Genomic DNA, 104,447 nt, shown 5'->3' on the forward strand with positions numbered 1-104,447 from the left:
ACGGCCGTGCGGGCCAGCTCCTCGCGGGTCGCGCGCAGCTCCTGCACCGTCTCGCTCAGCGCGAGGATCGCCGCCGTGACCATGGTCGAGATGAACGTGCCGTACACGATCCCGAACGAGTCCCAGCCGTCCTTCCAGAAGGTGACCACGGAGACCGCCGCCACCAGCGCGAAGGCGATCAACGGCAGTCGGCGGCCGCCTCGGGCGACCGCGCCGACCGCGAGGCCCATCAGGGGGAAGAACAGCAGCCACTCCTCGCCGTAGGCGATGGCGAGCGTGAAGGTCAGCGTGACCAGGCCCGCGAGGAGGAGCCAGGTGAGCAGCGTCTCGCGGGCGCTCTCGACGAAGGCCCGGATCACGACCGTGATGTAGAGCGTGTTGAAGGCGAGGATGCCCAGCCAGCCGATCCACGGATGGGGGACCTTGCCCTGGAGGAGGTTGGACATGGCGCCCAGCCCCATCAGCAGCCACGGCATCAGGCTCAGCCCCGTCGGCCGGCCGTCCCGCCTGCTCTCCGCCCTGCGTCGCCGGAAGTCCCTCATCGTCCTCGTGTCCCCTCGTCACACCAGCCGTCACGCCGGCCGTCACGCCGTCCGTGCGGAACGACGGTACGAGACCGCCGCGTACGCGCCGAACAGCACCGCCCAGGCCGCCAGGACCGCCACCGTCGCCGCGCCCGGCATCGTGCCCTCCGTCACCGCGCGGCCCAGCTCCGAGAAGCGGTTGGTCGGGGTGTACGAGGAGATCGTGGCCAGCCAGTGCGGGAAGAGGGAGATCGGGAACCACAGGCCGCCGACCACCGAAAGGCCCAGGTTGCAGGCGATGTTGACGACACCGGTGGTCTGCGCGGAGAGGCGGTAGCCGTTGCCGAGGCCGAGGAGCGTGAAGGGCAGCGAGCCGGCCCACAGCGCGACGGCGACCGCGGCCCACTGCCAGGCGTCGAGCCGTACGTCGTTCACGAGTCCGCCCGCGAGCAGCACGGCGACGATGGCGGGCACGACCACGACCGTGCCGGTCAGGGCGCGGCCCGTGACGACCTGGCGCGGGGTCATCGGCGTGATCCGCAGCTGGCGCAGCCAGCCGATCGACTTGTCCTCGGCGACGCCGCTGCCGAGCGACAGGGCGGCGCCCAGCGCGCCGTACGCCGCCATGCCGACCATCGCGTACGCCTTGTAGGCGGAGCCGTTCTGGCCGCCGAGGTTGGTGAAGAGGAGGTACATCATCACCGGCACGCCGAGCGACGAGATCAGGAAACCGGGGTCGCGCAGGCTGCGGCGGACCTCGAGACGGACGTACGCGGTGATCATCGGGACATCTCCAGGGTCTCGGACGTGCGGGCGGCGGCGGTGGGGCGGGTCAGGGCCAGGAAGGCGTCGTTGAGCGAGACCGGGGCGACCTCCAGGCCCCGTACCGCGTCCATCGCGGCCAGGGCGAGGACCGTCGCGTCCGAGTCGTCGCTGCGCAGCTGGGCGCGGTCGCCGCGGATCTCGACGGAGGTGACGCCGGGGAGTGTGGCCAGGCCCTCGGTGGGGCGGCCGGCCAGGTCGAACGAGACGGTCGTGCCGCCCGCGGCCCGCTTCAGCTGCTCGGCGGTGCCGTCGGCGAGGACGCGGCCGGAGTCGACGACCACGATCCGGTCGGCGCTGGCGTCGGCCTCCTCCAGGTAGTGGGTGGAGAAGAGGACGGTGTTGCCGCGCCGGGCGTAGGCCCGCATCGAGTGCCAGAAGGCCTCGCGGGCCTCGACGTCGAGCGCGGAGGTCGGCTCGTCCAGGACGATCAGCTCGGGGTTGCCGGCCAGCGCCACGGCGAAGCGGACGCGCTGGGCCTGGCCGCCGGAGAGCCGGTCGACCCGGCGGCCGGCCAGGTCGGTGAGGCCGGCCAGCTCCAGGGCCTCGGCGACCGGCAGCGGCTTCGGGTACGTACGGGCCACGAACTCGACCAGCTCGCGCACGGTGACCCGGGGCACCGGGCGGGTGTCCTGGAGCATCGCGCCGATCCGGCCGGCCTCGACGGCGCGCACGGGCGCGGCGCCGAAGAGGTGCACCCGGCCGCTGTCGGGCTCGTCGAGGCCGAGGAGGAGGTTGATGGTGGTGGACTTGCCGGCGCCGTTGCGGCCGAGCAGGGCGACCGTCTCGCCGCGGCGGATGGTGAGGTCCATGCCGTCCACGGCGCGGACGGCGCCGAAGGCCCTGGTCACGGAGGAGAAGACGACCGCGGTCTCGTTCCCCGCGCCGTATCCCGTTGTCTCGTTCGTCATGACCACGAAACTACGGAGCGCGGGCAGGGTCCCGGCAGGCTCAGACGTACGGACCCGGCCGTGACAAATGTCCTGGGTCCCGCGCCGGACCCGTCCCGTACCGGCGGTATCTGACATGGTGTCAGGAGGGTTCCCATCGCCGCACCCCTCCGCTATACATGGGGATCGCCGTTCTAGAACGCGTTCTAGTGCGTTCCGGTTCGTGCCCCGCACGGCCTCGGCGCGGTCGACGGTGCGGACGGCCGCGCCGAGGTCTCCACCTGCAACACGCAGCAGCAAGGAGCAGCAACGCGATGCCCATTGACGCCGCCAAGGCCGTCGCCGCCGAGCCCCGCAGCGCGGAGATCGCCTGGGACCACAAGGACGTCCAGCTCTACCACCTCGGCCTGGGCGCGGGCGTCCCCGCGACCGACCCCGACGAGCTGCGCTACACCCTCGAATCCCGGCTCCACGTCCTGCCCAGCTTCGCCACCGTCGCGGGCGCCGGCATGGGTGTCGTCGGCGGGCTCGCCGCCCCCGGCATCGACATCGACCTCGCCGCCGTGCTGCACGGCGGCCAGTCGATCACCCTGCACCGCCCGCTGCCCGTGGCCGGCCGGGCCGTCTCCACCTCGCGCGTCGCCGCCGTGTACGACAAGGGCAAGGCCGCCGTCCTCGTGCTCCGCTCCGAGGCCGCCGACGCGGACGGGCCGCTGTGGACCAGCGACGCCCAGATCTTCGTACGCGGAGAAGGCGGCTGGGGCGGCGACCGCGGGCCCTCCGAGCGCCTCGAACTCCCCGCCCGCGAGCCCGACGCCACCGCCGAGCAGCCCATCCGCGAGGACCAGGCCCTGCTCTACCGGCTCTCCGGCGACTGGAACCCGCTGCACGCCGACCCCGAGTTCGCCAAGCTCGCGGGCTTCGACCGGCCGATCCTGCACGGCCTCTGCTCGTACGGCATGACCCTCAAGGCGGTCGTCGACACCCTCCTCGGCGGCGACGTCACCCGCGTCCGCGCCTACCGCACCCGCTTCGCCGGGATCGTCTTCCCGGGCGAGACCCTGCGCATCCGGATGTGGCGTCAGGACGAGCACACCGTCCAGGTCGCCGTCACCGCCGTGGAACGGGACGACGCCCCCGTACTCGCCGACACCGTCGTGGACCACTCCTGAGACCAGCCCCGAGGGGAGCCGCACCATGCGCGCAGCCGTACTGCACGAGATAGGCCAGGACAAGCTCGAAGTCCTCGACGACGTCGAGGCCGTGGGCTTCGGCCCCGGCAAGGTGCGGATCCGGGTCCGGGCCACCGGCCTGTGCCACTCCGACGTCTCCGCGATGACCGGCGTCCTGCCGCAGCCCGCGCCCTTCATCCCGGGGCACGAGGGCGCCGGCGAGATCCTGGACGTCGGCGACGGGGTCACGGGTCTGAGCGCCGGGCAGCGGGTGCTGCTGTGCTGGCTGCCCGCCTGCGGCAGCTGTCCCGCCTGCAAACGCGGCCAGACCCAGCTCTGCTTGGCCGGCTTCCTCAACGCCGGCACCCCCAACTTCAAGCGCCCCGGCGGTGACGTCTTCGGCTTCGCCGGCACCGGCACCTTCGCCGAGGAGGTCGTCGTCGACGCCGGCTGCGCCGTCCCGATCCCCGACGACGTGCCCTTCGACATCGCCGCGCTCATCGGCTGCGGGGTGACGACCGGGCTCGGCGCGGCCATCAACACGGCCAAGGTGGAGGCCGGTTCGTCGGTCGTCGTCATCGGCTGCGGCGGCGTCGGCATCTCCGCCATCCAGGGCGCGAAGCTCCAGGGCGCGGCGCAGATCGTCGCCGTCGACCCCGTCGAGTCGCGGCGGGAGGCCGCCCTCCGCTTCGGCGCGACCGAGGCCGTCGCCCCCGACGCGCTCGGTGACGCCAAGCAGCGCGTCACCGGCGGCGAGGGCTTCGACTACGTCTTCGAGGTCGTCGGCAGGTCCGCCACCGCGCGGACGGCCTACGAGACCACCCGGCGCGGCGGCACCCTGTGCGTCGTCGGCGCGGGCGCCCTCGACGACTTCCTCCAGCTCAACATGTTCGAGCTGTTCTTCGACGAGAAGCGGATCCTGCCGTCGATGTACGGGGGCGGGGACGTGCTCCGCTCGTACGAACGGGCCATCGCGCTCTGGCGGGCCGGCCGCATCGACCTGGAGTCGCTGATCACGCACCGGGTGCCGCTGGCGGGGATCAACGAGGCGCTGGAGCAGATGCGGACGGGTGTGGCGCTGCGTACCTGCATCGAGATCTGACCGCGAACTGAGGGGAAACGACCCATGTCACTGCCTCTTGACGGGCTGAGCGCGATCGTCACCGGCGCCGGCCGCGGCCTCGGCCGGGCCGAGGCCCTCGAACTGGCCCGGCTCGGCGCCGCCGTCGTCGTCAACGACTACGGGCAGCCCGGGCGCGACGGCTCCGGCGCGGCCTCCGCCGCACCCGCCGAGGAGGTCGCCGAGGAGATCCGGGCGGCGGGCGGCCGGGCCGTGGCGCACCTCGGCGACGTCGCCGACTTCGAGACCGCCCGGGGCCTGGTGGACCTGGCCGTGAGCGAGTTCGGAAAGCTGGACGTCCTGGTCAACAACGCGGGCATCCTGCGCGACCGGATGGTCTTCTCGATGAGCGAGGACGAATGGGACTCGGTCATCCGGGTCCACCTCAAGGGCCACTTCAACACCACCCACTTCGCCGCCGTGCACTGGCGCGCCCGCGCCAAGGCGGGCGAGAGCGGGGTCTACGGCCGGATCGTCAACACCTCCTCGGAGGCGTTCCTGGCGGGCTCGGCCGGTCAGCCCAACTACGCGGCGGCCAAGGGCGGCATCGTCGGCCTGACGACGTCGACGGCGCTGGCGCTCGCCAAGTACGGGGTCACCGCCAACGCGATCTGCCCCCGGGCCCGCACCCGGATGACCGAGGACGTGTTCGCCGGCTTCGCCGAGCCGACGGCCGAGGACGAGCTCGACCCGCTGTCGCCGGAGCACGTGGCGCCGCTCGTCGGCTATCTCGCCTCCCCGGCGGCGGCCGGCGTGAACGGGCAGCTGCTCGTCGTCCACGGCGGGATGGTGGCGATCGTGGACCGGCCCAGGGTGGCCGCCAAGTTCGACACGGCCAAGGACGTCTTCTCGTACGAGGAGCTGGACGCGCTGCTCACCCCGCACTACGCGGAGCGCCCGGCGGGGGAGACCTTCGCGGCGGCGGAGGTCCTTGGCCTCAAGAAGGGCTGACCGCCGCGCGGCGGACACGCGAACGGCCCCCGGGATCTTCCGGGGGCCGTTCGTTCGTCACTGCGCTTCGGGCTCGCGCCGGTGGCGGCCGTGCGGGGAGGACGAGGAGTCCTCGGCCGGCGCGGCCGGGCCGCGGTGCTTGCCCGAGCCGTTCGGCTCCTGCGCGTTCATGTTGTTCATGGTGGAACTCACCCCGTGGTTGTCGCTTGTTGCTGTGCGGCGTCCGTGAGTCTAGCCACCGGGACTGACAGTCCTAGGCGCCGGGTTTGCGGTCCGCCAGCGGCGCCTGGCCCAGCGGAATCGGACGGCACACCTTCGCTTCCGCACCGGCCTCCGCCGGTTCAACGGCGGCGGCCTCAGCGGGTTCCGCCGGCTCCGCGGGTTCCTCCAGGGCGGCGAGGCCGCAGGGCGTGTCGGCCGTCGCGTACGGCAGCCGCAGCACCCCGTCGGCCGTCCACAGGCCGGATCCGGCCAGCCAGCCGACGGGGGCGGCCAGTTGGCTCATCCGGCGCGCGGACGGCCGCCACATGCCGACCCAGCTGCCTCCCGCCGCGTCGATCCGCAGCGCGACCCCGCAGCTCTCCGGCATCAGCACCTGCCCCGGCTGTACGGCGAACGGCGTCACCGCCGCGTCGTCCAGCCGCAGACAGTCCGGGAAGCGCACCGGCAGCAGGCTGCCCAGGACGCCCCAGCCGAGCCGCTCGTGCCCCGGCGACGGCGCGTCGGAGCGGATCAGGAGCAGGCCGCTGTCGGGGTCGGCGAGCAGCAGCCGGTCGTTGCTCTGCTCCGTGATCTGGAGCAGCGGCGTGACCTCGCCGCCCCGCTCCAGGTCGATCGCGACGGCCTTCACCGGGCCGTCGCCGAGCTGCCGGTCGAGCGCGAGCAGCCGTCCCGTACGGTCCAGCCACACCCCACCCGTACAGCGGCCCTTGATCTCGGCGACCTGCTCGGGCCCGAACGCCCCGCCCGCCACCAGCCACAGCGTGGTGGTGTCCTGGCCGACGCACATCGCGTACGCGCAGATGCCGTCGGGCGACGGCGGCAGCAGCGTCAGGGCGCCCGGAGCGGGCGCCTCGACCGCGCCGAGGACCAGCTCGCCGGTGTCCGGGCCGGTGGGGTAGAGCAGCGAGAACGTGTGGCGGAGCCCGTCCACCCGGCGGCCGACGAGCACCCGGCCGTCCGCGAGCGGCAGCAGCAGCGCGCCGGGCTCCTCCGGCTGGGCGAGCGGAAGCGGCACGGCGTACGGCTCGGGGCCGTCCAGCGTCCACCGTTCCGCGTACAGGGCGTCCCCGGACCCGGCGAGCCGCGCCGCGTAGGCGCCGTTCGCGGTGATCGTGAACCCGCTCGGGCGGTGGGCGGGCATCGGCGGCCACATGGCGTCGCCGGCCGCGTCCCCCGTGGTCGTCTCGATGGCACAGGCTGTCATCGACTCGTCACCTCCGGCAACGAAGCTAGTTTTCGCACTTCCAGCCGAACAACACGAGCCACCCCACTTCACACCAAAGGGTGGCGGTCCGAGGATTCCGCTGAGCGGAGGGGACGGGGTGTGCTGGAGTGGCCAGAGGTGGGTGAGGTAAGGCACACCTTAGTGGGGCCGGGGCTGGGGGTGGGGCCCGGGCCGGGGATGCGGTGGAGGGCCCTCAGCTGCCGTTATGCCCGGACGGGTGGTGCGGCCGTCCGGTTCCTGGAGGGGGCGGGGCATTCGGTTCCCGCGGGGCCGCCATGCGGTCTTCGTCCGTCCGGTCGCACTTTTCGGCCGCGTCCGGTCGCACCTCCGGCCGTGCGTCCGTCTGGCCGTGCGACCGTTGACCCGCCTTCTCGTCCCCGATCCGGTCCGCGATCCTCCTCTCCTCGCCGTTCGCGTACGGGCCGGGGTTGTCCACAGGCCAGAACGGCGGGGGACGGAGGACAGGTAGCCTTTCCTCCGTGCCCCGTCTGTCTGAAGTCATCGCCGAGCTCGACGCCCTCTGGCCCCCAGAGCTGGCCGAGCAGTGGGACGCCGTCGGCACCGTCTGCGGCGACCCCGACGCGGAGATCCGCCGCGTCCTGTTCGCCGTCGACCCCGTCCAGGAGATCGCCGACGAGGCGATCGGCCTCGGCGCCGACCTCCTGGTCACCCACCACCCGCTCTATCTGCGCGGTACGACGACCGTCGCCGCCTCGCACTTCAAGGGCCGCGTCGTGCACAGCCTGATCAAGCACGACATCGCCCTGCACGTGGCGCACACCAACGCCGACACCGCCGACCCCGGGGTCTCCGACGCCCTCGCCGGCGCGCTCGACCTGCGGGTCACCGGCCCGCTGGTCCCCGAGAACAACCTCGGCCGGATCTGCGAGCTCGACCGGCCCGAGACCCTCGCCGAGTTCGCCGCCCGCGCCGCCAAGCGCCTTCCGGCCACCGCGCAGGGCATCCGGGTCGCCGGCGACCCGGACATGGTCCTGCACCGGGTCGCCGTCAGCGGCGGCTCCGGCGACAGCCTCTTCGGCGCGGTGCGGGCCGCGGGCGTGGACGCGTTCCTCACCGCCGACCTGCGCCACCACCCCGTCTCCGAGGCGACGCAGCACGCGACCCGGCACGGCGCGCCCCTCGGGCTCGTCGACGCCGCCCACTGGGCCACCGAATGGCCCTGGTGCGAGCAGGCCGCCGCGCAGCTCGACTCGATCTCCGACCGCCACGGCTGGGACCTCCGCGTCCACGTCTCGAAGACGGTCACCGACCCCTGGTCCTCCCACCACACCTCTTCTGGAGCCCCCAACTGAATGCCGCGCCCGCCGACCAGATCCGACTCCTCGACGTCCAGGCCCTGGACGTGCGCCTCCAGCAGATCGCGCACAAGCGCAGGTCGCTGCCCGAGCACGCCGAGATCGAGTCGCTGAACAAGGACCTCACGCAGCTGCGCGACCTGCTCGTCGCCGCGCAGACCGAGGAGAGCGACTGCGCCCGCGAGCAGACCAAGGCCGAGCAGGACGTCGACCAGGTGCGCCAGCGCGCCGCCCGCGACCAGCAGCGGCTCGACTCCGGCGCCGTCTCCTCCCCGAAGGACCTGGAGAACCTCCAGCGCGAGATCACCTCGCTCGCCAAGCGCCAGGGAGACCTCGAGGAGATCGTCCTGGAGGTCATGGAGCGCCGCGAGTCCGCCCAGGAGCGGGTCGCCGAGCTGACCGAGCGGACCTCCGCCGTCCAGACGAAGGTCGACGACGCGACCGCCCGCCGCGACACCGCCCAGGCCGAGCTGGACGCCGAGTCCGCGTCGGTCGCCAAGGAGCGCGAGCTGGTGGCCGGCTCCGTACCGGCCGACCTGATGAAGCTGTACGAGAAGCTGCGCGAGCAGCAGGGCGGCGTCGGCGCGGCCCGGCTGTACCAGCGCAAGTGCGAGGGCTGCCACATCGAGCTCAACATCACCGAGCTCAACGAGGTGCGCGCCGCCGCGGCCGACGCCGTCGTGCGCTGTGAGAACTGCCGCCGGATCCTGGTCCGCACCTCGGAGTCCGGCCTCTGATGAACGCGCCGAGCGAGCTGATCGTCGAGGCCGACGGAGGCTCCCGGGGCAACCCGGGCCCCGCCGGCTACGGCGCGGTGGTCCTGGACCCGGCGACGGGCGAGACGCTCGCGGAGCGCGCCGAGTACATCGGCGTCGCGACGAACAACGTGGCCGAGTACAAGGGTCTGGTGGCCGGGCTGAAGGCGGCCCGGGAGATGTTCCCGGACGCCCTGGTGCACGTCCGCATGGACTCCAAGCTGGTCGTCGAGCAGATGTCCGGCCGCTGGAAGATCAAGCACCCCGACATGAAGCCGCTGGCCGCCGAGGCCGCCCGCGTCTTCCCGCCGGGGCGGGTCCGCTACGAGTGGATCCCGCGCGAACGCAACAAGCACGCGGACCGGCTCGCCAACGAGGCGATGGACGCGGGCCGCCGCGGTGAGCAGTGGAGCCCGTCCGCCACCGCGCCCCGTCCCGCCTTCGCCGCCGACCTGGCCGCCGCCCGCAGCGCCGCCGGCGACGCGACGGCGGGCGCCGCCCGCGCCCGCGCCGCCCTCGCGGGCGCCCGCCCCGACGAGCCCGAGGGCCTCTTCGCCGCGGATGCCGCGGACGAGGCGCGTGCCTCGCTGGCCGCGGCGGCTGAGGCGGAGCGTGAGGCCGACCGCGAGGCGGAGCGCGAGGTGGACAGGGAGCCGTCGACGGGAGCGGGGACAGCCACCGGCGACTTCGAGGCGGAGGCAGGGCGCACAGCCCTGACCGGCCACGCGGCCCGTGCGGCGATGCCGGGCGCGGGCGCCGGCGTCGGCCATGCGGCTCGGGCAGAGGCGTCGAGCCGCGGCGCGGGCACAGATGGAGGCGTCGGCCATGCGGCTCGGACGGACGCATCGAACGCGGGCGCGGGTCATGCGGCTCGGGCGGAGGTGCCCGGCGTGACCGCGGCTTCCGAGACCGCGGCGACCGCCGCGCCCGTCTCGCAGGGCTGGGCCGGGCCCGACATGGGGGCGCCTGCCACCTTCGTACTGCTGCGGCACGGCGAGACGGCGCTCACGCCCGAGAAGCGGTTCTCCGGCAGCGGCGGCGCCGACCCCGAGCTGTCCGCCGCCGGACGGCGCCAGGCCGAGGCCGTGGCCGCGGCGCTCGCCGCGCGCGGCACCATCCAGGAGATCGTCAGCTCGCCGCTCACCCGCTGCCGCCAGACCGCCGAGGCCGTCGCCACCCGCCTCGGCCTGGAGGTACGGATCGAGAACGGCCTCCGCGAGACCGACTTCGGCGCCTGGGAGGGCCTCACCTTCGCCGAGGTCCGCGAGCGCTACAAGGACGACCTCGACGCCTGGCTCGCCTCCCCGAAGGCCGCCCCCACCGGCGGCGGCGAGTCCTTCGCGACGGTCGCCCGCCGCGTCGCCACGACCCGCGACCGCCTGACGGCCGCCTATGCGGGCCGCACGGTGCTCCTGGTCACGCACGTCACCCCGATCAAGACGTTGATCCGGCTGGCGCTCGGCGCGCCGCCGGAGTCGCTGTTCAGGATGGAGCTGTCGGCGGCGTCGATTTCGGCGGTGGCGTACTACGGCGACGGGAACGCGTCGGTGCGGCTGCTGAACGACACGTCGCACTTGAGGTAGCCGGGGGGCGGGCTGGTCACGTGGGACGCCCGCGCGTCCAAACCGCTGGACCGCCGCCCCGGCCCCGTACCAACATCGCTCCATGAGCTGGCACTTCACCACCGACCACCACGCCTTCCGCGACACCGTCCGCCCCTACCTCGCCGCCGACCCCGCCCGCCACACCGCGATGCTCACGATGCTGGAGATGCCCGAGCAGCTTGTCGGGCCGTGCGGCTGGTGGGTGGAGGCCGGCGGTGGGGAGGTCGGCGGGGCGGTGTTGGTGGCGCCGGCCGGGGTGCCGTTGGTGGCGGGGGCGGGGGAGGAGGCGGCGCGGGCGCTCGCGGTGGAGCTGCCGGGGGTGGGTGAAGTGACCGCCGTACGAGGGGAGTCGGAGGCCGTCGAGGTGTTCGCGCGGGCCACCGGGCGGGCGTGGGCGGTCACGCGGCGGATGAGGCTGTTCCGGCTGGGCGAGCTGACGCCGCCGGAGCCCGCGCCGAAGGGCGCCGCACGCACGGCGGGGCCGGCGGACGTGCCGCGGGCGCTGGCATGGATGCGGGAGTACGCGCGGGACATCGGTGAGGACCCGGACGCGGATTACCGGGCCAACGTCGAGGGGCGGATCGGCGGCGGGCGGCTGAGCTTCTGGGTCGCGGAGGACGGCGAGCCGCTCGCGATGGCGAGCATGTCACCGGTCGTCGCCGGCCAGGCGCGCGTCTCGACCGTCTACACGCCGCCCGCCCACCGGGGCCGCGGCTACGGCGGCGCCGTGACCAGCGTCGTCAGCCGGGCGGCGCTCGACGCGGGCGCCGAACAGGTGCTGCTCTTCACCGACCTGGCGAACCCGACGAGCAACGCGCTCTACCAGCGGCTCGGTTACCGTCCCGTGCTCGACCACGCCGCGGTGGCGTTCGGCTGACTCTCAGCCGAGCAGTGCGGCGACCTGCCGGGCCAGTGCCTCCACCCGGGCCCAGTCCCGGCCCGCGAGCGCGTCCGCCGGCAGCATCCACGTACCGCCGACGCAGGAGACGTTCGGCAGCGCCAGGTAGCGGGACGCGTTGGCGGGCGAGACGCCGCCGGTCGGGCAGAAACGGGCGCGGGGGAGGGGGCCGGCGAGGGACGTGAGGTACGGGACGCCGCCCGCCGCCTCCGCCGGGAAGAACTTCATGTCCGTGACCCCGCGTTCGAGCAGCGCCACGACCTCGGAGGCCGTCGACACGCCCGGCAGGAACGGCACGCCGGGCTCCCGCATCGCGTCGAGGAGGCCGTCCGTCCAGCCAGGGCTGACGAGGAAGCGCGCCCCCGCGCCGACCGCGTCCGCGACGCCCGCCGCCGAGACGACCGTGCCCGCGCCGACGACCGCCTCGGGGACGCCGTCCGCGATCGCCCGGATCGCGTCGAGCGCGGCGGGGGTGCGCAGGGTCACCTCGATCAACGGCAGACCGCCGGCAACGAGGGCGCGGGCCAGCGGTACGGCGTCGGCGGCGTCCTCGATGACGACGACCGGGACGACGGGCACGGCGGGGGCGAGGTCGAACACGCTCGTCATGCGCATGCGCCTCATCCTCCCGAGGGCGAGTGACACGCACAACGGGCATTGCGCATGTTGCAACGCCCTACGAGGGCGTGGCCCGCTCAGTGGATCTCGTCCACCAGGACGTCCAGGAGCCCCGCCTTGCCGCCCTCTTCCACCACGTACCCGAGGTCCCGCAGCGCCTCCACCAGCTCCTCCCGGCTCCCCGGCGCCGCACCCGCCTCGAGCAGGCTGCGCACGATCCGGCCCTTCGTCGCCTTGTTGAAGTGGCTGACCACCTTCCGCGTCGGCGCGTGCAGCACCCGCACCGTCGCCGTACGCGCCGCCACCTCGCCCTTCGGCTTCCACGCCGCCGCGTACGCCGACGAGCGCAGGTCCAGGACCAGCCCGTCGCCCGCCGCCTCCGGCAGCACCGTCGCCATCGCGCCCCGCCAGTGCGCCCCGAGCGCGCCGAGGCGCGGCAGCTTCACACCCATCGAGCAGCGGTACGAGGGGATCCGGTCCGCGACCGTGACCGCGCCCCACAGCCCGGAGAAGACCAGCAGGGACCGGCCGGCCCGCTCGCGCGCGGCCGCGTCCAGCGTGGCCAGGCCGAGCGCGTCATACAGCACGCCCGTGTAGATCTCCCCGGCCGGCCGCGCGCCGGCCGTCCGCAGCTCGGCGTTCTTGGCCACCTCGCCGCGCAGCCCCTCGCTGAGCCCGAGCACCTCGCGCGCCTTCTCCTCGTCGGCCAGGCACAGCTCCACCAGCTCGTCGAGCACCGCCGCCCGCGCCTCCGCGAGCCCCGGCAGCGACAGCGACTCCGCCTTGAGCGGCGCCCCGCTCCCCGAGGCGGCCTTTCCTTCGGAGGGCGGCAACAGGACGAGCACGGTGGGTCTCCTTCGTACATACGGGGGGTGGCGGGGGTGCGGCCCCACCGGCCCAGCGTACGAGGTCGGGCCGGGGCCCCGGTCCGCCCCGCCCCGTCCGGACCCGCCCCGGCCCCGCCCGCTCCGCCGACCCCGCGCCCCGCCGACCCTGCGCCCCGCCGACCCCCGTGCCCCGCCGATCGCCGCGCCTCGTCGATCGCCCGCCTCGCCGATCCCCGCGCCCCGCCGACATGCCGCGTCCCCACCCCCGCCATACGCTCGGTCCATGCCCCGCCGCCACATCCATGTGATCGCCGCAGCGGACGACCCGCTGCGGGCCGCCCTGCGTGCGCTGCGCACCGAGCTGGCGATTCCCGACGGCTTCCCGGAGGCCGTTCTCGCCGAGGCCGAGGAGGTCGCGAAGGCGCCGCACCTGCCCGACGAGGACGCCACCGACATCCCCTTCTTCACCATCGACCCGCCGACCTCCCGCGACCTCGACCAGGCCATGCACCTGGCCCGCCGGGACGGCGGCGGCTACCGGGTTCACTACGCCATCGCCGACGTCGCCGCCTTCGTCGCACCCGGCGGCGCGATCGACGCTGAGGCCCACAAGCGGGCGAACACGCTCTACCTGCCCGACGGCAAGGTGCCGCTGCACCCCGCCGTGCTCTCCGAGGGCGTCGCGAGCCTGCTGCCCGGCAACACCGTGCCCGCCCTGCTGTGGCGCCTCGACCTCGACGCCGAGGGCCGCACGGTGCACACCGACGTGCGCCGTGCGAAGGTCCGCAGCCTGTCCAAGCTCGACTACGAGGGCGCCCAGGCCCAGATCGACGCCGGCACCGCCGAGGAGCCGCTCGCCCTGCTCGCCACCGTCGGCCGGCTCCGCGAGGCGCTGGAGATCGAGCGCGGCGGGATCTCCCTCAACGTCCCCGAGCAGGAGGTCACCCAGACCGACGGCTCGTACACCCTCGAGTACCGCGCCGTGCTCCCCGTCGACGGCTGGAACGAGCAGATCTCGCTGATGACCGGCATGGCGGCGGCCGACCTGATGATCGCCGCGGGCACCGGCATCCTGCGCACACTGCCGCCCGCCCCGGACGGGTCCGTCGCCCGGCTGCGCCGTTCGGCGAAGGCCCTCGGCATCGACTGGCCGCACCACGTCTCGTACGCGGCCCTCATCCGCTCCCTCGACCCGCACAACAGCAGGCACGCCGCCTTCCTCCAGGACGCCACCACCCTGCTGCAGGGCTCCGGCTACACCCCCTTCACCGACGGAAACGTCCCGTCGCCCGCCATCCACGCAGCCATCGCCGACGAGTACACGCACTGCACGGCCCCGTTGCGGCGTCTCGTCGACCGGTACGCGGGCGAACTCGCCCTCGCGGCCGTCGCGGGCACGCCGCCGCCCGAGTGGGTGCTGCACGCCCTGGACGGACTGCCCGCGGACATGGCGAGGGGCGGCAAACTCGCCGGCAAGGCCGAACGGGAATCCGTCGACATCGTCGAGGAGGCCTTGATGAGCCATCGGATCGGGGAGGTCTTCGACTCGATCGTCATCGACCTGAAGACGGCCCACACCGGCGTCGTACACCTGGAGGACCCGGCCGTCATCGGGGACGTCGTCGCCGACGGAGCCCGCCTGCCGCTCGGCGACCCGTTGCGGGTCAGGCTGACGCAGGCGGATCCGGGACGGGCGAAGGTGCGGTTCGCGCCCGCGTGACCGACTGGGCGAGGGCCTGGAACAGGGCCCGCGGGTCGTCCGCGTGCAGGCGCACGGTCCGCACCTGCCGCGGCGCCCCGAGCAGCCTCGGCGCGTCGACCGGTCCGGTCAGCTCCAGGGTGAGCGAGGTCTGCGAGCCGACGGCCAGGTTCAGCTCGCCGTCCGCCTTCTCGTGCGAGAACAGTGACTCGTGCCGCACGGCGGAGATCCGGTCCAGCGGTATCCGTACGTCCGTGTGCGCGGCCTGCCGCACCCGCAGCGCGTCCGCCGTGAGCAGGTGGGGGCGGGTCGCGGAGGCGGCGTGCAGGCCGAGCACGAAGAGCACGGTGTAGACGTCGAGGACGAGGAAGACGGCGTGCGGGACGGGCCACTCGGCGAGCAGGTACGACATGCCGACGGTCTCGACCACGCACACGAAGGCGAAGCCGTACATGAGCGGCGCCTGGTCGCGGGCGTGCGGGAACGGCACCGCTCCCGGCCCGCCGCGGTCCGGCCGCCGCGCGATCCACCGGCCCAGGCTCCCGAGCAGCCGCAGCTCGTGCCCGACGAGCCGCCGGGCCGGCTCGGGCACGAGCCGGCGCAGCGCCGCACGGGCCGTGAGCCCGCGCCGCCGCAGCCGCAGGAAGGCGACGCCGTTCGCGAGGAGCAGCAAGGCGGCGGCGGCCTCGGCGGCGGCCAGGACGGGCGCGGGAACCGGCACGCCGGCGCCGAGGCAGACGGCGAGGACGAGTTCGGCGGGCAGCAGGACGTAGACGGTGTACTTCATCGTGCCCGCTCCGAGGCCAGGCCCGAGCCCCGTTCCGAGGCCTGCTCCGAGCCTCGGCCGGAGGTCCGCTCCGCTGCCCGCTCCGCGACGAGACGCCGTGCGTGCCGCACGGCGGCGGTCTGCGCCGGTGCGAGGTCGTCGAAGAACACGTCCGCGAGCCCGCTCTCGGGCACCTCCACGCCCACCTCGTCGGGCAGTACGGCGGCGAGCGCGGCGCCCGCCGCCGCGACGCGCGGGTCGTCGGGTGCGGCGTCGGCGAGGGCGTCGAGGCGGGCGTAGAGCGCGGGTGCCTGCGGTGCGACCCCGCGCATCAGCTCCATCAGGCGGGCCCGGTCCTGCTCGGGCACGACCGTGTCGAGCATGAGGAGGATCTCCCGGTCCTTCATCGCCGTCGGCGACGCGGCGGCCGGCCCGGGCAGCTCGGCGAGCAGCCCGGCCAGCGCCGGTGACACCGGTCCGTCGGCCGCGAGCCGCCCCTCCCGGGCCTCCGCGAGCAGCTCCGCGAGCCGCGCCCGCCGTTCCCGGATCACCCGCTCCTGCCGCCCCAGATCCTCGTCCAGCTCCTTCAGGACCTCCACCAGCTCCCGCCCCTCGTCGTCCGCGAGTACGTCTCCGACCTCGTCGAGCCCGAGCCCCAGCTCCGTCAGCCGCCGGACCCGCGCGAGCAGCACCGCGTCCCGGATCCCGTACTCCCGGTAGCCGTTCGCCCGCCGCACCGGCTCCGGCAGCAGCCCGAGCCGGTGATAGTGCCGCACGGCCCGCGGGGTCACCCCGACGAGCGCGGCGAGCTCGCCGATCCGCATGCCCTTGCCCGTACGCATGTACATGCCCCCAGTAGAAACCTTGACGCTGCGACAAGGTCAAGCCTGATGCGTGGGCAGTCTCCGGCCTGGAGACTGCCGGGTTCCGCTGATCCGCCCGGGTCCCGACGCCAGGTAGCATGGTCGGCACGGCAGACGAGCCGGGCGGGCGGCCGCGTGGGGATCCTCGGATCCTCCCGAGGAACGTCCGGGCTCCACAGGGCAAGGTGGTGGCTAACGGCCACCCGGGGTGACCCGCGGGACAGTGCCACAGAAAACAGACCGCCGGGGACCTCGGTCCTCGGTAAGGGTGAAACGGTGGTGTAAGAGACCACCAGCGCCTGAGGTGACTCAGGCGGCTAGGTAAACCCCACCCGGAGCAAGGTCAAAAGGGAACACCTCGGTGTTCCTGCGCGGACGATCGAGGGCTGCCCGCCCGAGTCCGCGGGTAGACCGCACGAGGCCGGCGGCAACGCCGGTCCTAGATGGATGGCCGTCACCCCGACGACCGCGAGGTCCCGGGGTACAGAACCCGGCGTACAGCCCGACTCGTCTGCCCCACTCTCCACCCCCTCTCCCTCGCCCCCGCTCATTCGAGGGACCGGGCCGCCACCCTCCGCAGATGCGCCTCGAACACCTTCCGCGCGTCCGGGTTCAGCGTGCGCAGCGCCACCATCGCCGTGATGACGACGTCGCAGAGCTCGGCCTCGACGTCCTGCCAGGTGTGGCTGTGGCCCTTGCGCGGGTTCTGGCCGGTGGCGCCGATCACCGCCTGGGCCGCCTCGCCGACCTCCTCGGAGAGTTTGAGGACGCGCAGCAGGATCTCCTGGCCGGGCGGGAGCTGCTGATGGGCCGCGAGCCATTCCTGGAGACGGGCGATGGTCGGCCAGACGGGATCGGTCATGGTCGGCAGCCTGCCCCTTCCGGGGCACCGGTGAAACGGGGCGGAGGCACCGCCGCCCGCTCTCCCCGCCCCCTCTCGCCGTCCGCTCTTCCTGCCCGCTCCCCGTCCGCTCTTCCTGCCCGCCCGGGTGACCCCGTCGGTGTGTTGAGCGGCGGGTCCGGCGAGGTCGCCGTACGGTCCGGGGCGTGACCGTTCCCGTGGAGCAGCTCAGCGATCCCGCCGTGCGCGCCTTCGTGGCCGCGCTCAACGCCAACGACCGGGCCGCCTTCCAGGCCGCCCTCGCGCCCGGTGCCGGCATGTCCGACGACGGTTCGGACCGGGACCTCGACGACTGGACCGAGCGGGAGGTCTTCTCCTCCAACGGCCGCATGGAGGTCGAGGAGGAGACCGACGGCGGCCGCACGCTCGTCGCGACCTACACCAACGACACCTGGGGCTCGATGCGGACCGTCTGGCGTTTCACCGTCGACGGCGGCAAGGTCTCCCGCTTCGACACCGGGCAGGCGCCGACCGACTAGCCGCGACCGGGGTCTGCGGGCAAGGCGGCCTCAGCCCCGCCCGATGTACGGCATCGCCGTCGCCATCACCGTCGCGAACTGCACGTTCGCCTCCAGCGGCAGCCCCGCCATGTGCACCACCGTCGCCGCCACGTCCGCCGCGTCCATCACCGGCTCGACCGCCAGCTGACCGTTGGCCTGGAGGATGCCGGCCTGCATGCGGGCGGTCATGTCCGTGGCCGCGTTGCCGATGTCGATCTGGCCGCAGGCGATGCGGTACGGACGCCCGTCCAGGGACAGGGACTTGGTGAGGCCCGTCATCGCGTGCTTCGTCGCCGTGTACGCGATCGAGTGCGGGCGCGGCACGTGCGCCGAGATGGAGCCGTTGTTGATGATGCGGCCGCCCTGCGGCGACTGCTCCTTCATCGCGCGGTAGGCGGCCTGCGCGCACAGGAACGCACCCGTCAGGTTGACGTCCACGACCGCCCGCCAGGTCGCCGGTTCCAGGTCCTCGACCGGGGTGCCGCCGCCCGCGAACGAACCCGCGTTGTTGAAGAGCAGGTCGACCCGGCCGAACCGGTCGCGTACCGCCGTGAAGAGGGCCGCGACCTGCTCCTCGGACGTCACGTCCGTCGGTACGCACAGGGCCTGACCGTCCGGCAGGCCGGCCGCCGTCTCCTCCAGTGCGGACAGGCGTCGGCCCGCGAGCGCCACCGACCAGCCGGCCGCCGCGAGGGCCCGGGCCACGCTCCGGCCGATGCCCGAACCGGCTCCTGTCACCACTGCGACACGTGCGTTGCTCATGGGCGCGCAGCGTACGGCAGACGGGTGCCCCGTGAACTCATCCGTCCGACACGTGGATGTTCTGTACCCGACAAACTGAGGTCGTCCCGCCCCCCTGCAATAGCGGATGGACAGCATCCGTCAGGGGAGGGGCTCATGACACCCGTACCGACCCACGCCGACGAACTCCGCGCGATGGCCCGCCAGTTGGGACGCCGCCGCTTCCTCACCGCCACCGGCGCCGCCGCTGGGAGCTGGCCCGCGACGAGCGCTTCACCAAGGGCGTACGGCGCGGCACCGCGCCCGCGCACGCCGAGTTCGACCACACCGTGCACGTCGAGGTCGACGGACTCGCGCCCGGCCGCGACTACTTCTACCGCTTCCGCGCCGGCGCCTGGACCAGCCCGGTCGGCCGGACCCGCACCGCGCCCGCGCCCGGCGCGCACAACACCCGGCTGAAGCTGGCCGCCGTCTCCTGCCAGGCGTACCACGACGGCTACTTCACGGCCTACCGCCACCTCGCCGACGAGGACCTCGACGTCGTCTTCCACCTCGGCGACTACCTCTACGAGTACGCCGTGAACGCCACCGGTGGCGCCCGCGCCTACACCGACCGCAGGCTGCCCGACGTCTTCGACCGGGAGACGGTCACCCTGGAGGACTACCGGCTGCGCTACGCCCTCTACAAGTCGGACCCCGACCTGCGGGCCGCGCACGCCGCCCACCCCTTCGCCGTCACCTGGGACGACCACGAGACCGAGAACAACTACGCGGGCGACACCTCCGAGGACGGCATCCCGCCCGAGGAGTTCCTGATCCGCCGGGCCGCCGCCTCCTGATCCGCCGGGCCGCCGCCTACCGCGCGTACGGGAGAACCATCCCCCAAGCTCTCGGCTGCGCTCGAGCAGGGGGGACCCCCAGCGCCGCCCGCAGCGGCCCACCGGCCCCGACATGAGGCTGTACCGGCGGCTGCGCTTCGGGCGGCTCGCCCAGTTCGGCATCCTCGACACCCGCCAGTACCGCTCCGACCAGGCGTACGGCGACGGCTGGCAGACCCCCGGTCCGGAGTCCGAGGACCCGGCCCGCACCCTCACCGGCGCCGAGCAGGAGCGCTGGCTGATCGACGGCTGGAAGGCGTCCCGGACCCGCTGGAACGTGGTGCCCCAGCAGGTCGTCCTCTCCGAGCGCCGCAACGTCCCCGGCAGCGCCTTCAAGCTCTCCATGGACTCCTGGGACGGCTACCCGGCCTCCCGGCAGCGGATCCTCGCCGGCGCCGAGGCGGCCGGTGTCGAGAACCTGATGGTGCTCAGCGGCGACGTCCACGTCTCGTACGCCCTCGACATCAAGGCCGACTTCCGTGATCCGGCCTCCCGCACCGTCGGCACCGAGATCGTCGCCACCTCCGTCAGCAGCGGCAGGAACGGCTCCGCGCGGCCGTCCAACCACACCAACCTCACCCGCGCCAACCCGCACCTGTGCTTCTACGACGGGCGCCGCGGCTACGTCACCGTCACCCTCGGCGAGCGCGAGGCCCGCGCCGACTTCCGTACGGTCTCCCACGTGACGACACCGGGCGCGCCGGTCGTCACGGCGGCGTCCTTCGTCACCGAGGCGGGTCACCCCGGGCTCCGCCCCGCCTAACATAGGGAGGCTTTCAACGAAACGGAGCAGCGATGCCGGAGAGCGGCCGGACCACCACCAAGCCCCACATAGCCGACGCACCGGCCGCCTCCGCCCGCAGAGCCGGGCTGCTCGTCACCCTCGTCCTCGGCGGGCTCACCGCCCTCCCACCGCTCTCCATGGACATGTACCTGCCGGCGCTGCCGCAGGTCACCGAGGCGCTGCGGTCACCCGCCGCCACCGTCCAGCTCACCCTGACCGCCTGCCTCGCCGGCATGGCGCTCGGCCAGCTCGTCGTCGGCCCCATGAGCGACAAGTGGGGCCGGCGCCGGCCGCTGCTCGTCGGCATGATCGTGTACGTCCTCGCCACCGCCGTCTGCGCCCTCGCGCCCACCGCCGGGCTGCTCGTCGGCTTCCGGCTGCTGCAGGGCCTCGCGGGCGCCGCCGGCATCGTCATCGCCCGGGCCGTCGTCCGCGACCTGTACGACGGCGTCGAGATGGCCCGGTTCTTCTCCACCCTCATGCTGATCTCCGGCGTCGCGCCGATCGTCGCCCCGCTCATCGGCGGCCAGATCCTGCGGCTCACCGACTGGCGGGGCGTCTTCTGCGTCCTCACCGGCGTCGGCGTCCTGCTCACCCTCGTCGTCTGGCGCTTCCTGCACGAGACCCTGCCGCCCGAGCGGCGCCACGCGGGCGGCGTCGGCGAGGCCCTGCGCACCATGCGCGGACTCCTCGCGGACCGCGTCTTCACCGGCTACACGCTGGCCGGCGGACTGGCCTTCGCCGCGCTCTTCGCGTACATCACCGCCTCGCCCTACGTCATGCAGGAGATCTACGGCGCCTCCCCGCAGACCTTCAGCCTGCTCTTCGGGATCAACTCGGTCGGGCTCGTCGTCATGGGCCAGGTCAACGGCAAGCTGCTCGTCGGCCGGGTCAGCCTCGACAAGGCGCTCGGCTGCGGCCTCGCGGTCATCCTCACCGCGTCCCTCGCGCTGCTCGTCATGACCAGCGGCGTCTTCGGCGACCCCGGCCTCGCGCCGATCGCGGGCGGGCTCTTCGTGCTGATGTCGGCGATGGGCCTCACCCTGCCGAACACCAACGCCCAGGCCCTCATGCGCACCCCGCACGCCGCCGGCTCCGCCTCCGCGCTCCTCGGCACCTCGTCCTTCCTCATCGGCGCCGTAGCCTCCCCGCTCGTCGGCATCGCCGGCGAGACCACTGCCGTCCCGATGGCCGTCGTCCAGGTCTGCTGCGCGCTCGCCGCCGTCGCCTGCTTCCTGCTCCTGTGCCGCCCCTGGAAGGCGGCGCCCCGGAGCACGGACGCCGACGCCCGGGCCGACGCCTAAAATGTGGCGGTGAACGCCTCCCTCCCCTCCGCCGACACCCTGCGCGCCGCGCTCGCCGCCGTCCTCGACGGACTGCCGCCGCGCCAGGCCGCCCAGGCCGTCGAACGGCTGATCGCGAACTACCGGGGAGCCACCCCGACCCACGCGCCCGTGCTGCGCGACCGGTCCGACGTCGCCGCCTACGCCGCGTACCGCATGCCCGCCACCTTCGAGGCGGTACGGGCCGCCCTGTACGCCCTCGCGGACGCGGCGCCCGACTGGGCGCCCGCCACGCACACGGACGTCGGCGGCGGCACCGGCGCGGCGAGCTGGGCCGTCGCCGAGACCTGGGAGGGCGCGGCGCGCACCACCGTCCTCGACTGGGCCGAGCCGGCCCTCGCCCTCGGCAAGGAGCTCGCCGGGGGCGTCTTCGACGCCGAGTGGCGCCGGGAGCGGATCGGGGCGGCGCTGCGGCTGCCCGACTCGGACCTGGTGACCGTCTCGTACGTCCTCAACGAGCTGACCGAGTCCGACCGCACCGCCCTCGTCACCGAGGCCGCGCGCACCGCGCAGGCCGTCGTGATCGTCGAGCCGGGCACCCCCGACGGCTACGAGCGGATCATCGCCGCCCGCACCCTGCTGATCGACGCGGGCTTCACCGTCGCCGCGCCCTGCCCGCACAGCGGCGCCTGCCCGATCGTGCCCGGCACCGACTGGTGCCACTTCGCCGCCCGGGTCAGCCGCTCCTCGCTGCACCGGAAGGTGAAGGGCGGCTCGCTGCCGTACGAGGACGAGAAGTACGCGTACGTCGCCGCCACCCGGTTCCCGGTGACCCCGGCCCCGTCCCGGATCACCCGCAGGCCGCAGATCCGCAAGGGCCAGGTGCTGCTCGACCTCTGCGGCCCCGACGGTCTCGCCCGGGAGACGGTGACCAAGCGGCACGGGGCGCTCTACAAGGAGGCCAGGGACGCCGAGTGGGGCGACGCCTGGCCTCCCGAGGAGGACTAGGCCGGACCGGACCGGTCGGGGCCGGCCCGGGACCGGCCCGGGACCGGCCCGGGATCGGCCCGGGACCGGCTGGCACTGGCCGGCCGGATCAGGGGCTAGCCCGCCGGCCGCAGCTCCTGGGTGCAGCACTTCACGCTGCCGCCGCCCTTGAGCAGCTCGCTCAGGTCCATCCCGATCGGCTCGAAGCCGCGCGCCCGCAACGGCTCGAAGAGGCCCACGGCCGCCTGCGGGAGCAGCACGTGCCGGCCGTCGCTCACCGCGTTCAGACCGAGTACGGCGGCCTCCGGCTCCTCGACGACCAGCGCGTCGGGGAAGAGCCGCTCCAGGACGGTGCGGCTGCCGGGGGAGAAGGCGGCGGGGTAGTACATGATCTCGTCGCGGGCGTCGTCCAGGACGCACAGCGCCGTGTCCAGGTGGTAGTAGCGCGGGTCCACCAGCTCCAGGCCGATCACCGGGCGCCCGAAGAACTCCTGGGCCTCGGCGAGCGCGAGCGGGCTGGACCGGAAGCCGCGGCCGGCCAGGATCCAGGACGCGGTCACGGCGAAGTCGCCCTCGCCCTCGTTGACGTGCTCGGGGACTCGGACGTCCGCGTCCGGATAACCGTTCCTGCGGAACCAGTCCAGGTGTGCCGCCGCCTCGTCCGAGCGCTCCGGGTAGGCGAACCTGGCGCCGAGCACCCGGCCGTCGACCACGGTCGCGCCGTTCGCGGCGAAGACCATGTCCGGCAGGTCCGGGGCCGGTTCGAGCAGTTCGACGGTGTGGCCGAGCGCGCGGTACCGGTCGCGCAGGTCCTCCCACTGCGCGAGGGCGAGCGGCAGGTCGACCGGCTTCGTGGGATCCATCCAGGGGTTGATGGAGTACGTCACCTTGAAGTGCGCGGGTGGGCACATCAGATAACGGCGGGGCGAGGCATCGCGCGGGGTGGGGCGCAAAGAGGGCTCCTCTACGGTCGCTGATCGCTGAGCGCAGATCGTTGAGGACATGGTCCGCTCTCTCGGCGCCCCGCGCAGTGGACCGTTCGGGTGGTTCGGATGAAAAGCGAGTGGCGCCAAGGCCCCCGGCGCCGCCCGCGCCACCATCGACGAGCTGAACGCCCCCTGCGCGGACTCGCCCCTCGCTGACCGCGACCGGCCCGACCCCGGTTCCGAGCCCGTTCCGACCCCGGTTCCGCGCCCGTTCCGAGCCGGTTCCCGACCCCGGTTCCCGACTCCGGTCACCCGGGGCGCAGGATGGTGGGACCATGGAGGGCCAGCCGGGCGAACCCCGGCCGACCGGGCACGCATGAGGTGTGAGGGGATAGATGGGCGACGGCATCGGCCGCTACCGCGGCACGGAGAGCAAACTCGCGCAGTGGCTGCGCAGGCGCCCCAAGCGGACCAAGGCCGATACCGAGAACGAACGCGAGAAGCTGCTCCTGGCCGTCGCCGCCGCAGGGCTGCCGCTCGCCCCCGCCGCGTACCCCGTCGGCTACCGGTGTTCCTGTGAGCGGATCGGCTGTCCCACGCCCGCCCGGCACCCGGTCTCCTTCGCCTGGCAGACCCAGTCGACCACCGACCGCGCCCAGATCGAGCGCTGGGCCCGCACCCAGCCCGAGGCGAACTTCATCACCGCCACCGGCATGGTCCACGACGTGCTCGACGTGCCGCTGCCCGCCGGCCGCGCCGCCCTGGAGCGGCTGCTCGCCGAGGGCGTGGACGTCGGCCCGGTCGTCGTCTCCGACGCCGCCGAGGACCGGCCCGACGCGGGCCGCATGCTCTTCTTCACCGCCACCCGCGGCACCCCCGAGGACGAGGACGAGTGGTGGCCGTGCGAGCTGGACTGCCATCCGGAGACCATGGACGAGCATCCGGGCCTGCGCTGGCACTGCCGCGGCTCCTACGTCCTCGTACCGCCGTCCCGGCTGCCCGGTGACGAGGGCGCCCAGCCCGTCCTCACCTGGCTGCGCGGCCCGGAACACCCGCTGCCCGAGCCGCTGAACCTCCTGGAGGCCCTCACCGACGCCTGCGGCCGGCACGCGGCCGAGCAGGCGGAGCAGGGCGCCCCCGGGGACCACGAGATCGCCTGGCCGCTCAGCCGTTGAGAGTCCCCCCCGGCGGGACGCGACCGCCCGGGGGTGACCGCCCGGGGGCACCGTCCCCGGGGTCACGACCCTTCGGCCGCCGTCACGCCCTGGAGCCGGCTCAGGATCTCGGCCCTGTCGCCGTTCACGAGGACCGTCTGGCTGGACACCCACCGCTTGGTGACCGTGCTCTTCACCTCGCCGGTCAGCATCGCCTTCACGTCCGGGCCGACCTTCGGCCGGTAGCCGGGCGCGGCCGTCTGCCGCTCGAAGTAGCGGGTGGCGAAGAAGACGACGGCGCCGCCGTCCTGCGTGGCCAGTCCGAGGGGCGCGAAGTCGCCGCGGGACTCGGCCTGGTCGACGTACTGGGTGACGAGTCCGGGCCGGTTGGCCGCCTTCTTGCGCTCGGCGCGCCACTCGGTGGTGTGCGGGCCGGGTGCGAACGGCCCCGGCCGCCCGTCCTTGAGGAACAACACGTACCGCTCGCCCAGGTCCTTCGGCGCGACCGCGAGCCCGCCGGCGTCGGCGGCGACCGGCACCGCGTACCCCGCCTCCCGCTTGAAGGCGGGGATGCGGTCCGGGCTCAGGATCGACAGATAGGCGGCCTGCCACGGCTCGGCCGCGGCGCCGCGCACGAAGACAAGCACCCAGCGGGTGTCGGCGGCACCGCTGTCGGTGTCCCGGTTGGAGTCGGTGTCGGCGACGAACCAGCGCGGCCAGCCGGCCTTCCTGGGTATCGCGAACTTCGCGTCGGTGAGCTCCAGTGGCCGGTGGTTCGGGTTGCCGCCCGGGTTCGTCAGATGACGCGACCTCAGGCCCGCCTGGTTGATCTCCCCGAACGCGCCGGTGACCCGGTCCGCGTCGCGGGTCGGGTCGTACGCCTGGTCGGCGGCGTTGAAGGCGGTCGTGAAGTCCTCGAGCGCCTGCCGCGCCTCGGCCGGGGAGGCGGCCGGGATCAGCGCCTGCTCGCCGTGCACGGTCACACAGCCGCTCGCGGTCAGCGCGAGGAGGGCGGCCGTCGTCGCCGCCAGGAACGTGCGCGGGCCGGCCGGGAGTCCCGGCCGGCCCGACGCGCGGACGAGGGTGTCAGCCGGTCGCCTGGGCCCGGTTCGCCTGAGCCTTCTCATCGGTCTCGGTCGTCGCCTTCTGCTTCGCCAGCCGCTTGGACGGACCCGACCCTATCGGGGCCAGGAAGATCGCGAGCGTCGGGATCAGATAGAGCGCCCACACCGTGACCTGGACGACGGTCGGGTCGGGCTGGAAGTTGAACACGCCCTTGAGGAGGGTGCCGTACCAGCTGTCCGGCGGGATGGTCGCCGAGATGTCGAAGGCCTTGTTCGCCAGGCCGGGCAGGAAGTCCGCCTCCTGGAGGTCGTGCACGCCGTACGCGAGCACGCCCGCCGCCACCACGACCAGCATGCCGCCGGTCCAGGTGAAGAACTTCGCCAGGTTGATCTTCAGCGCGCCGCGGTAGAACAGCCAGCCCAGGAGCACCGCCGTGAGCAGGCCCAGGACCACGCCGACCAGCGGCGCGTACGTGCCGTCCGAGGAGGCCCGCACCGACGCCCACACGAACAGCGCCGTCTCCAGGCCCTCGCGGCCGACGGCGAGGAACGCGGTCGCCACCAGCGCGCCCGTGCCCATCTGCAGGGCCGCGTCCAGCTTGCCGTGCAGCTCGGTCTTCAGGTGCCGCGCGGTGCGCCGCATCCAGAAGACCATCCAGGTCACCAGGCCCACGGCGAGGATCGACAGCGAGCCGCCGAGCGCCTCCTGCGCCTCGAAGGTCAGCTCCTGCGAGCCGAACTCCAGGCCGGCGCCGAAGGCGAGCGCGAGCCCGACGGCGACGCCGATGCCGATCCAGATCGGCCGCAGGGCGTCCTTGCGGCCGGTCTTCACCAGGTAGGCGATGAGGATGCAGACGACGAGGCTGGCCTCGAGACCTTCGCGCAGGCCGATCAGATAGTTCCCGAACACGTCGGACTCCTTCTTCGTTACGCAGCTTCGTTACGCGATCACGCGAACAGCTCCCGGCCCCACCAGTCGTCCTTGTCGCGGACGCCCGGCGGAACCGCGAAGATCGCCGAACCGACGTGCTGGGTGTACTCGTTGAGCGCGTCATGGCGGGCCAGCTGGGTCTGCACCGGGATGAAGCCGGAGCGGACGTCGCGCTGGTACGCCAGGAAGAACAGGCCCGCCTCCAGGCGGCCGAGGCCGTCCGTGCCGTCCGTGAAGGAGTAGCCGCGGCGCAGGATGGTGGCCCCGCCGTTGGAGTCGGGGTGCGCCAGACGCACGTGCGAGTCCGGCTTCATGGCCTTCAGGAACGGCTCGTCGTGCTCCTTGGCCTTGCCGACCGGAGCGCCTTCCTTCTTGTCCCGGCCGAACACGTCCTCCTGCTCGGAGAGCGGGGTGCGGTCCCAGGTCTCGACGTTCATCCGGATCCGGCGGGCCACCAGGTACGAGCCGCCGGTCATCCACGCGGCGGCGCCCGGGGCGTCCTTGGCGGACACCCAGACGTGCTTGTCGAGGCGGTCGGTCTCGGTGCCGGCGATGTTGCGGGTGCCGTCCTTGAAGCCGAACAGGTTGCGCGGGGTCTGGGCGTCCGGGGTCGTCGACGACGTCTTGCCGAAGCCGAGCTGGGACCAGCGCACCGCGACCTTGCCGAAGCCGATGCGGGCCAGGTTGCGGATGGCGTGCACGGCGACCTGCGGGTCGTCGGCGCACGCCTGCACGCACAGGTCGCCGCCGCTGCGGGCCGGGTCCAGGTTGTCGCCGGGGAACTTGGGCAGGTCGACGAGGGCGCCGGGGCGCTTGCCGGCGAGGCCGAAGCGGCCGTCGAAGAGGGACGGGCCGAAGCCGATGGTGAGGGTGAGCCGGGACGGCTTGAGGCCGAGGGCCTCGCCGGTGTCGTCCGGCGGGGCCTCCGGGAGGCCGCCGTAGGCGCCCTCGCCGACCTCGTGACCGGCCGTCATGCGCTCGGCGGCGCGGGTCCAGTCCTTGAGGAGCTGGATCAGCTCGGCGCGGTCCGTCGTCTTCACGTCGAAGGCGGCGAAGTGCAGCCGGTCCTGGACGGCGGTGGCGATGCCGGCCTGGTGGGCGCCGTGGAAGGGCACCGCGGAGCCGGTGTCGGCGACGGGCGTGGTGGCGTCGTCGTGGCCCCGGGTCAGGGCGACGGCGCCGCCGGCCGCGGCCGCGCCGAGCGCGAGCCCGGCACCGCCCCAGCCGATGACGGCGCGGCGGGACGGCGACGCGGCGCCGGTGGTGTCCTCGGAGACCTGCTCGTTCTCACTCATGTCGTTCATGCCGGGTGTTCCCCTTGCCTTACTTCGCGACCGCGGCGGCGAGCTTGGAGAGCGGCTCGGCGAGCGCGTTGACGCCGTCCGAGAGCTCCTTGCGCTGTTCCTTGCCGACCTTCTCGTACGAGGTGAAGACGTACGCGTTCTTGTCGGTGCGGTACTTGTCGAGCAGCGTGTTCAGGGCGGCGAACTGCTTGTCGAGCTCGGCGGCCAGCTTGGGGTCGTTCTTCTGCGCGACCGGCTTGAGCAGCTCGAAGGACTTCTGGGCGCCCTCGACGTTGGCCTTGAAGTCGACGAGGTCGGTGTGGGAGTAGCGCTCCTCCTCACCGGTGACCTTGCCGGTGGCGACCTCGTCGAGGAGTTCCTTGGCGCCGTTGGCCATGGAGGTCGGGGTGATCTCGGCCTTGCCGACGCGCTTCTCCCAGTCCGCCAGGTCCTTGTCGAGGAGGTCGGCGAGCTGCTTCTCGCGGTCGGTGATCTTCTTGTCCTGCCACAGCGCCTTCTCCAGGCGGTGCCAGCCGGTCCAGTCCTTCACCGGGTCCTGGCCGGCCTCCAGGCCGTCCTCGCGGACGTCGACCTTCGGGTCGATGTCGCCGAAGGACTCGGCGACCGGCTCGGTGCGCTCCCAGCCGATGCGGGACTCGGCGTACGCCTTCTTGGCGGCCTCGACGTCACCGGCGCGGACGGCGTCGGTGAACACCTTCACCTTCGGCAGGGTCTGCTCGGCCTGCGCCTCCACGTACTGGCGGTACGCGGCGACGGCCGCGTCCAGCTCCGGTGAGCGCTTGGCGGCGCCCTTGCCGGTGGCGGTGACCTTCTGCTTGATGCCGTCGCCCTTCATGCCGGGCTTGCAGGCGATCTCGTAGTCACCGGCCTTGATCTCGGCGGTGATGGTCGCCTTGGTGCCCGGCCCGATGTTCTCGCGCTCGGTCACGATCCGCTCGTCCGGGAACAGCACGTACACCTCGGTGACCTGGTCGCCCCGGTTCTCCACGTCCAGCTTCACGTGCCCGGCCGGGAAGCTCGTCTTCGACACCTCGCACGCGGCGTCCTTGGCGACGACCTTGATCGCCCCGTCGTCCGCCTTGGCGTCGCTCTTCTGCGCGCACCCCGTGACGGCGGCCAGGCTCGCCGCGGCAGCGGCGGCGGTGACGACGGACAGACGGACGGCTCGCATGCGGTGCTCCACTCGGGGGACGGTTCGGAGAGGACGGGGTGAGGCGGACCTAACTTAACCGAGGCTTACCTCAGCAATACCCGCGCGTCCAGTGATTCAGCTCTCAGGGCGGCCCAGGGGGACACGGAGCGGTCACGGTGGGCTCATGGGGGCATCACGACTTGGTCAAGGGATGGTCAAGAGGGGGAGTTTGTCCGGCTTTCAGTTACGCGTGAGTAGGCCCGGCGGGCCGGAGGACTGGATGGTTGAATTCCGGCATGAACACGACTGACATCGACGTCCTGCGGGTCTTCTGCGCGGGCGACGGCCGGTACGGCAACAGGCTCGGGGTCGTACGTGACGGGCGCGGGTATCCCGATGAGGCCGTGCGGCAGGCGCTGGCCAAGGAGCTCGGGTTCAGCGAGACGGTGTTCGTGGACGATCCGGAGCGGGGGGTCGTCGACATCTACACGCCCGGGGTGCGGCTGCCGTTCGCCGGGCATCCGCTCGTGGGGGCCGCCTGGCTGCTCGATCTGGAGGTCGTCAATCCGCCGGTCGGGGAGGTGTGGGTGCGCGGGGACGGGGAGTTCACGTGGATCGAGGCGCGGGCCGAGTGGGCGCCGCCGTGGCCGCTGGAGCAGTTCGGGTCGGCGGCCGAGGTGGAGGCCCTGGAAGTGCCGGAGCCGGGGGTGGGGGTCCCCCCGGGACGAAGTCCTGGGGGGAGGGTCTACGCCTGGGCGTGGGAGGACGAGGCCGCCGGACGGGTCCGGGCGCGGGCGTTCCCCGGGCGCGGGGACGGGATCGACGAGGACGAGGCCACGGGCGCGGCGGCGCTGCTGCTCACGGCCGAGCTGGGACGGGCGCTCAACATCACCCAGGGCCGCGGCTCGCAGCTGCTCACCGCGCCCGGGCCCGACGGCATCGTGGAACTCGGCGGGCGGGTACGGATCGAGAACACCCGCGTCGTGTAGGCGTCACGCGCTGAGCGGGAACTCCCCGGACAGCTCCCGGAACACCGCGCCGTTGAAGTCGAACGCCCGCTTGCACTCGTCGACGATCCGCTGCTTCTCCAGGTCGTCCGCGCGCACCGCGTCGAGCAGCTCCCGGTACGTCCGCTTGAAGGCCGCCGGGTTGTCGATCGCCTCGAAGACGTAGAACCGCACGCCGTCGCCCTTGCGCGCGAAGCCCCAGGTCCGCTCCGCCCTGTCGCGGATGATCTGACCGCCCGACAGATCGCCCAGATAGCGGGTGTAGTGGTGGGCCACATAGCCCGCCGGCCAGTCGCGGGCGCATTCGGCGACCCGCGCCGCGTACGCCTCCGTCGCCGGCAGCGGCGAGAGCCCCGCCCGCCACCCCGCGCCCCGCAGATGCGCGAGGTCCTGCTCCAGGGCTGCCGTGCGGAACAGCTCCGGCTGTATGAACGGCCCCGCGACCGGGTCGGACGCCAGGGCCGCCGCGCCGTCCTCGAGCGCGCGGTACACGAACCACAACTGCTCCGTGTACCGCGCGTACGCGTCGACGGCGAGGCGGCCGCCGAGGAGGTCGCTCATGAACGTCGACGTCTCCGCCTGCGTGTGCTGCTCGTGCGAGGCCGTGCGGATCAGCGTCGAGAAGGGCGTGTCCAAGGCGGGCCTCCGGAAGGGTTCATCTCGTTCCCGACATCCTGTCGGTAAAACGCTACCCCTCCGACGGGTCAGGGCAACGTAAGAATGTCCGCCCCGGTCTCCGTCACCACCAGCGTGTGCTCGAACTGCGCCGTCCGCTTGCGGTCCTTCGTGACCACGGTCCAGCCGTCGTCCCACATGTCGTACTCGTGCGTGCCCAGCGTCAGCATCGGCTCGATCGTGAACGTCATGCCCGGCTGCATGACGGTCGTGTGGTGCGGGGAGTCGTAGTGCGGAATGATCAGCCCGGAGTGGAAGGACGAGTTGATGCCGTGCCCCGTGAAGTCCCGGACGACGCCATAGCCGAAGCGCTTGGCGTACGACTCGATGACCCGGCCGATGATGTTCACCTGGCGGCCCGGCTTGACCGCCTTGATCGCCCGGTTCAGGGACTCCCGGGTGCGCTCGACGAGCAGCCGGGACTCCTCGTCGACGTCACCGCAGAGGTAGGTGGCGTTGTTGTCGCCGTGGACGCCGTTGATGTACGCGGTCACGTCCAGGTTCACGATGTCGCCGTCCTTCAGGACGGTCGAGTCGGGGATGCCGTGGCAGATGACCTCGTTGACCGACGAACACAGCGACTTCGGGAAGCCGCGGTAGCCGAGCGTCGAGGGGTAGGCGCCGTGGTCGCACATGTACTCGTGGGCGACCCGGTCCAGCTCGTCCGTGGTCACGCCCGGCGCGATGTGCTTGGCGGCCTCCTCCATCGCCTGCGCGGCGATGCGGCCGGCGATCCGCATCCGCTCGATCGTGTCGGCGTCCTGCACCTCGGGCCCCGAGTACGGGGTGGGCGCGGGCTTGCCGACGTACTCGGGGCGGCGGATGGACCCCGGAACGGAACGGTGGGGGGAGAGCTCCCCCGGTACGAGAAGCGACTGGCCAGACATGTCAGCGAGTCTAACGACCGCGTCTGGGGCAGCATGGTGACGGAGGAAGGAGCCGAGGATGGCCCTGTTCAAGAAGCGCACGGTCGGCAAGCCGGGCGAGTGGTACTACTGCCTGGAGCACAAGAAGGTCGAGGAGGGCCCCGAGTGCCCGGCGAAGGACCGTTTCGGCCCCTACACCAGCCGGGAGGAGGCCACCCGCGCCATGCAGACGGCGCAGGAGCGGAACCTGGAGTGGGACACCGACCCGAAGTGGCACGACCGGGCCGGCAAGGACGAGTCGGCCGACTAGTGCCTGTCCGGGGCCCCAGGCGCTAGGCGCCGGGGAACCGCGCCGTCGCCAGGACGTCCCCGTCCGGGCCGAGCAGCCTGGCGCCGGTCACCGTCGTCGGATCGGCGCCGGCCGGCGCACCCCAGTACCCGTAGCCGTCCCTGAGCGGGAACGAGCCCACCGGAACCGTCGACCCGTCGGCATGGACGAGCACACAGCGGACCGGTCCGGCGGCCGCCCCGTCCAGGTCGACGGACATGTACACCCAGCCGCCGCCGCCCGGGTGCGCGTAGATCCGGCCGACCTCGTGGCCGCCCGCCCCCGTCCCCGACACCAGCGCCGCCTCCACGAGCCCCGTCCGCTGCGACACCGCCGGCGGCGCGCCCTCGACGACCGCCGAGCCGACCGCCCAGCCGCCGAACCCGCAGGCCACCGCCGCGGCCGCCCCGGCCGCCGCCAGCCGCAGCCGGTACCGGCGTGGCTTCCGTACGGGCGCCGCGCCCAGCGCCCGTACCACCCGGGACTCGAAACCGACCGGCGGCTCGGCACCCGGCAGCAGCGCGAGCAGCCCGTCGCCGACGGCCGTCAGCCGCTCGACGTACTCGCGGCATTCGGGGCAGCGGTCCAGATGCGCGACGGCCTCGGCCCGCTCGCGGGCCGGCAGGACCCCGAGCGCCAGCTCGGCGGCCAGCTCCCGCAGCCGCTCGCACTCCACGCCGCCACCGCCACCCCCGCCGCTTCCGCCGTTCATGCCGCCACCGCCGCTCCCGCTGTTCCTGCCGCCCGTGCCGTTCATGTCGCTCGTGCCGCCCACCGCCGTCACCTCCCCTCCGCCGGTTCGAGCAGCGCCCTTACCTTGATCGTCCCGGTCCGGATCCGGGTCTTCGCCGTGCCCAGCGGCACACCCTCGGCCTCCGCGATCTCGCGCGCCGTCATCCCGTAGATCCCGGCCATCACCAGCGCCCGCGCCTGCTCCCGGGGCAGCTCCGCCACCGCCCGCCGGACCCGCTCCGCGCTGTCGTCGGCGAGCGCCCGCCGCTCGGGCGTCTCGGTCACGGCGCCGAGCAGCGTCTCCAGGTCCTCCGGGGCCACCGGGCTCGCCCGCCGGGCCCGGACCGCGTCGATCGCCAGGTTGTGCGCGATCGTCGTCAGCCAGGCCCGTACGGAGCCGCGCCGCGGGTCGTACACCTGCGCGTGCCGCCAGGCCCGCTCGAAGGTCTGCTGGGCGACGTCCTCGGCGAGCTGGGGATCGCCGACGACGGCCACGGCCACACCGAAGACCGTGCGCTGGAAACGGCGCACGAAGGCGACCGCGAGTTCGGGGTCGCCCGTCGTCAGACCGGTGAGCAGCGCCTCGTCGGGTACCCGCCCGAGAGAAAGGCCCATGCGCCACATGTCAGGGATACGCTCCGCCGCCCGGAAGGGATTGCGCTCCGTGCCCCCCGGCATTCATTGTCCGCCCGCGAAGTCCCCGGAGCCCCCGGAGTCTCCGGAGTCCCCGCGACGCAATCCCTCACCCGTCCGACTCCGTATCCCCTTCCGGGGACGATCTGGAGGACCGACTCATGGCAACCGTACGAACCGGCAAGCGCCTGGTGCTCGGCGTGGCCGCCGGCGGACTGACCGCCCTGCTCGCCGCCTGCGGCAGCAGCGACAACGGCAACGGGGGCGGCAGCACGCCTCCGCCGCCCCCGCCGAAGTCCGGCACCTCGGCGACCCAGGTCACGGCGGAGCTGTCCGACTTCCACATCAAGCTGTCGACGGAGAAGTTCACGCCCGGCACCTACACCTTCACCGCGAAGAACACGGGCAAGCACGAGCACGCCCTGGAGATCGAGGGCAGCGGCGGCGAGAGCGACGAGCACCGCAGCCAGAACGTCTCGCCCGGCGAGTCCACCACCCTCACGGTGACGCTGAAGTCCGGCACGTACGAGGTCTACTGCCCGGTCGACGGACACAAGGACCTCGGCATGAAGACCGACATCACGGTCGGCGGAGCCCCGGCACCGGCCACGAACAACCCGTCGAGCCCTTCGAACAACCAGTCCCCGGGCACCGGCTACTGAGCCCGCCGAGCCTGCCATGACCACGAACGGAGCGGCCGCGCGGCTCGTCCTGCGCCTGGCCGGAGCGGGCCTGACGGCGACCATGGCCGCGATCCATCTGCGGCTGTGGGCCGAGGGCTACCAGGACCTCGCCACCATCGGCCCGCTCTTCCTGCTCAACGGCATCGTCGGCATCCTGCTCGCCGTGGCGCTGCTCGTCACACCCGAGCGCTGGCTCGGGCCGGTCGCCGCCGTCACCGCGCTGTTCACGGCCGGCACGCTCGGCGCGCTGTTCCTGAGCCTCACCACCGGTCTGTTCGGCTTCGAGGAGTCGATCGGCGCGGAGCTGGTCCGCCCGACCCTCTACGTCGAGACGGCGGGCGCGGCGGTCCTGACCACCCTGGCGGTGGCCTCCCTCAGCCACCACCACCTCCACCATCACCCGCACCGTCATCACCACGACCACCCTCACCCCGAGGACGACCAGCGGGAACGTTAGGCCGCGGTGACGGCTTCCTGCTGTGCCCTGCGCGCCAGCGCGTCCTCGTCCGTCGCGGCGTCGTACGCGAGCAGCTTCGGCAGCGCCAGGCACAGCAGCCCCACCGAGGCCACGCAGGCGAGACCGCCCGACCAGACCGCCGCCCGGGTGCCGGTCCAGCCGGCCAGCGTGCCCGCCCGGACCTGGCCGAGCTGCGGGCCCACGCCGTACGAGATGAGCTCGATGCCCGCCAGCCGGCCGCGCAGCTCCTCCGGGATGGTCTGGTTCCAGATGGTGGAGCGGCCGAGCCCGCTCAGCATGTCGCCCGCGCCGGCGACGGCCAGGCACAGCAGCACCGGCCACACGTTCCCGAACCAGCCGGCCGCGGCGATCGCCGCGCCCCACACCGTCGCCCCGGCCACCACCAGGAGCCCGTGCCGCCGCAGCTTCGACGTCCAGCCGCTGGTCAGGCCGAGGACGAGCGAGCCGACCGAACCGGCCGCGTACATCAGGCCGAGCGACCATTCGGCGTGCAGCTCGTCCGCGAGGAACGGGAAGATCGTGTTCGGGAACGCGAAGAACATCGCGGCCAGGTCGATCGCGTACGTGCCGAGCAGCACCGGCCGCGACCACGCGTACCGCGCGCCCTCCGCGATCCCGCGCAGCGAGGGCTTGTCGGCGTCGTGCGCGGCCGGCGCGGGCGAGAGCCCCCGGCACATCAGCACGGACACCACGTAGCCGGCCACGGTCACCCCGTACGCGGCGGCGTGCCCCGCGTACGCCACGACCAGGCCCGCGAGCGCCGGGCCCGCGATGGAGCCGATCTGCCAGCGCAGCCCGTTCAGGGCGGCCGCCGCCGTCTGCTGCTCGTGCGGCACGATCCGGGAGAGCAGCGAGTCGAGCGCCGGCCGCTGCAGCCCGGACAGCGCGGAGACGCCGGCGGCCACGACGTACAGCGGCCACAGCAGCGGGTGCGGCAGCAGGGCGTTCAGCAGGAGCAGCAGCGCGAGCAGGCCGAGCCCGGCCTCCGTCGCCACGATCACCCTGCGCCGGTCGACGGCGTCCGCGAGCGCCCCGCCGTACAGCCCGAACACCACCAGCGGGACGAGCTCCACCGCGCCCATCGCGCCGACGGCGAGCGGTGAGTCGGTCAGGTCCTTGATCTGCAGCGGCAGCGCGATCAGCGCCATGAAGCTCGCGAAGACGGTGACGGTCCCCTGGACCCAGAGCAGCCGGAAGTCGCGGGAGGAGCGCCAGGGGGCGAGATCGGGGAGGAGACGTTTCACCAGGGTCACGAAGGCCATGCTCTGGAGCCCGCCCGCCCCCGGGCAACCGAATAACCGTGTGGCCCTCTCGGCGGCGGGGGCGTGGCCAGTTGGTCGGGTTACCAGCGGGGTGGCGGGGGCGCGGTCAGCCGGCCCGCGAGCCGGGGCAGGCGGCGGTTACCAGCGGGGTGGCCGGGCGCTGTCGGTTTGATCGGCCTGCCGGGACAGGCGGCCGGTCACCACCTCGGCGGCGGGGGCGCCGTCAGCTGGTCCGCGAGCCGGGACAGCCGGTCGCGGAGGCGCAGCCGGCCACGGGGCGCCGGCGGCAGGCAGTTCTCGCCGGCCGCCGCGCTCACCAGGTGCTGCACCGTGTCCAGGTCGACCTCCGCGTCCGCCGCCACCGTCAGCGTCTCGTGCGCCAGCCCGCCCAGCTCGGGGTCGCCGCTGTCCAGGGACAGCACCGTCGCCCCCGCCCGGCGCGCGTCGTGGACCCGCTCGAGCAGCCCCGCCTCCGGCCGCGACGGCGCCACCATCAGCAGCGTCGCCCCGCGCCCCGCCGACTCGATCCGGCCGAGCCCGGCCGCCAGGTGCGGCGGGTCGCCGGGCCGCGCCCGGTGCCGTACGAGGGTGGGCGCGAGCTCCGGGCGGCCGGACCAGGCGGACTCGTCGACCAGGTGCGCGGCCAGGTGCCACGGCTCGTACTCCGCCGTGCCGACCAGGAGCAGCCCACCGCCGTGCGACACGACCGAGGAACGGAGCGAACCGGCGAAGCGGCGGGCGGCCGCCGGCCACTCCGTACCGGCGAGCACTTCGCGCAGCAGCGCGACACGTACGGCGTCCATGGCCCCGGATGGTGCCCGGGCCCCGCACGGGCCCGCGAGCGGTTCGGCACGGACTCACCCGGACGGGTACCTCCGGCCCGACCGGCCAGTAATGTCGAGGCCATGACTTCCTCCACCACTTCCAGCCCGGCACCCAAGGACCCGTGGGACCTCCCGGACGTCTCCGGGCTCGTCGTCGGCGTCCTCGGCGGCACCGGTGACCAGGGCCGCGGCCTCGCCTACCGGCTGGCCAAGGCCGGCCAGCAGGTGATCATCGGCTCCCGCGCCGCCGACCGCGCCCAGGCCGCCGCCGCCGAGCTCGGCCTCGGCGTCGAGGGCGCCGACAACGCCGAGTGCGCCCGGCGCAGCGACGTCGTGATCGTCGCCGTGCCGTGGGACGGCCACGCCAAGACCCTGGAGTCGCTGCGCGAGGAACTGGCGGGCAAGCTCGTCGTCGACTGCGTGAACCCGCTCGGCTTCGACAAGAAGGGCGCCTACGCGCTCAAGCCGGAGGAGGGTTCGGCCGCCGAGCAGGCCGCCGCGCTGCTCCCCGAGTCGCGGGTCACCGCCGCCTTCCACCACCTGTCGGCGGTGCTCCTGCAGGACGCCTCGATCGCCGAGATCGACACCGACGTGATGGTCCTCGGCGAGGTCCGGGCCGACGTGGAGATCGTCCAGGCCCTGGCCGGCCGCATCCCCGGTATGCGCGGCGTCTTCGCCGGCCGGCTGCGCAACGCCCACCAGGTCGAGTCGCTCGTCGCCAACCTGATCTCGGTGAACCGCCGCTACAAGGCCCACGCGGGCCTGCGCGTCACCGACGTCTGAGCCGAGGTCTGAGCCGAGGGCCGGGCCGACGGCCGAGCCGGTCCCGGGCACCGCACGGGCATGGGGGACACTGGACGGGCACATCGCCCGTAACCGGACAGGAGCCGACCCCCATGCCCCGCCTCGCCCTCTACGCCCTGGTCGTCTGCGCGCTCGCCGTCGCCGCGGCGGTCGTCTCCTTCGCCCAGGGCAGCTTCCTCGGCATCGTCTGGGTGCTGCTGGCCGGCCTCTCCTCCAACATGGCCTGGTACTACATCAAGCGCGGCCGGGTGGCTCAGGACCAGGGTCAGGGCCTGTCCTAGACCTCGCAGAAGTCCGGGGCCGACTCCCAGAAGCGGTAGAGCGTCGAGCCGCAGTAGCGGGACAGCTCCGGCACGCCCAGCGTCTGCATCAGCGCGTCGATCCCGTCGAAGAACGCGTTGTTGAGCGCAGGGATGAACAGCAGCGCGATCACGACGAAGAAGCCGTAGGGCGCGTACGGCTCGATCTGCCGCTTGATCCTGTACGACAGCCAGGGCTCGACCACGCCGTAGCCGTCCAGGCCCGGCACCGGGAGCAGGTTCAGGAGCGCCGCGGTGATCTGGAGGAACGCCAGGAACGCGAGCGCGTACTGGAAGGCGCGCGGCACCCCGTCGAGGGCGTGCAGCCAGAACGGGGCCGTGCAGGCGATGGCGAACAGGACGTTCGCCAGCGGGCCCGCGGCCGAGATGAGGCTGTGCTTCCAGCGGCCGTGCACCCGGCTGCGGTCGATGAAGACGGCGCCGCCGGGCAGGCCGATGCCGCCGAGCATCACGAAGAGCACCGGCAGGACGATGCTCAGCACGGCATGGGTGTACGCGAGCGGGTTGAGCGTCAGATAGCCGCGGGCGCCCACGGTGATGTCGCCGCCGTGCAGGGCGGTGCGGGCGTGCGCGTACTCGTGGAGACAGAGCGAGACGATCCACGCCGAGGTCACGAAGAGAAAGACCGCGAGCCCCGTGGAGGTGGCGAAGCCGGTCCACACGGCCCAGCCGGTGACGGCCATGACCGCGAGGATCGCCAGGAAGACGGGGCTGATCCGCCGCTCGTCGTGGCGATGGGTGGTCGTGGACATGGCCTGCTCCTGGAATCACGGTCTGGGTCACGGTCGGTGTGTGCGGGAAACGTACCGGGCGGGGGCGCGGGTTCCTGACGCGGGTCCCGTCGGCGGCTGATCACTCCTCCGCGTTCCTCACGGAGAATGGGCCCGTGCGCTACTCCGTCCTCGGCCCGACGCGGGCCCACACGTCAGAAGGCACCGCCGTCGCTCCCGGCGGCCCGCGGGTGCGCGCGCTGCTCACCGTGCTCGCGCTGCGCGCCGGGCGGGCGGTGCCGGTGGGCGTGCTCGTCGACGAGGTGTGGGGCGCCGAGCCGCCGGCCGACGCCGTCGCCGCGCTCCAGGCCCTGGTGGGCCGGCTGCGCCGGGCCCTCGGCCACGACCGGGTGCTCTCCACGGACGGCGGCTACCGCCTCGCGGCCGAGCCCGACGACGTCGACGCGCACCGGTTCGTACGGCTCGCGGCCGAGGGCGTGCGGGAGCTGGACGCGGGCCGGCCGGGGCGCGCGGCCGGGCTCCTCGACGAGGCGCTCGCGCTGTGGCAGGGGCCGGCCCTCGCCGACCTGCCCGACCGGGAGGCCGAGGCCGCCCGCTGGGAGGCCCGCCGGCTCGACGCCCGCCGGAGCAGGCTCGCGGCCGCGCTCGCGCTGGGCGAGGCGGCCGCGGTGCTGCCCGAACTGGACGCGCTGTGCGCCGCCCACCCGCTGGACGAGCCGCTGCAGGCCCTGCGGATCCGGGCGCTGCGCGACACGGGGCGGCCGTCCGAGGCGCTGGCCGCGTACGAGGCGGTACGACGCGGGCTCGCCGAGCGGCTCGGCGCCGACCCGGCGCCCGAACTGCGGGCCCTGCACGCCGGGTTGCTGGCCGCGCCGGCGGCGCCGCCCGCGCCGGTCACTGGCAATCTGCGCGCCCGCCTCACCAGCTTCGTCGGCCGCGAGGACGACATCTCCGCCCTCCAGGACGGCCTGCGCACCACGCGCCTGGTCACCCTCCTCGGCCCCGGCGGCGCCGGCAAGACCCGCCTCTCGCAGGAGGCGGCCGAACGCGTCGCCGGGCCCGAGCTGTGGCCCGACGGCGTCTGGCTCGTCGAACTGGCCCCGGTCACCGACCCGGAGGCCGTCACCGAGGCCGTCCTCACCGCCCTCGGCGCCCGCGAGACCGTACTGCGCGGCGCCGGCGCCGACGAACTCCGCTTCGGCGAGGACCAGGACCGCACCGGCCGCCTCGTCGAGCACTGCGCGGACCGCCGTCTGCTGCTCCTCCTCGACAACTGCGAGCACGTCGTGGGCGCCGCCGCCGAGCTGGCCGAGCTCCTCCTCGCCCGCTGCCCCGGCGTCACCGTCCTCGCGACCAGCCGCGAACCCCTCGGCGTCCCCGGCGAGGTCCTGCACCCCGTCGGCCCGCTGCCCGAGGAGACGGCGATCCGGCTCTTCGCCGAACGGGGCGCCGCCGTCCGCCCCGGCTTCCTGGTCGCCGACGACCCGGACGCGGCCGCGGAGATCGTCCGCCGGCTCGACGGCCTGCCCCTCGCCATCGAACTCGCCGCCGCCCGCCTGCGGATGCTCACCCCGCGCCAGATCGCCGACCGCCTCGACGACCGCTTCCGCCTCCTCACCTCGGGCGCGCGAACGGTGCTGCCGCGCCAGCAGACCCTCCGCGCGGTCGTCGACTGGTCCTGGGACCTCCTGGACGAGCCCGAACGAGCGGTCCTGCGCCGCCTCGCGGTCTTCACGGGCGGCTGCGACCTGGAAGCGGCGGAGGCGGTCTGCGGCGAGCCCCCGACCGGGCAGGGACCGACCGGGCAGGGACCGACCGGGCAGGGTCCGCCCGGGCCCGCTCGTGGCGAGGTGCTCGACCTGCTCGGTTCCCTCGTCGACAAGTCGCTCGTCGTCGCCGGCCAGGCCGCCTCCCAGGGCGCCGACGGCGCCGGTATGCGCTACCGGCTGCTGGAGACCGTCGCCGAGTACGCCGCCGAGCGGCTCGACGAGGCGGGGGACCGGGCGGCCGCCGAGCGGCGGCATCTCACGCACTACCGGGAGCTGGCGCGGCTGACCGATCCCGAGCTGCGGGGTGGGCGGCAGGTGGCGGCCGTGAACCGGTTCGGGGCGGAGTACGGGAACCTGCGGACCGCGCTGCGGACCGCCGTACGGCTGCGGGACGAGCACGAGGGGCTCGTTCTCGTGCACTCGCTGCTCTGGTACTGGAACATGCGCGACCTGCGGAGCGACGCGCTCCAGTGGGCCGAGGCGGTGTCGGCGCTCGGGCCCGACCCGTTCGGGCCGCCGCCGGCTCCCGTCGTACCGCTGTACGAGTCGATCACGGCCGCGCCGCCGCCGCTGAGCGAGGAGCAGCTGTGGGAGGCCAGGCGCGGGGTGCGGATGATCGAGCTGCTCAACATGGACCACGAGACCGGGCGGTGGACGAGTACGGAGGGCGTCGAGCGGTTGCGGCAGATCACCGGGGTGTACGGGCCGGGGCTGCCGCAGACCTGCCGGCTGCCCGGCTCCTTCACCGTCTTCGCCGTCCTCCTCATCGGCGAACCCGGCCGGATGGGCGAGGCCCTGGAGGCCCACGTGGCGGCCTGCCGCCGCTACGGCTACGACTGGGAGCTGGCCAACGCCCTCCAGCTGCGCGCCAACATGCTGGCCAACCGCGCCGACCTGGCCGGGCTTGCCGCCGCGGACGCCGAGGAGAGCCTGGAGATCTTCGTCCGCCTCGACGACGCCTGGGGCGCGGCCGAGGCGCTGTCCTCGCGGGCCGAGGCACGCGAGCGGCGGCTGGAGTTCGAGGGCGCCGCGGAGGACTTCGAGGCCGCCATCGGCTACGCGCGGCGGATCGGCGCCCAGTCGCAGATGGCGCTGCTGCGCGCCCGGTACGCCGACATGCTCATGGAGACCGGCCGGAGCGAGGAGGCGGAGCGCATCCTGCGGGAGGTCGTGGAGGGCGAGCACGGGCGCGGCCACGAGCCGATGCTCGCGGCCCGGATCTTCCTGGCGCTGCTGCTCGGCCGCACCGGCCGTACGGACGAGGCCCGCGTCCATCTGCGGCGGCTGCTCGACGAGTTCCGCTCCGAGACGTACTCCATCTTCGAGGGCTTCACCCTCGGCAGCCTGGGCTGGGTCGACAACCTCGACGGGCGGTACGCCTCGGCCTTCGAGCTGTCCCGGCGCGCGTACCAGCGCTCCCTCGGGGCGCTGTCGATGATGGTCGCCCCGCAGATGCCGGCGATCCACCTGATCACCGCCGCCTGGGCGCTCGCCGGGCCCGGCGAGCCGAAGCGGGCGCGGACCGCGGCCGTGCTGCTCGGCGCGTACGAGGGGCTCCTCCCGCCCGGTCATCTGTCCCCGCCGATGGAGCGGGAGAACGTGGCGCGGGCGACCCGGCTGGCCCGGACGGCGCTCGGCGACGACGCCGTCTTCGAGGCCGCGTACGCCGAGGGCGGCGGCCTCTCCCTTGAGGAGGCCGCCGCCCTGCTCGAACGCGCCGACGCGATCTGAGGCGCGCCGAGTATTTCCCCGTTCCCCCGTTCTCCCCGTTCCCCCGTGTCGGCGTCAGGTCTTCTTGCGGAACTTGGCGACCGCGAGCGGCGCCGTGACGACGGTGATGCCGACCGCCCAGGCCAGCGTCATCCACACCGAGTGGGCGACCGGGCCGCCGTTGATCAGGTTGCGGGCGGCGTCGGCGAGGTTGGACAGCGGGTTGTAGTCGGTGAAGGACTGCAGCCAGCCGGGCATCGTGGTCGGCTTGGCGAAGATCGAGGAGCCGAACTGCAGGGGCATCAGGACGAGCATGGCCATTCCCTGGACGGCCTGGGCCGTCTTCATGGTGAGACCGAGCAGGATGAAGATCCACATGAGCGAGGCGCCGAAGACCATCGACAGGCCGATCGCGGCGAAGAGATGGAACACCGAGGTGTGGATCTCCAGGCCGAGCAGGAAGCCCATGCCGAGCAGGATCGTGGTGGCGACCAGCATGCGGCCGACCTCGACGACGATCTTCGCGATGAGGACCGAGGAGCGGGCGATCGGCATGGTCCGGAACCGGTCCATGACGCCCTTCTTGAAGTCGTCGTTGATGCCGGTGCCGACGGCCATCGCGATGTTCATGCCCATCATGGCCATCAGGCCGGGCACCAGGTAGTTCACGTAGACCTGCTGGTTGCCCTTGCCGGCCATGGCGCCGCCGAAGACGTACACGAACAGCAGGATGAAGATGATCGGCATCAGGACCGCGTCGAACATCGACTCCGGGTCCTGCTTGATCTGCAGCGCGTTGCGCCGGGCGAGCGCGCCGATGTGGCGCAGGTTGGCGCGCAGGCCGACCCGGCCGTCGGTGCGGCCGTCCGCGGTCCGCCTGGCGGGCGCCGGGCCGCGGGTGTCCGCGGGGGACTGGGGCAGGGTGGTGGTGCTCATGCGGCGACCTCCTCGTGGAGCGCGTCGTGGCCGGTGTCGGAAACGGTCGTCTTCTGACCGGTGATGGCGAGGAACACCTCGTCCAGGCTGGGCAGATGGGTGCCGATGTGGGCGATGCCGAAGCCGCGGGCGCCGAACAGGCCCACGACGGCGGTCAGCTGGCTGTCGCTGAGGATCGGCACGTACAGCAGGCCCTCGTCGGGTACGACGGTCGCGCCGGCGACCCCGTCGAGACCCGACTCGCGCAGCGCCGCGGCCATCGCGGTCAGGTCGGCCGGGTCGGTGGGGCGGACCTGGAGGGTGCGGCCGCCGACCTTCGCCTTGAGCTCGTCGACCCCGCCCCTGGCGATGACCCGGCCGCGGTCGATGACGGTCAGCTCGCTCGCGAGCTGTTCCGCCTCCTCCATGTACTGGGTGGTGAGCAGCACGGTCGCGCCCTCGGCGACCATCCGCTGGACCTCGTCCCACACCTCGTTGCGGGTGCGCGGGTCGAGACCGGTGGTGGGCTCGTCCAGGTAGAGCACGGCGGGCCGGCCGATCATGGAGGCGGCCAGGTCGAGCCGGCGCCGCATGCCGCCGGAGTAGTTCATGGCCGGGCGCTTGGCGGCCTCGGTGAGCGAGAAGCGCTCGAGCAGCTCGTCGGCGCGGGCGCGGGCGTCCTTGCGGGAGAGGTCGAGCAGCCGCCCGATCATGTAGAGGTTCTCCCAGCCGGACAGCTTCTCGTCGACCGAGGCGTACTGGCCGGTGAGGCCGATGGTGCGGCGCAGCTGGCGGGGCTGGCGCACCACGTCGTAGCCGGCCACGGTGGCGGTCCCGGCGTCCGGGACGATCAGGGTGGAGAGGCAGCGGACGAGGGTGGTCTTGCCGGCGCCGTTGGGGCCGAGGACCCCGAGCACCGTGCCCTCGCGGACATCCAGGTCGACCCCGTCGAGGGCCTTGGTCTCGCCGAAGTGCTTCACGAGGCCCCGTACCTCGACGGCGTTGGTGTGTGATCGCGTCATGTCCACCATGGAACAGGTGGCCACCGACAGCGCACCGACAGCCGACCGACAGGGCCGCCGAGAGCCACCGACAGCCGCCGACAGCCACCGACAACAGGGGGGCCGTCCGCGGACGCCGGCAGCCCGCCGACGGGGGACGGTCGGCGGGCTGCCGGGTGGTGCCGGATGTGGCCGGTGGCATGTGGCCGGGGTGGTCAGTGGAAGGTGTGCTCCTCGGCGGGGAACGCCCCGCCGCTGACGTCCTCCGCGAAGGCCCGGGCGGCGTCGCCGAGGGTCTCGCGCAGGTTGGCGTACTGCTTGGTGAAGCGCGGCACCTTGCCGCCGGTCAGACCGGCCATGTCGGTCCAGACGAGGACCTGGGCGTCCGTGCCGGCGCCGGCGCCGATGCCGATGGTGGGGATGTGCAGGGAGCGGGTCACCTCGGCGGCCAGTTCGGCCGGGACCAGTTCCAGGACGACGGCGAAGGCGCCGGCGTCCTGGGCCGCCTTGGCGTCGCGCAGCAGCCTGTGCGCGGCCTCGTCGCTGCGGCCCTGCACCCGGTAGCCCATGGTGTTGACGGACTGCGGGGTCAGGCCGAGGTGGGACATGACCGGGATGCCGGCCTGGACGAGCAGTTCGGTCTGCGGCAGCGACCGCTCGCCGCCCTCCAGCTTGATCGCGCCGACGCCGGCGTCCTTGACCAGCCGGGTGGCGTTGCGCAGGGCCTGGACGGGCCCTTCCTGGTACGAGCCGAAGGGGAGGTCGCCGACGACGAGGGCGCGCCGGGTGCCCCGTACGACGGCGGCGGAGAGCAGCGTCATCTCGTCCATCGTGACGGGCACGGTGGTGTCGTAGCCGAGGTGACAGTTGCCCATGGAGTCGCCGACGAGGATCACCGGGATGCCTGCCTCGTCGAAGACGGAGGCGGTCATCGCGTCGTAGGCGGTGAGCATGGGCCACTTCTCGCCGCGGACCTTGGCGGCGGCGATGTCGTGGACGGTGATGCGGCGGGTGCCCTTCCCGCCGTACAGCGCCTTGCTGCTGTCGGCGGGCGGTTTCTGGGCAGCCTGAAGCGTCATGGTGAACGGCTCCTCTGTGTCATCTCGAGGCGCCCTGTGGCGTCCCCGGACCACATCCATGGTGGCACTCCGCCGGGCTGACGGGGAAGTCGGGCGGAGGCGCGGCGCCACGTGGCGCTGTTCACATCCCCGCAACGTAAAGAGTCCGTAAATGCATTTCCGATACGAGACGGTCCCGTATCGAAATAGGACTAGGGTGGAGGACATGTCTCAGTCGTCACCTGTTTCCGCCGCCGCGGGCGGCCTTGGCGCGCCCCGCGTCCCGGAGGCCGTGCACCGCCGCCGCTGGGCGATCCTCGGCGTGCTCATGCTCAGCCTGCTGATCGTCGTCCTCGACAACTCGATCCTCAACGTCGCCGTCAAGACCATCGCCAGCCCCGCCCCCACCGGCATCGGCGCCACCCAGAGCGAGCTGGAGTGGGCCATCAACTCCTACACGCTCGTCTTCGCCGGCCTGCTCTTCACCTCCGGTCTGCTCGGCGACCGGCTCGGCCGCAAGAAGATCCTGCTCTTCGGCATCGTCGTCTTCGGCATAGGCTCCGCGCTCGCCGCCCACTCCGGCTCGCCGGGCGAGCTCATCGCCTACCGTGCCGTGATGGGCTTCGGCGCCGCGTTCGTCATGCCGGCCACGCTCGCCGTGCTCATGAACGTCTTCGAGCGCGAGGAGCAGCCCAAGGCCATCGGCATCTGGGCCGGCGGCGTCGGCCTCGCCATCGCCATCGGCCCGATCACCGGCGGCCTGCTCCTGGAGCACTTCTGGTGGGGCTCGATCTTCCTGGTCAACGTGCCGATCGGGCTGCTCGCCCTCGCCCTCATGCTGTGGCTGGTCCCCGACTCCAAGGACCCCAGGCCGGGCCGCATCGACCTGCCCGGAGTGCTGCTCTCCGTCCTTGGTCTCGTCCTGCTCGTGTACGGCATCATCCGCGGCGGCGAGCTGGCCAGCTTCACCGACGCCAGCGTGCTCGCCCCGGCGCTCGCCGGCCTCGCCGTCCTGGCCGGCTTCGTCGCGTACGAGAAGCGCAGCAAGCACCCGGCGCTCGACATCTCGTACTTCCGCAAGCCCGCGTTCTCGGCCGCCGTCGCCGCCATCGCGCTGACCTTCTTCGCCCTCATGGGCGTGACCTTCTTCTCGGCGTTCTACCTGCAGAGCGTCCGCGGCTACAGCGCCCTGCAGTCCGGGCTGCTGATCCTGCCGCTGGCCGTCGCCCAGATGGTCTTCGCGCCCCGGGCGCGGCTCGTCGTCGAGCGCTTCGGGGTGAAGGCGGTGTGCACCGCCGGCATGCTGGCCGTCGCCGTCGGCCTCGGCTCCTTCGCCTTCTTCGGCGCCGACAGCCCGATCTGGATCCTGGAGGTCGTCTTCTTCCTCCAGGGCGCGGGCATGGCGCACATCATGACCCCGGTCACCGTCACCGTGATGCAGACGCTGCCCCGTGAGAAGGCCGGCTCCGGCTCCGCCATCAACAACACCTTCCGGCAGGTCGGCGGCGCGCTCGGGGTGGCCGTCCTCGGCTCCGTCCTGTCCACCACGTACCGCGGTGAGATCGAGAACCACCTCGGCGCGCTCCCGGCGGGCGTCCGCGACGCGGCCGGCGAGTCCATCGAGGCCACCCTCGCCGTCGCCGAGAAGCTCGGACCGGCCGGCCGCGGCCTCGTCGCCCCCGCGTACGACGCCTTCCTCGACGCCATGCACATCACCGCCATCGGCTCCGCCTCCGTCGCCGTCCTCGGCGCGATAGTCGTCGCCGTCTTCCTCCCGGGCCGCCCGCCGGCCGCCCCGGACGCGGACGCGGAGGCGGTCGTTCCGGGCAGCCGCGCGGAGGCGGGAGAATCAGTACCGAGGTAACGGACAGCGGCTCGACAGGAGAGGCGGAACAGACGTGTCCCAGGCCGAGGCCCAGGCCCAGTCGCCGTGCGCAGGCAGCGCACGGCGCGGGCGGCCCCGCAGCGAGGCGGCGGACCAGGCGATCCTGGACGCGGTGATCGGACTCCTGGAGAACGGGGTCCCGCTCACCGACCTGTCCATCGAGAGGATCGCCCGCACCGCCGGGGTCGGCAAGGCGACCATCTACCGTCGCTGGACCGGCAAGGAAGAGCTGCTCATCGACGTCATCCGGTCCGTCGAGCCCCCGGACCCGGTGCTGCCCGGCACCTCGGTCCGGGAGGACCTCGTCATCATGCTGGAGTCGATGCGGCGGCGCGGTCTGATCAAGCGGACCTCGGCGCTGCTGCACAACGTGTTCTCGCAGATGCAGATGTATCCCAAGCTGTGGGACAACTACCAGCAGACCGTCATCGAGCCGCGCCGTCAGACGATCACCGACGCCATCGGACGCGGCATGGAGCGCGGCGAGATCCGGGCCGACCTCGGCCCCGAACTCGTCAGCGACATGTTCATCGGCCCCCTCCTGATGCGTACGGTCATCCGCCCCGGCGCCGCCCTGGAGCCCGGCCTCGCCGAGCAGATAGTCGACGCCGTCCTGGAGGGCCTGCGCCCCGCCGGGTGAGGCTTGCCCCCGTCTCGTACGAATGTGCGCGTTCTGTCACAGCCGTCCGTCCCGCGCCACCTGCAGGAACCCGCCACGGGCGTGTGTCGTCCCTCGATGCGTACGACCGACCCGGGATCGCCTAGTGTCGGAACCGGGTCGCACGGCAAGGCAGTGAGGACGACAGCGATGACGCGGGTGGACATGACGGGGACCGGGCACGGCGGAACGCCGGACGAGCAGGGTTCCGCGGTCCGGCCCGGCTCCCGGCCCGGCCTCGGCGGCAGACTCGCCAGACTGCGCCGCGACCGCGGGATCTGGCGCCGCGGCATCCTCCTCGCCCTCTGCGCCGTGCTGCTCACGTTCCTGATGGGCTTTCACTCCGACGTGCCCAACCGGATCGGCAACCTCGGCAGCCTCGGCGAGACCTTCCTGCCCTGGTTCGGCCTCGGTGTGCCGCTGCTCCTGGTCCTGGCCCTGCTGCGCCGCTCCGCGACCGCGCTGATCGCGCTGGTGCTGCCGGCCGTGGTCTGGCTCAACCTCTTCGGCGGCCTCGTCGTCGACAAGGCGCAAGCCGGCGGCGACCTGACCGTCGTGTCGCACAACGTCAACGCCGACAACCCGGACCCCGAGGGCACGGCCCGTCAGATCGCCGCCTCCGGCGCGGACGTGGTGGCCCTGGAGGAGCTCAAGGGCGACATGGTCCCGGTGTACGAGCGCGGCCTGGCCGACACCTACAAGTACCACTCCGTGCAGGGCACCGTCGGCCTGTGGAGCAAGTACCCGCTGCGCGGCGCCCAGCCGGTCGACATCCGGCTCGGCTGGACCCGCGCGATGCGCGCCACCGTCGCCGCCCCGGCGGGCGAGGTCGCCGTCTACGTCGCCCATCTGCCCTCGGTACGGGTCAAGATGAACGCCGGCTTCACCGCCAACCAGCGCGACGCCAGCGCGGGCGCCCTCGGCGAGGCCATCGCGCGCGACCAGCACCAGCGGATCGTCCTGCTCGGCGACCTCAACGGCACCATGAACGACCGCGCCCTGAACGGCGTCACCTCCCAGCTGCGCTCCACCCAGGGAGCGGCCGGCGACGGCTTCGGCTTCAGCTGGCCGGCCGCGTTCCCGATGGCCCGGATCGACCAGATCCTGGTGCGCGGGGTCGAGCCGATGTCGTCGTGGACGCTGCCGGAGACGAACAGCGACCACCTCCCGGTGGCCGCTCGCGTCAAGCTCTAGGCCGGTCCGGCGGATCACGGCGGGGGCCGCGGAGCCTCAGGAGCGTGTCTCCCGCCACCTGTTGGTGATCGGCAGCCGGCGGTCCTTGCCGAAGCCCTTCGCGGAGATCTTCGTGCCCGGCGGGTACTGGCGCCGCTTGTACTCGGCGATGTCGACCATCCGCAGGGTGCGGGTGACCAGCTCCTCGTCGAAGCCCGCCGCCACGATGGCCTCCTTGCCGTGGTCCCGGTCGACGTACAGCTCCAGGAGCCGGTCCAGGACGTCGTAGTCCGGCAGCGAGTCCGTGTCGACCTGGCCCGGGCGCAGTTCGGCGCTCGGCGGCTTGGTGATCGTGTTCTCCGGGATCGGCGGGGTCTGGCCGCGCTCCTCGGCGGCCCGGTTGCGCCAGCGGGCGAGCCGGAAGATGTCGGTCTTGTAGACGTCCTTGACGGGGCCGTACGCGCCGACGGAGTCGCCGTACAGCGTCGAGTAGCCCACCGCCAGCTCCGACTTGTTGCCGGGGGCGAGGACGATGTGGCCCTCCTCGTTGGAGAGCGCCATCAGGAGCGTGCCGCGCAGCCGCGACTGGAGGTTCTCCTCGGCGAGCCCGGTCAGGGCGGTCGCGCCCATATAGGCGTCGAACATCGGCTCGATCGACACCGTGCGGAAGTTGAGGCCGGTGCGCCGGGCCAGCTCGGCGGCGTCGTGGCGCGAGTGGTCGGAGGAGTACTTGGACGGCATCGACACGCCGTACACGTTCCGCGCGCCGAGCGCGTCGCAGGCGATGGCGGCGACGAGCGCCGAGTCGATGCCGCCGGACAGGCCGATGAGGACCGACGAGAAGCCGTTCTTGTTCACGTACGCCCGCAGGCCCACGACGAGCGCCGAGTAGACCTCCTCGTCGTCGTCGAGCCGGTCCGCGTAACCGCCGGTGACCTCCGGCTCGTACGCGGGCAGCGGATCGGCGGAGAGCACGACCCGGTCGACCCGCAGCCCGTCGTCGATGACGCTGCCGGTCCCGGGCGCCCCGGGGTCGGCGGCCGGCAGCTCCAGGTCGAGGACGACGCTGCCCTCGGCGAACTGCGGGGCGCGCGCGACCACCTCGCCCGCCGCGTCCACGACGATCGAGTCGCCGTCGAAGACCAGCTCGTCCTGACCGCCCATCATGGCCACGTACGCCGTGGTGCAGCCGGCCTCCTGGGCCCGCTTGCGGACCAGTTCGAGCCGGGTGTCGTCCTTGTTCCGCTCGTACGGCGAGGCGTTGATCGAGAGCAGCAGTCCGGCGCGGGCGGTGCGGGTGGCCGGCACCCGGCCGCCCTCCTGCCACAGGTCCTCGCAGATGGCGAGGGCCACGTCGACGCCGTGCACGCGGACGACGGGCAGGGTGTCGCCCTGCACGAAGTAGCGGAACTCGTCGAAGACCCCGTAGTTGGGCAGGTGGTGCTTGGCGAAGCGGAGCACCACCTCGCCGCGGTGCAGCACCGCCGCCGCGTTCTCGGGCGACCCGGCGGGCCGCCCGAGCCGGGACACGGCCCGCTCGGAGCGGTCCAGGTAGCCGAGGACGACGGGCAGCTCGCCGAGCCCCTCGTCGGCGAGCCGCCGGGCCAGACCCCGCAGGGCGTCCCGGGAGGCTTCGACGAACGAGGAGCGCAGCGCCAGGTCCTCGACCGGATAGCCGGTGAGCACCATCTCGGGGAACGCGACGAGGTGCGCACCCTGCTCGGCGGCGTGCCGGGTCCAGAGGACGACGGCCTCGGCGTTCCCGGTGAGATCGCCGACGGTGGAGTCGATCTGATTCAGAGCGAGGCGTAGTTGAGGCACCCGCTCAGTTTATCGTCAACTCGACGCTATGTCCTCTGGTATCCGAGGACGGTCATCATCCCGGACTCCGAGTGGTAGACGTTGTGGCAGTGGATCATCCACAGGCCCGGGTTGTCGGCGTCGAAGTCCATCGTGAGCGTGCTCTTCGGCAGGATCACCGCCGTGTCCTTCCGCACCCCGTTCGCCAGGGCGAAGGTGTGGCCGTGCAGGTGCAGCGGGTGCCACATGTCCGTGGTGTTGGTGAACTCCATCCGGACCCGTTCGCCCGCCCGCACGCCGAAGCGCCGCGCCGGGTCGTACGGCGCGCCGTCGAAGGCCCAGTCGTACTTCGCCATTCCGCCGGTGAGCCTCGACGTGATCGTCCGGTCGGGCTTCCGCGCCGCGAGCGCCGAGCCGGGCGCCGGCCTCAGCCTGTCGGCCGTCACCACCCGCCCGTCCAGCTCCCTGGGCCGTACGGAGGCGGCGGGGGCCGCGCCCTTCCCCGTACGCAGCACGGCGAGCCCCGTCGCCCGCTTGCCCTCGGCGAGTGCGGTGAGCGGGAAGACGCCGTCCTTGACGGTGACCAGCACGTCGTACCGCTCGCCCATGCCGAGCAGCAGCGCGTCGGTCCTCGCGTGCACGACCGGGAAGCCGTCGGTGTGCGTCACGGTCATCTCGTGGCCGCCGAGCGCGACCCGGAAGGCGGTGTCGCCGCCCGCGTTGACGAAGCGGATCCGGACCCGGTCGCCGGGCCTGGCCCGGAACTCGCTCGGCGCGTCCGGGACCCGGCCGTTGACCAGGTAGTACGGGTAGGCCACATCGCCCGCGTCACCGCCGAGGAGCTCGCTGACGGCGCCCATCATCATGCGCGAGGGCCCGGCGGAGGGGCCTGCGCTCCCGGACATGGAGTGGTCCATGCCCGGCATGGCGCCCATGTCGTGACCCATGCCGCCCATGCCGGCGCGGAGTTCGGCGAGCACGGCGTCCGGCGTCGAGCCGTCCACCCCGTCGACCCAGTCGTCCAGGACGACGACCCACTCTGCGTCGTACGCCAGCGGCTCCTTCGGGTCCTCGACGATCAGCGGCGCGTACAGTCCCCGGTCCTGCTGGACGCCCGCGTGCGGATGGAACCAGTACGTGCCGGGGTGCGGGACCTTGAAGCGGTACGCGAACTCGCCGCCCGCCCTGATCTCCGGCCGGGTGAGGCCCGGGACGCCGTCCATGTCGTTGCGCAGCGCCAGGCCGTGCCAGTGCAGCGAGGTGGGCTGAGGCAGATGGTTGGCGAGGGTGAGGGCCAGGGTGTCGCCCGCGGTGACCCGCACCTCCCTGCCGGGCAGCGAGTCCCCGTACGCCCACGACCGCACCGTCCGCCCGGCGCCGAGGTCCAGGGTGGTGGGCGTGGCGGTCAGCCTGACGTCGCGGACCCGGCCGCCACCGGGCCGCATCCGCTCGGCGGCGCCGACCTCGGCGCCGGTGGGGGAGACGTAACCGGCGCCGCCCTTGGCCGGGGCGGGCGTGTCGGAGCAGGCGGCGAGCAGGCCGGTGCCGGCGACGGCGAGCCCGGCGCCCAGGACGGAACGGCGATTGAACTGCGGAGACATGACGAAGACACCTCTCGGGGGAGGAGGGAGGGAACGGGAACGCGTCTGCTGCCCGTTCCTCCTAGATCCGCAGTACCGCCACCCGGTCGAGAACGGTTATGGGCAGCGGAGGCGCGCGGCGCCCCGCGCACCACCGCACTCCGGCCGCACGCAGCCGGGCCCACCCGGCCCGCCGCGCCCGCCGCAGCGCCACCCCGCCGAGCACGACGACCAGCGCGCCGAGCACGGCGAGACAGACGGCGAGGGGGCCGCCGGAGTGGCCGGAGTGGCCGGAGTGGTGGGGCGGGGTGTGAGGGCCGGTGTGCTGACCGGCGTGGTCATGGTCCGCCGACGCCATGGGTGACAGAGGAGACGTGGTCGCCATCGGCGCCGTCTGTGCCGTCGCGGCACCGTGCCCCAGGGGCTCATGGCCCAGCGTGTGCATCGTCACCAGGCCGAGCAGCAGTGCCGCGAGCAGCAGCAACTGCTCCGCGCCCCTTCGCACCCGCCTGGTCTCCGCCATACCGGGCAGCATACCCCCGCCCCGTATAGCGGACCGCCCGGACGCGACTGGTCCGGGCGGTGCCGTTTCACGCGAGGGTGCTCAGGCGTAGACGTTCGCGCAGAACTCCTTCAGCTGCTCGTCCGTCAGATGCCTGGCCAGATCGGCCTCACTGATCATGCCGACCAGCCGCTTGTCGTTGTCGATGACGGGCAGCCGCCGGATCTGGTGGCCCTCCATCTCGGTGAGGACCTCGTCGACGTCCGCGTCGGTCTTGATCCAGCGAGGGGTGCCCTTGGCCATGTCCCCGCAGGTGACCTGCGCGGGGTCGTGACCCAGCGCCACACAGCCGACCACTATGTCGCGGTCCGTGATGATCCCGCAGAGCCGTTCGTTCTCGTCGGCGACGGGCAGCGCGCCGACGTTTTCGTTGCGCATCATCTGGGCGGCGCGGTCGAGCGTCTCGTGTTCCGGGATCCACTTGGCCCCGGGGTGCATGATGTCCTTCGCCGTGGTCATGGGGTGCGCGCCTTTCGTAGAACGTCGTCGTACTCCTGCGTGCGGCCTTGCACACGTCCGTCCCCCGAGCACCCTCAATTGTCCCGGCACGACGCGGCCCCCGCGACCGCAGCGGTCACGGGGGCCGTCGTGGCCGTGACGGAGAGCTACGCTCCCCGTGCCTTCAGCATGTCGGACATCAGCTTGATCTCGGACGTCTGGGCGTCGACCATGCCCTGCGCCAGGTCCCGCTCGACGCCGGGCCCGCACTTCTCCACACAGCCCTGGGCCATGTGGATGCCGCCCTTGTGGTGCTCGGTCATCAGCTTCAGATAGAGCACCTCGGCGTCCCGGCCGGACGCCTTGCGCAGCTGGTCGAGCTCGGCGCGGGTGGCCATGCCCGGCATCAGCTCGCCGTCCTCGCCGCCCATGTCCATGCCGGGCATGTCACCCATGCCCATCCAGGCCATCGGCGCCACGCCGGACCGCACCTTCGGCAGCCCCCACATGTCCAGCCAGCCCAGCATCATGCCGCGCTGGTTGGCCTGCGTGTTGGCGATGTCGTAGGCGAGGCGGCGCACCTCCTCGTCCTTCGTCCGGTCGCGGACGATGAACGACATCTCGACGGCCTGCTGGTGATGGACCGCCATGTCACGGGCGAAACCGGCGTCCGCCGACTCGGCGGTCGGCGTCCGCGGCGCGTCGTCGCGGTCCGCCGAGGCGACGGTGACCGCGCCGCCGGCGAAGAGCACCGCGAGGGCGACGGCGGTGACGGACGCCCACTGCGTCCGGTTCAGCCTCACTGGCCCATCCCGGCGCCGCCCTGGCCGCTCGCGTCGATGCCACCGGTGCAGGCGGCGCCCGGCTCCGGGGTCTGCGGGCCGTTGACGTACTTGGTGAAGAAGGCGTCGACGCGCGGGTCGTCGGCGCCGTCCACGGTCACCTGCTTGCCCCAGGCGCTCAGCATGATCGCGCCGGACTGGTTGTCGATGGGGCTCATCAGCGAGTACGGGGTCTTCTTGACCTTGGCGCGCAGCTTGTCGAGGTCGCCCTGGGCGGCCTTCTTGTTGTACGTCACCCAGACGGCGCCGTGCTCCAGGGAGTGCACGGCGTTCACGTCGGCGACCGGCTTGTCGTAGACGTCGCCGTTGCAGTTCTGCCAGACCGGGTTGTGGTCGCCGCCGACCGGCGGGTTCATCGGGTACTTCACCGGGGTGGTGACGTGGTTCCGGCCGAGCTTCTTGGCGTCCCAGTCCTTCTCGCCCTTGATGGGGGCCTTGGCGGCGGCCGCCGCCTGGTCCTTCTCGTTGCTCTGCTTGTTGATCACCCAGCCGCCGAAGCCGACGAGGCCGAGCACGACGACGGCGGAGACACCGATCGTCAGGAAGCGGTTGCGACGCTCACGGGCCTGCTCGGCGCGGCGCATCTCCTCTATTCGGGCGCGGCGTTCGGCGGTGGCGGTGCGGTTCGCGGCCATGTGGAATGTCGTCCTTCGTGAAGTAAGAGAAAAAGGTGTACGGAGGGGGATCGCGTCGGAAGAACCGGCGGCTTACGTCCGCAGTACTTGAAGGACGTGGAGGTCCGGCGCACGGGGCCGCGCGTCGGTGCGGGGCGCCTGGCCCGAGCGGTGCGGGACGCCGATGTGCGGGAGCCGGCCGGCCGCGTGCAGCGGCGGATCCATCGGCGGCGCGCTGAGCACCGCCGGCGAGAGGGCCGGGAAGAGCGAGCAGCCGCCCGGCTCGTACGGGCAGACGTACTGGTCGCCCGTGATCCCGCCGGCCTCCTGCACGGTCCGCGCGGCCGGGTGCCGGTCGTGCGGGTCCGGGTCGCCGGGCTCGGCGGTCACCGCGAGGCAGAGGAAGAGCGCGCCGAGGAGCGTCGCCACGGCACTCGCCAGTGCCAGGGGACGCGCGTGTCGCGGCGGGCCGTCGAGCCGGGAGGCTCCCATGGGCGCAGATCGTAGTGGCAGAAGGGGCCCTGTGGGCCGAACGGGGTACGAACCGAGCCGTCCCCCGTTACCTGAGTCACAGCCGAGCAGGCAGTATGGGTGTGCAACGTGAACGAAACCATGTGGTGGGATGCTCGGGTCCGGGAGCAGGCGGCCTGACCGGCGAGGATGGGTGTGGAAATGGACAAGCAGCAGGAATTTGTGCTCCGTACGCTCGAGGAGCGCGACATCCGCTTCGTGCGTCTGTGGTTCACCGACGTGCTCGGCTTCCTGAAGTCGGTCGCGGTCGCCCCCGCCGAGCTGGAGCAGGCCTTCGACGAGGGCATCGGCTTCGACGGCTCCGCGATCGAGGGCTTCGCGCGGGTCTACGAGTCCGACATGATCGCCAAGCCGGACCCGGCCACCTTCCAGATCCTGCCCTGGCGCGCCGAGGCCCCGGGCACCGCCCGGATGTTCTGCGACATCCTGATGCCGGACGGCTCGCCGTCCTTCGCCGACCCGCGCTACGTCCTCAAGCGGGCCCTCGCCAAGACCTCGGACCTGGGCTTCACCTTCTACACCCACCCCGAGATCGAGTTCTTCCTGCTCAAGGACAAGCCGCTGGACGGCTCCCGGCCCACCCCGGCCGACGAGTCCGGCTACTTCGACCACACCCCGCAGAACGTGGGCATGGACTTCCGCCGCCAGGCCATCACCATGCTGGAGTCGATGGGCATCTCGGTGGAGTTCTCCCACCACGAGGGCGCCCCGGGCCAGCAGGAGATCGACCTGCGCTACGCGGACGCGCTCTCCACGGCGGACAACATCATGACCTTCCGCCTGGTCATGAAGCAGGTGGCGCTCGAACAGGGCGTGCAGGCCACGTTCATGCCGAAGCCGTTCTCCGAGTTCCCGGGCTCCGGCATGCACACCCACCTCTCGCTCTTCGAGGGTGACCGGAACGCGTTCTACGAGTCGGGCGCCGAGTACCAGCTCTCCAAGGTGGGACGTTCCTTCATCGCGGGCCTGCTCAAGCACGCCGGCGAGATCTCGGCCGTCACCAACCAGTGGGTCAACTCGTACAAGCGCATCTGGGGCGGCTCCGGCCGTACCGCGGGCTCCGGCGGCGAGGCCCCGGCGTACATCTGCTGGGGCCACAACAACCGCTCCGCGCTGATCCGCGTGCCCATGTACAAGCCCGGCAAGATGGGCTCCTCCCGGGTCGAGGTCCGCTCCATCGACTCCGGCGCCAACCCGTACCTGACCTACGCCGTCCTCCTCGCCGCCGGCCTCAAGGGCATCGAGGAGGGCTACGAGCTCCCGGCCGGCGCCGACGACGACGTCTGGGCCCTCAGCGACGCCGAGCGCCGCGCGATGGGCATCGAGCCGCTGCCGCAGAACCTGGGCGAGGCGATCACCCTGATGGAGCGCAGCGAGCTGGTGGCGGAGACGCTCGGCGAGCACGTCTTCGACTTCTTCCTGCGGAACAAGAAGCAGGAGTGGGAGGAGTACCGCAGCGAGGTCACGGCCTTCGAGCTGCGCAAGAACCTGCCGGTTCTCTAGGCGGCCGGTCGCGCCGCCGGGGCGGTCTTCGGCTGGGCGCGGAAGGAGAACGCCTCCATGAGCCGGGCGTGCTTGGTCTTCTGGACGGCGGCGATGCGCCATTCGCCGCCGTCGCCGCCGGGCGTGCGGACCAGGGTGTACGTGGCGCGCTTGCCGAGGCGGCGGGGGCGGGCGGCGCCCTTGGTGACCTCGCCGTGGGTGACGGCGATCGCCGTGTCGGGGCCGTAGAAGCGCAGGTCGACGACGTCGACGACGAGCCGGGTGCCCTTGAGGAAGCCGTCGAAGAGCGCCTGGTGGGCGCGGCCGATCTCCTGGCCGCCGTGATAGGTGGTGCCGACGAAGGTGACGTCGGTGGCGTCGTCCGTGAAGTGCGTGCCGTAGGCGGCTCCGTCGCCGCGGCCCCAGGCGTCGGCGCTGGACTGGAGGAGGGCGTGGATCGCGGCGGTGTCCTCGGTGTTCATGGTGGCGTCCATGGCGGTGCTCCTTTCAGTGATATCTTCTCGGAAGAAGTAACTTCTTTCAGGAACTCTCTTCTCTGGGGAAGAGATTAGGTCGGGAGGGATACCGTGTCAACGCCCGCGCAGCCCTCGAAGGCGTCGATGCCGCACGACGCGAGCGCGATCTACCGCCGCTATCTGAGCGCCGTGATGCTGCACGGCCACGCCGGCGCCCGCGCCGTCGACCTCGGCGCCACCGACCTCTACGCGCTGAACATCCTCGATCTGGCCGGACCCATGACCCCCGGCGAACTCGGCGCCCGCACCGGGCTCACCACCGGCCCGACCACCCGGCTCGTCGACCGCCTGGAGAAGGCCGGCTACGTCCGCCGGGCCGCCGACCCCGGCGACCGGCGCAAGGTCATCGTCGAACCTGTCGACCGCCCCGCCGGCCTCGATCAGGCCCTCGCCCCCGCCCGGCGCCGGATCGCCGAGATCCTCGTCGGCTACCCGCCCGAGCAACTCGCCGTCCTCTTCGACTACTTCACCCGCGCCGCCGAGGCGTACCGCGAGTCCGCCGAGGAGCTCCAGCGGGAAGGCTGACCGACCGGGCCGAGAAACCCGTTGCGCTCCGTGAGCGGCGGGGCCGAGACTGCCGCCCGTGACCAATGTGAAGATCATCGAGACGGAGCGGCTGCTCCTCCACCCGCTCTCCGTCGACGACGCCCGGCGCATCGTCGACGCCCGGCCCGCGCCCGGCGACCGCTGGGCCGAGGAGTACCCGGGCGCGGGCGACGGGCGCAGCGCGCAGGGCTTCCTCAACGGGGTCGCCGAGCGCGGCGACCCGGGGGCCTACCGGCCGTACGCGATACAGCTGCTCGCGGACGGCACCACCGTCGGCGGCATCGGCTTCCACGGGCCGCCGGACGCCGACGGTGTCGTGACCATCGGCTACGGCCTCGTGCCCGGCGCCCGCGGCAAGGGCTACGCCTCCGAGTCGCTGCGCGCCCTGATCGCCCGGGCCCGCGAGGCCGGCGCCACCGCCGTGCGCGGTGACGCCGACCTCGACAACATCGCCTCCCAGCGGGTGATGGAGGCGGCGGGGATGACGTACGAGGGCGAGGACGAGAAGGTGCGGAACTACTGCCTGGTCCTCTGAGGCCCGTCCGGGACCGTCACACCCGGTGAGGCCCGTCCGGGGCCGTCACATGCGGGCGTACGCGCCCGCCGCCGTGACGGTGTCGAACGGCAGCCGGACCGCGGTGGCCGAGTCCGCCGGGACCGGCGTGTCCGCCGACCGCAGCGCGGTCAGTTCGGCGTCCGACAGGGCCCGGCGGACCAGCCGGAAGTCGTCCATCGAGCCGTGGAAGCGGTCCGCCGCGGCGCCGTCGGGCCGGGCGCCCAGCAGGAAGCCGCGGACGTCGAAGCCGTCGTCGTACGTCAGCGAGCCCGCCGGCGCCTGCTTCGTGGCGCTCGTGCCGTCGACCGACAGGGTCAGCGCGCCGCCCTGGCGGCGCAGCACCACCAGGCGCCAGGTGTCGTCGCCGAAGACCGTGCCCGGCGGGGCGACGACGTCGAGCGTGGTGGTCGCCGCGTCCGTCTGGAGCAGGGCCGTGACCTTGTTCTGCGCGGGCACGGCCCGCAGCCACACCTGGCGCTCGCCGCCACCGACGCCGTACGCCCAGGCCAGCACCGGAGTGGTGTTGAGCCCGTCCTGGTAGCGCACCCACGCCGCCAGCGTGAAGTCGCCCGCGCCGAGCGCCTTCGCGTCGCCGTACGGCAGCTCGACGGCGTCGTCGACCCCGTCGAAGTCGAGCGCGCGCCCGTACCTGGCGCCCGTGGCCGAGACCGTCGCCCCGCCCCGTACGTACCCGTGCGAGCAGTGCGTGCCGGCGTCGGGCGTGGCCCGGGTCGTCGCGTCGTCGACGGGCCGCATCACCAGGTGCTGTTCGGTGTTGCCCGGTTCCATGGACCACCACAGGGCGGGGTCCTTCGGCGGGGCCCAGCCGCCCACGGGCGTGTCGGCCAGGTCGGCGACGTCCGCGGCGGACAGCGCCCGCCCGTAGAAGCGGAAGTCGTCGAGGGCGCCGGTCAGGACGTCCGTGCCGGTCGGCTTCGAACCGATCCGGAAGCCCTCGGGCGTGGCGATGCCGTCCGTGAAGGAGCCGGCCAGGCCGTCCGCCGTGGCGACGCGGGCGCCGGGCGCGGCCGGGTCGAGGCCGTCGACGCCCACGGTCAGGCGGGAGCCGGGCGCCTGGCCGGCGCTCCGGGTCAGGGTGAGCAGGTGCCATCGGTCGTCGCCGAAGGCGCGCCGGTCGCTCTCGCCGGCCGCCTGGGTGTCCGGCAGGTCGAGCGTGACCGCGCCGGCCGCCGTCTCGGCCCGCACCGTCAGCCGGTCGAGCGAGGGCTTCGCGCGCACCCACAGCGACGGCTTGCCCGAGGTGGAGCCGTACGCCCACATCAGCGCCGCGTCCGGGGTGCTCGTGGTGGCGGCGTAGCGGAACCACAGGGTGAAGGTGAAGTCGCCGGCGCCGGTGTCGAGCGCGGGCAGGTACGGCACCTCCACGCCCGGCAGGCCGCTGTTCACGACCAGCGCGCCGCTCCCGATCCGCCCGCCGGTCTGGGCGCTCTCGGAGGACGTCGTGCCGAGCAGGGTGCCGTCGGCGCAGTGGCCGGACACGTCGTCCTGGATCCGGGTGGTGCGCAGCGCCGCCGGGTCGGCGGTGTCGACGACCTGGAACGGCAGGTGCGCGGCGAGCCGGTCCGGCGCCACCGCGGCGGCGCCGGAGCCGCGCAGCAGGGCGCGCTGGTCCGCGGGGAGCGCGGTCCTGTAGAGCCGGAACTCGTCGACGACGCCGGTGAAGCCGTCGGCGGGCGCGCCCACCGGGTCCACGACCGGCTTGTCGCCGATCTCGACGCCGAGCCCGGTGGTGTCGTCGGTGCGCGGGCCGGCCAGCGCGCCCGACACGGCGCCCTGCTGGGTGCCGGTCCGCCCGTCGACGTCCAGGGTGACCGTGCCGCGGCGCGGACCAGGGTGAGGTGGTGCCACTGGCCGTCGCCGAAGGCGGGCCGCGCCGGGTCCGGGCCGGGGAGCGTGGCCGTCGCGGTGCCGCCGGTGCCCTGCACCCAGGCGTAGACCCGGTTCTGGCCGGGCTGCGCCCGCACCCACACCTGCGGCTTGGCCGAGCCCACCCCGTACGCCCAGAACAGCGCCTGCTGCGGGGTGCTCGTCGTCGCGTCGTACTTGAAGAACAGGGAGTACGTGACGTCTCCCGCGCCCGGGTCGAGGGACGGGGTGTACGGCAGGTCGGCGTGGCCGTCGACGCCGTCGAGGGCCAGACCCTGGCCGAAGGAGGTCGTGGTGCCGGCCGGCGGGTAGACGGCGCCGGAGCCGAGGGAGGCGCCGGAGGAGAGGTAGGCGTCGTTGGCCTCGGCGGTCCGGTCCGGGGTGGTGCGCCCGGCGGCCGGGGTGGGCTGGGGGAGCGCGGAGCCGAGGTGGGTGACCGACGCCGGCAGCTGCAGCTCGGCGGCGCGGAACCGGTTGAAGTAGATGTACTCGGCGGAGAAGCTGGGCCCGCCCTCGTAGAGCAGGCCGAACTCGCCCTCGGACAGTTCGGCGAGGTCGGAGTAGCCGGCCCGGTCGCCGGCCGCGGCGCTCAGCAGGCCGCCGGTCGCGTTCGTCCAGGTGGCGCCTTCGTCCGTGGAGTAGCGGATCCGCATCTCCTGGCGGTTGGTGGGATGCGCCGGGGCGGACATCAGCAGCAGGTCGCCCGGCACCGAGCGGTAGGTGCGGGCCGGTGCGAGCACCGAGGCGTCGACGTCCGGGCCGGTCCAGCCGGCGGTGAGGGACAGCTTCGGCACGGTCGTGCCGCCGTCCTCGCTGACGGCGTGCATCCGGTGCCCGGCGTCGTACGGGCTGCGGGCGCTGACGTACACCCGGCCGCCGGGCAGCTCGGCGACGGTCGGCTCGCCGGGCTTGGCGAGCGGGGTGCCGCCGGCGTCCTCGGCGTACGAGTTGACGGTGGCGCCGGCGTGCCAGGTCGCCCCGTGGTCGTCGCTGTAGAGCACGCCGGCGCGGGCGTCGGTGCCGCTGACCCGCTCGTACGCGCCGACGAGCAGCCGTCCGGCGTGCGGGCCCTCCTTCAGCTGGATGCCGTGGCCCGGGCCGGTGCCGAACCAGCCGGTGCCGGTCGCGGTCAGCCTCGGAGCCGGCTGCGGAGCGCCCCAGGTCAGGCCGTCGTCGGTGCTCTTCTGCACCCACGACATGCGGGCGTCGCCGGTGGTGGCGACCGCGTCCTCGGAGTTGGAGAGCAGGAAGACGTCACCGGTGACGAGGTCGGCGACGGGGGAGGCGTTGCCGCGGACGTACGGTGCCTCGGGATCGGTCTCGCTGCCCGAGAGCACCACCCGTATCGGGCCCCAGGTGCGCCCGTCGTTGGTCGAGCGGCGCACGACCGTGTCGATGGGGCCGCGGTCGGCGCAGGACGGCGAGGTGCGCGCCTCGGCGAAGGCGAGCAGCGTGCCCGACTTCGTCCGCACCAGGGTGGGGATGCGGAAGCAGCCGTATCCGGCCGTTCCGGAGCGGAAGAGGGCCTGCTGGGTGCCGATGCGGTTCGCGCCGGACAGGGCGGTGCCGCTCGCCGCGGCGGGTGGTGCGGCGGCGAGGCCGACGAGGGCGGCGAGGGAGGCGAGGGAGGCGAGGGACGTGAGCGAGGCCAGGAACGCCCCGGTGCGCGACCGGGGCCGAGATCGTGTTCTCCACATGCACCGGACGCTAACCAGCCGTCAGAACCCCTTGGTCACAGCCCCCTTGGCGCATCCGCTCTGCCATGCTTCGGGCCGGAATGGCGACGCCGTGCGTTCGCCCGGAGGTCAGCGCTCGGACAGCTCCGACGGCGCCTCCTGCACCACCCACCCGTTGCCGTCCGGGTCGGAGAAGGTCAGGAACGAGTTCCACGGCTGACCCCGGCCCTCCTCCCAGCCCGACGCGCCCACGTGCACCACCGGCGAGATCTCCACGCCCGCGGCGGCGAGCGTGGCGCGCGCCGCGTCGATGTCGGTGACGCACAGCTGGAGCCCGTGCAGGGTGCCGGGTTCCATCTGGCGGGCGCCGGGGAAGGGCGGCATGCCCTGGACGAGGGAGAGCGAGCAGCGCGAGCCCGGTGGGGTGATCTGGATGACGCGGACGCCCGGGGCGACCTCCTGGTCCAGGTCGACCTTGAAGCCGAGCCGCCCTCCGTAGAACTCCTTCGCCCGGTCCAGGTCGCTGACGGGTACGGGGACCACTTCCAGTGTCCAGTTCATGCCCCCGATTCTGCCGCCGCGCCCCGCCGCGCGCTCCCCGGGGCGACCCGGCGCCCCGCCGGGGATAGGCTCGACCGGCACTCAATCGACCGGTGGAGGGAGCGGCGGGATGACGGCGCCGGGACGCAGGAGCAGTACGTTCACCCGGCTGCTGCGGCACGGGTTCACCGACCCGTCCGCCGCCGAGCGGCTGCTCGACCTGGACGACCTCGCCCCGCTGCGCGGCGACTCCGTGCTGCTCGACGCCCTCGGCGCCACCGCCGACCCCGACCTCGCGCTGCGCGGCCTGGTCCGGCTCGTCGAGGCGCAGCCGCCGGCCGAGCGGCCGGCCCTCACCACCACGCTGCTGTCCGCGAAGCCGTTCCGGGACCGGCTGCTCGGGGTGCTCGGCGCGTCCGAGGCGCTCGCCGACCACCTGGCCCGCCACCCGCACGACTGGCAGGCCCTCGTCACGTACGAGGCGGCCGACCTGCACCCGGGCGTCGCCGAGTTCGAGCGTGGGCTCGCCGAGGCCGTCGACCCGGTGACGCTGCGGGTCGCCTACCGGCGCTGCCTCCTCGCCATCGCGGCCCGTGACGTGTGCGGCACCACCCACGTCGCGCAGACCGCCGCCGAACTCGCCGACCTCGCCACCGCCACCCTGCGCGCCGCGCTCCGCATCGCCGCGGCCGCCGCGCCCGAGGACGCGGCGCAGTGCCGGCTCGCCGTGATCGCCATGGGCAAGTGCGGCGGCCACGAACTGAACTACGTCTCCGACGTCGACGTCATCTTCGTCGGCGAGGCGGCGGACGGCACCGACGAGTCCAAGGCGCTGCAGGCCGCGACCCGGCTCGCCTCCCACCTCATGCGGATCTGCTCGGAGACCACGGTCGAGGGCAGCATCTGGCCCGTCGACGCCAACCTGCGCCCCGAGGGCCGCAACGGGCCGCTGGTCCGCACCCTCTCCTCGCACCTCGCCTACTACCAGCGCTGGGCCAAGACCTGGGAGTTCCAGGCCCTGCTGAAGGCACGCCCGGTGGCCGGCGACGCCGAGCTGGGCGCCGCGTACATCGAGGCCGTCTCCCCGCTGGTGTGGCAGGCCGCCGAACGCGAGAACTTCGTGCCCGACGTGCAGAAGATGCGCCGCCGGGTCGTCGACAACATCCCGGCCGGCCACGTCGACCGCGAGCTGAAGCTCGGTCCCGGCGGCCTCAGGGACGTCGAGTTCGCCGTCCAGCTCCTGCAGTTGGTGCACGGCCGCAGCGACGCCACGCTGCACAGCGGCACCACCCTCGACGCGCTCGCCGCCCTCGCCGCCGGCGGCTACGTGGGCCGCGCCGACGCCGCCCAGCTCGACGACGCCTACCGCTTCCTGCGCGCCATGGAGCACCGCATCCAGCTCTACCGGCTGCGCCGCACCCATCTCGTCCCCGAGGGCGAGGCCGATCTGCGCCGCCTCGGCCGCTCGCTCGGCCTGCGCACCGACCCGGTCACCGAGCTCAACCGGGAATGGAAGCGGCACGCGGCCGTGGTGCGCCGGCTGCACGAGAAGCTGTTCTACCGGCCGCTGCTCGACGCCGTCGCCCAGCTCGCCCCCGGCGAGATCCGGCTCAGCCCGAAGGCCGCCGGGCAGCGGCTCGAAGCGCTCGGGTACGCGGACCCCGCCGCCGCCCTGCGCCACCTGGAGGCGCTGTCCTCCGGCGTCAGCCGCAAGGCCGCCATCCAGCGCACGCTGCTGCCGGTGCTGCTCGGCTGGTTCGCCGACTCGGCCGACCCGGACGCGGGCTTGCTCGGCTTCCGCAAGGTGTCCGACGCGCTCGGCAGGACGCCCTGGTACCTGCGCCTGCTGCGCGACGAGGGCGCCGCCGCCGAGAACCTCGCCCGGGTCCTCTCCGCCGGCCGGCTCGCCCCCGACCTGCTGCTCCGCGCCCCCGAGGCGGTCGCCATCCTCGGCGACCCGGAGGGCCTGAAGCCGCGTGGCCGGGACCACCTGGAACAGGAGGTGCTCGCCGCCGTCGGCCGCGCCGACGGCCCCGAGCAGGCGGTGGCCGCGGCCCGCGGCGTGCGCCGCCGGGAGCTGTTCCGCACCGCCGCGGCTGACCTCATCGCCTCCTACGGCACCGAGGACAACCCCCGCGAGGCCGACCCCGGCGCCCTCGTCGACCGCGTCGGCCGGGCCGTCACCGACCTCAACGCGGCGACGATCTCGGGCGCGCTCAGGGCCGCCGTGCGCGCCGAATGGGGCGACGAGCTGCCGACCAGGTTCGCCGTCATCGGCGTCGGCCGCTTCGGCGGCCACGAACTCGGCTACGGCTCCGACGCCGACGTCCTCTTCGTGCACGAGCCGCGCGAGGGCGTCGACGAGCAGGAGGCGGCGAAGGCCGCCAACCGGGTCGTCACCGAGATGCGCCGGCTGCTCCAGCTGCCCACCGCCGACCCGCCGCTGCTCATCGACGCCGACCTGCGCCCGGAGGGCAAGAGCGGCCCGATGGTGCGCACCCTGAAGTCCTACCAGGCCTACTACCGCCGCTGGTCGCTCGTCTGGGAGGCCCAGGCCCTGCTGCGGGCCGAGCCGATGGCCGGCGACCGGGAACTCGGGCAGCGCTTCATCGAGCTCGTCGACCCGCTGCGCTACCCCATGGAGGGGCTCGGCGAGGAGGCGATCCGCGAGATCCGCCGCCTCAAGGCCCGCATGGAGACCGAACGCCTGCCGCGCGGCGCCGACCCGACGCTGCACGCCAAGCTGGGCCGCGGCGGCCTCAGCGACGTCGAGTGGACCGTCCAGCTGCTCCAGATGCGGCACGGCTGGGCCGAACCCGGCCTGCGCACCACCCGTACCCGCGAGGCCCTCGCCGCCGCCCACGCGGCCGGGCTCATCGGCACGGACGAGGCGCAGACCCTGGACGAGGCCTGGGTGCTCGCCACCCGGGTGCGCAACGCGGTGATGCTGGTCCGCGGCCGCGCCGGCGACACCTTCCCCTCCGAGCCCCGCGAACTGGCCGCCGTCGGACGGTATCTGGGCTACGCCCCCGGGCACGTCGGAGAGATGGTCGACGACTACCGGCGCATCACGCGGCGGGCGCGGGCGGTGATGGAGGAGCTGTTCTACGGCGCGTGAGTGATACGGCGCCCAGGCATCCGGGGACGGGCGGGAAACGCATACGCCGACGCAACACCCCCTCGTGTCCGATGGGCGCATGAACCACGACGCACCCCTGAACCCGCGCCGTCTCGTGATCCCCGGTCTGGCACTCCTCGCCCTCGCGGGCGCCGGTTACGCCCTGCGCGGGCCGCTCCTGATGGCCGCGCCGAGGTGCCTGGCCGGGCGGTGGCACGGCTGCTACGACACCTTCAACGGCGTGGTGCTCATGACGCTGCTCACGCTGCCGCTCGCCGTCCTTGTGGCGTGGGCCCTCGCCCGGCGCCGGCGGGCCGCCGGTGTCGCGTGGCCGTGGCGGCTGTCGCTGGCCGAGGTGGGCATGGTCCACGGGACGGTGCCGTTCCTGGGGATGACCCTGATGCCGGGCGCGGCGCCCGGCGTCGCGCCCGCCCGGGTGAGCCTCGTACCGCTGCGGGACCTGGCCACCATGGGGACGCTCGGCATCGTCGGCAACCTCCTGGTCTTCGCCTCGCTCGGCTTCTTCGCGCCGATGCGGTGGACGGCGACGGCCTCCCTGCCGCGGATCCTGGCGCTCGGCGCGGGCTGCTCGGTCCTGGTCGAGACCGCGCAGTACGTGCTGCGCCTCGACCGGGTCACCTCCGTGGACGACGTCCTGGTCAACGCCACCGGCGCGGTCCTGGCCGGGCTCGCCTCGCGCCGCTGGTGGCGCACGGCGAAGGAGACACCGGCGCATACGTCGCCGATATGTCCCGCTGCCTAGGCTTCGGCCATGCGCGTACTGATCGTGGAGGACGAACCGCATCTGGCGGAGGCCGTCCGGGACGGCCTCCGGCTGGAGGCGATCGCCGCCGACATCGCCGGTGACGGGGACACCGCCCTGGCGCTCCTCGGCGTCCACTCCTACGACCTCGCGGTGCTCGACCGTGACATCCCCGGCCCGTCCGGCGACGAGATCGCCCGGCACCTCGTCGCCTCCGGCAGCGGCATCCCGATCCTCATGCTCACCGCCGCCGACCGGATCGACGACAAGGCCTCCGGCTTCGAGCTGGGCGCCGACGACTACCTGACGAAGCCGTTCGAGCTGCGGGAGCTCGTCCTGCGGCTCCGGGCGCTCGACCGCAGGCGCGCGTACGCCCGGCCCCCGGTCCGCGAGATCGCGGGCCTGCGCCTCGACCCGTTCCGCCGGGAGGTCTTCCGCGACGGGCGCCAGGTCGCGCTCACCCGCAAGCAGTTCGCCGTCCTCGACGTCCTCGTCGCGGCCGAGGGCGGGGTCGTCAGCGCCGAGGAGCTGCTCGAACGGGCCTGGGACGAGAACGCCGACCCCTTCACCAACGCCGTCCGCATCACCGTCTCCGCCCTGCGCAAGCGCCTCGGCGAACCCTGGCTCATCGCCACGGTGCCGGGCGTCGGCTACCGCATCGACCCCCAGCAGGGCAGTCGTGGCTAGACGTCCCGGGCTCAGCGCCCGGCTCAAGCTCACCCTCAGCTACGCCGGCTTCCTCGCGGTCGCCGGCGGTCTGCTCCTCGCCGTCGTGTGGGTTTTCCTGCTGCGGTACGTCCCCGACAACGACCGGGGCCTGCTCGGGATCTCGCCCAACCGCTACCTCCTCGTGCACACCTTCGCGCCCGCCGCGGCCGTCGCCCTGGGCCTCCTGCTCGTCTTCGGCCTCCTCGGCGGCTGGCTGCTGGCCGGGCGGATGCTCGCGCCGCTCGACCGGATCACGGCCGCGGCCCGGCTGGCCGGCGACGGATCGCTGTCCCACCGCATCCGCATGCCGGGCCGCCGGGACGAGTTCCGGGAGCTCGCCGACACCTTCGACACCATGCTGGGCCGGTTGGAGTCGCACGTCGCCGAGCAGCGGCGCTTCGCGGCGAACGCCTCCCACGAACTGCGCACCCCGCTCGCCGTCTCGCAGACGCTGCTCGACGTCGCCCGCAAGGACCCGACGCGCGACCGCGACGAGGTCCTCGCCCGCCTCCAGGCCGCCAACACGCGCGCGATCGACCTCACCGAGGCCCTGCTGGTGCTCAGCCGCAGCGACCGAGGCACCTTCCGCCGCGAGTCCGTCGACCTCTCCCTCCTCGCCGAGGAGGCCGCCGAGACCCTGCTGCCGCTCGCCGAGCGGCGCGGGCTCACGCTCGACGTCACCGGGGGAGCGGCCCTGACCAGCGGCTCGGCGGAGCTGCTGCTGCGGCTGGTGACGAACCTCGTCCAGAACGCGATCGTCCACAACCTGCCCGTCGGCGGCACCGTGACCGTCCACACCGAGGCGCGGGACGGCGTGAGCGTGCTGCGGGTCGAGAACACGGGCCGTACCGTCCCACCGGACCTGGTGCCGACCCTCACCGAACCCTTCCAGCGCGGAGCGGAACGCGTACGCACCGACGAGCACGCCGGTGTCGGCCTCGGCCTCGCCCTCGTGCACAGCATCGTCCGCGCCCACGAGGGCACCTTCGACCTCGTCCCGCGCCCGGCCGGCGGTCTGCTCGTCACGGTCCGGCTGCCGGGAGGCCCCAAGATCCGGCTGCCGGGAGGCTCCTGGCCGGCCCGCGTCCAGCAGCCGCCGCCGGCAGCGCTCCAGGTACCCGGCGAGCGCCGGCTCGAAGGCCTCGTCCGCCCGGTCCTCCGTCATCCCCGTGAGCGCGCGGGCGAGCTGCGCCGGGCAGATGGCCCTTGAGGGCATGACCACGCACGCGGCGCTCGCCGCGGGGGAGGAGCGGACGGCGGGCCGCATCGCGCCCGGCTACCGGGCCGACCTGACCGCCTTCACCGTCGACCCGGCCCCGGCCGACGAGACCGCGACCGCGCCGATCCGGCTCACGGTCGCGGGCGGGAGGATCACGTACCGGAGCTGACGCGCTCCGGGAAAATCACGTACCGGAGCTGAGGCGCTCCGGGAGAATCACCTACCGGAGCCGACGCGCTCCGGGGTGTCCTGCGCCGCGGCGTCCGCCGGGTCCCGGTCCGCCTCCTCCGCCGGGAGCGGACCGCCCGGCGTCACGCCCTGCGGGGCCGAGGCGAGCGGCTCCACCAGCTTCGGCAGCCGGTGCGGGTGGGTGCCGAACCAGACGTACGCGACGGCGAAGCCGAAGCTCAGGCAGAGCACGCCGCCCACCGCGTCCATCCAGAAGTGGTTGGCGGTGGCCACGATGACGACCAGCGTCGCCGCCGGGTAGAGCATGCCGAGGATCCGCGCCCAGGGCGCCTTCGCCAGCAGGAAGATGGTGAGCCCGCACCACAGCGACCAGCCGATGTGCATCGACGGCATCGCCGCGTACTGGTTCGACATGTGCTTGAGGTTGCCCGAGGCCATCGAGCCCCAGGTGTGGTGCACCAGCACGGTGTCGGTGAAGTGGCCGCCGTTCATCAGCCGGGGCGGCGCGAGCGGGTACAGGTAGTAGCCGACGAGGGCCACGGCCGTGGTCGCGAAGAGGACGGTGCGGAACGCCGCGTAACGGCCCGGATGCCATCGGTACAGCCACACGAGCACACCGATGGTCACGACGAAGTGCAACGTGGCGTAGTAGTAGTTCATGCCCACGATCAGCCAGGTCACCGAGTTGACGGCCTGGTTGACGGCGTGCTCGAAGGCGAGCCCGAGGCTGTGCTCGGTCTGCCAGACCCAGTCGGCGTTCCGGAGGGCCTGGGCCTTCTGCTCGGGCACCGCGTTGCGGATGAGCGAGTACGTCCAGTAGCTGACCGCGATCAGGAGCACCTCGAACCAGATCCGCGGGCGCCGGGGCGTACGGGCCCGCAGAGCGCGCGCGAACCAGCCGTCGGCCACGATGGGTGACGACGGGGTCGTCCGAATTTCCGAGGTCTTCACGGTCGTTTCACCCATAGGAGGAGAGTTTGCCAGATGCCTGCTCCTCGACCGATCATCCCGCGGTCGGGTATCAGGCGCACCCGCTCCGCCTCAAGACGTAGGGGACGGGGCAGGGGGAGCGGCGGGGGACGCGGGTGCCGAGGCGGTCGATCCGCGCACCACCAGCTCCGGCATGAAGACGAACTCGCTGTGCGGCGCCGGCGTCCCGCCGATCTCCTCCAGGAGCGCCCGGACCGCCGCCTGCCCCATCGCCTGCACGGGCTGGCGGATGGTGGTGAGCGGCGGATCGGTGAACGCTATGAGCGGGGAGTCGTCGAAGCCGACGACCGAGACGTCCTTCGGCACCTGCAGCCCCTGCTGCCGGGCCGCCCGGATCGCGCCCAGCGCCATCATGTCGCTCGCGCACACGATGGCCGTGCAGCCCTTGGCGATGAGCGCGGCGGCGGCGGCCTGGCCGCCCTCCAGGGTGTAGAGGGAGTGCTGGACCAGCTCGTCGGTCTCCTCCGGGGAGAGCCCGAACCGCTCCCGCATCCCCTTGCCGAAACCCTCGATCTTGCGCAGCACGGGCACGAACCGCTTCGGCCCGACCGCGAGCCCGATCCGGGTGTGCCCGAGCGCCGCCAGGTGCGTCACGGCCAGCACCATCGCGGCCCGGTCGTCGGGGGAGACGAAGGGGGCCTGCACCTTGGGGGAGAAGCCGTTGATGAGGACGTACGGGACGCCCTTGCCGCGCAGCCGGTCGTAGCGGCCCATGTCGGCGGTGGTGTCGGCGTGCAGTCCGGAGACGAAGATGATGCCGGCCACGCCGCGCTCCACCAGCATGTCCACGAGCTCGTCCTCGGTGGACCCGCCGGGGGTCTGGGTGGCGAGCACCGGGGTGTATCCCTGCCGGGTGAGGGCCTGCCCGATGACCTGCGCGAGCGCGGGGAAGATCGGGTTGTCCAGCTCGGGGGTTATCAGTCCGATGAGGCCCGCGCTGCGCTGGCGCAGCCGTACGGGCCGCTCGTAGCCGAGCACGTCGAGCGCGGCAAGCACGGATTCACGGGTGGCCGAGGCCACACCGGCCTTGCCGTTGAGCACGCGGCTGACTGTGGCTTCACTGACCCCCGCCTGGGCTGCGATGTCGGAGAGCCGCGCGGTCATGGGAGTGGACTGTACCGGTCGCGGGTCGGATTGCCCACCACGTACGGGTTCCGGCCGCTCTCGCCTCCCTTCGGGTGTCTTTCGCAAGTTCTTGCAAGCGGGACCGGGGTCTCTTCGCTGTCAAGCGGCTCATCGGCAACCTTCGGGACACGCAGATGTAACGATCCCCGTGTCTTGCAGAAATTTCCCGCAAGGTCTTTCGGCGAGTTTTCATCCCTGTTACGTTCCTGCCCAGCCCGGCGCGCCGCGAGGGAGCGGTCGCATGAGGAAGGTTCGAGCCCCTCGTCCATCCGGGACCATCCTGAAGGAGTTCACATGCGGCGTGGCATAGCGGCCACCGCGCTGGTCGCGGCCCTGGGCGTGACCCTGGCGGCGTGCGGAAGCGGCGACAACGGTTCCGCCGGCGGCGGCTCGAAGAGCTCGGGCGAGCTCTCCGGCACCGTGACCTGGTGGGACACGTCCACGGTCGGTTCCGAGGACAAGGTCTTCAAGCAGCTTGCCGAGGACTTCACCAAGCAGCACCCCAAGGTCACGATCAAGTACGTCAACGTGCCCTTCGGCGAGGCCCAGAACAAGTTCAAGAACGCCGCACAGTCCGGCGCCGGCGCCCCCGACGTGATCCGCTCCGAGGTCGCCTGGACCGCCGACTTCGCGAACCTCGGCTACCTCGCGCCGCTCGACGGCACCCCGGCGCTGAAGGACCAGGACGACTTCCTCAAGCAGGCCGCCGCGTCCACCAAGTACAACGGCAAGACCTACGCCGTGCCGCAGGTCATCGACTCCATGGGCATCTTCTACAACAAGAAGATCTTCAAGGAGGCCGGTGTCGAGGTCCCCAAGACCATCGACGAGCTCAAGTCCGTCTCCGCCAAGATCAAGCAGAAGACCGGCAAGACCGGCCTCTACCTGCGCGGCGACGACGCCTACTGGTTCCTCTCCTTCCTGTACGGCGAGGGCGGTGACATGGTCAACGCCGACAGCAAGACCGTCACCATCGACAACCCCGCCGGCGTGAAGGCGTTCAAGACCGTCAAGGACCTGGTCGACTCCAAGGCCGCGATCACGGACGCGACCAACGGCTGGGACAACATGCAGGCCGCCTTCAAGGACGGCAAGGTCGCGATGATGATCAACGGCCCGTGGGCCGTGACCGACACCTACACCGGCAAGGAGTTCGCCGACAAGGCGAACCTGGGCATCGCGCCGGTCCCGGCCGGCTCGGCCGGCCAGGGCGCCCCGCAGGGCGGTCAGGGCCTGGCCGTGTACGCCGGGTCCAAGAACCTGGACGCCTCCTACGCCTTCGTCCAGTACATGAGCTCGGCCGAGTCGCAGATCAAGGTCGCCAAGCAGCTCAGCCTGCTCCCGACCCGTCAGTCGGCCTACAACGACCCCGACGTGGCCCTCAACCCGATGATCACGTTCTTCAAGCCGGTCGTCGACAAGGCCGTCGAGCGTCCCTGGATCCCCGAGGGCGGCAGCCTCTTCACCCCGCTCGTCACCGAGTACACCAAGGTCCTCACCAACCAGACCAGCCCGGAGGACGGAGCCAAGGCGGTGGGCGACAGCTACCGCAAGCTCCTCAAGGGCTGGAAGTAACGGCAGCACCGGGTAACGGCAGCAGCGGCAGCAAGAGGAAGGCAGACCGGCTAGATGGCTGTGGACACCAGCAGCCAGTCGGTGGCGAAGGCCGCGGGCGACGACGTCGCCCGCGGCCGGAGCCGCGGCACTGGCAAGCGGCAGAGCGCCACGAGGCGTTCCCTCTCCACCCACTGGTACGCCTGGGCGATGGTCGCCCCGGTCGTGCTCGTGATCGGCGTGATCATCGGATACCCGCTGGTCCGCGGCATCTGGCTGTCGCTGACCGACGCCGACGAACGCAACGTCGAGCGTTCCATCGGCGTCAACCACATCCCGGCGACCTACAAGTTCGTCGGCGTGGACAACTACGTCGACGCGCTCACCGGCAGCCAGTTCCTCGCCACCCTCGGCTGGACGCTGCTGTGGACGGTCTCCTGTGTCTCGGTGACCTTCGCGCTCGGGCTCGCGCTCGCCAACGTCCTCAACCGGAAGATCGCCGGCCGCTCCGTCTACCGGATGCTGCTGATCCTGCCCTGGGCGGTCCCCGGCTTCGTCTCCGTCTTCGCCTGGCGCTTCCTCTACGACGAGCGCCGCGGCATCCTCAACTCGCTGCTCGCGGGCGGCGGCATCGACGCCGTGCCGTGGCTCAACGACCCGACCTGGGCCAAGTTCTCGGTCATCGCCGTCAACGTCTGGCTCGGCGTCCCGTTCATGATGGTCGCCCTGCTCGGCGGCCTGCAGTCCATACCCGGTGAGCTGTACGAGGCCGCCGAGATGGACGGCGCGAACGCCCTGCAGCGCTTCCGGCACATCACCCTGCCCGGCCTGCGGTCGGTCAGCACGACGGTGATCCTGCTGAGCACCATCTGGACCTTCAACATGTTCCCGGTGATCTTCCTGCTCACCCGGGGCGGTCCCGGCGAGGCCACGCAGATCCTGGTGACCCAGGCGTACAAGTTCTCCTTCGAGATCAGCCCGCGCGACTACGCCCAGTCCTCCACCTGGGGCGTGCTGATCCTGATCCTCCTGATGGTCTTCGCCGCGGTCTACCGGCGGGTCCTCCGCAAGCAGGGAGAAGTCTGGTGACCACTGCCCCCGCCTCCGCCCCCGCGCACGCCCGCGTGCCCGCCAAGGCCAACGCCTACCGCCGCGGCCGGCGTTCGCCGCTCGCCTCCGTCGGGCTGCACCTCACGCTGGTCGTGGCCTCCGTGATCGCCGTCTTCCCGGTGCTGTGGGTCCTGCTGACCTCGCTCAAGCCCGCGAAGTTCGCCACCACCACGGACTTCGTCAAGGAGCCGACGCTCGAGAACTACACGGGCCTGCTGCGGGACACCCCGTTCCTCACCTGGTTCGGCAACTCGCTGCTCGTCGCCGCCCTCACCACCGTGATCGGCGTCTTCGTCTCCTCCACCACCGGCTACGCCGTCAGCCGCTTCCGCTTCCCCGGCAAGCGCGGCCTGATGTGGACGCTGCTCATCACCCAGATGTTCCCGGTCGCCGTCCTCATCGTGCCGATCTACAACATCATGGCGTCGATGGGCCTGCTCAACAGCCCGACCGGCCTGGTCATCACGTACCTGACCATCGCCGTCCCGTTCTGCGCCTGGATGATGAAGGGCTTCTTCGACACCATCCCGCGCGAGATCGACGAGTCGGGCTACGTCGACGGCCTCAACCCCTTCGGCACCTTCTGGCGGCTGATCCTGCCGCTCGCCAAGCCGGGCATCGCGGTCACCGCCTTCTACTCCTTCATCACCGCCTGGAGCGAGGTCGCCTACGCCTCCGCCTTCATGGTCGGCGACGAGAACCTCACCCTCGCCGGCGGACTGCAGAAGTTCGTCAACCAGTACGGCGCCCAGTGGGGCCCGATGACCGCGGCCTCCGTGCTCATCGCCATCCCCGCCGCCCTGGTGTTCCTCTTCGCCCAGCGCCACCTGGTGACCGGCATGTCCGCCGGCGCCGTCAAGGGCTGAGCCCGAGCCGCACGCCGGACCGACCCCGTACGAAAGACCGTACGAATGTCCTTACGACGCAAGGAAGACATGACCCAGCACCTCGCCACCGCCGCCGCTGACGCCGCCCCGACCACCGGCACGCAGTCGGGATGGTGGAGAGACGCGGTGATCTACCAGGTCTATCCGCGCAGCTTCGCCGACGGTGACGGCGACGGCATGGGCGACCTCATGGGCATCCGCAGCCGGCTGCCGTACCTGAAGGAGCTCGGCGTCGACGCCGTCTGGCTCTCCCCCTTCTACGCCTCCCCGCAGGCCGACGCCGGCTACGACGTCGCCGACTACCGGGCCATCGACCCGATGTTCGGCACCCTCCACGACGCCGACGCCGTCATCCGCGAGGCCCACGAACTGGGCCTCCGGATCATCGTGGACCTGGTCCCCAACCACTCCTCCGACCAGCACGAGTGGTTCCAGCGCGCGCTGCGCGAGGGCCCCGGCTCGGTGCTGCGCGAGCGCTACCACTTCCGCCCCGGCAAGGGCGTGAACGGCGAACTCCCGCCCAACGACTGGGAGTCCATCTTCGGCGGCCCCGCCTGGACCCGTACGGAGAACCCGGACGGCACCCCCGGCGACTGGTACCTGCACCTCTTCGCGCCCGAGCAGCCCGACTTCAACTGGGAACACCCGGCCGTCCGCGACGAGTTCCGCTCCATCCTGCGCTTCTGGCTCGACATGGGCGTCGACGGCTTCCGCGTCGACGTCGCCCACGGCCTGGTCAAGGCCGAGGGCCTGCCCGACATCGGCGGCCACGACCAGCTGAAGCTGCTCGGCAACGACGTCATGCCCTTCTTCGACCAGGACGGCGTCCACGAGATCTACCGCTCCTGGCGCAAGGTCCTCGGCGAGTACGACGGCGAGCGCGTCCTCGTCGCCGAGGCCTGGACCCCCACCGTCGACCGCACCGCGAACTACGTGCGCCCCGACGAGATGCACCAGGCCTTCAACTTCCAGTACCTGGGCACCCACTGGGACGCCGCCGAGCTGCGCGGCGTCATCGACGCCTCGCTCGCCGCGATGCGCCCCGTCGCCGCCCCCACCACCTGGGTGCTCTCCAACCACGACGTCACCCGGCACGCCACCCGCTTCGCCAACCCGGCGGGCCTCGGCACCCAGCTGCGCACCCCCGGCGACCGCGAACTCGGTCTGCGCCGGGCCCGCGCCGCGACTCTGCTGATGCTGGCGCTGCCCGGCTCCGCGTACGTCTACCAGGGCGAGGAGCTCGGCCTGCCCGACGTCACGGACCTGCCCGACGAGGTCCGCCAGGACCCGTCGTTCTGGCGGGCGTCCGGCCAGGACGGCTTCCGCGACGGCTGCCGGGTGCCCATCCCGTGGACCGTCGAGGGCTCCTCGTACGGCTTCGGGGCCGGCGGCTCCTGGCTGCCGCAGCCGGACACCTGGGGCGCGCTCAGCGTCGAGGCGCAGACCGGCGACCCCACCTCCACCCTGGAGCTGTACCGCAGCGCGCTCGCCGTGCGCCGCGCACAGCCGGGGCTCGGCGCGGGCGAGTCCGTCGAGTGGCTGGACGCCCCCGAGGGCGTCCTCGCCTTCCGGCGCGACGGTTTCGTCTGCACCGCCAACACCACCGGCCGGGCCATCTCCGTCCCGCTGCCCGGCCGGTTCCTGCTCGCCAACGAGCCGGTCTCCCATGACGGGGAGGCCGTCGTCGAGCTGCCCGCGGACACCACTGTCTGGTGGGCGGTGTGACGATCCCCCTGCCGCGGGGCGCCGGAGGGGGCGCCCCGCGGCTCGCGGACATCGCGGCCCAGTCCGGGGTGAGCGAGGCCACCGTCAGCCGCGTCCTCAACGGCAAGGCGGGTGTGGCCGGCGCGACCCGGCACAAGGTGCTCGCCGCGCTCGACGTGCTCGGCTACGAGCGTCCCGTACGGCTCAAACGGCGCAGCGCCGGCCTGATCGGCCTGGTCGTGCCCGAGCTGACCAACCCCATCTTCCCGGCCTTCGCCCAGGTCGTCGAACAGGTCCTGGCCGGCCACGGCTACACCCCGGTGCTCTGCACCCAGATGCCGGGCGGCGCCACGGAGGACGAGCTGGTCGACCAGCTCGTGGAGCGCGGGGTGGCCGGCATCGTCTTCCTGTCCGGGCTGCACGCGGACGCCACCGCCGACCCGGCCCGCTACACCCGGCTCGCCGACCGCGGGGTGCCGTTCGTCCTCATCAACGGCTTCAACGAGCACATCGACGCCAACTTCGTCTCGCCCGACGACCGGGCCGCGGCCCGGATGGCCGTACGGCACCTGGTCGAACTCGGCCACGAGCGGATCGGGCTCGCCATCGGGCCGACGCGTTACGTGCCCTCGCGCCGCAAGGCGGAGGGCTTCGCCGCCGAGCTGCGGGCCCTGCTCGGCGTCGAGCGGGCGGAGGCCGAACGCTTCGTGCGGCCCACGCTGTTCGGCGTCGAGGGCGGCCACGCCGCCGCCGACCTGCTGCTCGCCGAGGGCTGCACCGGCATCGTCTGCGGCTCCGACCTGATGGCGCTCGGCGTGGTGCGGGCCGCCCGCGCCCGGGGCCTCGACGTGCCCACGGACGTGTCCGTCGTCGGCTTCGACGACTCCCCGCTGATCGCGTTCACCGACCCGCCGCTGACGACGGTCCGTCAGCCGGTGCAGGCGATGGCGACGGCGGCGGTGGGCGCGCTGATCGAGGAGATCGAGGGAAACCCGGTCCAGCGGACGGAGTTCGTGTTCCAGCCGGAGCTGGTGGTGCGGGGCTCGACGGCGCAGCCGCCGGCGCGGCTGCCGGGCGCCGTCGCGTAACTCTTTGCGCAATCGCTTGCGCCGAGGTGTGCGGGGGGTTGACCGCACACCTGTACGCCCCTACGGTCACGGCTGAAAACAGTTGCTTGAATTTTCGGCAACTTCTTGCGAACCGCTCAGTGCGGAGCTCTTGCGACAGGGACGTCGTACAGGAGGAAACATGGCAAGAAAGACCGTGGCCGCTGCACTCGCCCTTGTGGCAGGAGCCGCTGTGGCCGTCACGGCACCCCCCACCGCCCAGGCCGCCCCGCCCGGCGAGAAGGACGTCACCGCGGTGATGTTCGAGTGGAACTTCGCGTCGGTGGCCAAGGCGTGCACCGACCAGCTCGGCCCCGCCGGCTACGGCTACGTGCAGGTCTCCCCGCCGCAGGAACGCGTCCAGGGCTCCCAGTGGTGGACCGCCTACCAGCCCGTCAGCTACAAGATCGCCGGCCCGCTCGGCGACCGCGCCGCCTTCAAGAGCATGGTCGACACCTGTCACGCGGCGGGCGTGAAGGTCGTCGCCGACTCCGTGATCAACCACATGGCCGGCCCTTCGGACCCGAACGCCACCTACACCGGCACCGGCGGTTCCTCCTACAGCAAGTACAACTACCCCGGCGTCTACTCCGGCGCCGACATGGACGACTGCCGCGCGACCATCTCCAACTACCAGGACCGCGCCAACGTCCAGAACTGCGAGCTGGTCAACCTCGCCGACCTCGACACCGGAGAGGACTACGTCCGCGGCCGGATAGCCGGGTACCTGAACGACCTGCTGTCGCTCGGCGTCGACGGCTTCCGCGTCGACGCCGCCAAGCACATGCCGGCCGCCGACCTCGCGAACATCAAGTCCCGGCTGACGAACCCTTCCGTCTACTGGAAGCAGGAGGCCATCTACGGCGCCGGCGAGGCCGTCTCCCCGAGCGAGTACCTCGGCAACGGCGACGTCCAGGAGTTCCGCTACGCCCGCGACCTCAAGCGCGTCTTCCAGGGCGAGAAGCTCGCGTACCTGAAGAACTTCGGCGAGGCCTGGGGCTACCTGCCCAGCGGCCAGGCCGGCGTCTTCGTCGACAACCACGACACCGAACGCGGCGGCGACACCCTCAACTACAAGGACGGCGCCAACTACACCCTCGCCGCCGTCTTCATGCTCGCCTGGCCCTACGGCTCCCCGGACGTCCACTCCGGCTACGAGTGGACCGACAAGGACGCCGGCGCGCCCAACAACCACCAGGTCAACGCCTGCTACAGCGACGGCTGGAAGTGCCAGCACGCCTGGCGCGAGATCGCCTCCATGGTCGCCTTCCGCAACACGGCCCGCGGCCAGGGCGTCACCGACTGGTGGGACAACGGCAACAACCAGATCGCCTTCGGGCGCGGCAGCAAGGCGTACGTGGCCATCAACCACGAGTCCGCCGCGCTGACCCGCACCTTCCAGACCTCCCTGGCCGCGGGCACCTACTGCGACGTGCAGTCGGGCAACCCGGTGACGGTGAACTCCGCGGGCCAGTTCACGGCCACGCTGGGCGCCAACACGGCGCTAGCCCTGCGGGTGGGCGCGACGAGTTGCGCGGCCCAGCCGGTCACCGCCGGCGCCTCGTTCAACGTCAACGCCACCACCGTGCCCGGCCAGAACATCTACGTCACGGGCAACCGCCCGGAGCTCGGCAACTGGGCCCCGGCCGCCGCCCTCAAGCTCGACCCGGCCTCGTACCCCGTCTGGAAGCTCGACGCGAGCCTCCCGGCCGGCACGGCCTTCGAGTACAAGTACCTCCGCAAGGACGCGGCCGGGAACGTCACCTGGGAGTCCGGTGCCAACCGCACCGCGACCGTCCCCGCCTCCGGCCAGGTCGTCCTGAACGACACCTTCCGCAACTAGCCACGCCTCCCCGTGTTCCAGGGCCGCCCCGCCGGGGCGGCCCTCTCTTTCCCGTACCTCCTGGGAGCACCCTCGTGATACGCAAGAGAACGGCGGTCGTGACGGCCGCCGCCCTGTGCGCCGCCCTCGTACCGGCCCTGCCCGTGGCGGCGGCCGCCGCGCCGCCTCCGCCGCCCTCCGACCGGGCCCTCGCCGCCACCCCCGCCCGGCACGACCTCACCCGCGAGCAGTTCTACTTCGTGCTGCCCGACCGCTTCGCCGACGGCGACCCGGCCAACGACCGCGGCGGCCTCACCGGCAGCCGCACCGCCACCGGCTTCGACCCGACGGACAAGGGGTTCTACCAGGGCGGTGACCTCAAGGGGCTGACGGACCGGCTCGACTACATCAAGGGGCTCGGGACCACCGCGATCTGGATGGCGCCGATCTTCAAGAACCGGCCCGTGCAGGGCGAGGGGAAGGACGCCAGCGCCGGCTACCACGGGTACTGGATCACCGACTTCACCCAGGTCGACCCGCACTTCGGCACCAACGAGGACCTGAGGAAGCTCATCGCCGCCGCCCACGCCAAGGGCATGAAGGTCTTCTTCGACGTCATCACCAACCACACCGCCGACACCGTCGACTACGCCGAGAAGAAGTACGGCTACCGCCCCAAGGGCGCCTACCCGTACCTCGACACCACCGGCCGCCCCTTCGACGACCGGCAGCGGATCGGGAAGGTGGACGCGGACTCCTTCCCGTACACCCCGGTCGTCGCGCCCGAGAAGGCCGACGCGAAGGTCCCGGCCTGGCTCAACGACCCGACCATGTACCACAACCGCGGCGACTCCACCTGGGCCGGCGAGTCCGCCGAGTACGGCGACTTCGTCGGGCTCGACGACCTGTGGACCGAGCGCCCCGAGGTCGTCGAGGGCATGAAGAAGATCTACGAGAAGTGGGTCCACGACTTCGACGTGGACGGCTTCCGGATCGACACGGTCAAGCACGTGGACCTGGACTTCTGGACCCAGTGGGCCACCGCCCTCGACGCCTACGCGAAGAAGCAGGGCAGGCCGGACTTCTTCATGTTCGGCGAGGTCTACTCCGCCGACCCCGCCGTCACCGCCCCCTACGTCACCCGCGGCCGCCTCGACGCCACCCTCGACTTCCCCTTCCAGGACGCCGCCCGCGCCTACGCCTCCCAGGGCGCCGGCGCCGACCGCCTGGCGAAGGTCTTCGCCGAGGACTACCGCTACACCACCGACAAGGCCAACGCCTACGAGCAGGTCACCTTCCTCGGCAACCACGACATGGGCCGCATCGGGACCTTCCTCAAGCAGGACCACCCGGGCGCCTCCGACGCCGAACTCGTCCGGCGGGACCGCCTCGCCAACGAGCTGATGTTCCTGTCCCGCGGCAACCCGGTCGTCTACTACGGCGACGAACAGGGCTTCACCGGCGCCGGCGGCGACAAGGACGCCCGCCAGACCCTCTTCGCCTCCCAGGTCGCCGACTACCTCGACGACGACCAGCTCGGCACCGACCGCACGCACGCCTCGGACGCGTACGACACCGGCCACCCGGTCTACCGCGCCATCGCCGCGCTGTCGAAGCTCACCCGCGAGAACCCCGCCCTGCGCGACGGCGTGCAGCAGGAGCGGTACGCGGAGGGCTCCGTCTACGCCTTCTCGCGCACGGACGCCCGGCAGCGCACGGAGTACCTCGTCGCCACCAACAGCGCGACCGAGCCGAAGACCGTCACCGTCCCGGTCGACTCGGCGGCCTTCCGCGTCCTGTACGGAGGCGAGGGCTCCCTGACGGCCGAGAACGGCAAGGTCACCCTCACCGTCCCGGCCCTCTCCTCCCTGGTCCTCAAGGCCGACGCGCCCCTCCCGGCCCCCGCCACCGCGCCCACCGTGAGCCTCAAGGCCCCGGCCGCCGGCGCCACCGGCACCGTCGAGATCGGCGCCGACGTCAGCGGCGGCGGCCTCGACCGGGTCGTCTTCGCCGCCCAGGTCGGCGACGGCCCCTGGAAGACCCTCGGCACCGCCGACCACGCCCCCTTCAAGGTCACCCAGACCGTGGCCGCCCCCGCCGGCACCGCCCTGCGCTACAAGGCCGTCGCCGTCGACTCCGCCGGCCGCACCGCGAGCGCCCTCGCCGCCTCGACGGCCGGCGCACCGCCCGCCCCCGAGAAGCCGGTGGCGGTCGAGCGCACGTACGCCGTCGTGCACTACAAGCGGCAGGACGGGAACTACGACGGCTGGAAGCTGCGGGCAGCGGACCAGGAAGCGGCCTTCACCGGCCGCGACGCCTACGGGGCGTTCGCGTGGGTGCGCGTGCCCGAGGGCGCGTCCACCGTCTCGTACACCGTGGAGAAGGACGGCGCCCCCGACGGCCCGCAGCGAAGCATCACCCTCGCCCGCACCGGCGAGGTCTGGATCACGCAGGGCGACACCGGGCAGGCCGACACCGACCCGGCGCCCGTCCAGCAGGACAAGACCAAGGTCGTCATCCACTACCAGCGCCCGGACGGGGACTACGCCGGCTGGGGCCTGCACCTGTGGACCGGGGCCGCCCAGCCCACCGACTGGTCGCGGCCGCTGCCGCCGACGCGCTTCGACGCGTACGGCGCGGTGTACGAGGTGCCGCTCGCGGAGGGCGCGAGCTCGCTCTCGTACATCGTGCACAAGGGCGACGCCAAGGACCTGCCCACCGACCAGTCCCTCGACCTCGGCACGTACGGCCACGAGGTGTGGCTGCTCGCCGGACAGCCCGCATACCTGCTGCCCACCTCCGGCGGCACCCCGAACCTCGACCTCGGCAAGTCCGAGGCGCAGTGGATCGACCGGAACACCGTCGTCTGGAAGGTGAAGGCGACCGACTCCACCAGCCAGCAGCTGGTCTACGCGGCCGACGGCGGCCTCACCGTCACCGACGGCGCCCTGAGCGACGAGGGCCGCTGGCTCCGGCTGAACCCGGCCGCCCTCACCGACGCCCAGAAGGCCCGCTTCCCGCACCTCAAGGACTACCCGGCCTTCACCGTCGACCCGCGTGACGCCGACCGCGTGCGCAGCTCCCTGCGCGGCCAGCTCATCGCCACCCAGCGCGCCGCGAACGGCGCCCTGCTCGCGGCCACCGGCGTGCAGACGGCGGGCGTGCTCGACGACCTGTACGCGGCGCAGGCCACCCGGAAGGCCCTCGGCCCGGTCTTCCGCGCCGGCCGCCCCACCCTCTCCGTGTGGGCGCCGACCGCCCAGTCCGTCGCCCTCGAACTGGACGGCAAGCGCGTCCCGATGCGCCGGGACGCCGCCTCCGGCGTCTGGTCGGTGACCGGGCCGCGGACATGGGCGGGCAAGCCGTACCGGTACGCCGTGAAGGTCTGGGCGCCGAGCGTCCAGCAGGTCGTCGAGAACAAGGTCACCGACCCGTACTCGACCGCCCTCACCACCGACTCCGCGCGCAGCCTCGTCGTCGACCTCGCCGACCCGCGGCTCGCCCCGAAGGGCTGGCAGGGCCTGAGGAAGCCGGCCGCCGTGCCGCTGCGCGACGCCGAGATCCAGGAGCTGCACATCCGCGACTTCTCGATCGCGGACAGCACCGTGCCCGCCGCGGACCGGGGCACCTACCTCGCCTTCACGGACCGGGGCAGCAAGGGCTCCCGGCACCTGAAGGCGCTGGCCGCCGCCGGCACCTCCTACGTCTACCTCCTCCCGGCCTTCGACCTCGGCACCGTCCCGGAGAAGAAGTCCGAGCAGACCGCCCCCGCCTGTGACCTGAAGGTCTACGCCCCCGACTCGGAGGAGCAGCAGGCCTGCGTGACCGCCGCCGCGGCCAAGGACGCCTACAACTGGGGCTACGACCCGCTGCACTACACGGTGCCGGAGGGCTCGTACGCCACCGACCCCGAGGGCACCCGCCGCACCGTCGAGTTCCGGCGCATGGTCCAGGCCCTCAACGGCGACGGACTGCGCACCGTCATGGACGTCGTCTACAACCACACCGTCGCCGCCGGACAGTCCGACAAGTCCGTCCTCGACCGGATCGTCCCCGGCTACTACCAGCGCCTCCAGGCCGACGGCTCCGTCGCCACCTCCACCTGCTGCGCCAACACCGCGCCCGAGAACGCGATGATGGGCAAGCTCGTCGTCGACTCGGTCGTCACCTGGGCCAAGCAGTACAAGGTCGACGGCTTCCGCTTCGACCTCATGGGCCACCACCCCAAGGCCAACATCCTCGCCGTGCGGGCCGCCCTGGACGCCCTGACCGTCGAGAAGGACGGCGTCGACGGCAAGGCGATCATCCTCTACGGCGAGGGCTGGAACTTCGGCGAGGTCGCCGACGACGCCCGCTTCGTCCAGGCCACCCAGAAGAACATGGCCGGCACGGGCATCGCGACCTTCTCCGACCGGGCCCGCGACGCCGTCCGCGGCGGCGGCCCCTTCGACGAGGACCCCCGCATCCAGGGCTTCGCCTCCGGCCTCTACACCGACCCGAACGCGTCCGCCGCCAACGGCAGCCCGGAGCAGCAGCGGGCCCGGCTGCTCCACTACCAGGACCTGATCAAGGTCGGCCTGTCCGGCAGCCTCGCCTCCTACTCCTTCACCGACACCTCCGGGCGCACGGTCAAGGGCTCCGAGGTCGACTACAACGGCGCCCCGGCCGGCTACGCGGCCGTCCCCGGCGACGCCCTCGCCTACGCCGACGCCCACGACAACGAGAGCCTCTACGACGCCCTCGCCTTCAAGCTGCCGGCCACGACGACGGCCGCCGACCGGGCCCGCATGCAGGTCCTCGCCATGGCGACGACGACGCTCTCGCAGGGCCCGGCGCTCGCCCAGGCGGGCAGTGACCTGCTGCGGTCGAAGTCGCTCGACCGCAACTCGTTCGACAGCGGCGACTGGTTCAACGCGATCCACTGGGACTGCCGCGACGGCAACGGCTTCGGCCGCGGCCTCCCGCCGGCCGCCGACAACAGGTCCAAGTGGTCCTACGCCAGGCCGCTGCTCGCCCCGGGCGCCGCGGCGGCCCTGCAGCCGGGGTGCGCGGAGATCGACGGCGCCTCCGCCGCGTACCGCGACCTGCTGCGGATCCGCAGCACCGAGCCCGTCTTCTCGCTCGCCACGGCGGGACAGGTCCAGGGCGCCCTGTCCTTCCCGCTGTCCGGCCGTGACGAGACCCCGGGCGTGATCACCATGCGCCTCGGCGACCTGGTCGTGGTCTTCAACGCCACGCCGCAGGAGCGCAAGCAGACGGTCGCGGCCCTGGCGGGCACCGCGTACCGCCTCCACCCGGTGCAGGCCGCCGGCTCCGACGCCGTGGTGAAGTCCGCCTCCTACGAGGCGGGTTCGGGCACCTTCACGGTCCCGGCCCGCACGGTGGCCGTCTTCACCGCGCGGTAGCGGCGGGCTGCTGACCGGCCGTGCCCCCGTCTGCTACGAGGACGGGGGCACGGCCTTCTCCATCAGCGTCACGGAGTACTCCCGCCCGTCCGCCGCCACCTTGTCGAGCCGCTCCACGACCGCCGCGTACCCGGCGCCCTCGTAGTACGACCGCAGCCGCGGATCGCGCGCCTCGCAGTCGAGGCGCGCGAGCCCCAGGCCCGCCGCCGCTATCCGCTCCTCCGCGTGCGCGAGCAGCACCCGCCCGGTCCCGGCGGGCGCCGCCGCCCGGTCCGTCATCAGCCGGTGCACATAGCCCGCCACCGGCGGCTGTGCCCCCCAGACCGCCTCGTCCGCCCACCACAGCTCGTACGCGCCGACCGCGCGCTCGCCGTGGAGGGCCAGCCACACCTCGCCCTCCGAGATCCGCGCCCGGAAGTGGTCGGGCCCGCGCGTCCCGGGCCGCCACTGGTCGATGCCGTTCGCCACCATCCACCGGGCGGCGTCGTCGTGCAGCCGCACCAGTGTGTCGAGATCGCGGGTGTCCGCCTGCCGGAAGGTCACTTGTGCCGTCATGACGATCACCGTAAAGGTGTCTTCCGACCCGTCTGTACCAGCAGGAACGAGCGAGTGCCATGCCCCACATCACCGTCGACTACTCCGCGCCCCTCGACCGGCGCGGCTTCGCCCTCGCGCTGCACCCGATCGTCGTGGAGACGGTCGACGCGCGGCTGGACGCCTGCGTGACGAGCTTCCGGGAGATCGAGGAGACCGTGACCGGCGACGGCACCGGCGCCCCGGCCCTCGTCCACGTCGACATCGCGCTGCTGGCGGGCCGTACGCCCGAGGCCAAGGCCCGCCTGTCGGCGGCCGTCCTCGACCTGCTGCCCGGCTTCGTGAAGGAGACCGAGGGCGTCACCCTCTCCGCCGAGGTCCGCGACCTCGACCCGTCCTACGCCAAGCGCTGACCCGGGAACTGCCCCGGGACCTCACCCGGGACCTGGCCGGGCATCCCGGGCACGAGCGCGACGAGCCGCGCCACCAGGTCACCGAACGGCCCGTCGGCCGGCTCGTCGGCGAGCATCCGGACCAGGATCTCCGCCATGTCGGCGTCGTACGCGGCGGCCACCGCGGCGAGCGCCGCGAAGTCGTGCACCAGCTGCAGCTCCAGCTCCTCGCGCGGCACCCGGCGCCCGTCCAGCCACAGCAGGGCGGTCGACTCGGCGAGCGACACCCAGGAACGGATGACCAGTTCGAGCCGGGCCGAGGGCTTCTCGACCTCCAGCTGGATGAGCACCTGCTCGTACGCGGCCTGACGCACCTCGTTGACGATCGCGTTCGTCGTCGAGGAGCCGACTGCCGGGCCGCCGCGCATCAACGCTTCGAAGCCCGGCCCGTGCTCGTCCACGAAGTCGAAGAACCGCCGCATCACCCGCAGCAGGCGCGCGCCGCGCGGGCCCTGCCGCGGCTCCACGAAGCGCGCGGCCAGCTCGTCGGCCGCGCGCCGCAGCGCCGCCTCGTACAGCGACTGCTTGCCGGGGAAGTAGTGGTAGACCAGCGGCCGCGAGATGCCCGCGGCGGCGGCGATCTCGTCGATGGAGACCTCGTCGGGGGAGCGGTGGCTGAACAGCTCCAGGGCCACCCCGATCAGTTGCTGCTTGCGCTCCTCGACGCCCATCCTGCGGCGCACTCCGGTCGTCATGCGAACAGCCTAACGGGAGTCCGTTACGCTCCCGGCATATGAGCGCTTCTGAGCAGGACACCACGGACGGCGGACTCCCCGACGAGGACGACCGCACCGGCCTCACCCCGCGGCAGGCCCGCCTCCTGCGTGTCGTCGTCGGATCGGTGCTGCTCGTGGTGCTCGGCGTCGTCCTCGTGGTGCGCCTGGCGGCCCATACGTCCGTCCTGGTGGTCGGGGTGTACGGGCTCGCCATGATCCTCTGCGGGGTCGTGATCGAACTCTCCCGCAACGGCCGTACGCGGCTTGCCACCTGGCTCCTGGGCGGCGGCCTGGTCGCCACCCTGGCCTTCGACTGGATCCTGCCGTAGCCCCCTGACCGTCAGCGGTCTCAGAGGTCTCAGAGATCCAGGACGAGTCGCCCGCCCGCGCAGCGCGAGACGCAGATCAGCATCGAGTCCGCGCGCTCGGCGTCGGTGAGCAGCTCGTCGCGGTGGTCGATCTCGCCCTCGACCACCCGCTGTCGGCAGGTCCCGCAGAACCCCTGCTGGCAGGAGTACAGAACACCCGGCACGGCCTCGCGCACGGCGGACAGGACCGACTGGTCGGCCGCCACCTCCAACGTGCGCCCGGTGCGCCGCAGTTCGACCTCGAACGGCGTCCCGCCCTCGGCCCTGGCGGCCGAGAAGCGCTCCAGGTGCGGGGTCCGCCCCTCGGGCAGGGCGGCGGTCACGGCGTCCATCAGGCCCTCGGGCCCGCAGCAGTACACGGCCGTCTCGGCGGGGAGTTCGCCGAGGAAGGCGAGCTCCGGCCGCCCCTCGGCGTCCTCGGCCACGAGGGTCGTCCGGCCGCGGCCCAGCTTCTCGACCTCGTCGGCGTACGGCATGGTGGCGCGGCTGCGCCCGCAGTACAGCAGCCGCCAGTCGGCCCCGGCCGCCTCCGCCGCGCGGACCATCGCCAGGACCGGCGTGATCCCGATGCCGCCGGCGACGAAGACGTAGGCGGGCGCGGGCGCGAGCGGGAAGCGGTTGCGCGGCCCGCGGATCTCGATCTCCGTGCCCACGTGCAGCTGTTCGTGCACCTCGCGCGAGCCGCCCCGGCCGTCCTCGATCAGCCGGGTCGCGATCGTGTAGCCGTCGCTGTCCGCCGGATCGCCGCACAGCGAGTACTGCCGCACGGTCCCGGACGGGAGGACGAGGTCGATGTGCGCGCCCGGCTGCCACGCGGGCAGCCCCGCGCCCTCCAGACGCAGCTGGACCACGCCCTCGGCGGGCTCGGTGCGTTCGGCGACCAGGACCCGCCGGGTGACGGTGGCCAGCCGGCTGCCGTGGCCCGAGATCGGCTCCTCGAGGGCGGGCAGCGGCCACAGCGGCGAGGCGTTGATCCGGCGCCGCAGCGCCCGCTTGACGAGGAGCGCGCCCCCGGCGACGAGGACGACCGTGCGTACGCGCATCAGCGGTGACCTCCGTTGGCACCGGGGGAGCTCGCCAGGTAGGCCACGGCCTGGGCGGTGTTGCCCTCCTGGGTGGGGTGGTAGGCGCGGCTCAGATAGCGGGGGATGGAGCGCAGCATGTCGGGCGTCGACGGCAGCACGCCCTCGCGGCCCTTGCGCACGAACTGTCCGACGCTCGGCTTCGCGTCGAGGACCGTCGGGTCGTTCTCCATGAAGAACCGCACCCCGCGCTGCCACATGAACACCAGCGCGGAGAAGGCCGTCGCCCAGGTCCGTACCCGTCGCCGGTAGCCGCCGTCCAGGTGCAGGAACAGCTCGAACGCCACCGACCGGTGCTCGACCTCCTCCGCGCCGTGCCAGCGCAGCAGGTCCAGCATCACCGGGTCGGCCCCGACCCGGTCGAGCTCGTCGGCGTTCAGCACCCAGTTGCCCAGGAACGCCGTGTAGTGCTCGATCGCGGCGATCAGCGCCACCCGCTCCATCAGCCACCACCGCCGTGCCCGCCCTGGCGGCAGCGTCCGGTCCCCGAGCAGCTTCTCGAAGAACCAGTCCACCTGCGCGGTGTACGGCGTCGGGTCGAGCCCCAGCCGCCTCAGATGCGGCAGCACGTCGTCATGCGCCTGCGAGTGCACCGCCTCCTGCCCGATGAACCCGATCACGTCCGCCCGCAGCCGCTCGTCGGTGATGTACGGCAACACCTGCTTGTAGACATGCACGAACCAGCGCTCACCGGCCGGCAGGAGCAGATGCAGCACGTTGATGGTGTGCGTGGTGAACGGGTCGTCGGGCACCCAGTGGAGCGGGGTGTCCTCCCAGTCGAAGGAGACCTTGCGGGCCTTGAGCTCGATGTGCTCGGACGCCACCGGTGCAGGCTGCGTATTAGACATGGCGTCAATGTACTGAGCGGTAAGCGACACGACTAGGGGTCGCGCACGGGTTTGCACACGGGTTTCCGTCGTGGGGCGACGCCGCCGGCCCACAACGGGGCAGGCGAGCAAGTCACCGCAGCGCCCCCACCCGCGTCCCGTCCCGCAACGTCCCCGTCAGGTCGGCCCTGCTGCCCTGCGCGGCCTTCACCGCCAGCACGTTCCCCTCGGCACGCCCGCGCACCGCCCCCGTCACCTCCAGCGACGCCACGTCCTCGGACCCCGCCGCCAGCAGCCACCACCCCCCACTCCGCGCCTGCCACACCACCCCCGCCAGCACCCGCGGCTCCCGCACCCCGCACGCCGGCGTCCCCTCCGAGCGCGCCGCGAGCACCGCCACCCGCATCGTCCCCGTCGCACGGAACAGCGCCAGGCTCCGGCTCCCCGTCCCCCGCCACGTCTCCGCCCGCGCGCACACCCACTCCGCGCGCCCCGCGCCCTCCGGCAGCCGCTGCGTCGCGTAGGCCCACGCGTTGACCGACCGCACCCCGTGCGACCGCACCGCCGCCAGCTGGCACGCCACCCGCGCCCACCGCTCCCGCGCCGCCGCGCCCGTCACGTCCGCGGCGTGGCCGGGCGGGCCGGACGTGAGCCGGGCCGGGGCCAGCTCCCCGAGATCGGTCAGCACCTGGACGCCCTCCCCGTCCCGTACCTGGAGCACGCTCCAGCGCGTACAGCCCGGCCCCCGCTCCGTCACCGGACTCGGGATCGGCTCCGTCACCCCGTACCCGTCCCGCACGAGCGCCCGCGCCGTCCCGCCGGGCACGAGGAGGTCCCGTACCGCCGCCTCCGTCACCCACGGGGCCGTCAGATAACGGACGTTGCCCGCCGCGCGGGACACCACGAGCGCCGCCGAACCGACCGCGTCCGCCCCGTCCGTACGCGCGAAGTCGAGCGCCGCGCCACTCGTGTCGCCGACCGGCTCCGCGTACCGCACCACCCGCAGCCCGTCGTGGAAGAGCACCACGCGCGCCGCGTCGACCTGCCCCGCGAACAGGAGTTGGGCCGGGCCCATCGGCGGGCCCGGTGGCGTGCCGGGCGTCGCCGACGCCTGCACGGTCGGCCCGGGCCGCGCCCACACGGCGAGCGCCCGGCGCAGCAGCGCCGAGTCGCCGGTGAGCTCGCCGCGGGCCGGCCACACGGAGAAGTCGGTACGGGACGACAGCCGCCAGTCGTCCGGCCCGACCCGCTTCAGACCGGCCGGGTCGAGCGCCGCCTCGGCCGCCGGGTTGCGGGCGTACGACGGGGCCGCAGCACCGTTTCTGCCCCAGCCGTCGCCCGGCAGCCCGAGCAGCGCCCCGCACACGAGGACCGCCGCGGCCGCCGCGAGCGCCGCCTTGCCGTGCTGCCGCCGCCGCATCAGGTCCGTCGGCCGCGCCTGGAGCGAACAGGGGTCGAACTCGGGCGAGTCGAGCAGCGCGGCCCCGCCCGGCCCCCCTGACGCCTCCACCTCGTCCGCCTCGGCGAGCGCCGCCTCCGGGTCCGCCACCCCGGCCGCCGCCAGGACCCGCAGCACCTCCGGGTCGCCCTGCCGCTCCAGACCGCGCAGCACGTACGCCGCCCGGCCGGGCCCGGAGAGCGCGGAGAGCCGCTGGTCCAGGGCCAGTTCGTCGGCGCCGCCCGCCCGCGGGAACAGCCGCAGCCCCCACACGTGCGGCAGCAGCGGCGGGAACTGCGCCCGCCGCGGCAGCGCCCGGCGCCGCAACGGCAGCCCGGCGACCAGCGCCTGCCGCAGCACCTCGCCCCGTACGTACGCGTACCCGGGATCCACCGCGTCCTCCGCCGCCTGCCGGGCGCCGGGCACGGCCGCCTTGGCGGAGGCGGTGGAGGTGCGGCGGCGCGGGAGCGAGCGCTGCACGAGCGCGTGCGCGGTCAGCACCCGGCGGTTGCGCCCGAGCGTGGGCGGCAGCACCAGATAGGCGATCCGGACGAGCCGCGGATAGTGCTCGACGAGAGCGGCCTCGGCGTGCTCGACGTCTACGGGAGCGGGGGCGAGTTCCTGGGTGCTCACGTTCAGCAGAACGAGCGAATGGTGCGATGGTCACCCCGGGGCGGGCACCCGGGGGACCGGGACACGCCCCTCAGGCGGCGTACACCGTCAGCCGCTCGCGGATGATGTCGGTGACCTCGTCCGGCACGCCGAGCCCCTCCCGTACGTACTTCTCCATCGTCCCGTGCCGCACCGCGACCTCGTCGAGCGCCGCCTCCAGGTACTCCGGCACCACCCCGAGCAGCGCGAGCGCCAGCTCCGGGTCGCCGCCCTGCAGCGTGAAGCCCTCGATGAGCGGCGCGAAGGCCTCCCGCACCCCCGGATTGACCGCCAGGTACTCGGCCAGCACCGTCTCCTCATCCGCCCCGAGCAGCGAGAGCAGCACCGTCGCCGCCCAGCCGGTGCGGTCCTTCCCGGCCGTGCAGTGGAAGAGCACCGGACCGGCGAACGGATCGCCCAGCTCGGTGAGGAAGGCCCGGTAGGAGGCGCGCGCCGAGTCCGTGTTCACGAAGGCCCGGTACGTCCGCGCGAACGCCGCCTGCGCCCGGCCCCCGCCCAGATGTTCCTCGGCGAGCGCCGGATCCGACAGCAGCGTCTTCAGCCGGGCGGCGGGCGGCAGACCGCTGGTCGCGAGGTAGTCCGCGAGCACGTCCGCGACGAGGGTCCGCGTCCCGGCCGGCACCCGGTCGGGACGCTCCGCCCGCTCGGCCTCGGTGCGGAAGTCGATCACGGTGCGGATCCCGAGCCCGGCCACCACCGCGTCCTCCGCCTCCAGCCGGTCCAGCTGGGCCGACCGGAAGACCAGGCCTGAGCGCACACTGCGCCCCGCGCCGAGCGGGAGCGTGCCGAGATCCCGCAGGTTGGCGACGGTGGCGGCGGGAATGGCGGGCATACGGCGACTCCTCCGACCCTCCGGAAGCGTTACGCATCGAATGTCCCCCAGATCACCGCGAACCGCGACCGAAGCGCCGGAGAGAGAGTTCGTGCCGCTGCCCGGCCTGAGCCTGGTGGCGTTCCCGGCCGTCGACCTCGCCCTGGCGTTCACCGCCCGGGCGAAGTCGAGGCGTACCGCCTGACCCTGGTCAGGGGGTGTACTTGTAGCCGACCCGCCGCACGGTCTGGATCGTGTGGCGGTGCTCGGCGCCCAGCTTCCGGCGCAGCCGGGCCACGTGCACGTCGACGGTCCGGCCGTCGCCCACGTGCCCGTAGCCCCACACGGTCGTGACCAGCTGGTCGCGCGTGTGCACCCGGTGCGGATGCGCGACCAGATGGGCCAGCAGCTCGAACTCCAGGTACGTCAGGTCCAGTGTCTGCCCGTCGACCCGGGCGATCCGCTGGACGCTGTCGATCGCCACCGGGCCCTGCTCGGCGACGGGCGCCACCGGCGGTTCGTCGTCGGCGGGCAGCAGCACCAGATACCCGACCATCGGCGGCCGGCCCGGCAGCGCGGGCAGCGTGTGCTGTGGCGCGGGCAGCAGCGTGGCACCCGGCGGCAGGTACTCGGCGACCCGGGCGAGGCCGGCGACCTCGTCGGCCGCGACGGCACGGAGCCGGGGACGCGTAGGGGCGTTGAGAGAGGTGAGGGAAGCGGGGGCGGCGGCGGTCTGCGTGTGGGCCATGAGAGTTCAGCTCTTTCGCGCGAGTCACAAACGGACGGTGGACGTCGTACGTCGTGCGTCATGTGTCATGCGCGTCGGCCGAAGGCCGCGGCGACCGGATATCGGATCCGATCGGGCTTTAGAGGGCCGACGCGTTCCTCACGCGCCGACAGCACCGGTCGAAGTCATGGTGCTGCCGGGAAGGCCAGAACGGCTCGAGGTCGAAGCGCCTCGAAGCGGTGTCGTTCTGGATGCGGGCCATATCCCTATTAAACCAGGAGGGAATTCCCGTGCGCACCCCCCATGCCCGGTCGAGTCCACCGCACCGCTCCCGCCGACCGTCCTCAACCCACCAGTCGCCTGCGCCAGTCCAGCCCCGTCACCCGTATCGACTGCCCGGGATCCCCGTCCCACTCCACCGTCAGCCCCCGCCCGCGCAGCGCCTCCACGACTTCCCCGCCGACCGCCGCAGTCGTCTCCGCCGAGCCGTCGAACCCGCCGTACAGCAGGTGCAGCGGCCCGCCGTTCGCCGCGCCCTCCGTGCACTGGGAGTGGAAGAAGACGAACCCGCGCGCCTCCTCGGCGCCGTCCTCGGCGCCGATCTCCCCGATGCCGCACGAGCGGCAGCAGGTGAAGTTCTCCCGCGCCACGATCCCGGCGGCGTCCAGCCTCTGGAACGCGGCCGTGATCCGCTCCGGATCCGTCGTCCCCTCCCACTCCGACATCTCCGCCACCCGCTCCAGCCACAGCCGGTCCACCAGCCGCTCGGCCTGCTCCCGGGAGACCGGATGCTCGTCGGGGGAGAACACCTCCTCCTGCGCGATCCGGGTCAGCCGCCCCCGGTCCTCGTAGCCGCACACCAGCAGCTCGCGCACCCGCGCCGCCAGCCCCTCCCGGACCTCGTCGGGGAGTTCGGGCACCTCGGGCGCCGGCGGGAAGCCCATGTTCTCCCAGACGAGCCCCGCGTCCCAGTCCGCGTCGCCGCGCGCCCAGGCGGTGAGGACCCCGGCCACCCGCTCCGGGGTGCCGACCCGCGTCTCGAAGTGCAGCTCGGGCGCCCCGGCGCGGTGCTCCAGCCGGTAGTCGCCGTCGTCGGCGTGCCAGACCTGGGCGAAGACGGCCGGCAGGTCCGGTATCCGCTGCACGATCACGAAGCGGTCCCCCTCCGCTCCGATGCGCCGCACGAGCCCGGCCAGGTCCTCCTCGGACGGCCGGACGTGCCTCTCCCAGTTCTCGGTCTGCACCGTGATGTCGAGCATGCGTCCACTGTGGCAGGCGCCACTGACAACGCCGGAGGGGCGCCCGCCGTACGCGAAGTACGGTGGGCGCCCCTCTCGGAGAACGCGGGGATCAGCCCTGGTCCCAGCCCTGGGCTCAGACCTGGCCGGCCTTCTCCAGCGCCTCGCAGCAGGTGTCCACGAGCAGACGGGTCACCGTGTACGGGTCCACGTTGGCGTTCGGGCGGCGGTCCTCGATGTAGCCCTTCTGGTCCTGCTCGACCTGCCACGGGATGCGGACCGAGGCGCCGCGGTCGGAGACACCGTAGGAGTACTGGTCCCACGGGGCGGTCTCGTGCAGGCCGGTCAGACGGTCGTCGATGCCGGCGCCGTAGTTCTTGACGTGGTCGAGCGGCTTCGAGCCCTCGCCCAGCGCCTCGCACGCGGTGATGATCGCGTCGTAGCCCTCGCGCATCGCCTTCGTGGAGAAGTTGGTGTGCGCGCCGGCGCCGTTCCAGTCGCCCTTCACCGGCTTCGGGTCGAGCGTCGCGGAGACGTTGAAGTCCTCGGCCGTGCGGTAGAGCAGCCAGCGGGCCACCCACAGCTGGTCGGCGACCTCGAGCGGCGCCAGCGGGCCGACCTGGAACTCCCACTGGCCGGGCATGACCTCGGCGTTGATGCCGGAGATGCCCAGGCCCGCCTTCAGGCAGTTCTCCAGGTGCGCCTCGACGACGTCACGGCCGAAGATCTCGTCCGCGCCGACACCGCAGTAGTAGCCGCCCTGCGGGGCCGGGAAGCCGCCGACCGGGAAGCCGAGCGGGCGCTCGCCGTCGAAGAAGGTGTACTCCTGCTCGATGCCGAAGATCGGCTCCTGCGCGGCGTACTTCGCGTACACCTCGGCCAGCGCGGCACGCGTGTTGGACACGTGCGGCGTCATGTCCGTGTTCAGGACCTCGCACAGCACCAGGATGTCGTCGCCGCCGCGGATCGGGTCCGGGCAGACGAAGACCGGCTTGAGGACGCGGTCCGAGGCGTGACCCTTGGCCTGGTTCGTGCTGGAACCGTCGAAGCCCCAGATCGGCAGCTCCTCCAGGGACGGCACCGCACCCGGGATGATCTTCGTCTTCGAACGGAGCTTGGCGGTCGGCTCGGTGCCGTCGATCCAGATGTACTCAGCCTTGAAGGTCACGTGCCTCATCCTTTGGCGTGCTGCGGGTGCCGGTGCCGGTGGCGGCTCGCGACGTGCGAGAGCTGCGGTGGCGGTGTCGTCTGAGCGCAGCTTCGCAACCCGGGATTTCCCGTCGGTTGCCCGTTTGTGAACCCCGTGTTACTCAGCCTTCCTCCGGAACCCGCAGCCGCCGTGCGATCTCGTGCGCGTTCAGCAGCGGACCGAAACCGGCCCGGGTGATCCGCGCCACAAGCTCCGCGTACGAGGTGCCCAGCGCCTCCGCCGTACGCCCCAGGTGCCAGTCGCAGTCCGCGAGCCGCCGCAGCAGGTACCCGCGCCGGATCTGCGCCTCCGACAGCCGGAACGTCTTCAGATAGGCCGTCCGCCCCCGGTGGTCGCTGATCAGCTCCCCGATGTGCTGTTCCTGCCCGGAGCGCAGGAACGGCGGCAGGAAGCGGAAAAGCCGGAAGCCGCCCAGGTCGTGGACCCGCTCGAAGGCGTACGGGGTCTCCAGGAGGTCCCGCGCCATGAGACCGTCGTGCGCCTCGGCCCACGCCCGCTCCTGCGCCCGCGCCGCCCGGCGCAGATCGCCGAGCGTACGGAAGGCGCCGCTCCCCAACGAGGCCCGGAACTCCGGCACGGGCGCGCCGTAGTGCGCGTACTGGTGCACCAGCTCCCCGAACAGGTCCTCCACCAGCGTCGGGTGCAGCAGCCGGTAGTCGTCGGGATGCGGCACGACGAAGGCGGCGGCGAGCGCGTCCGCCACGTACAGCAGCATCCCGCACTGCCCCGGATGGATCTCGAACACCCGCAGCGCCTCCGCGAGCCCCGGCACCGCCCACCCCGCGTACGCGGCCTCCGCGCGCGGCGACAGGCCGCGCCGTACCGCCTCCCGGGACCACTCGTCCCACGCCACCGACGGGCCGCCGAAGTGCAGCGCCAGATAGCCCTCCAGGGCGAGGTGGAGCGGCAGGAACCGCAGCCGCGGCTCGCCCCTGCGGCGCCGCGCGAGCCGCCGCACGGGCACCGCGACCGGCGGCTCGTCGCCGAGCCGGGTCCCGTAGACGGCCGCCTCCCCCGACACGGCTCCGTCCCCGCCCGCACCCGCGTCCGACCAGTCCGCGACGAAGCCGTGCGGGATGTACGAGGTGTACGTCGTGCCGTCGCCGACCTCGACCGTGCCGGCGCCGTCCCAGGCGTGCGCGTACACCTCGCGGCGCAGCCGCAGCCCGGCGACCGGCTCGTCCCGCACCAGCGGCACGAGCCGCACCCCGCCCCACACCTGCGCCGGCCGGACGGCGAGCCCGGTCAGATCGATCCGCGTCATGCCCCCGCCTCCCCGGAGTGCGCCGCCAGGAACAGCTCGACCCGCCGGTCCAGATAGGCCCGCAGCGCGGCGAGCCCCTCCCGCCCCTCCGCGAACCGGGCGATCTCCACCAGCGCCGACAGGTCCTCGGCGTCCCGGATCCCCGTCGTCGGCACCCCGGGCGCCAGCCGGCGCACGTCGAAGACATCGGCGTCGTATACGGGGTTCACGTGCACCACGCTCGTGCGGCGCAGCGGATCGAGCCGGGTCCGCCACACCCGCAGCACCTCGCCCGCGAGCCCGGGCGGCGCGTTGTCCCAGCCGTCCGACACGATCACCAGCCGCTCCGGCGCCCGCTCCAGGGCGTCGATGATCCGCTCCCCGAGCGGCGTCGCCCCCCACGGCCGGACGAGCAGCGGATCGCGGGCGCCCGAGGTCCAGTGCGCCGAGTACCCGCCGGGCGCGGCCAGCGCCTCCAGGAGGAAGTGGCAGCCGAGCGCGACGGCCAGCGGCCGGCGCCGCTTCACCGCCGAGCCCGACGCCGAGAAGCTGTCGTCGAGCACCGCCGCCACCCGGCCCCAGCTCCCGGCATGCGGCCCGGCCACCCGCCGCGCCGCCGCCCGAAGCGCCCCGGTCAGCTCGGCGCGCCGCTCCCTTCTCTCCCCGAAGGGGAGAGACAGCACGTACAGCGCGAGCCGCGTCAGCGGCATCACGGACAGATCGGTGCCCGCCTCGGCGGGACGGGTCCGCAGCCGCTCCAGGCGGGTCATGCGCGGCGCGATCCGCTCCAGGAACACCGCGCGCGGCACGCCGTGCTTCGCGGCCAGCCCCTCGGCGACCGTGAACGGCAGCTCGTACAGCGCCGACTGCGCCCCGTGCTCGTGGTGCGCCTTGCGGTACGCCTCCAGGGTGCGGTGCTCGTAACGGGCGCGGCGGCGCGGCGCGAAGAGGAAGTCGCCCGTCTCCGGCGCGTCCGGGAACGGCAGATGGGCGTGGCGGACGGCCGCCCTGAGCCCGGGCCGGTACTTCACGGCGTCATGGGCCAGGTCGGGCCGGGCCGTCAGCCAGTCGCGGACGATGGCGCGGGTGCGGCGGTTGTTGACCCCGGCGGCGCGCAGGGTGCGGAAGAGCCGGTACACGCGCTGCGGCGGCATCGCCGCGAGCCGCGCGGCGATCAGCCGGCCCTCGCCGGGGCCCGCCTCGTGCGGGGTGCGCAGCAGCTGCTCGGCGATCAGGGCGGCGTTGTGGTCGTTGATGTCGAGCGCGAGCGCGGCGGCGTACAGCGGCCGGTAGTTGACGCGCACGTACGCGTGGAGGAAGTCGAGGGAGAGCCGCTGTTCCTCGGCCGTGGCGCGGAACTCGCGCTGGCCGGTGGCCGTGACGGCCGCGTTGACGAAGAGGAGCACGTCCTCGGCGGCGATGAGGTCCGACATCGGCTTCCTTGCTCCTTCGCCCGTACCGGCGCCCGGGTGCCGGCCGGGGAATGGGGGCGCGAACAACGAATACGTTGCTGTAGAGGCAGGTCCCGGAAGTCGCGCCGGAGTCCCGCGGCCGGCCCGCAGACGCTAACACCGGGGGAGGGGAGGGGTGCCACCGGGTTTCGCACGCTTGTGGTGTGGCCGGGTCGGGGGCGCGTGCGGCGGGTCGGGGGTGCGCCCCGAGCGTGCGCTCGGGGGCGAGCCAGGGGCATCTGCGGGTCGTCCCGGATCCCGCTGTCGGCGCGGCCCGGCAGACTGGAGGGCATGACGAAGCTCCCGGGCACGAAGCCCCGTATCGGTCTCCTCGGCACCGGCCCCTGGGCCGAGCGCACCCACGCGCCCGCCCTCGCGGCGCACGCGGGTGTGGAGTTCAACGGGGTGTGGGGCAGACGGCCCGAGGCCGCGGCCGCGCTGGCCGCGGCGTGCGGCACCCGGGCGTACGAGGACGTGGACGCGCTGTTCGCGGCGAGCGACGCGATAGCGATCGCCCTGCCGCCGGACGTCCAGGCCCCGCTGGCGGCCCGGGCGGCGGCCGCGGGCTGTCATGTGATCCTCGACAAGCCGGTGGCGACCTCGGTGCCGGTGGCCCGCAAGCTGGCCGAGGAGGTGACGGCGGCCGGGGTCGCGTCGATCGTCTTCTGCACCCTCAGGTTCGCGGAGCCCACCGCCCGCTGGATCGAGGAACAGGCGGCGGCCGGCGGCTGGTTCCTCGGCGAGGCGCACTGGCTGGGCTCCCTCTTCGCACCCGGCTCGGACAGCGCGTACGCGGCCTCGCCCTGGCGCCGTGAGAAGGGCGGCCTGTGGGACGTGGGCCCGCACGTCCTCTCCGTCTACCTCCCGGTCCTCGGCGACGTCACCTCGGTGAGCTGCGCCGCCGGGCCGGCCGACACCCGCCATCTGGTCCTCGGCCACGCCTCGGGCGCGAGCAGCACGGCCACCCTCACGCTCAGCGCCCCGCCCGCCGCCTCCGAGGCCGCCCTGGCCCTGTACGGGGAGCGGGGCCGGGTGACGATGCCGGGCTGGGACGGCGCGCTGGGCGCTTTCGGCGGCGCGGTGGACGCGCTGCTCGAGGCGATACGCACCGGCAGGCCGCACGCGTGCGACGTGCGCTTCGGGGCCCGGCTCACGGAGATCCTGGCGGAGGCGGAGGCACAGGTGCCGACGGAGGCTCACCGGCGGCCATGAGGTCCCGTACGCCGGTGAGGAAGCGGCGTACGGCCTCCGACTCGCGGGCGTCGAAGTCGCCGAGCAGCGCCACCGTGCCGTCGATCAGCGGCCCGAACCAGGCCCGGCCGAGTTCCTTCGCCCCGTCCTCGACCCGCAGCAGCACCCGCCGCCGGTCGCGTTCGTCCCGCACCCGGGCGAGGTGACCGAGCCGTTCGAGCCGGTCGATGACGGCGGTGGTGCCCGCGGAGTTGAGGCCGAGCTGCGCCCCGAGCCGGCCGGCGGTGGCCGGGGTGCCGTCCCGCTCGGCGTCGAGCAGACAGATCAGGGCGCGCACGTCCGTCGGGTGCATGGCGTTGCGGGCGGCGAACTCGGCCTGCCGCAGGCCGAATTCGACGGTCACCGCGCGCAGCAGATGAAAGATCCGCAACTCTTCCGACTCGGCCATGGAGGTGCCCTTGCCTTCCCGCCTATTATCTCGTTCAGCGAGATTATCGCTGAGCGAGAGGATCCATGCGTGCCCCGGGAATCATGCGACTCCGACCACCTCGCCTACGGGCGCGCCTATGACGCCGTCCTCGCCCGCTGGCCGGCCGGCACCACCACCGCCACCCTGCCCACCCCCTACGGCGCCACCCAGGTCATCAGCCACGGCCCCGCCGACGCACCGCCCGTGCTGCTCCTGCCGGGCGGCGGGGCCACCGCCACCAGCTGGTACGGGACGGCTGAGGCGCTCGGCGCGAGCCACCGGGTGCACGCCGTGGACGTCCTCGGCGAACCCGGCCGCAGCGTCCCGGATCCCCGGCGTCCGATGCGTACCGTCGCCGACCTCACCGGCTGGCTCGGCGCCCTGCTCGACGCGCTCGGCGTCCCGCCCACCGGCCCGGTGGGCCTCGTCGGCCACTCCTACGGTGCGTGGCTCGCCCTCCAGTACGCGCTCGCGTCGCCTATCCGGGCCGGCCGGCTCGCCCTGCTCGACCCGACGAACTGCTTCACCGGCTTCTCCCCGCGCTTCCTGATGCGGGCCCTGCCGGTGCTGCTCCGGCCCACCCCGGCCCGCGGCGCCGCGCTCCTCGACTGGGAGACGGACGGCGCGGCCGTCGATCCGGAGTGGCGCGAACTGTACGCCCAGGGAGCTGAGTTGCGTACCGCGCGACCGGTGTCCGGCCGTCGCCCCACCGCCGAGCGGCTCGCCGCGCTCCGGCAGCCGACGCTCGTCCTCTTCGCCGGCCGGTCACGGGTCCACGACCCGCGCGCGGTGGAGCGCCGGGTCCGGGCCGCCGTCCCCGGCGCGGAGACGGCGATCCTGCCCGACGCGACCCACTTCACGCTCCCCGTGTCGGCGCCGGCGGGCACCCACGCCCGGATCGCCCGCCACTTCACGGACTGAGAACTTCACGGACTGAGAAGGCAGGAGGAGGGAGAGGGAGGACGGTCAGCGGGACAGCGCGTCCCGCACGGCCTCCTCGGTGCGACCGACCACGGCCGTGCCGTCCTCGGCGGTGATGATCGGGCGCTGGATCAGCTTCGGGTGCTCCGCGAGCGCCGCCACCCAGCGGTCGCGGTTCGCCGCGTCCTTGGGCCAGTCCTTGAGGCCGAGTTCCTTCGCGTCCGCCTCCTGGGTCCGCGTGATGTCCCACGGCTCCAGGCCGAGCCGGTCGAGCACGGCCCGGATCTCGTCCGGCGACGGCACGTCCTCCAGGTAGCGGCGCACGGTGTAGTCGGCGCCCTCGGCGTCCAGCAGCGTAAGTGCGCTGCGGCACTTGGAACAGGCGGGGTTGATCCAGATCTCCATGCCCTCCAACGTACCGCCAGAGGCATCCCCGGACGCACCCCCCGTCGCACCCCCGTCGCAACCACCGGATCGCACCCCCGACGCACCCCGCGGCCGCCCCCGAACGCACCGCCAAAGCCTGTCTGGCCAGGGGCGATTGTCAGTGGTGGCCAGTAAAATCGAGGGTGAAGGTGAGGGTCCCGGGGAGGGCCCCCACCCCCGTTCGTCAGGAGGTCGCCCATGGCCGTAGCCACGCTCAGGACACCGTCCATCGAACCCTGGAAGCCCCTCCGGAAGCAGCCGCTCCCCGCGGGCCGCCCCCGCGAGTGGTACGTCACCCACAACCGCCGGCTGAAGGCCATGCGCCTCGCCATCGCCCTGCTCGACGCGGGCGTCTATCTGCCGTCCCGGGCCACCAACGCGCGGATACGCACGACCGCCGCCCAGCTCGGCATCCACCCGCCGTCCGACACCACCTGCCACATGGTCCGCGCCCTGATCCGCTACGGCCGCTGACGCGGCTGGGGCGCTGCCCGGCACCGCCGGGCAGCGCCCCTCATCGCCCGCGCTCCTACCAGGCGACGGGCAGTCGCTCGGGCAGCCGCTTCATGAAGTTGGTGCGCCACACCAGCTGTTCGACCGGCACCGCGAGCCGTACGTCCGGCAGCCGCTCCAGGAGCGTCTCCAGGGCGATCTCGGCGTGCCGCTTGCCGAGCGCCGTCGCCGGGCAGTAGTGCCGGCCGCCGCCGAACGACAGATGGTCTGCGGCGTTCTCCCGGCCCGGCCGGAAGACGGCCGGGTCCTCGAAGTGCTCCGGATCGTGGTTCGCCGCCTCCACGAGCACGAGCACCAGCTCACCCGCCCGCACCAGCACGTCCCCGAGCTGCACGTCCTCCAGGGCGAGCCGCGGCAGCCCGTCCCCGATCGACAGGTTGACCCGCAGCAGCTCGTCCATCGCCCCGGCGACCCGGCCGCCACCGCCGGCCAGCGCCTCCCGCACGTCCGGCCGGGTCAGCACCGACACCAGGGCCATCGTCAGGAAGCCCGAGGTCGAGATCACCCCGGCGCCGAACAGCGTCACGCCGACCGTCGCCAGCATCTCGTCCGTCAGATGCGCGTACTCCGGATCGTCGCGCAGCGCCGCGAGCTCCGCCAGCAGCCCGCCGGTCGCCGGATCGTCGAGCCGCTCCGTCATGTACGCGATGTCGCGGTCCCAGTTGAGCCGCGCCGCCTCGATCTCGCGCGGCGCGTTCATGAAGGCGACGTCCAGGCTCCGCAGCAGCCGCGGCCCGTCCTCCTCCGGGATTCCCAGCATCCGGCAGTGCAGCCCCGCAGAGTACGGATCGGCGAAGCCGCCCCGCAGCTCCCCGGGCGCCCCCTCGGCGACCAGCGCGTCCACCAGCGTCCCGGCCCGCTCCCGCAGCCACTCCTCGAGCCCCGGCGCCTTCGGGTTCAGCGCCTTCATCACGGCTTTGCGCAGCCCGGCCCCGGTGATGTTGCCCATGTTGTTCACGACGTGCGGCGGAATCGTCAGCGCGTACTGCCGCGGCGCGCCCGGCGCCGAGGTGTCCTTCAGGCTGAACCGCGGGTCCTCCAGGACCTGCTTGCACAGCGCGTACGAGGAGACCAGCCAGGCGTCCGCACCGGCGATCGTCCGCACCCTCGTCACCGGCGCGGCGCGCAGCGCCTCGACCTCGGCGGGCAGCCGGGTCCCGTCCCAGTCGAAGGGAAAGGCGAGCGGTTCGTTCACGGTGGGCGCGCTGTTCGCGGTCATGGTGCTCATCGCGGATCTCCTTCGATGTCGACGGGCGTGACGATGCCGTGGCCCTGGTTGCGCGAGGCACGGAGCCCGGACCCCCGGGCGTACAGCAGATCGGCCAGCGGAAGCGCCTGGTGGTAGCAGTTCAGCGAGGACGGCACCCCGAGAATCGCGGGCGTGTCCAGGAACAGCGGCACCTCGGCGCAGATGTACGCCCGGCACACCTCCCGCTGCCGCGCGGTGACCTCCTGCCCGGGACCGACCTTCCCCTTCAGGAAGATCCCGGTCAGCGCGTCACACGTCTCCCGCACCACCGCGTCCTCGGCCACCGCGGCGAGCACCTGCCGGTGCAGTTCCTGGTAGGCCGGAATCCCCTCGAACTCCGACATCCCCCGCGCCCGCAGCCGCCGCCCGTCGGGATCCACGTCCCCCACGGCCGCCGCGACCTTCGCCCGCACCCCCCGCAGGTTCTTCACGGCCTTCCGCCGCGCCTCGTCGGCGCCGTAGCCGAGCGCCTCGTACATCTCCGCCACATGCAGATCGGTGTGGACGAAGTCGACCTTCTCGAAGTGGTCCAACCCCCAGCGCGCCAGATTGCGCAGTCGCTGAGCGGTGAAATAGCTGTTCCCTGGTGAGACGCCGATGACCACGTGCGCGCCTTCGTCGGCGATGACGCGGCAGTGGTCGGTATACGGCTGAAGTCTGAGCGTCTCCGCAGGGGCAAGTGCCGCCTGAGTCACGTTCGGCAAATCCTCATCGCGCCACTAGTCCCAGCGGAGCCCTGTGCTCCGGGTGTGGCGGCCACGACGACCACACGTTAGCGATCAGTCGCGGAGCGTGAAACAGCTACTCGTAGGTAAGTGCGAGATTTCGTCATCCGTTCGCATTCTGGTCACACGAGAGCGCGCGGTACGCGGGACCGCGTTGCTTCACCTCCTGCCTCGCTCGGCCGCCGGAGACACGAACCTGGCAAGCGGCGAGGGCCGCCACCCCGGAGTCTCCGGGATGACGGCCCTCGTCAGACGGTCTCTGCCGTACCTGCTGTTTCGGCAGCCGCGGCTTAGAGGTCGAAGTAGAGCTCGAACTCGTGCGGGTGCGGGCGGAGCTGGATCGGGGCGATCTCGTTGGTGCGCTTGTAGTCGATCCAGGTCTCGATCAGGTCGGACGTGAAGACGCCGCCGGCCTGCAGGTACTCGTTGTCCTCCTCCAGGGCGGAGAGGACGGCCTCGAGGTTGGTCGGGACCTGCGGGACGTTGGCGTGCTCCTCCGGAGCCAGCTCGTACAGGTCCTTGTCGATCGGCTCCAGCGGCTCGATCTTGTTCTTGATGCCGTCGAGGCCCGCGAGGAGCAGCGCCGAGAAGGCGAGGTACGGGTTCGAGGACGGGTCCGGCGCGCGGAACTCGACGCGCTTGGCCTTCGGGTTCGAGCCCGTGATCGGGATGCGCATGGCGGCGGAGCGGTTGCGCTGCGAGTACACCATGTTGACCGGGGCCTCGAAGCCCGGGACCAGGCGGTGGTACGAGTTCACCGTCGGGTTGGTGAAGGCGAGCAGCGACGGGGCGTGCTTGAGGATGCCGCCGATGTAGTAGCGGGCGGTGTCCGACAGGCCCGCGTAGCCGGCCTCGTCGTAGAACAGCGGGTCGCCGTTCGACCACAGCGACTGGTGGACGTGCATGCCCGAGCCGTTGTCGCCGAAGATCGGCTTCGGCATGAAGGTCGCGGTCTTGCCGTTGCGCCAGGCGACGTTCTTCACGATGTACTTGAAGAGCATCAGGTCGTCGGCCGCGGCCAGCAGCGTGTTGAACTTGTAGTTGATCTCGGCCTGGCCGGCGGTGCCGACCTCGTGGTGCTGGCGCTCGACCTGCAGGCCTACGTTCTCCAGCTCCAGGGAGATCTCCGAGCGCAGGTCGGCGAAGTGGTCGACCGGCGGGGCCGGGAAGTAGCCGCCCTTGTAGCGGACCTTGTAGCCGCGGTTGTTCTCCTCCGCACCGGTGTTCCAGGCGCCGGCCTCGGAGTCGATGTGGTAGAAGCCCTGGTTCGCGGAGGTCTCGAAGCGGACCGAGTCGAACACGTAGAACTCGGCCTCGGGGCCGAAGTACGCGGTGTCGGCGATGCCGGTGGAGGCGAGGTACGCCTCGGCCTTCTTCGCGATGTTGCGCGGGTCACGGCTGTACTGCTCGCCCGTGATCGGGTCGTGGATGAAGAAGTTGATGTTCAGCGTCTTGTCGCGGCGGAAGGGGTCCACGCGCGCCGTCGACAGGTCGGCGCGGAGCGCCATGTCGGACTCGTGGATGGCCTGGAAACCGCGGATCGACGAACCGTCGAAGGCGAGCTCCTCCGCCGGGTCGAAGGCCGTCGCCGGGATCGTGAAGTGCTGCATCACGCCCGGAAGGTCACAGAACCGGACGTCGACCATCTTGACGTCGTTGTCCTTGATGAACTTGTTGACCTCGTCGGCGTTCTGGAACCCGTGCTTCTCGGACATCCAACTCCTCCTACTCCCGGCCCGGGGAGGGGCGGGGTTGCAGCTCGGTCATGTGGCCAGTGCGGGTGGCTCACGCTGGACCCGACCATAGGCATGCGGCATTTCTCAAGCATGACCCATTTGTTTCGTCGAAGTTAACCGGCCCGGGTGCGCGAAACCGGGCCGCGCGCGCCCGCCGACCCAGGCCGAAGTGATCAAAAACGGGCGCAGTACCGTGGTCGGGTGGACAACAGGCAAGCACTCGGATCATGGCTCTCCGGCCCCCGCGCCGCGGCCGAAGAAGCAGGCGTGGACTTCGGCTACCGCGGGCAGCAGCTCGGTCTGCCCGAGGAGGGGCCCGGCTCGATCGCCCGCCCCGGCCGCCGCCTCGGCGCCCTCGCCGTCGACTGGGCCCTCTGCATGCTGATCGCATACGGTCTCCTCACCCACCACTACGGACAGTCGACCGGCAACTGGGCCGTGCTCATCCTGTTCGTCCTGAGCGCGCTGACCGTCGGCACCGTCGGCGCCACGCCGGGCAAGCTGCTCTTCCGGCTGCGCGTCGTCTCCGCGCACGGCGGCCGCCTCAACCCGCTCCGCGCGCTGCTCCGCTCCGCCCTGGTCTGCCTGGCGATCCCGGCCCTCATCTGGGACCGCGACGGGCGCGGCCTGCACGACCGCTTCTCCGGCGCCGTCCAGGTCCGCGTCTGACCCACGAACGACGAGAGGGGGGGGGGGCGGCCCGCGCCGGGGGGCCCCCCGCGGGATATAAACTAACAGCACGCCACAAACAACGCGCGCCCAAAGACCCCCCCGCCCGCCCGCGCCCCC

Annotated in this window: 96 protein-coding genes, 1 other RNA gene and 2 pseudogenes (1 of these 99 only partly in view); 45 read left to right on the top strand and 54 right to left on the bottom strand. The window is 72.9% G+C overall.

The window, feature by feature from the left end:
• The 3 genes in view from ACIRSU_RS18840 to ACIRSU_RS18850 are tightly spaced (at most 42 nt apart) and all read right to left on the bottom strand, a layout consistent with a single transcriptional unit that may run on beyond the window.
• A protein-coding gene (locus ACIRSU_RS18840) for a sensor histidine kinase (protein WP_403793422.1) crosses the window boundary here: on the bottom strand, positions 1-542 show its 5' end (the start). 595 nt of this gene lie to the left of the window's left edge; the window shows 542 of its 1,137 coding nt (coding positions 1-542); its start codon is at positions 540-542; the stop codon falls past the left edge of the window.
• A gap of 42 nt (positions 543-584) precedes the next feature.
• Positions 585-1,307 (bottom strand): ABC transporter permease, encoded by a 723-nt coding sequence (locus ACIRSU_RS18845; RefSeq protein ID WP_403793423.1) that lies wholly within the window; start codon positions 1,305-1,307, stop codon positions 585-587.
• The gene (locus tag ACIRSU_RS18850) at positions 1,304-2,257 is read right to left on the bottom strand and encodes an ABC transporter ATP-binding protein (RefSeq protein WP_403793425.1); all 954 of its coding nucleotides are present in this window, start codon (positions 2,255-2,257) and stop codon (positions 1,304-1,306) included. Before ACIRSU_RS18850 ends, ACIRSU_RS18845 begins: the two co-directional genes overlap by 4 nt.
• Positions 2,258-2,550: 293 nt before the next feature.
• Between ACIRSU_RS18850 and ACIRSU_RS18855 the strand changes: the two genes are divergently transcribed.
• From ACIRSU_RS18855 to ACIRSU_RS18865, 3 genes are read left to right on the top strand one after another with little or no spacing between them, the layout of a single operon-like run.
• Positions 2,551-3,408, top strand: a complete 858-nt coding sequence (locus tag ACIRSU_RS18855) for a MaoC/PaaZ C-terminal domain-containing protein (protein ID WP_403793427.1) — start codon at positions 2,551-2,553, stop codon at positions 3,406-3,408.
• Between the two features lie 25 nt (positions 3,409-3,433).
• Positions 3,434-4,510 (top strand): Zn-dependent alcohol dehydrogenase, encoded by a 1,077-nt coding sequence (locus ACIRSU_RS18860; protein WP_403793429.1) that lies wholly within the window; start codon positions 3,434-3,436, stop codon positions 4,508-4,510.
• 24 nt (positions 4,511-4,534) lie between these two features.
• Entirely contained in the window at positions 4,535-5,479 is a 945-nt protein-coding gene (locus ACIRSU_RS18865; RefSeq protein ID WP_403793431.1) for a 3-oxoacyl-ACP reductase, read from the top strand.
• 253 nt (positions 5,480-5,732) lie between these two features.
• Here ACIRSU_RS18865 and ACIRSU_RS18870 read toward each other — a convergent pair whose 3' ends face one another.
• Positions 5,733-6,905: a hypothetical protein gene (locus ACIRSU_RS18870; protein WP_403793432.1), complete on the bottom strand. Its 1,173-nt coding sequence runs from the start codon at positions 6,903-6,905 to the stop codon at positions 5,733-5,735.
• A gap of 500 nt (positions 6,906-7,405) precedes the next feature.
• Here ACIRSU_RS18870 and ACIRSU_RS18875 point away from each other — a divergent pair, with 500 nt between their 5' ends.
• The 4 genes from ACIRSU_RS18875 to ACIRSU_RS18890 all read left to right on the top strand — a co-directional run bounded on the left by ACIRSU_RS18875 (position 7,406) and on the right by ACIRSU_RS18890 (position 11,478).
• Complete coding sequence (locus ACIRSU_RS18875) at positions 7,406-8,239, top strand: Nif3-like dinuclear metal center hexameric protein (protein WP_403793433.1); 834 nt, start codon at positions 7,406-7,408, stop codon at positions 8,237-8,239.
• Positions 8,236-8,979, top strand: coding sequence for a zinc ribbon domain-containing protein (locus ACIRSU_RS18880; RefSeq protein WP_403793643.1), 744 nt, complete (start codon positions 8,236-8,238; stop codon positions 8,977-8,979). The genes ACIRSU_RS18875 and ACIRSU_RS18880 overlap by 4 nt, the downstream gene beginning before the upstream one ends.
• Positions 8,979-10,580, top strand: coding sequence for a bifunctional RNase H/acid phosphatase (locus ACIRSU_RS18885; protein WP_403793434.1), 1,602 nt, complete (start codon positions 8,979-8,981; stop codon positions 10,578-10,580). Before ACIRSU_RS18880 ends, ACIRSU_RS18885 begins: the two co-directional genes overlap by 1 nt.
• Before the next feature lie 82 nt (positions 10,581-10,662).
• The gene (locus tag ACIRSU_RS18890; protein ID WP_403793436.1) at positions 10,663-11,478 is read left to right on the top strand and encodes a GNAT family N-acetyltransferase; all 816 of its coding nucleotides are present in this window, start codon (positions 10,663-10,665) and stop codon (positions 11,476-11,478) included.
• Positions 11,479-11,481: 3 nt separating this feature from the next.
• Here the strand turns inward: ACIRSU_RS18890 and eda are convergent, their stop codons facing one another.
• The gene (eda, locus tag ACIRSU_RS18895) at positions 11,482-12,108 is read right to left on the bottom strand and encodes a bifunctional 4-hydroxy-2-oxoglutarate aldolase/2-dehydro-3-deoxy-phosphogluconate aldolase (protein ID WP_403793644.1); all 627 of its coding nucleotides are present in this window, start codon (positions 12,106-12,108) and stop codon (positions 11,482-11,484) included.
• Between the two features lie 86 nt (positions 12,109-12,194).
• Positions 12,195-12,962 carry a peroxide stress protein YaaA gene (yaaA, locus tag ACIRSU_RS18900; RefSeq protein WP_403793438.1) on the bottom strand — a complete coding sequence of 256 codons (768 nt, stop codon included), beginning with the start codon at positions 12,960-12,962 and terminating at the stop codon, positions 12,195-12,197.
• Positions 12,963-13,227: 265 nt separating this feature from the next.
• On the opposite strand from yaaA, the gene ACIRSU_RS18905 reads away from it, so the two are divergent.
• Positions 13,228-14,664 (top strand): RNB domain-containing ribonuclease, encoded by a 1,437-nt coding sequence (locus ACIRSU_RS18905; RefSeq protein ID WP_403793440.1) that lies wholly within the window; start codon positions 13,228-13,230, stop codon positions 14,662-14,664.
• Here the strand turns inward: ACIRSU_RS18905 and ACIRSU_RS18910 are convergent.
• Positions 14,609-15,430 carry a hypothetical protein gene (locus ACIRSU_RS18910; protein WP_403793442.1) on the bottom strand — a complete coding sequence of 274 codons (822 nt, stop codon included), beginning with the start codon at positions 15,428-15,430 and terminating at the stop codon, positions 14,609-14,611. The two genes, ACIRSU_RS18905 and ACIRSU_RS18910, sit on opposite strands and share 56 nt — an antisense overlap.
• Positions 15,427-16,233, bottom strand: a complete 807-nt coding sequence (locus ACIRSU_RS18915; RefSeq protein ID WP_403793646.1) for a MerR family transcriptional regulator — start codon at positions 16,231-16,233, stop codon at positions 15,427-15,429. The genes ACIRSU_RS18910 and ACIRSU_RS18915 overlap by 4 nt, the downstream gene beginning before the upstream one ends.
• A gap of 154 nt (positions 16,234-16,387) precedes the next feature.
• On the opposite strand from ACIRSU_RS18915, the gene rnpB reads away from it, so the two are divergent.
• Positions 16,388-16,786, top strand: an RNA gene (rnpB, locus tag ACIRSU_RS18920) — RNase P RNA component class A.
• Positions 16,787-16,819: 33 nt separating this feature from the next.
• Here the strand turns inward: rnpB and ACIRSU_RS18925 are convergent.
• Positions 16,820-17,134: a MazG-like family protein gene (locus ACIRSU_RS18925; protein ID WP_403793443.1), complete on the bottom strand. Its 315-nt coding sequence runs from the start codon at positions 17,132-17,134 to the stop codon at positions 16,820-16,822.
• A 185-nt stretch (positions 17,135-17,319) separates the two neighbouring features.
• On the opposite strand from ACIRSU_RS18925, the gene ACIRSU_RS18930 reads away from it, so the two are divergent.
• Positions 17,320-17,652: a nuclear transport factor 2 family protein gene (locus ACIRSU_RS18930; RefSeq protein WP_403793445.1), complete on the top strand. Its 333-nt coding sequence runs from the start codon at positions 17,320-17,322 to the stop codon at positions 17,650-17,652.
• Positions 17,653-17,682: 30 nt separating this feature from the next.
• Here ACIRSU_RS18930 and ACIRSU_RS18935 read toward each other — a convergent pair whose 3' ends face one another.
• Positions 17,683-18,435, bottom strand: a complete 753-nt coding sequence (locus ACIRSU_RS18935; protein WP_403793447.1) for an SDR family oxidoreductase — start codon at positions 18,433-18,435, stop codon at positions 17,683-17,685.
• A gap of 140 nt (positions 18,436-18,575) precedes the next feature.
• On the opposite strand from ACIRSU_RS18935, the pseudogene ACIRSU_RS18940 reads away from it, so the two are divergent.
• The 3 genes and pseudogenes from ACIRSU_RS18940 to ACIRSU_RS18950 all read left to right on the top strand — a co-directional run.
• Positions 18,576-20,055, top strand: a pseudogene (locus tag ACIRSU_RS18940) (alkaline phosphatase D family protein); the annotation flags it as partial.
• A 32-nt stretch (positions 20,056-20,087) separates the two neighbouring features.
• The gene (locus ACIRSU_RS18945; RefSeq protein WP_403793449.1) at positions 20,088-21,380 is read left to right on the top strand and encodes a multidrug effflux MFS transporter; all 1,293 of its coding nucleotides are present in this window, start codon (positions 20,088-20,090) and stop codon (positions 21,378-21,380) included.
• 9 nt (positions 21,381-21,389) lie between these two features.
• Positions 21,390-22,367: a small ribosomal subunit Rsm22 family protein gene (locus ACIRSU_RS18950; RefSeq protein WP_403793451.1), complete on the top strand. Its 978-nt coding sequence runs from the start codon at positions 21,390-21,392 to the stop codon at positions 22,365-22,367.
• Between the two features lie 95 nt (positions 22,368-22,462).
• Here ACIRSU_RS18950 and ddaH read toward each other — a convergent pair whose 3' ends face one another.
• Complete coding sequence (ddaH, locus tag ACIRSU_RS18955; RefSeq protein WP_403793453.1) at positions 22,463-23,299, bottom strand: dimethylargininase; 837 nt, start codon at positions 23,297-23,299, stop codon at positions 22,463-22,465.
• A gap of 368 nt (positions 23,300-23,667) precedes the next feature.
• On the opposite strand from ddaH, the gene ACIRSU_RS18960 reads away from it, so the two are divergent.
• Complete coding sequence (locus ACIRSU_RS18960; RefSeq protein ID WP_403793455.1) at positions 23,668-24,447, top strand: bifunctional DNA primase/polymerase; 780 nt, start codon at positions 23,668-23,670, stop codon at positions 24,445-24,447.
• 62 nt (positions 24,448-24,509) lie between these two features.
• Here ACIRSU_RS18960 and ACIRSU_RS18965 read toward each other — a convergent pair whose 3' ends face one another.
• From ACIRSU_RS18965 to efeO, 4 genes are read right to left on the bottom strand one after another with little or no spacing between them, the layout of a single operon-like run.
• Positions 24,510-25,553 carry a hypothetical protein gene (locus ACIRSU_RS18965; RefSeq protein WP_403793456.1) on the bottom strand — a complete coding sequence of 348 codons (1,044 nt, stop codon included), beginning with the start codon at positions 25,551-25,553 and terminating at the stop codon, positions 24,510-24,512.
• Entirely contained in the window at positions 25,513-26,400 is an 888-nt protein-coding gene (gene efeU / locus ACIRSU_RS18970; protein ID WP_403793458.1) for an iron uptake transporter permease EfeU, read from the bottom strand. The genes ACIRSU_RS18965 and efeU overlap by 41 nt, the downstream gene beginning before the upstream one ends.
• A gap of 38 nt (positions 26,401-26,438) precedes the next feature.
• A complete protein-coding gene (gene efeB / locus ACIRSU_RS18975; RefSeq protein WP_403793460.1) occupies positions 26,439-27,725 on the bottom strand; it encodes an iron uptake transporter deferrochelatase/peroxidase subunit in 1,287 nt (428 codons plus the stop codon).
• A gap of 19 nt (positions 27,726-27,744) precedes the next feature.
• The gene (gene efeO / locus ACIRSU_RS18980; RefSeq protein ID WP_403793462.1) at positions 27,745-28,896 is read right to left on the bottom strand and encodes an iron uptake system protein EfeO; all 1,152 of its coding nucleotides are present in this window, start codon (positions 28,894-28,896) and stop codon (positions 27,745-27,747) included.
• Between the two features lie 257 nt (positions 28,897-29,153).
• On the opposite strand from efeO, the gene ACIRSU_RS18985 reads away from it, so the two are divergent.
• A complete protein-coding gene (locus ACIRSU_RS18985; protein WP_403793464.1) occupies positions 29,154-29,846 on the top strand; it encodes a PhzF family phenazine biosynthesis protein in 693 nt (230 codons plus the stop codon).
• A gap of 3 nt (positions 29,847-29,849) precedes the next feature.
• Here the strand turns inward: ACIRSU_RS18985 and ACIRSU_RS18990 are convergent, their stop codons facing one another.
• Both ACIRSU_RS18990 and map read right to left on the bottom strand, forming a co-directional pair.
• Positions 29,850-30,500, bottom strand: coding sequence for a heme oxygenase (biliverdin-producing) (locus ACIRSU_RS18990; RefSeq protein ID WP_403793466.1), 651 nt, complete (start codon positions 30,498-30,500; stop codon positions 29,850-29,852).
• Positions 30,501-30,568: 68 nt separating this feature from the next.
• Positions 30,569-31,426, bottom strand: a complete 858-nt coding sequence (map, locus tag ACIRSU_RS18995) for a type I methionyl aminopeptidase (protein ID WP_403793468.1) — start codon at positions 31,424-31,426, stop codon at positions 30,569-30,571.
• A 58-nt stretch (positions 31,427-31,484) separates the two neighbouring features.
• On the opposite strand from map, the gene ACIRSU_RS19000 reads away from it, so the two are divergent.
• Positions 31,485-31,715, top strand: coding sequence for a hypothetical protein (locus ACIRSU_RS19000; RefSeq protein WP_403793470.1), 231 nt, complete (start codon positions 31,485-31,487; stop codon positions 31,713-31,715).
• Between the two features lie 22 nt (positions 31,716-31,737).
• On the opposite strand, the gene ACIRSU_RS19005 is transcribed toward ACIRSU_RS19000, so the two are convergent.
• Both ACIRSU_RS19005 and ACIRSU_RS19010 read right to left on the bottom strand, forming a co-directional pair.
• Positions 31,738-32,508, bottom strand: a complete 771-nt coding sequence (locus ACIRSU_RS19005; RefSeq protein ID WP_403793472.1) for a zf-HC2 domain-containing protein — start codon at positions 32,506-32,508, stop codon at positions 31,738-31,740.
• Between the two features lie 5 nt (positions 32,509-32,513).
• The gene (locus tag ACIRSU_RS19010) at positions 32,514-33,089 is read right to left on the bottom strand and encodes an RNA polymerase sigma factor (RefSeq protein ID WP_403793474.1); all 576 of its coding nucleotides are present in this window, start codon (positions 33,087-33,089) and stop codon (positions 32,514-32,516) included.
• Between the two features lie 170 nt (positions 33,090-33,259).
• Here ACIRSU_RS19010 and ACIRSU_RS19015 point away from each other — a divergent pair, with 170 nt between their 5' ends.
• Both ACIRSU_RS19015 and ACIRSU_RS19020 read left to right on the top strand, forming a co-directional pair.
• A complete protein-coding gene (locus tag ACIRSU_RS19015) occupies positions 33,260-33,760 on the top strand; it encodes a plastocyanin/azurin family copper-binding protein (protein WP_403793476.1) in 501 nt (166 codons plus the stop codon).
• Positions 33,761-33,776: 16 nt separating this feature from the next.
• Positions 33,777-34,238 carry a hypothetical protein gene (locus tag ACIRSU_RS19020; protein ID WP_403793478.1) on the top strand — a complete coding sequence of 154 codons (462 nt, stop codon included), beginning with the start codon at positions 33,777-33,779 and terminating at the stop codon, positions 34,236-34,238.
• On the opposite strand, the gene ACIRSU_RS19025 is transcribed toward ACIRSU_RS19020, so the two are convergent.
• On the bottom strand, positions 34,235-35,506 hold the full coding sequence (locus ACIRSU_RS19025; RefSeq protein ID WP_403793648.1) for an MFS transporter: 1,272 nt from the start codon (positions 35,504-35,506) through the stop codon (positions 34,235-34,237). The genes ACIRSU_RS19020 and ACIRSU_RS19025 overlap by 4 nt on opposite strands.
• 212 nt (positions 35,507-35,718) lie before the next feature.
• Positions 35,719-36,324, bottom strand: coding sequence for a hypothetical protein (locus ACIRSU_RS19030; RefSeq protein WP_403793480.1), 606 nt, complete (start codon positions 36,322-36,324; stop codon positions 35,719-35,721).
• Positions 36,325-36,426: 102 nt separating this feature from the next.
• Here ACIRSU_RS19030 and npdG point away from each other — a divergent pair, with 102 nt between their 5' ends.
• Positions 36,427-37,128 carry an NADPH-dependent F420 reductase gene (gene npdG / locus ACIRSU_RS19035; RefSeq protein ID WP_403793482.1) on the top strand — a complete coding sequence of 234 codons (702 nt, stop codon included), beginning with the start codon at positions 36,427-36,429 and terminating at the stop codon, positions 37,126-37,128.
• 113 nt (positions 37,129-37,241) lie between these two features.
• Positions 37,242-37,430, top strand: a complete 189-nt coding sequence (locus tag ACIRSU_RS19040) for a hypothetical protein (protein WP_403793484.1) — start codon at positions 37,242-37,244, stop codon at positions 37,428-37,430.
• Here ACIRSU_RS19040 and ACIRSU_RS19045 read toward each other — a convergent pair.
• Positions 37,427-38,221 carry a site-2 protease family protein gene (locus ACIRSU_RS19045; RefSeq protein WP_403793486.1) on the bottom strand — a complete coding sequence of 265 codons (795 nt, stop codon included), beginning with the start codon at positions 38,219-38,221 and terminating at the stop codon, positions 37,427-37,429. The two genes, ACIRSU_RS19040 and ACIRSU_RS19045, sit on opposite strands and share 4 nt — an antisense overlap.
• Positions 38,222-38,355: 134 nt before the next feature.
• Here ACIRSU_RS19045 and ACIRSU_RS19050 point away from each other — a divergent pair, with 134 nt between their 5' ends.
• A complete protein-coding gene (locus ACIRSU_RS19050; protein WP_403793487.1) occupies positions 38,356-41,700 on the top strand; it encodes a BTAD domain-containing putative transcriptional regulator in 3,345 nt (1,114 codons plus the stop codon).
• Positions 41,701-41,754: 54 nt separating this feature from the next.
• Here the strand turns inward: ACIRSU_RS19050 and ACIRSU_RS19055 are convergent, their stop codons facing one another.
• The 3 genes from ACIRSU_RS19055 to panB all read right to left on the bottom strand — a co-directional run bounded on the left by ACIRSU_RS19055 (position 41,755) and on the right by panB (position 44,674).
• Positions 41,755-42,615 carry an ABC transporter permease gene (locus tag ACIRSU_RS19055; protein WP_403793489.1) on the bottom strand — a complete coding sequence of 287 codons (861 nt, stop codon included), beginning with the start codon at positions 42,613-42,615 and terminating at the stop codon, positions 41,755-41,757.
• The gene (locus tag ACIRSU_RS19060) at positions 42,612-43,625 is read right to left on the bottom strand and encodes an ATP-binding cassette domain-containing protein (RefSeq protein ID WP_403793491.1); all 1,014 of its coding nucleotides are present in this window, start codon (positions 43,623-43,625) and stop codon (positions 42,612-42,614) included. The genes ACIRSU_RS19055 and ACIRSU_RS19060 overlap by 4 nt, the downstream gene beginning before the upstream one ends.
• 185 nt (positions 43,626-43,810) lie before the next feature.
• Entirely contained in the window at positions 43,811-44,674 is an 864-nt protein-coding gene (gene panB, locus ACIRSU_RS19065) for a 3-methyl-2-oxobutanoate hydroxymethyltransferase (protein ID WP_403793493.1), read from the bottom strand.
• A 205-nt stretch (positions 44,675-44,879) separates the two neighbouring features.
• Between panB and ACIRSU_RS19070 the strand changes: the two genes are divergently transcribed.
• The 3 genes from ACIRSU_RS19070 (at position 44,880) to ACIRSU_RS19080 (ending at position 48,390) form a co-directional block, all read left to right on the top strand.
• Complete coding sequence (locus ACIRSU_RS19070) at positions 44,880-46,517, top strand: MFS transporter (RefSeq protein WP_403793495.1); 1,638 nt, start codon at positions 44,880-44,882, stop codon at positions 46,515-46,517.
• A gap of 34 nt (positions 46,518-46,551) precedes the next feature.
• The gene (locus ACIRSU_RS19075) at positions 46,552-47,178 is read left to right on the top strand and encodes a TetR/AcrR family transcriptional regulator (protein ID WP_403793497.1); all 627 of its coding nucleotides are present in this window, start codon (positions 46,552-46,554) and stop codon (positions 47,176-47,178) included.
• Between the two features lie 168 nt (positions 47,179-47,346).
• A complete protein-coding gene (locus ACIRSU_RS19080) occupies positions 47,347-48,390 on the top strand; it encodes an endonuclease/exonuclease/phosphatase family protein (RefSeq protein ID WP_403793499.1) in 1,044 nt (347 codons plus the stop codon).
• 36 nt (positions 48,391-48,426) lie between these two features.
• Here the strand turns inward: ACIRSU_RS19080 and ACIRSU_RS19085 are convergent, their stop codons facing one another.
• The 7 genes from ACIRSU_RS19085 to ACIRSU_RS19115 form a co-directional block, all read right to left on the bottom strand.
• Positions 48,427-50,190 (bottom strand): NAD+ synthase, encoded by a 1,764-nt coding sequence (locus ACIRSU_RS19085; protein WP_403793500.1) that lies wholly within the window; start codon positions 50,188-50,190, stop codon positions 48,427-48,429.
• Between the two features lie 26 nt (positions 50,191-50,216).
• Complete coding sequence (locus tag ACIRSU_RS19090; RefSeq protein WP_403793502.1) at positions 50,217-51,770, bottom strand: multicopper oxidase family protein; 1,554 nt, start codon at positions 51,768-51,770, stop codon at positions 50,217-50,219.
• A 61-nt stretch (positions 51,771-51,831) separates the two neighbouring features.
• Positions 51,832-52,272, bottom strand: coding sequence for a DUF6153 family protein (locus ACIRSU_RS19095; RefSeq protein ID WP_403793504.1), 441 nt, complete (start codon positions 52,270-52,272; stop codon positions 51,832-51,834).
• Positions 52,273-52,353: 81 nt separating this feature from the next.
• A complete protein-coding gene (locus tag ACIRSU_RS19100; RefSeq protein ID WP_403793506.1) occupies positions 52,354-52,770 on the bottom strand; it encodes a CBS domain-containing protein in 417 nt (138 codons plus the stop codon).
• Positions 52,771-52,916: 146 nt separating this feature from the next.
• Positions 52,917-53,552, bottom strand: a complete 636-nt coding sequence (locus tag ACIRSU_RS19105; protein WP_403793507.1) for a DUF305 domain-containing protein — start codon at positions 53,550-53,552, stop codon at positions 52,917-52,919.
• Positions 53,549-54,226 (bottom strand): DUF3105 domain-containing protein, encoded by a 678-nt coding sequence (locus ACIRSU_RS19110; protein WP_403793509.1) that lies wholly within the window; start codon positions 54,224-54,226, stop codon positions 53,549-53,551. The genes ACIRSU_RS19105 and ACIRSU_RS19110 overlap by 4 nt, the downstream gene beginning before the upstream one ends.
• Positions 54,227-54,298: 72 nt before the next feature.
• On the bottom strand, positions 54,299-54,697 hold the full coding sequence (locus ACIRSU_RS19115; protein ID WP_403793510.1) for a hypothetical protein: 399 nt from the start codon (positions 54,695-54,697) through the stop codon (positions 54,299-54,301).
• Positions 54,698-54,877: 180 nt separating this feature from the next.
• On the opposite strand from ACIRSU_RS19115, the gene ACIRSU_RS19120 reads away from it, so the two are divergent.
• Positions 54,878-56,239, top strand: coding sequence for a glutamine synthetase family protein (locus ACIRSU_RS19120; protein WP_403793512.1), 1,362 nt, complete (start codon positions 54,878-54,880; stop codon positions 56,237-56,239).
• Here ACIRSU_RS19120 and ACIRSU_RS19125 read toward each other — a convergent pair.
• A complete protein-coding gene (locus ACIRSU_RS19125) occupies positions 56,236-56,712 on the bottom strand; it encodes an SgcJ/EcaC family oxidoreductase (protein ID WP_403793513.1) in 477 nt (158 codons plus the stop codon). The two genes, ACIRSU_RS19120 and ACIRSU_RS19125, sit on opposite strands and share 4 nt — an antisense overlap.
• A 93-nt stretch (positions 56,713-56,805) precedes the next feature.
• On the opposite strand from ACIRSU_RS19125, the gene ACIRSU_RS19130 reads away from it, so the two are divergent.
• The gene (locus ACIRSU_RS19130; RefSeq protein ID WP_403793515.1) at positions 56,806-57,279 is read left to right on the top strand and encodes a MarR family winged helix-turn-helix transcriptional regulator; all 474 of its coding nucleotides are present in this window, start codon (positions 56,806-56,808) and stop codon (positions 57,277-57,279) included.
• 58 nt (positions 57,280-57,337) lie between these two features.
• Positions 57,338-57,835, top strand: a complete 498-nt coding sequence (locus tag ACIRSU_RS19135; protein WP_403793517.1) for a GNAT family N-acetyltransferase — start codon at positions 57,338-57,340, stop codon at positions 57,833-57,835.
• Positions 57,836-57,880: 45 nt separating this feature from the next.
• On the opposite strand, the gene ACIRSU_RS19140 is transcribed toward ACIRSU_RS19135, so the two are convergent.
• The 3 genes from ACIRSU_RS19140 to ACIRSU_RS19150 all read right to left on the bottom strand — a co-directional run bounded on the left by ACIRSU_RS19140 (position 57,881) and on the right by ACIRSU_RS19150 (position 61,980).
• The gene (locus tag ACIRSU_RS19140) at positions 57,881-59,356 is read right to left on the bottom strand and encodes a LamG-like jellyroll fold domain-containing protein (RefSeq protein ID WP_403793650.1); all 1,476 of its coding nucleotides are present in this window, start codon (positions 59,354-59,356) and stop codon (positions 57,881-57,883) included.
• Positions 59,260-61,440: an exo-alpha-sialidase gene (locus ACIRSU_RS19145; RefSeq protein WP_403793519.1), complete on the bottom strand. Its 2,181-nt coding sequence runs from the start codon at positions 61,438-61,440 to the stop codon at positions 59,260-59,262. The genes ACIRSU_RS19140 and ACIRSU_RS19145 overlap by 97 nt, the downstream gene beginning before the upstream one ends.
• Before the next feature lie 108 nt (positions 61,441-61,548).
• Positions 61,549-61,980, bottom strand: coding sequence for a VOC family protein (locus ACIRSU_RS19150; RefSeq protein ID WP_403793521.1), 432 nt, complete (start codon positions 61,978-61,980; stop codon positions 61,549-61,551).
• 109 nt (positions 61,981-62,089) lie between these two features.
• Here ACIRSU_RS19150 and ACIRSU_RS19155 point away from each other — a divergent pair, with 109 nt between their 5' ends.
• The 5 genes and pseudogenes from ACIRSU_RS19155 to ACIRSU_RS19175 all read left to right on the top strand — a co-directional run.
• A complete protein-coding gene (locus ACIRSU_RS19155; RefSeq protein ID WP_403793523.1) occupies positions 62,090-65,077 on the top strand; it encodes a bifunctional [glutamine synthetase] adenylyltransferase/[glutamine synthetase]-adenylyl-L-tyrosine phosphorylase in 2,988 nt (995 codons plus the stop codon).
• Between the two features lie 79 nt (positions 65,078-65,156).
• Positions 65,157-65,840 carry a VanZ family protein gene (locus ACIRSU_RS19160; RefSeq protein WP_403793525.1) on the top strand — a complete coding sequence of 228 codons (684 nt, stop codon included), beginning with the start codon at positions 65,157-65,159 and terminating at the stop codon, positions 65,838-65,840.
• 9 nt (positions 65,841-65,849) lie between these two features.
• The gene (locus ACIRSU_RS19165; protein WP_403793526.1) at positions 65,850-66,527 is read left to right on the top strand and encodes a response regulator transcription factor; all 678 of its coding nucleotides are present in this window, start codon (positions 65,850-65,852) and stop codon (positions 66,525-66,527) included.
• Positions 66,520-67,758, top strand: a complete 1,239-nt coding sequence (locus ACIRSU_RS19170) for a sensor histidine kinase (protein WP_403793528.1) — start codon at positions 66,520-66,522, stop codon at positions 67,756-67,758. Before ACIRSU_RS19165 ends, ACIRSU_RS19170 begins: the two co-directional genes overlap by 8 nt.
• A pseudogene (locus ACIRSU_RS19175) lies at positions 67,742-67,936 on the top strand (amidohydrolase family protein); the annotation flags it as partial. The gene ACIRSU_RS19170 and the pseudogene ACIRSU_RS19175, both read left to right, overlap by 17 nt.
• A 47-nt stretch (positions 67,937-67,983) precedes the next feature.
• Here the strand turns inward: ACIRSU_RS19175 and ACIRSU_RS19180 are convergent.
• Together ACIRSU_RS19180 and ACIRSU_RS19185 are read right to left on the bottom strand one after the other, a co-directional pair.
• Entirely contained in the window at positions 67,984-68,922 is a 939-nt protein-coding gene (locus tag ACIRSU_RS19180; RefSeq protein WP_403793530.1) for a phosphatase PAP2 family protein, read from the bottom strand.
• 75 nt (positions 68,923-68,997) lie between these two features.
• Positions 68,998-70,050: a LacI family DNA-binding transcriptional regulator gene (locus ACIRSU_RS19185; protein WP_403793532.1), complete on the bottom strand. Its 1,053-nt coding sequence runs from the start codon at positions 70,048-70,050 to the stop codon at positions 68,998-69,000.
• A 315-nt stretch (positions 70,051-70,365) separates the two neighbouring features.
• Between ACIRSU_RS19185 and ACIRSU_RS19190 the strand changes: the two genes are divergently transcribed.
• The 7 genes from ACIRSU_RS19190 (at position 70,366) to pulA (ending at position 83,659) form a co-directional block, all read left to right on the top strand.
• Positions 70,366-71,646 (top strand): extracellular solute-binding protein, encoded by a 1,281-nt coding sequence (locus tag ACIRSU_RS19190; protein WP_403793534.1) that lies wholly within the window; start codon positions 70,366-70,368, stop codon positions 71,644-71,646.
• A gap of 54 nt (positions 71,647-71,700) precedes the next feature.
• Positions 71,701-72,714: a carbohydrate ABC transporter permease gene (locus tag ACIRSU_RS19195; RefSeq protein WP_403793536.1), complete on the top strand. Its 1,014-nt coding sequence runs from the start codon at positions 71,701-71,703 to the stop codon at positions 72,712-72,714.
• Positions 72,711-73,601 (top strand): sugar ABC transporter permease, encoded by an 891-nt coding sequence (locus ACIRSU_RS19200; protein WP_403793537.1) that lies wholly within the window; start codon positions 72,711-72,713, stop codon positions 73,599-73,601. The genes ACIRSU_RS19195 and ACIRSU_RS19200 overlap by 4 nt, the downstream gene beginning before the upstream one ends.
• Positions 73,602-73,670: 69 nt before the next feature.
• A complete protein-coding gene (locus tag ACIRSU_RS19205; RefSeq protein WP_403793539.1) occupies positions 73,671-75,347 on the top strand; it encodes an alpha-amylase family glycosyl hydrolase in 1,677 nt (558 codons plus the stop codon).
• Entirely contained in the window at positions 75,335-76,414 is a 1,080-nt protein-coding gene (locus ACIRSU_RS19210) for a LacI family DNA-binding transcriptional regulator (protein ID WP_403793541.1), read from the top strand. The genes ACIRSU_RS19205 and ACIRSU_RS19210 overlap by 13 nt, the downstream gene beginning before the upstream one ends.
• A gap of 160 nt (positions 76,415-76,574) precedes the next feature.
• A complete protein-coding gene (locus ACIRSU_RS19215; protein WP_403793543.1) occupies positions 76,575-78,275 on the top strand; it encodes a carbohydrate-binding module family 20 domain-containing protein in 1,701 nt (566 codons plus the stop codon).
• Positions 78,276-78,349: 74 nt separating this feature from the next.
• The gene (gene pulA / locus ACIRSU_RS19220) at positions 78,350-83,659 is read left to right on the top strand and encodes a pullulanase-type alpha-1,6-glucosidase (protein WP_403793545.1); all 5,310 of its coding nucleotides are present in this window, start codon (positions 78,350-78,352) and stop codon (positions 83,657-83,659) included.
• 33 nt (positions 83,660-83,692) lie between these two features.
• Here the strand turns inward: pulA and ACIRSU_RS19225 are convergent, their stop codons facing one another.
• A complete protein-coding gene (locus tag ACIRSU_RS19225; RefSeq protein WP_403793547.1) occupies positions 83,693-84,214 on the bottom strand; it encodes a GNAT family N-acetyltransferase in 522 nt (173 codons plus the stop codon).
• Between the two features lie 59 nt (positions 84,215-84,273).
• Between ACIRSU_RS19225 and ACIRSU_RS19230 the strand changes: the two genes are divergently transcribed.
• Complete coding sequence (locus ACIRSU_RS19230; protein ID WP_403793549.1) at positions 84,274-84,606, top strand: 5-carboxymethyl-2-hydroxymuconate Delta-isomerase; 333 nt, start codon at positions 84,274-84,276, stop codon at positions 84,604-84,606.
• On the opposite strand, the gene ACIRSU_RS19235 is transcribed toward ACIRSU_RS19230, so the two are convergent.
• On the bottom strand, positions 84,591-85,340 hold the full coding sequence (locus ACIRSU_RS19235; RefSeq protein WP_403793551.1) for a TetR/AcrR family transcriptional regulator: 750 nt from the start codon (positions 85,338-85,340) through the stop codon (positions 84,591-84,593). The two genes, ACIRSU_RS19230 and ACIRSU_RS19235, sit on opposite strands and share 16 nt — an antisense overlap.
• Positions 85,341-85,378: 38 nt before the next feature.
• On the opposite strand from ACIRSU_RS19235, the gene ACIRSU_RS19240 reads away from it, so the two are divergent.
• Positions 85,379-85,690 (top strand): hypothetical protein, encoded by a 312-nt coding sequence (locus ACIRSU_RS19240; protein WP_403793553.1) that lies wholly within the window; start codon positions 85,379-85,381, stop codon positions 85,688-85,690.
• 29 nt (positions 85,691-85,719) lie between these two features.
• Here the strand turns inward: ACIRSU_RS19240 and ACIRSU_RS19245 are convergent, their stop codons facing one another.
• The 9 genes from ACIRSU_RS19245 to ACIRSU_RS19285 form a co-directional block, all read right to left on the bottom strand.
• Positions 85,720-86,772 (bottom strand): PDR/VanB family oxidoreductase, encoded by a 1,053-nt coding sequence (locus ACIRSU_RS19245; protein ID WP_403793555.1) that lies wholly within the window; start codon positions 86,770-86,772, stop codon positions 85,720-85,722.
• On the bottom strand, positions 86,772-87,659 hold the full coding sequence (locus tag ACIRSU_RS19250; RefSeq protein WP_403793556.1) for a metal-dependent hydrolase: 888 nt from the start codon (positions 87,657-87,659) through the stop codon (positions 86,772-86,774). Before ACIRSU_RS19250 ends, ACIRSU_RS19245 begins: the two co-directional genes overlap by 1 nt.
• A gap of 112 nt (positions 87,660-87,771) precedes the next feature.
• Complete coding sequence (locus ACIRSU_RS19255; protein ID WP_403793558.1) at positions 87,772-89,709, bottom strand: hypothetical protein; 1,938 nt, start codon at positions 89,707-89,709, stop codon at positions 87,772-87,774.
• Positions 89,710-89,779: 70 nt separating this feature from the next.
• Positions 89,780-90,580 carry a tyrosine-protein phosphatase gene (locus tag ACIRSU_RS19260; RefSeq protein ID WP_403793560.1) on the bottom strand — a complete coding sequence of 267 codons (801 nt, stop codon included), beginning with the start codon at positions 90,578-90,580 and terminating at the stop codon, positions 89,780-89,782.
• A gap of 190 nt (positions 90,581-90,770) precedes the next feature.
• The gene (locus ACIRSU_RS19265; RefSeq protein WP_403793561.1) at positions 90,771-91,307 is read right to left on the bottom strand and encodes a winged helix-turn-helix domain-containing protein; all 537 of its coding nucleotides are present in this window, start codon (positions 91,305-91,307) and stop codon (positions 90,771-90,773) included.
• Positions 91,308-91,630: 323 nt separating this feature from the next.
• Positions 91,631-92,545, bottom strand: a complete 915-nt coding sequence (locus tag ACIRSU_RS19270) for a DUF6891 domain-containing protein (RefSeq protein WP_403793563.1) — start codon at positions 92,543-92,545, stop codon at positions 91,631-91,633.
• Positions 92,546-92,660: 115 nt separating this feature from the next.
• Positions 92,661-93,692 (bottom strand): glutamine synthetase, encoded by a 1,032-nt coding sequence (gene glnII / locus ACIRSU_RS19275; protein WP_403793565.1) that lies wholly within the window; start codon positions 93,690-93,692, stop codon positions 92,661-92,663.
• A gap of 142 nt (positions 93,693-93,834) precedes the next feature.
• A complete protein-coding gene (locus ACIRSU_RS19280; protein WP_403793567.1) occupies positions 93,835-94,998 on the bottom strand; it encodes an ARPP-2 domain-containing protein in 1,164 nt (387 codons plus the stop codon).
• On the bottom strand, positions 94,995-96,410 hold the full coding sequence (locus tag ACIRSU_RS19285) for a hypothetical protein (protein WP_403793569.1): 1,416 nt from the start codon (positions 96,408-96,410) through the stop codon (positions 94,995-94,997). Before ACIRSU_RS19285 ends, ACIRSU_RS19280 begins: the two co-directional genes overlap by 4 nt.
• 309 nt (positions 96,411-96,719) lie before the next feature.
• Between ACIRSU_RS19285 and ACIRSU_RS19290 the strand changes: the two genes are divergently transcribed.
• A complete protein-coding gene (locus ACIRSU_RS19290; protein ID WP_403793571.1) occupies positions 96,720-97,640 on the top strand; it encodes a Gfo/Idh/MocA family protein in 921 nt (306 codons plus the stop codon).
• Here ACIRSU_RS19290 and ACIRSU_RS19295 read toward each other — a convergent pair.
• Positions 97,579-98,067: a MarR family transcriptional regulator gene (locus tag ACIRSU_RS19295; protein WP_403793573.1), complete on the bottom strand. Its 489-nt coding sequence runs from the start codon at positions 98,065-98,067 to the stop codon at positions 97,579-97,581. The genes ACIRSU_RS19290 and ACIRSU_RS19295 overlap by 62 nt on opposite strands.
• 69 nt (positions 98,068-98,136) lie before the next feature.
• Here ACIRSU_RS19295 and ACIRSU_RS19300 point away from each other — a divergent pair, with 69 nt between their 5' ends.
• Entirely contained in the window at positions 98,137-99,009 is an 873-nt protein-coding gene (locus ACIRSU_RS19300; RefSeq protein WP_403793575.1) for an alpha/beta fold hydrolase, read from the top strand.
• 45 nt (positions 99,010-99,054) lie between these two features.
• Here the strand turns inward: ACIRSU_RS19300 and ACIRSU_RS19305 are convergent, their stop codons facing one another.
• Positions 99,055-99,414: an arsenate reductase family protein gene (locus ACIRSU_RS19305; RefSeq protein WP_403793577.1), complete on the bottom strand. Its 360-nt coding sequence runs from the start codon at positions 99,412-99,414 to the stop codon at positions 99,055-99,057.
• A gap of 219 nt (positions 99,415-99,633) precedes the next feature.
• Here ACIRSU_RS19305 and ACIRSU_RS19310 point away from each other — a divergent pair, with 219 nt between their 5' ends.
• Complete coding sequence (locus ACIRSU_RS19310) at positions 99,634-99,909, top strand: hypothetical protein (RefSeq protein ID WP_403793579.1); 276 nt, start codon at positions 99,634-99,636, stop codon at positions 99,907-99,909.
• Positions 99,910-99,964: 55 nt separating this feature from the next.
• Here the strand turns inward: ACIRSU_RS19310 and ACIRSU_RS19315 are convergent, their stop codons facing one another.
• The 3 genes from ACIRSU_RS19315 to glnA form a co-directional block, all read right to left on the bottom strand.
• On the bottom strand, positions 99,965-101,176 hold the full coding sequence (locus ACIRSU_RS19315) for a cytochrome P450 (protein ID WP_403793581.1): 1,212 nt from the start codon (positions 101,174-101,176) through the stop codon (positions 99,965-99,967).
• On the bottom strand, positions 101,173-101,892 hold the full coding sequence (locus ACIRSU_RS19320; RefSeq protein WP_403793583.1) for a tRNA-dependent cyclodipeptide synthase: 720 nt from the start codon (positions 101,890-101,892) through the stop codon (positions 101,173-101,175). The genes ACIRSU_RS19315 and ACIRSU_RS19320 overlap by 4 nt, the downstream gene beginning before the upstream one ends.
• Before the next feature lie 320 nt (positions 101,893-102,212).
• Positions 102,213-103,637, bottom strand: a complete 1,425-nt coding sequence (gene glnA / locus ACIRSU_RS19325; protein ID WP_403793585.1) for a type I glutamate--ammonia ligase — start codon at positions 103,635-103,637, stop codon at positions 102,213-102,215.
• Between the two features lie 222 nt (positions 103,638-103,859).
• On the opposite strand from glnA, the gene ACIRSU_RS19330 reads away from it, so the two are divergent.
• The gene (locus ACIRSU_RS19330; protein WP_403793586.1) at positions 103,860-104,327 is read left to right on the top strand and encodes an RDD family protein; all 468 of its coding nucleotides are present in this window, start codon (positions 103,860-103,862) and stop codon (positions 104,325-104,327) included.
• Positions 104,328-104,447: the final 120 nt, after the last annotated feature.

The sequence above is a fragment of the Streptomyces sp. NPDC101160 genome, assembly GCF_044768205.1.
In the GTDB taxonomy this organism is placed as follows: Bacteria; Actinomycetota; Actinomycetes; order Streptomycetales; family Streptomycetaceae; genus Streptomyces.

What these genes read in the sequence shown, in the direction of transcription:
- ACIRSU_RS18845 (WP_403793423.1), bottom strand. Translation starts at nt 1,307, where the DNA reads ATGATCACCGCGTACGTCCGTCTCGAGGTCCGCCGCAGCCTGCGCGAC.
- ACIRSU_RS18850 (WP_403793425.1), bottom strand. Translation starts at nt 2,257, where the DNA reads ATGACGAACGAGACAACGGGATACGGCGCGGGGAACGAGACCGCGGTC.
- ACIRSU_RS18855 (WP_403793427.1), top strand. Translation starts at nt 2,551, where the DNA reads ATGCCCATTGACGCCGCCAAGGCCGTCGCCGCCGAGCCCCGCAGCGCG.
- ACIRSU_RS18860 (WP_403793429.1), top strand. Translation starts at nt 3,434, where the DNA reads ATGCGCGCAGCCGTACTGCACGAGATAGGCCAGGACAAGCTCGAAGTC.
- ACIRSU_RS18865 (WP_403793431.1), top strand. Translation starts at nt 4,535, where the DNA reads ATGTCACTGCCTCTTGACGGGCTGAGCGCGATCGTCACCGGCGCCGGC.
- ACIRSU_RS18870 (WP_403793432.1), bottom strand. Translation starts at nt 6,905, where the DNA reads ATGACAGCCTGTGCCATCGAGACGACCACGGGGGACGCGGCCGGCGAC.
- ACIRSU_RS18885 (WP_403793434.1), top strand. Translation starts at nt 8,979, where the DNA reads ATGAACGCGCCGAGCGAGCTGATCGTCGAGGCCGACGGAGGCTCCCGG.
- ACIRSU_RS18890 (WP_403793436.1), top strand. Translation starts at nt 10,663, where the DNA reads ATGAGCTGGCACTTCACCACCGACCACCACGCCTTCCGCGACACCGTC.
- eda (WP_403793644.1), bottom strand. Translation starts at nt 12,108, where the DNA reads ATGACGAGCGTGTTCGACCTCGCCCCCGCCGTGCCCGTCGTCCCGGTC.
- ACIRSU_RS18905 (WP_403793440.1), top strand. Translation starts at nt 13,228, where the DNA reads ATGCCCCGCCGCCACATCCATGTGATCGCCGCAGCGGACGACCCGCTG.
- ACIRSU_RS18910 (WP_403793442.1), bottom strand. Translation starts at nt 15,430, where the DNA reads ATGAAGTACACCGTCTACGTCCTGCTGCCCGCCGAACTCGTCCTCGCC.
- ACIRSU_RS18915 (WP_403793646.1), bottom strand. Translation starts at nt 16,233, where the DNA reads ATGCGGATCGGCGAGCTCGCCGCGCTCGTCGGGGTGACCCCGCGGGCC.
- ACIRSU_RS18925 (WP_403793443.1), bottom strand. Translation starts at nt 17,134, where the DNA reads ATGACCGATCCCGTCTGGCCGACCATCGCCCGTCTCCAGGAATGGCTC.
- ACIRSU_RS18935 (WP_403793447.1), bottom strand. Translation starts at nt 18,435, where the DNA reads ATGAGCAACGCACGTGTCGCAGTGGTGACAGGAGCCGGTTCGGGCATC.
- ACIRSU_RS18945 (WP_403793449.1), top strand. Translation starts at nt 20,088, where the DNA reads ATGCCGGAGAGCGGCCGGACCACCACCAAGCCCCACATAGCCGACGCA.
- ACIRSU_RS18960 (WP_403793455.1), top strand. Translation starts at nt 23,668, where the DNA reads ATGGGCGACGGCATCGGCCGCTACCGCGGCACGGAGAGCAAACTCGCG.
- ACIRSU_RS18965 (WP_403793456.1), bottom strand. Translation starts at nt 25,553, where the DNA reads ATGAGAAGGCTCAGGCGAACCGGGCCCAGGCGACCGGCTGACACCCTC.
- efeB (WP_403793460.1), bottom strand. Translation starts at nt 27,725, where the DNA reads ATGAACGACATGAGTGAGAACGAGCAGGTCTCCGAGGACACCACCGGC.
- efeO (WP_403793462.1), bottom strand. Translation starts at nt 28,896, where the DNA reads ATGCGAGCCGTCCGTCTGTCCGTCGTCACCGCCGCCGCTGCCGCGGCG.
- ACIRSU_RS18985 (WP_403793464.1), top strand. Translation starts at nt 29,154, where the DNA reads ATGAACACGACTGACATCGACGTCCTGCGGGTCTTCTGCGCGGGCGAC.
- map (WP_403793468.1), bottom strand. Translation starts at nt 31,426, where the DNA reads ATGTCTGGCCAGTCGCTTCTCGTACCGGGGGAGCTCTCCCCCCACCGT.
- ACIRSU_RS19000 (WP_403793470.1), top strand. Translation starts at nt 31,485, where the DNA reads ATGGCCCTGTTCAAGAAGCGCACGGTCGGCAAGCCGGGCGAGTGGTAC.
- ACIRSU_RS19010 (WP_403793474.1), bottom strand. Translation starts at nt 33,089, where the DNA reads ATGTGGCGCATGGGCCTTTCTCTCGGGCGGGTACCCGACGAGGCGCTG.
- ACIRSU_RS19015 (WP_403793476.1), top strand. Translation starts at nt 33,260, where the DNA reads ATGGCAACCGTACGAACCGGCAAGCGCCTGGTGCTCGGCGTGGCCGCC.
- ACIRSU_RS19020 (WP_403793478.1), top strand. Translation starts at nt 33,777, where the DNA reads ATGACCACGAACGGAGCGGCCGCGCGGCTCGTCCTGCGCCTGGCCGGA.
- ACIRSU_RS19030 (WP_403793480.1), bottom strand. Translation starts at nt 36,324, where the DNA reads ATGGACGCCGTACGTGTCGCGCTGCTGCGCGAAGTGCTCGCCGGTACG.
- npdG (WP_403793482.1), top strand. Translation starts at nt 36,427, where the DNA reads ATGACTTCCTCCACCACTTCCAGCCCGGCACCCAAGGACCCGTGGGAC.
- ACIRSU_RS19040 (WP_403793484.1), top strand. Translation starts at nt 37,242, where the DNA reads ATGCCCCGCCTCGCCCTCTACGCCCTGGTCGTCTGCGCGCTCGCCGTC.
- ACIRSU_RS19045 (WP_403793486.1), bottom strand. Translation starts at nt 38,221, where the DNA reads ATGTCCACGACCACCCATCGCCACGACGAGCGGCGGATCAGCCCCGTC.
- ACIRSU_RS19055 (WP_403793489.1), bottom strand. Translation starts at nt 42,615, where the DNA reads ATGAGCACCACCACCCTGCCCCAGTCCCCCGCGGACACCCGCGGCCCG.
- ACIRSU_RS19060 (WP_403793491.1), bottom strand. Translation starts at nt 43,625, where the DNA reads ATGGTGGACATGACGCGATCACACACCAACGCCGTCGAGGTACGGGGC.
- panB (WP_403793493.1), bottom strand. Translation starts at nt 44,674, where the DNA reads ATGACGCTTCAGGCTGCCCAGAAACCGCCCGCCGACAGCAGCAAGGCG.
- ACIRSU_RS19070 (WP_403793495.1), top strand. Translation starts at nt 44,880, where the DNA reads ATGTCTCAGTCGTCACCTGTTTCCGCCGCCGCGGGCGGCCTTGGCGCG.
- ACIRSU_RS19080 (WP_403793499.1), top strand. Translation starts at nt 47,347, where the DNA reads ATGACGCGGGTGGACATGACGGGGACCGGGCACGGCGGAACGCCGGAC.
- ACIRSU_RS19090 (WP_403793502.1), bottom strand. Translation starts at nt 51,770, where the DNA reads ATGTCTCCGCAGTTCAATCGCCGTTCCGTCCTGGGCGCCGGGCTCGCC.
- ACIRSU_RS19095 (WP_403793504.1), bottom strand. Translation starts at nt 52,272, where the DNA reads ATGGCGGAGACCAGGCGGGTGCGAAGGGGCGCGGAGCAGTTGCTGCTG.
- ACIRSU_RS19100 (WP_403793506.1), bottom strand. Translation starts at nt 52,770, where the DNA reads ATGACCACGGCGAAGGACATCATGCACCCCGGGGCCAAGTGGATCCCG.
- ACIRSU_RS19110 (WP_403793509.1), bottom strand. Translation starts at nt 54,226, where the DNA reads ATGGCCGCGAACCGCACCGCCACCGCCGAACGCCGCGCCCGAATAGAG.
- ACIRSU_RS19115 (WP_403793510.1), bottom strand. Translation starts at nt 54,697, where the DNA reads ATGGGAGCCTCCCGGCTCGACGGCCCGCCGCGACACGCGCGTCCCCTG.
- ACIRSU_RS19120 (WP_403793512.1), top strand. Translation starts at nt 54,878, where the DNA reads ATGGACAAGCAGCAGGAATTTGTGCTCCGTACGCTCGAGGAGCGCGAC.
- ACIRSU_RS19125 (WP_403793513.1), bottom strand. Translation starts at nt 56,712, where the DNA reads ATGGACGCCACCATGAACACCGAGGACACCGCCGCGATCCACGCCCTC.
- ACIRSU_RS19145 (WP_403793519.1), bottom strand. Translation starts at nt 61,440, where the DNA reads ATGTGGAGAACACGATCTCGGCCCCGGTCGCGCACCGGGGCGTTCCTG.
- ACIRSU_RS19150 (WP_403793521.1), bottom strand. Translation starts at nt 61,980, where the DNA reads ATGAACTGGACACTGGAAGTGGTCCCCGTACCCGTCAGCGACCTGGAC.
- ACIRSU_RS19155 (WP_403793523.1), top strand. Translation starts at nt 62,090, where the DNA reads ATGACGGCGCCGGGACGCAGGAGCAGTACGTTCACCCGGCTGCTGCGG.
- ACIRSU_RS19160 (WP_403793525.1), top strand. Translation starts at nt 65,157, where the DNA reads ATGAACCACGACGCACCCCTGAACCCGCGCCGTCTCGTGATCCCCGGT.
- ACIRSU_RS19165 (WP_403793526.1), top strand. Translation starts at nt 65,850, where the DNA reads ATGCGCGTACTGATCGTGGAGGACGAACCGCATCTGGCGGAGGCCGTC.
- ACIRSU_RS19180 (WP_403793530.1), bottom strand. Translation starts at nt 68,922, where the DNA reads ATGGGTGAAACGACCGTGAAGACCTCGGAAATTCGGACGACCCCGTCG.
- ACIRSU_RS19185 (WP_403793532.1), bottom strand. Translation starts at nt 70,050, where the DNA reads ATGACCGCGCGGCTCTCCGACATCGCAGCCCAGGCGGGGGTCAGTGAA.
- ACIRSU_RS19190 (WP_403793534.1), top strand. Translation starts at nt 70,366, where the DNA reads ATGCGGCGTGGCATAGCGGCCACCGCGCTGGTCGCGGCCCTGGGCGTG.
- ACIRSU_RS19195 (WP_403793536.1), top strand. Translation starts at nt 71,701, where the DNA reads ATGGCTGTGGACACCAGCAGCCAGTCGGTGGCGAAGGCCGCGGGCGAC.
- ACIRSU_RS19205 (WP_403793539.1), top strand. Translation starts at nt 73,671, where the DNA reads ATGACCCAGCACCTCGCCACCGCCGCCGCTGACGCCGCCCCGACCACC.
- ACIRSU_RS19215 (WP_403793543.1), top strand. Translation starts at nt 76,575, where the DNA reads ATGGCAAGAAAGACCGTGGCCGCTGCACTCGCCCTTGTGGCAGGAGCC.
- ACIRSU_RS19225 (WP_403793547.1), bottom strand. Translation starts at nt 84,214, where the DNA reads ATGACGGCACAAGTGACCTTCCGGCAGGCGGACACCCGCGATCTCGAC.
- ACIRSU_RS19230 (WP_403793549.1), top strand. Translation starts at nt 84,274, where the DNA reads ATGCCCCACATCACCGTCGACTACTCCGCGCCCCTCGACCGGCGCGGC.
- ACIRSU_RS19235 (WP_403793551.1), bottom strand. Translation starts at nt 85,340, where the DNA reads ATGACGACCGGAGTGCGCCGCAGGATGGGCGTCGAGGAGCGCAAGCAG.
- ACIRSU_RS19240 (WP_403793553.1), top strand. Translation starts at nt 85,379, where the DNA reads ATGAGCGCTTCTGAGCAGGACACCACGGACGGCGGACTCCCCGACGAG.
- ACIRSU_RS19245 (WP_403793555.1), bottom strand. Translation starts at nt 86,772, where the DNA reads ATGCGCGTACGCACGGTCGTCCTCGTCGCCGGGGGCGCGCTCCTCGTC.
- ACIRSU_RS19250 (WP_403793556.1), bottom strand. Translation starts at nt 87,659, where the DNA reads ATGTCTAATACGCAGCCTGCACCGGTGGCGTCCGAGCACATCGAGCTC.
- ACIRSU_RS19260 (WP_403793560.1), bottom strand. Translation starts at nt 90,580, where the DNA reads ATGCCCGCCATTCCCGCCGCCACCGTCGCCAACCTGCGGGATCTCGGC.
- ACIRSU_RS19265 (WP_403793561.1), bottom strand. Translation starts at nt 91,307, where the DNA reads ATGGCCCACACGCAGACCGCCGCCGCCCCCGCTTCCCTCACCTCTCTC.
- ACIRSU_RS19270 (WP_403793563.1), bottom strand. Translation starts at nt 92,545, where the DNA reads ATGCTCGACATCACGGTGCAGACCGAGAACTGGGAGAGGCACGTCCGG.
- ACIRSU_RS19280 (WP_403793567.1), bottom strand. Translation starts at nt 94,998, where the DNA reads ATGACGCGGATCGATCTGACCGGGCTCGCCGTCCGGCCGGCGCAGGTG.
- ACIRSU_RS19285 (WP_403793569.1), bottom strand. Translation starts at nt 96,410, where the DNA reads ATGTCGGACCTCATCGCCGCCGAGGACGTGCTCCTCTTCGTCAACGCG.
- ACIRSU_RS19290 (WP_403793571.1), top strand. Translation starts at nt 96,720, where the DNA reads ATGACGAAGCTCCCGGGCACGAAGCCCCGTATCGGTCTCCTCGGCACC.
- ACIRSU_RS19295 (WP_403793573.1), bottom strand. Translation starts at nt 98,067, where the DNA reads ATGGCCGAGTCGGAAGAGTTGCGGATCTTTCATCTGCTGCGCGCGGTG.
- ACIRSU_RS19305 (WP_403793577.1), bottom strand. Translation starts at nt 99,414, where the DNA reads ATGGAGATCTGGATCAACCCCGCCTGTTCCAAGTGCCGCAGCGCACTT.
- ACIRSU_RS19310 (WP_403793579.1), top strand. Translation starts at nt 99,634, where the DNA reads ATGGCCGTAGCCACGCTCAGGACACCGTCCATCGAACCCTGGAAGCCC.
- ACIRSU_RS19315 (WP_403793581.1), bottom strand. Translation starts at nt 101,176, where the DNA reads ATGAGCACCATGACCGCGAACAGCGCGCCCACCGTGAACGAACCGCTC.
- glnA (WP_403793585.1), bottom strand. Translation starts at nt 103,637, where the DNA reads ATGTCCGAGAAGCACGGGTTCCAGAACGCCGACGAGGTCAACAAGTTC.